The following is a 114823-nucleotide window of genomic DNA, read 5'->3' as shown; positions in this document are numbered from 1 at the left end:
GATGTAGCAATGCGTCGCCTCCAGCTGCCGGGCGTCATGGTACTGGCGCAGATAGGCCGACGGGTCGGGCTGTCCGGTCACCGGGTCCGGCATGCCGTAGGTCAGGCGCAGTTCGGTGGTGTAACGGTGCTGCTCCAACACGTCTACTTGCAGGTCCAGACCGTCACCGACGCTGGATATGTATCGCCCTACTTCCAGCTCGGCGGGCGCGATGACGCGTCCCAGCCGCACATGGTTTTCGGTGTACAGCCCCATCAACCAGCCAAAGCGGCTGAGCGTGGGGATGTGGGTGCTGCGGGTTGCCTGTGCGTCCATGCCCCGATGCTACACGTGGCAGGTCAGTACATCTCCCGCCGAATGCCCAATGTCGACATCACCTTGCTGGAGATTTCCTCAATGGAGGTATTGGTCGTGCTCTGGGTCGGGATGCGCTCCCCGCGGAACAATGCCTCGGCGGCGGCCACCTCGCGTTTGCAGGTCTCCAGCTTGGCGTAACTCGAGTCCGGCCGGCGCTCCTGGCGGATCTGCTGCAGCCGTACGGGATCGATGGTCAACCCGAACAGCTTCTCGCGGGACGCCTTCAACCGGGCCGGCAGACGGTCGTGATCCAGGTCTTCGGCGGTCAGCGGATAGTTGGCGGCGCGGATGCCGTACTGCATCGCCAGGTAGACGCAGGTGGGCGTCTTGCCGGCGCGCGACACGGCCACAAGGATCACGTCGGCATCGCTGTAGTCGATGGCAACGCCGTCATCGTGGGTCAACGCGTAATTCATGGCGTTGATGCGGCGGTGGTAGCTGTCGAAATCCACGATCGCGTGGGCACGTCCGACGTGGTGCTGGCGTGCGTGCCCCAACTCGCGCTCCAGTGGCTTGATGAACGGAGCGAATGCATCCAGCATCAGCGCGCCACTGTTGGCCAGGGTAGCGCTGACGGTCTCATCCACGCAGGTATTGATGACGATCGGCCGGGTGCCAGAACGCTCCGCTGCCCCACGGATACGTTCAACGGCGTCTTCCGCGCGAGCCACCGAGTCCACGAAGGAAATACGTTCGCCTTCAAAGCGCGTCCCGTTGAACTGGGTCAGCAAACTGTGGCCGATTGTCTCGGCGGTGATGCCGGTGCCATCGGAAACATAGAAAACCGGTCGTACCTCTGCCATCACTCACCCTGTCGTTATTGGTCATCCATACGAAAATGCTGGCCAGATCAACCTTGTGTGCATCCGGCGCAAGGGCGATCATAGCGGCTTCGCCGCGCCCTACGCGCTTCAAAGTCTACGGAGATACCCCGTTTTGAACGACAACATCCTGTGGTTGCATGCGCTGCGCCTTGACGACCTCGCCCGGGTGGGCGGCAAGAATTCGTCGCTGGGCGAGATGATCGGCAACCTGGCCAACCTCGGGGTATCGGTGCCAGGTGGCTTTGCGACCACGTCGGAGGCGTTCAAGGACTTCATCGCCCATAACGATCTGGAGCAACGCATCTTCGACCGATTGGCGCCGCTGGACGTCGAGGATGTGGGCGCGCTTGGCGAGGCCGGCAAGCAGATCCGCGATTGGGTGATCGGTGCGCCGCTGCAGCCATCGCTCGATGCCGACATCCGCCACGGCTATCGGCAATTGTGTTCCGAGAACGGTGGCGGCGATGTCGCCGTCGCGGTTCGCTCTTCGGCCACTGCCGAAGACCTCCCGGATGCAAGTTTTGCCGGGCAGCAGGAGACCTTCCTCAACGTCACCGGCGAGGACGACGTGGTGGTCAAGGTGAAGGAAGTCTTTGCCAGCCTCTATAACGATCGCGCGATCGCCTACCGCGTGCATCACGGCTTCAAGCACGAGGACGTATTCCTGTCCGCCGGCGTGCAATTGATGGTGCGCTCCGATGTCGGTTCGTCCGGCGTGCTGTTCACCCTGGACACCGAGTCGGGCTTCCGAGAAGTGGTGTTCATTACCTCAAGTTTCGGTCTGGGCGAAATGGTCGTGCAAGGCGCGGTCAATCCCGACGAGTTCTACGTCTACAAACCCACCTTGGCCCAGGGCAAGCAGGCGATCCTGCGCCGCTCGATTGGTGCCAAGCAGCTGCGCATGGTGTATTCCGACCAGCCCGGCGAGCGTGTACGCACCGAAGACACTCCCGCGGAGTTGCGCGGTACCTTCTCCATCAGCGACGAGGAAGTGCACGAGCTGGCCAAACAGGCGCTGGTGATCGAGAAGCACTACGGCCGGCCGATGGATATCGAATGGGCGAAGGATGGCGTCAGCGGCAAGCTGTTCATCGTCCAGGCGCGCCCGGAAACCGTTAAATCACGCGCAAAAGCCACCCAGATCGAGCGCTACCAACTCGGTGAGCGCGGGCCGGTGATCTGCGAGGGTCGATCGATCGGTCAGCGCATCGGCAGCGGCGTGGCTCGCGTGGTGCGCTCGATGGAAGACATGGCGCGCGTGCAGCCCGGCGACGTCCTGATCGCCGACATGACCGATCCGGACTGGGAGCCGGTGATGAAGCGTTCGGCCGCGATCGTGACCAATCGTGGCGGCCGTACCTGCCACGCGGCGATCATCGCCCGCGAGCTGGGTGTCCCCGCCGTGGTCGGCACCGGCAACGCGCTGGACACGATCAAGGACGGCCAGACGGTCACCGTGAGCTGCGCGGAGGGCGATACCGGCTTCATCTACGACGGCGCCCTGCCCTTCGAGCGCCATGTCGCCGATCTGGACAAGATGCCGCCAGCGCCGCTGAAGATAATGATGAATGTCGGCAACCCCGACCGTGCATTCGACTTCGCCATGCTGCCCAACGCGGGCATCGGCCTGGCCCGGCTGGAGATGATCATCGCCAGCCACATCGGCATCCATCCGCAGGCCTTGCTCGAATACGACCAACAGGATGCGGAGACCAAGCGCAAGATCGACGACAAGATCGCCGGCTACGGTGATCCGGTCGAGTTCTACGTCGACCGGCTGGCCGAGGGCATCGCGACGATTACCGCATCCGTCGCCCCCAAGCCGGTGATCGTGCGGTTGTCGGACTTCAAGTCCAACGAGTACGCCAACCTGATTGGTGGTTCGCGATACGAGCCGCATGAAGAAAATCCGATGATCGGCTTCCGCGGCGCTGCCCGTTACCTCGACCCAAGCTTCAGCGCTGCGTTTGCGCTGGAATGCAGAGCGGTGCTCAAGGTTCGCGAGCAGATGGGGCTGATCAATTGCTGGGTGATGATCCCGTTCGTCCGCACGCTGGATGAGGGTCGCAAAGTGGTTGAGGTCCTGCGCGCCAATGGGCTGGAACAGGGCAAGGACGGACTCAAGATCATCATGATGTGCGAGCTGCCGTCCAATGCACTGATGGCCGAGGAGTTCCTGGAGATATTCGACGGCTTCTCGATCGGCTCCAACGACATGACCCAGTTGACCCTCGGGCTGGATCGCGACTCGGGGCTGATCGCCCACCTGTTCGATGAGCGCGACCCGGCGGTGAAGAAGTTGTTGTCGATGGCGATCCAGACCGCAAAGGCCAAGGGCAAGTACGTTGGCATCTGCGGTCAGGGCCCCAGCGACCACGCCGACCTGGCCCAATGGTTGATGGAACAGGGAATCGATTCGGTATCGCTGAATCCCGATACAGTCGTGGACACTTGGCTGCGCCTGGCCAAGGCAAAAGCCAAGGCCGGCTGAAAACTGACAGCCTGCTAACGGCGTAGCCGCTGGGCTTAGACGACACTGGACGCCCCGCTTGATGCGGGGCGTCGCATATGAGGAAGCTGGAATGAATCCGACCGCCACAATCCAGGTATCAACCGGCTGGATCGCGCACGCACGTGCCGGCGAATGGGCCGAAGCGCTCGTCGGGATCGGCATCCGCCTGGGGCTGGCACTGTTGCTGTTTCTGGCGGGGCGCTATCTCATCGCCTGGATCACCGCTGCAACAACACGCGGCATGAATCGCACCCAGATGGACCCGACCGCGGCGATGTTCCTGAGCAAGCTCGCCTCCGTACTGATGACGGTCGTCCTGGCACTGGCATCGTTGCAGGTGATCGGCGTGCCGATGACTTCAATGATCGCGGTGCTCGGCGCCGCCGGCCTGGCGATCGGCCTGGCGCTGAAGGACTCGTTGTCGAACATCGCCTCGGGCGTGATGCTGGTGACGCTCAGGCCGTTCCGGGTAGGCCATGTGGTCAACATCAACAATGAGAGTGGCACGGTCGAGGCGGTCAGCATTTTCCAGACCCGTCTGCGCGGCGCGGACAACCAGACGATCATCCTGCCCAACAGCCTGATCACCAGCGAATCGATCATCAACTTCACCCCCGACAACATGCGTCGGGTCGAGTTGGTCATCAGCATTGGCTACACCGCCGACATCGATGTTGCACGTGATATTGCGCTGCGATTGATGCATGCCGACCAGCGCGTCTTTGCCGATCCCGAACCCAGCGTGCTGGTGTACGCCCTGGGCGAGAACAGCGTGGATCTGGGCGTGCGCTGCCATACCAACAACGCCGACAACTTCGCGACCAAGTGCGAGCTGTTGGAGTTGATCAAGAAGGCCTTCGACAAGGCCGGCGTCAGCCCGCCATTCCCGCAGCGCGAGGTCAATATCTATCAACGCGATGGCACCGGCAGACGCAGGGCCATCACTTCGATGAAGGCTAAGCCTGAGGCGAATCCAGACCGCCCAGCTGACCCATGAATGCGCGGTAGTGCTGCAACTCGGCGATGGAGTCGTGGACGTCGCTCAATGCCGTATGGCGGGACTGCTTGTCCAACCCGGCCAGCACCGTGGGCGCCCAGCGATGCGCCAGCTCCTTGAGTGTGCTGACATCCAGGTTACGGTAATGGAAGTGCCGCTCCACCCGTGGCATCAGGCGATGCAGGAAACGACGGTCCTGGCAGATCGAATTGCCGCATATCGGTGATGCATTCGCCGGCACCCATTCGGCCAGGAAGGCGAGCGTGCGTTGTTCGGCCTCGGTCATTGACACACCCTGGTTCAGCACCCTGTCCCACAAGCCGGACTTGCGATGCTGGTTGCGGTTCCAGTCGTCCATCGCTTCCAGCTGCGCCAGCGGGTGCCCGATCGCCAGCTCCGGGCCTTCGGCCAGTATGTTGAGCTGCTTGTCCGTCACCACGGTCGCGATCTCAAGGATGGAGTCGTTGTCGGTGTCCAGCCCGGTCATTTCCAGGTCGATCCAGATCAGGTTTCCAGCGTTCCGGGAGCCGTTCGAGGTCATGCGCTCGTGTCATCATGAAGTGGCGGGCATCATACCGTCAGCCTGCCACGGACGCCTTCATGACCCCTTCCCTCATCGCCGACCCAAACCATTACGCCGTCATCTCGGCAATGATCACCCCGGCGTTCTTCCTCACCGCGACGGGCTCCCTGCTGATTTCCTCCAACAATCGGCTCGCACGGGTGGTCGACCGGATGCGCAAGGAGATCGAGAACCTGAGGGCGACGGCGCGAGGCCCGGCCAGGACCGAGCTGGAGACCCGCATCGGCTTCCATCGAAAGCGCTCCTATCTGGTGTTGGCCGCGCTGAGGATGTTGTATGCCGCGCTGAGCGCGTTCGTCTGCACGAGTATCGGAATCGCCACGGATGCTTTCTTCGGTTATCAACTGGGGTTCCTGCCGACCTTGCTCGCGGTGTTGGGCGTCCTGCTGATGTTTGCGGCTTCGCTCTGTCTGGGACACGAGGCCAGGATCAGCCTGCGCATGCTTGATCGCGAACTCAAGGCCGAACTGGACAGGGACGCTCCCGCCCCGGTCGTGCACAAGGGCTGAGGCCACCGTCTCGACACACTCAGACGGGCTTGCCCCGCTTGCGCCGGAAATAGCTGGTCAGCCGTATGCCAGCCTCTTCACCCAGCACGCCGCCGACTACATCCACCCGGTGGTTGTGGCGCGGGTCGGCAAGCAGGTTGAAGACGCTGCCCGCAGCGCCGGTCTTGGGATCGCTGGCACCGTAGACCACCCGCGCGACCCGTGCATGCACCATCGCCATCGCGCACATCGCGCAGGGTTCCAGGGTGACGTACAGGGTGCTGCCGGTCAGGCGGTGATTACCCAGGCGGCGACCCGCCTGCCGCATCGCGACGATTTCGGCATGCGCGCTCGGATCATGCTCGACGATGTTGCGGTTCCACCCTTCTCCGACGACAACACCGTCAGCCGAAACCAACACGGCTCCAACCGGGATTTCGTCGTCCTCACGCTCGGCCCGGTCGGCCAAAGCGAGCGCGTGACGCATCCAGCGTTCGTCGTCGCTCATTCCCACTCGATCGTCGCGGGCGGCTTCCCACTGATGTCATAAACTACGCGAGAAACATTCCGCAACTCATTGATAATACGGTTGGAAACCTTGCCAAGGAACTCGTACGGCAAGTGTGCCCAGTGGGCAGTCATGAAGTCGACGGTCTCCACCGCGCGTAGGGCTATCACCCACTCGTAGGCGCGGGCATCGCCCACCACGCCGACCGATTTGACCGGCAGGAACACTGCAAATGCCTGGCTGGTCTTGTCATACAAATCGGCCTTGCGCAGCTCGTCGATGAAGATGTGGTCGGCGCGGGCGAGCAGTTCGGCGTATTCGCGCTTCACCTCACCGAGGATCCGCACGCCAAGTCCGGGGCCCGGGAACGGGTGGCGATTGACCATTGCCGCTGGCAAGCCGAGCTCGACGCCCATCCGGCGCACCTCGTCCTTGAACAACTCGCGTAGCGGTTCCACCAGCCCCAGCTTCATGTACTCGGGCAAACCGCCGACATTATGGTGGCTCTTGATCATGTGCGCCTTGCCGGTCGTGCTGCCGGCCGACTCGATCACGTCGGGGTAGATCGTGCCCTGGGCGAGCCATTTCGCGTTCTTCAACTTGCTCGACTGCTCGTCGAATATCTCCACGAACAGGTTGCCGATGATCTTGCGTTTGGCTTCCGGATCGGTGATGCCTGCGAGCGCCGTGAAGTAGCGGTCGGCCGCATCGACCCGGATCACCTTGACACCCAGGTGCTCGGCAAACGTCGCCATCACCTGGTCGCCTTCCTGGTAGCGCAGCAAGCCGGTGTCGACGAAAACGCAGGTCAGCTGCTCGCCGATCGCCTTGTGCAGCAACGCGGCGACCACCGATGAGTCGACGCCGCCGGACAGGCCAAGGATTACCTCGTCGGTACCGACGGTATCGCGCACGCGGGAAATCTGATCCTGGATGATCAGCGCGGGAGTCCACAACGCCTGGCAACCGCAGATTCCAGTAACGAACTGTTTCAGCAGCGCACCGCCCTGCCTGGTATGGGTGACTTCGGGATGGAATTGCACGCCGTACCAGCGCTTGCTGTCATTCGCCATCGCCGCGACCGGAATACGGTCGGTCTTCGCGGTAACCACGAATCCTTCCGGAGCCCGGGATACGTGATCGCCATGGCTCATCCACACGTCGAGCCGCGGTGGGGAACCCGGGTGGTCCTTCAGCCCGTCCAACAGGCGGTCATGGGCGACCAGCGCGACTTCAGCGTGGCCATACTCGCGTTGGTCGGCGGCCTCGGTTTCCCCGCCGAGCTGCTTGGCCATGGTCTGCATGCCATAGCAGATACCCAGGATCGGCAAGCCGGAGTCGAACACCTCCTGCGGTGCGCGCGGTGAGTTTTCGGTCGTGGTTGATTCCGGCCCGCCCGACAAGATGATGCCGCTCGCCCCGAAGCCGGCGATCCGGGTCGGGTCATGGTCCCATGCCCATATCTCGCAATAGACGCCCAGCTCACGGATACGGCGGGCAATCAGCTGCGTGTATTGCGCGCCGAAATCGAGGATCAGGATCTTGTCGCTATGGATGTCGGTCATCGTCTACTCGAATCGGCATGTCTTGCACGGCACGCAATGCACCCAGCCAGGCGTGCGTGAAGGTCATTACCCGTGTTGGCGGTCACACCGCCCGGTAATTCGGCGGTTCCTTGGTGATCTGCACGTCATGGACGTGACTCTCACGCGAGCCGGCGGAAGTCACCCGCACGAACTGCGGCGTGCTGCGCATCTCCTCGATGGTCGCGCAACCCACGTATCCCATGGTGGCGCGCAGTCCCCCAACCAGTTGATGGACGACGCTGCGCAGCGGCCCACGGTAGGGAACCCGGCCTTCGATGCCTTCCGGCACCAACTTGTCCGCGTCCTCAGAGTCTTGGAAATAACGGTCCTTGGAGCCTTTTTCCATCGCGGCCAGGCTACCCATGCCTCGGTAACTCTTGTAGCTGCGACCCTGGAACAGCTCGCTCTCGCCCGGGGATTCCTCGGTACCGGCAAACAGGCTGCCGACCATCACGGTGGAAGCGCCAGCCGCGATGGCTTTGCCGATATCACCCGAGTAGCGAATGCCGCCATCGGCGATCAACGGAATGCGGTCCTGCAGTGCTTCGGCCACCATGTCGATCGCGCTGATCTGCGGCACGCCGACGCCGGCGACGATGCGGGTAGTGCAGATCGAGCCGGGACCGATGCCAACCTTGACTGCATCGGCGCCGTGATCCATCAGCGCCAGCGCGGCATCACCGGTGACGATGTTGCCGCCGATGACCTGCAGTTGGGGGAAGTTCTTCTTGACCCACTTGACGCGATCCAGCACACCCTGCGAATGCCCGTGTGCGGTATCAACCACGATTACGTCCACTCCGGCGGCGGCCAACGCCTCGATGCGCGCTTCGGTATCGCCACCGACCCCGACCGCCGCACCCACCATCAGGCGTTCGCTGCTGTCGTAGGCCGCGTTGGGGTTGTCGGACTTCTTCTGGATGTCCTTGACCGTGATCAGGCCCTTGAGCTGGAAGGCATCGTTGACCACCAGTACCTTCTCGATGCGGTGCTTGTGCAACAGGCCGACGACTTCCTCGTCGCTGGCACCCTCGTGGACCGTGATCAGCCGATCCTTGCGGGTCATGATGTGGCGGACCGGGTCGTCGTGCTTGGTCTCGAAGCGCATGTCGCGGCTGGTGACGATGCCGACCAACTGGCCGTCGTCCACCACCGGCACACCGGAGATGTTGCGCTCGCGGGTCAGCTTGAGCACGTCGGCAATCGTGGTTTCCGGCCCGACAGTGAACGGCGACTTGATCACGCCGGCCTCGAAGGATTTGACCTGAGCGACGTGTGCGGCCTGCTGGGCGACGGTCATGCTCTTGTGGATGATGCTGATGCCACCCAGTTGCGCCAACGCGATCGCCAGACGTGCCTCGCTGACGGTGTCCATTGCCGCCGACAGGATCGGCAGCCGCAAATTCAGGTCGCGGGTCAGGCGGGTGGAGAGCGATACGTCCTTGGGCAGGACAATCGAATGCGCCGGAACGAGAGATACATCGTCGTAAGTGAGTGCTTCAGCCTGGATGCGCAACATGGGCGGGACCGGGGGGAGTGAAGCCCGTCATTGTACTGCGTTCCAGGCCGGCTGGCGCGATCCGGGGTCACTGGCTTCGGCTGCCTCCAGGGTGTTCTCCATCAGGGTTGCGACCGTCATCGGCCCTACCCCGCCGGGAACCGGGGTGATCCAGCTGGCGCGCTGGGAAGCTGCCGCAAAGCCCACGTCACCCACCAGGCGGCCATCATCAAGCCGGTTGATCCCCACATCGATCACTACTGCGCCAGGCTTGATCCATTCGCCGGGGATCAATTGCGGGCGTCCGACCGCTACCACCAGGATGTCCGCGCCGCGCACGGCAGCTTCCAGCACCTCTGGCGGGGTGAACTTGTGGCAACTGGTAGTGGTGCAACCGGCGATCAGCAACTCCAGCAGCATCGGCCGGCCGACATGATTGGACACGCCGACAATGGTCGCGCTTGCGCCACGTACGGGACGATCGGTATAAGCCAGCAAGGTGGTGATGCCACGTGGCGTACAGGGACGCAACCCGAATTCGCGCAGCGCCAGGTGGCCGACGTTCTCCGGGTGGAAGCCATCGACGTCCTTGGCCGGCGAGATGCGATGGATCAGCGCCGACGGGTCGCGCCGATCCGGTAGCGGCAGTTGGACCAGGATGCCGTGTACGTCGGGATCGACGTTGAGCCTGTCGATCAGCGCCAGCAACTCTTCATCGCTGGTGTCTGGCGGCAAGTCGAAATCGATCGCGCGAATGCCCACCTTGCTGGCCGCGCGGCGCTTGTTGCGCACATACACCGCCGAGGCCGGATCGCCGCCCACCAATACCACAGCAAGGCCCGGAGGGGTCTTGCCGGTGGCAATGCGGGCATCGACCCGCACCTTGAGGCTGTCGAGCAGATCCTCGGCAATGCGTTTGCCATCAAGGATCCGGGCGGTCTGGGGCGTTGCGACAGTCTTCAAATATCTCGGCCTGAGTGCAGCTGGGGCCGGTATTATCGCCGATCTTGCGCTCTATCCGGCGGAGCAAAATGCCTCGTAATCGATATACCCGGGAAACGCCTGCCCGGGTGCACAGACGGCGCAGTCCGGGTCTGGTGACAGCCGGGTCTGGCGGAACTGCATGCCCAACGCATCAAATTGCAATAACCGCCCGGACAGCGATTGACCAATCCCCAGCAGCAGCTTGATCACCTCGGTGGCCTGCAACATGCCAATCACGCCAGGCAGCACGCCCAGAACTCCGGCTTCGCTGCAATTGGGCGCCGATTCGGGTGATGGCGGCTGTGGGAACAGGCAGCGATAGCATGGCGCCTCGCCACGCCGGCGGCCGGCATCAAACACACTGACCTGCCCGTGGAAACGATGTACTGCGCCATACACCATCGGCTTGCCGAGCTTTACGCAGGCATCGTTGAGCAGATAGCGGACGGGGAAATTATCGCCACCATCGAGCACCACGTCCGCGTCGGCGATCAGCCGCTCCACGTTGGTACTGGTGATGCGCTCGGCGAACGTGTCAATCGTGATGTTCGGGTTCAATGCCGACAGCGCGACCTGCGCCGAATCAACCTTGGCCATGCCGATCCGCGCGTCGGTGTGCAGGATCTGGCGTTGCAGGTTGCTGCGGTCGACGACGTCGTCATCAGCCAATACCAACGACCCAACCCCGGCCGCTGCCAGGTAATACGCGGACGGTGACCCCAACCCACCCGCACCGACAATGGCCACCCGCGCGGCTTGCAGCTTGCGCTGGCCGACCTCGCCGACTTCGGGCAACAACAGGTGGCGGGAATACCGCTCGTAAAAGTCGTGATCGCCCGCCGGCTGGACCAACGGCAGGCCATCCGCGCGCCAGCGTTGGGTACCGCCCTCCACCGAGGCGACCTGGGCATAGCCGGCGTCCAGCAGCGTTTCCGCCACCTGCAGTGAACGTCCACCTACTTCGCAGATCAGCATCACCGAGGTATCCCGATCAGGGATGCTGCCAGTGGGTAGCGACTCCAACTCGCTGCGCGCGATGCCCAGTGCACCTTCGGCCATGCCCAACGCCCGTTCGTGCGTCTCGCGTACATCGATCAACACGGCACCGGACTGCTGCCGACGCCGGGCTTCGGTGGGAGTGATGGTTTCGATAGCCATGGGCGCCATTATCCGCCTTTACTGCAGCGCCCTATCCGCGCTTGACGTGCCGGATCAACCGACGCCGCTTGGCAATCTGCTTCTCGTTAAGCACGTTTTTCTTGCCTTCGAAAGGATTCGCACCTTCCTTGAAGATGAACCGCACGGGAGTGCCCACCAGTTTGAAGCGCTTGCGGAAGAAATTTTCCAGATAGCGCTTGTAGCTGTCGCTCAAGGTGCGTAGCCGGTTGCCATGGACGACAAAGGTCGGCGGATTGTTGGCAGCCGGGTGCGCATAACGCAGCTTTGCGACATGGCCACGAACCACCGGCGGCGGATTGGCCACATAAGCCGCCTCGATGGCCTGGGTGACTTCGCTGGTGCTGAACTCATGAATGGCCGACGCGTGTGCCCGGTGAACCGCCTTGAACAGCTCGCCCAGGCCAGAACCGTGCTGGGCACTGATCCGCACCGCTTCCGCCCATTCGACGAACGACAGCTTGCGCGACAGCAGCGACTCGGCCTGCTGGCGTCGGTAATCGCTCAGCCCGTCCCACTTATTGACCGCGATCACCAACGCGCGGCCGGCGTCCAGCGCATATCCGAGCACGCTGGCGTCCTGGTCGGTGACTCCTTCGTTGGCGTCCAGCATGATCACGGCGACCTGACACTGCTCAATGGCGTGCAAGGTCTTGATGATCGAGAATTTTTCCACCGCCGCATCGACGCGTGACTTGCGACGCAGGCCGGCGGTGTCGATCAACCGGTACAAGCGACCATCGCGCTCCATGTCGATCGCAACTGAATCACGCGTGGTGCCGGGTATATCGGAGGCGATCATCCGCTCCTCTCCCAACAGGCGGTTGACCAGTGTCGACTTGCCCACGTTGGGCCGGCCGATGAAGGCGACCCGGATACGCGCGGGATCGTGGTCGAGCTCGGCGGACTCGCCCTCGTCAGGCACCCGTTCCAGCACCTGTTCGATCAGCTCGTCGATGCCTTGGCGATGCGCGGAGGACACGGCAATCACATCGCTGAAACCGTAGCGGGCGAACTCGTTCAACGCCGCCTGCGTATCCAGCCCGTCCGTCTTGTTGACCACCAGGAAAGTTGGCCGTGCGGTCTTACGCAGCCAGGCGAGGATATCGTCGTCCAGCGTCGATGCGCCTTCGCGGCCGTCGACGATGAACAACACCAGATCCGCCTCGGTGGCCGCTGCGCGCGCCTGGCGCGTGGTCGCGCCGACCAGACCCTCGGCCTCGCCAGCGATACCACCGGTATCAACCACCGCGAAGTGCCGTTGACCTTCGGGCCGGCACACGCCGTAGTGGCGATCACGGGTGACTCCGGGCTGATCGTGGACAAGCGCGTCGCGGGTGCGCGTGAGCGCATTGAACAGGGTGGACTTCCCGACGTTGGGACGACCCACGAGGGCGACTAGCGGGAGCATTGGAGTTGTCCGATCAAAAAGGAAGAAAAGTGCTACTGCCCCAGCTGGAACGCACTCAGATTGCCGTCGGTGTCCTGCACTACCAGGATCCCCTCGGCTACCTGTGGCGTGGCCAGCAAGGGATCGCGGCTGGCCCGGGTGCGGGCAACAAACGCGCCGTCATCGAGCGCCAACCAGTGGAGATAGCCCTCGAAGTCGCCAACCACGGCGTAGTCGCCCTGGATCGCCGGAGAGGTCAACTTGCGCCGAGCCAGCGCCGCCTGGGTCCACATGGCCGCGCCATTTTGCTTGAACAGGCCAATCACCGCATCACCGTTGTCGGATATGACCAACACTTGTGGGGCGACGGCGATCTTGCCCGCGCCTCCGTGGTCACTGAGCCACATCGGCTGTCCGTTGGGCGCGTTGATCGCCATCGTCTTGTTCTTGAAACTGCTCGCGTACAGGGTGGTGTTATCCAACACCGGAGCACCATCAATGTCCGCCATGCGATCCAGTTCGGTACGGCCATCCTGTGGGGCGACCACTTCGCGCCACAACTCGACGCCATCGTCGGCGGCCAACGCCGAGACGCTGCCATCGTCGTTGCCGATAAACACATAACCTGGCCCGATCACCGGGGCATCGTTACCCCGCACCGACAGCATCGGAACGTCATGATTCCAGAACCAGCGCCGTTCGCCGTTGTTGATATCGAAAGCGGTGATGCGGCCATCATTGGAGCGCACGAACACCATGCCCAGCCCCACCGCAGGAGCGGCGATGATCTCGTTGCCGACCTTCGCCCGCCACTTCTCCGCGCCGTTCGCCGCATCCAGCGCGATCACGTCGCCCTCCAGACTGCCGACGGCAACCACGCCGTCACCCACGCCGGGGCCGCCACTGAGTTCCAACTCACTGGGGTAATTCCAGATGCTCTGGCCGGTCTGCAGGTCAAACGCATGCACACCGCCCTCGACCGCCGCCGCATAGACCTTGCCATCGGCGATGACAGGGCCCTGACGCGCGCCCAGTACTCCCTCGCCTTTACCGGCATTGGCGGACCACAGCTTGGTCACCGTGGCCGACGGACTGAACTCCACCAACGCTGCTGGCTTGAGCGCGTCTTCCTTGTCGCTACTGAACCATCCCTTGATCGTGCTGCAGCCCGAGAGCGCCAACGCGCATAGCAATACCGCACTGCCACGCACCAGCACGGCCCGGGCCATGCCATTGCGTGGGCGCTGGTTCGGAACGGGCTTTGTTGAAAGCTGCTTCATTGGGTCGGACTCCATCAAAACAGGCTTCATCAAGACTGCGCCTCGGGATTGGCGGGCGCGGGGTTGGCGGCCGCGGAACCGGTTGCATCACGCGTCGCGGCCACACCCCCGACCTGGGTAAGTTTGAGCTCGAGTATTTGCCGTTGCGGTGATGCCACATCCAGCGCGACCAGTGCTTGGCTGTATGCCTCACTGGCCTTGTCGGTCTGGCCAAGCGCGTACTGGGCATCACCCCGCGTTTCCAATGCCGAGGGGCTGGACGCGTCAGCAAGCAAGGTCAGTGCCTCGTCAGCCCGTCCCGCACCCACGAGCAATCGCGCCAGCCGCTGGTCGACGATGCTGGCCACCGCCGGGTCACTCGGCTGGATCCCGCTCAAGGTCTCGATCGCGGTATCACCCTGACCTGCTTCGACCTGCGAGGCCGCCAGCTGCAGCGTGGCCAGGTTTGCGTAAACGGTGTCGCCGAGCGCCGTCACCTTGGCAGCGGACGTGTCGTCGTCGCCCACGATCGCGGTAACCGCGGCCTGGTACTGGTCCGCCATGCCCAACGCCTGATTATGCTGGTCCTGCTGCCACCACTTCCACCCGCTGATGGCGGCCAGCCCCAAAACCAGGCCGCCGACCAGACCCAGGCCATTGGTGCGAAGCCATTCCAGCACGCGTTCGCTTTGTTCGTGTTCGTCTAGTGGATCGTCTAATGCCATCGAAGGACTGCCATGCTATCCAGCCCCGACGAACAACGCCGGAACCGTCGGTTTGCGGACGAGCCCGGGTGACGGGCCGTGAGATAATCGAACGCGTGAACCGGTCAGTCGGTGACCGGCGCGAGCGAACCCTCAGAGGATAGCGTAAAGCGTGCCACGTTCGCGCGGCTGAACGGCGCCAGGTCGACGGATTCACCGTGGTTGCGAACCTCGACTGCCGACACATTGCCCAGCACGATGCGGCTCACCTGGCCAGGCTCATAGCTGCGACGCTCGTTACTGCCGATCAAGCCCTGCTCGAGCACCCGTCCATCCGGATCGAACACCTGAACCCAGCTGTCATCATTGAAACGCAACGACAACCCCGCCTCATCGACGGTTGCGGGTGCATGCAGCGACCCCATGGAAGCGATCAATGGGGTCCGTCGGGGCGACGGAGTGGTTGGCTCCATATCCATCGGATCCACTGAAAGTGTTGCCATCGCCGGAATCTCCAGCGACTCGACTTGTGGCGTACCGGAAAAATGCGGGCGAGTGGTCAACCAGACGGGCAATGCAATCACGGCGGTCAGTGCGATATACACCGCCCGTCGGCTTGCCTGCTCCAGCACCCGCCGATAACGCGGCGTGTGGGTGTGGCTGATCAGTTCGGGCGGAGCACTATCGTCGATCTCGGCCCGATGCAGGTCCAAGTCCAGATTGATGCCCAGTAATCTTGCGTAGCTCCGCAGCTGGCCGCGCACGAAGACCGGGGCCCCCGCCTGGCTCCAGTCGTCGACTTCAAGGGCACGTATTACCCTGAGTGGCATTTTCAGTCGCGACGAGACTTCCTCGATCGTCAACCCTGCCGTCTCGCGCGCCTGCCTGAGGCGTGCGCCACATCCTTCGACATCGCTTGAAGCGACCTGTTTGGACTGCATCATTGCTTTCCGTCAACCCCCGTTCCGGATCCCGACGTGCCCGGGAACTCCCCCCGTAGCCGCTGAACGTACGCTGCTGCGGCTTCTGTGTCGCCAAGTTTCTGCTCAATTTGTGACGCTAGCAACAATGATGCCGCATCCGCCGGTGCGGCCGCCAACCGGCGCTGCGAAAATGCACGGGCATGAAACGCATCACCGGTGCGAAATTTATGCTGCGCCATCGCCGCCAGCGCAACCGGGTTCTCAGGCTCCAGCTCCAGCGACCGCTCCAGGTAGCGTTCGGCCTGCGCGGCTTGACCAGCCTTCTGGGCGCAGGCGCCTGCGTTCGCCATCGCCACCGCAGGAGTCGGGTAGGTGGGATCGGACAGCGCCTGGTCGAACCATTGCAGCGACTCTTCGGCACGGCCATTGCTACACAGCCATGTCCCGTAATTGTTATGCATGCCGCCTTGGAGCGGCGCCAGTTCCAGCGCCTTCTGATAGTGCCCCCCGGCCTTGCGGTCATCGCCGTTGTGCTCTGCGATCAGCGCAGCGAGCGTGTGGGCGGGCGCGGAATCCGGAGCGAGGCGCAGGGCTTCCTTCGTGGCCCCGGCTGCACCGGAATAGTCGCCAGCACGCAAGGCCTGCTGAGCCTTGTTCACCTCGATACGTGCCGCAGCGCTACCCTTGTCGTAGCTGTCGGGGGTCATCGAGACTTCGGGCTTGACGTACTTGGGGCCGCCTCGACTGACGTCAGGCTTGACGAAAGTCAGCCGACTGCACCCGGACAACCCGACCAACGCCAGCACTACCGCTGCGAGGATCGCCTTGCCGCACATCCGATACCTGGCCCTGCACTCAGGCATTGGCATCGGTGATCCCCTGCGCTGCAAGCTCCTTGCGGAACGTTGCCTGGCGGCGAGTCCGATCCATCACCTGGCCCTTCAGCTGGCCACAAGCCGCGTCGATGTCTTCGCCACGGGTTCGTCGCACCGTGGTCAGCACCCTGGCTTGTTGCAGAAGCTTCTGGAACGCGCGGATATCGGTCTCGGTCGAGCGCTCGTAACGGGTGCCTGGGAACGGGTTGAACGGAATCAGGTTGACCTTCGCCGCGTCCTTCATCTGGGTGGCGTTGTCGAACTGACGCATCAGCCGGGCCAGCTGGCGTGCGTGCTCGGGCTGGTCGTTGATGCCTTTCATCAAGGTGTATTCGAAGGTGATCGACGACTTCGGCTTGCGCATGACGTAGCGCTGGCACGCCGCCATCAACTGGTCGATCGGGTATTTCTTGTTGAGCGGCACCAACTGGGTGCGCAACTCATCGTTGGCCGCATGCAGCGAGACCGCCAGCGACACGTCGCTCACCTCGCCCAGCTTGTCGATCATCGGCACCATGCCGGCGGTTGACAGGGTGACCCGCTTGTTGGCCAGTCCATAACCAAGGTCGTCGCGCATGATGCTCATGGCGCGCACGACGTTGTCGAAATTCATCAGTGGCTCGCCCATCCCCATCATCACCACGTTGGTGAGGCGGCGACGCTGGTGCGGCAGGTTGCCCAGGTGTCGGGCAACCACCCACACCTGCCCGATGATCTCTGCGGTAGTCAAGTTGCGATTGAAGCCCTGGGTACCTGTGGAGCAGAACGAGCAGTTGAGCGCGCAGCCGACCTGGCTGGATACGCACAAGGTGCCGCGACCCTTGTCCGGTATGAACACCGCCTCGATGGCGTTCTTCGGATCCATGCCGATCAACCACTTGTGGGTACCGTCAACCGACGGCTGTTCCAGGATGACCTCGGGCGCCCGAACCTCGGCGTGCTCCTGCAACTTGGCGCGCAAGACCTTGCCAAGGTCGGTCATGTGGTCGAAATCGGTGACGTAGCGGTGATGGATCCACTTCATCACCTGGTGCGCGCGATAGCGCTTCTCACCCAGGACTCCTTCGAAGAAGTCTTCCAGCTCGACTCGATCGAGGTCGAAGATATTCTTCCTCGGTGCTGCGCCGGCCGAGACCGGCGCAGAAACCGGCGACGTCGCATCCGCCGGGATACTGGCGTCGGCGAGGATGATGTCGATGGTGTTTGCGCGGGTCGGGGTCATGGCGTTGTGGTTTTGATGAGCGGAGCAGGCACCGGATCCGTAAAGTCGGACCCGATGCCGGTGGATCAACGGGTGTGGATGTCAGTGGCCGGGAAGAAGTAGGCGATCTCGGTCGCGGCATTCTCCAGGCTGTCTGAACCGTGCACCGCGTTGGCGTCGATGCTGTCGGCGAAGTCGGCGCGGATGGTGCCGGCCGCCGCGTCCTTCGGGTTGGTCGCGCCCATCAGGTCACGATGCTTGAGTACCGCACCTTCCCCTTCCAGCGCCTGCACCATCACCGGGCCGGAGATCATGAACTCCACCAACGCGGCAAAGAACGGGCGCTCACGGTGGACGGCGTAAAAGCCCTCGGCCTCGGCCTTGGACAGGTGCTTCATCTTGGCGGCAACGATTTTCAGGCCGGCCTTCTCGAACCGGGCGTAGATCTCGCCAATCACGTTTTTGGCAACTGCGTCGGGCTTGATGATGGAAAGAGTGCGCTCCAGCGCCATGGGATATCTCCGATTGGGCGGGCGGCGACCTTATGCAAGGTTGGAAAGATCCACGCCCGAGGGTAACAGAAAAACCCGCGCCTGAACGCGGGTTTGGCTTGTGTGACTGCGGTGATTCTAACGGAAATCCGACCGGGAAACGTGCTTTGGGCCGTCATCCTGGCGCTATCGGCGTTGACGATTCATATCGCAAGGCCTAGGATCAAACAAGCGTTTGATTAGACGACATTTCCGGTTACATCCGACAGGGCTTTCGCATGATTCCGACCACCCAGTTCTCAACCAAGGATCGAATTCTCGGAGCCGCCGAAGAGCTGTTCGCCCAGCACGGTTTCTCGGGTACGTCACTCCGCCAGGTCACCAGCCGTGCCGACGTCAACGTGGCCGCGGTCAATTACCACTTTGGCAGCAAGGAAAACCTCGTCAACGAGGTGTTTCGCCGGCGTATGGATGACATGAGCGCGCAGCGCCTGGCGGCCTTGAAAGCCGCCGTCGAGCTGCAACCGCGGGAGCTGGAGCCAATCCTGGCGGCCTTCGTGGAACCGGCGTTGGCTATTGCCCAGGATCGCCATGGCGGCGCGGCGTTCGTGCGCGTCGTCGCACGCGCCTATGCGGAGAAGAACGACAGCCTGCGCAAGTTCCTGTCCGAGCGCTACGGCCATGTCCTGCGTGACTTTGCCAAGGCAATTGCCGTGTGCCTGCCGGAACTGAGCAAGGCCGAGCTGTACTGGCGCCTGGACTTCCTGGCGGGCGCATTGACCTATGCCATGGCCGATTTCGGCTTGATCAAACGGCCCTCAGGCGTACTGGAAAAGGCCCACCGCGAGCGGGCTGCCCGCGAGCTGATACGGTTCGCCGCCGCTGGCTTCAAGAATTGACCCCATAAAAATATTATTTTCAAGGAGTTACAAGCCATGTCTAACAAACTACTTGTCCGCCGTGCAGCGGTTCTTGGCGCCGGCGTCATGGGTGCACAGATCGCCGCGCACCTGACCAATGCCGGGGTCGATACGGTGTTGTTCGACCTGCCGGCCAAGGAAGGCGACCCCAACGGGATCGTCACCAAGGCCATCGCCAACCTGGCCAAGCTCAGCCCCGCCCCACTGGCCGACAAGGCGCTCGCCGGCAGGATCGTGGCGGCCAACTACGAGACCGGCCTGAAACACTTGGAGGATTGCGACCTGATCATCGAGGCGATTGCCGAACGAATGGACTGGAAGCAGGACCTGTACAAGAAGATCGCCCCGCACGTACCGGCCCACACCGTCCTCGCCAGCAACACCTCCGGCCTGGGCATCAACAAGCTGGCCGAAGTACTGCCCGAGGAGCTTCGCCACCGCTTCTGCGGCGTGCACTTCTTCAATCCGCCGCGCTACATGCACCTGGCCGAGCTGATCCCGGCTCGCAGCACCGATGCCGCCGTGCTGGAAGGGCTAGAGACGTTCCTGACCACTACCCTGGGCAAGGGCGTGGTGATCGCCAAGGACACCCCGAATTTCATCGGCAACCGCATCGGTGTGTTCTCGATGCTGGCCGCGATGCATCACACCGGGCAGTTCAAGCTCGGCTTCGATACCGTCGACGCGCTGACCGGCCCGTCGATCGGCCGGCCGAAGTCCGCGACCTACCGCACCGCGGACGTGGTCGGGCTGGACACCATGGCGCACGTCATCAAGACCATGGCCGACACCCTGCCCGACGACCCATGGCACGACTACTTCAAGGCGCCCCAATGGCTGTCCGGACTGGTCGACAAGGGTGCGCTGGGTGCCAAGACCGGCGCTGGCTTCTACACCAAGCGCGGTAAGGACATCCTGGTACTGGACCTGAAGACCCGGGATTACCGTCCGTCAGCGGCCGAACTCGATCCTGAAGTTGCCACGTTGTTGAAGGAACGCGACCCGGCGAAGAAATTCGCCGCCCTGCGCGCCAGCGAGCATCCACAGGCGCAATTCCTGTGGGCCTGCTTCCGCGACACCTTCCATTACAGCGCCTTCCACCTGAAGGACATCGCCCAGACCGCGCGAGACGTCGACTTCGCCATGCGCTGGGGGTATGGCTGGTCGGTGGGTCCGTTCGAGAGTTGGCAGGCCGCCGGCTGGAAGCAGGTCGCCGAATGGATCGCGGCGGACATCGTCGCCGGCAAGACAATGAGCAATGCCACCCTGCCCGACTGGGTGTTCGACGGCCGCGATGGCGTGCATTCGACCGATGGCAGCTACAGCCCCGGACGCGACGCCGTCGTTGCCCGCTCGGCCAATCCCGTGTACGCCCGGCAGCGGTTCCCGGACGCGCTGCTGGGTGAGAAGTTCTCGCAGGGCCGCACCGTGTTCGAGAACGAAGGCCTGCGGATGTGGGCCGACGAAGGCGACGACATCGCCGTGGTCAGCTTCAAGACCAAGATGAACACCGTGTCCGACCAGGTCCTGGATGGCCTGCAGGAAGCGGTGTCACGTGCGGAGACGGACTTCTCAGGGCTGGTGATCTGGCAGGCAAAGGAGCCCTTCTCCGCCGGCGCCGACCTGTCCGGCGCACTGGGCCTGTTGCAGGCCAACGACATCAAGGGCTTCGATGCGATGGTGGCGAACTTCCAGCGCACCAGCCAGCGCATCAAGTATTCACTGGTGCCGGTGGTGGCCGCGGTTCGCGGCCTCGCCCTGGGTGGCGGCTGCGAGTTCCAGATGCACGCAGCCCGCACGGTGCTCGGGCTGGAAAGCTATGTCGGACTGGTTGAGGCCGGCGTCGGCCTGCTGCCTGCCGGAGGTGGCCTGAAGGAGCTGGCCGTCCGCGCGTCCGACGCCGCCGGCCCGAACGGCGATGTGTTCGCCGAGCTGAAGACCGTGTTCGAGACCATCGCGATGGCGAAGGTCGCGACCTCGGCAATGGAGGCCAAATCGCTGCAACTGGCTCGCAAGAGCGACGTGGTCGTATTCAACGCCTTCGAGCTGCTGGATGTCGCCAAGTCCCAGGCGCGCGCCCTGGCCGAGTCCGGCTACCGTCCGCCATTGCCGGCGCGCAGGATCCAGGTCGCCGGCGACGTCGGCATCGCCACCTTCAAGATGCTGCTGGTGAACATGCTGGAGGGCCGCTTCATCTCCGAGCACGACTACGAGATCGCCACCCGCATCGCCACCGTGATGTGCGGCGGCGAGGTCGAGCGCGGCTCGCTCGTCGATGAGGACTGGCTGCTGAAGCTGGAGCGCGAGCACTTCGTCGCCCTGGCACAGATGCCCAAGACCCAGGCGCGCGTGGCGCACATGCTCAAGACCGGCAAGCCGCTGCGTAACTGACCCTCACTCGCCATCCCCGCGAAAGCAGGGAACCAGTGATTCTTCGCCAAACCGTTTCGCCCCATAACAGAGGCCGGAAACCAAATGACCAGACAAGTTCAAGACGCCTACATCGTCGCCGCCACCCGCACCCCGGTGGCCAAGGCGCGCGGCGCGTTCCGCAACACGCGTCCCGACGACATGCTCGCCCATGTGCTCAAGGCGGTGATTGCCCAGGCACCGGGGATCGACGTGAACCGCATCGACGATGCCATCATCGGCTGCGCGATGCCCGAAGGCGAGCAAGGCATGAACGTGGCCCGCATCGGCGTACTGCTGGCCGGGTTGCCTGACACCATCGCCGCACAGACCATCAACCGCTTCTGCTCATCGGGCCTGCAGGCGGTCGCGTTGGCAGCCGACCAGATCCGCCTTGGCAACTCCGACCTGATGCTTGCCGGCGGTACCGAGTCGATGACGATGGTGCCGATGATGGGCAACAAGGTGGCGCTCTCACCGAACGTGTTCAAGGACGACCACGTCAACATCGCCTACGGCATGGGCATCACCGCAGAGAAGGTTGCCGAGGAATGGAAGATCAGTCGTGAGGACCAGGACGCGTTCGCCCTCCAGTCACACCTCAAGGCGCTGGCTGCGATCGAGGCCGGCGAATTCAAGGACGAAATCAGCCCGCTGGAAGTGGTCTCCCACCTGCCCGACCTGGAGCGCAACACCATCCGCGAGAAGAAGGTCCTGGTCGATACCGATGAAGGTCCGCGCATGGGATCCACCATCGAAGGACTGGCCAGGCTGCGTCCGGTGTTCCGCAACGGCCAGTTCGGCGGCAGCGTGACCGCCGGCAACAGTTCGCAGATGTCCGATGGTGCCGGTGCGGTATTGCTTGCCTCGGCGCAGGCGATCAAGGACTACGGGCTGACCCCGCTGGCGCGCTTCGTCAGTTTCTCGGTCGCCGGCGTGCGGCCCGAAGTAATGGGCATCGGCCCGATCGCAGCCATTCCCAAGGCGCTCAAGCAAGCCGGTCTGACCCAGGATCAACTGGACTGGATCGAGCTCAACGAAGCCTTTGCCGCGCAGTCGTTGGCGGTGATCCGGGATTGCGGCCTGGACATGGACAAGGTCAATCCATTGGGCGGCGCCATCGCTCTTGGCCATCCACTGGGCGCGACCGGCGCGGTACGCACCGCGACAATCCTGCATGGCATGCGTCGCCGCCAGCAGAAGTACGGCATGGTGACCATGTGCATCGGCACCGGCATGGGCGCGGCGGGTATTTTCGAGTCGCTCTGAGCACTATCGGATTGCAGCAGAAACCAGGGTCGCCACTGCGGCCCTGGTTTTTTGTTGCGATGCTCAGGCCATTCGGGTGCCGTCCGGAACCGTGCGGTCGACCGTGGTGATTACGACGCCGGTCTCCGTGGGGAATCCCGTCAACAGGAACTCCGACATGAAAGGTCCGATCTGCCTGGGCGGAAAGTTGAGCACTCCGACGATCTGTTTTCCCAGCAGCGCTTCGGGTTCATAAAGCTCGCGTACCTGCGCGCTGGTCTTACGGATGCCGTGGATGCCGAAATCGACCCAGAGCTTCCAGGCAGGCCTCCGCGCTTCCGGGAATGGCTCGACACGCATCACCGTGCCAACACACAGCATTACCTTCTCGAAGTCGTCCCAGCTTATGGATTCAACGCCACTCATCGATTGCCCTCTTTTGTCGCTTTCCATCCATCCTTCAGGCCGGCCCACCAGTAACTCAATTGCGCCGCTACCTGACCGGCCGGCTTCCATGCCGGAGCCAGACCGAACTCGTTGAATTCACGCCAGCGCACATCTCGCTGCGCAATCGCCGACGCCACCAGTTCGCCCGCAAACGTGGTCGGGGCCACACCATGGCCTCCGAACGCCTGGGCGAGCCAGAGACCGTCGTCGGCCAGTCCGATCTGCGGCATCTGATGGCGCGCGTAACTCATCAGGCCGGACCAGGCGTGATCGACCGCCACGCCTCCCAACTGCGGAAAGACTTTCAACATGTCGCGGTACAGCAACCGCTTCACCGCCTCCGGCGAACGATCCCGCACCGATATCCGCCCACCCCACAGTAGCCGCGTGTCAGGCAACGGCCGGTAGTAATCAAACGCGAAACGGCTGTCGTAGACCGCCGCGCGGGTCTGCATGATCTCGTCCATGCGCGATCCCAGCGGCTCGGTGGTCATCACGTAAGTGGCGATCGGCATGACAGAGGCATCGACCCTGCGATCCAGACCGGCCAGGTAGCCACCGCAGGCAAGCACAACCTGCTCGGCGTCGACCTGCCCTTCCGGCGTGGTTACCCGCCACCCCGCCCCCTTGCGCTGCAGCGACACTGCCGGACTGCGCTCATGCACGACCAGCCCTGCTTCGACAGCGACGCGGGCCAGGGCGAGGGCGTATTTGAGCGGGTGGAAGTGGAAGGCATTGGCTTCGAACAGGCCATCGCCATAGCGCCGGCTATGAACCAGATTGCGCAGTTCGGATTTCGGCAACCACTGCCAGTCAACGCCATAGTGCTCGGCCAGCAGTTGCTGTCGTGCCCGGAGCACCGAGGGATCGCGGAACCAGTTGGCCCAGATCACCCCGGCCTCGACCACATCGCAATCAATCCGGTGGCGATGAATGCGATGGCGAATCAACTCCACCGCCTGCATCGTGCCGCCGTACATCGCCTGCGCTCGCCGTGCCCCGACCCGCGCCAACAAGGATGCCTCACCCAGCGAGAACCCCCCGAAGACAAAGCCGCCGTTGCGGCCCGAAGCACCGAAGCCGATCTGGTCGGCTTCGAGCAGCACGACGCCGCCAACGCCACGCTCGACCAGGCCGAGCGCGGTATTGAGTCCCGCGAATCCACCGCCGATCACGCATACGCGCGCGTCGCGTGCGCCCTGCAATGCCGGATAACGGGGGGCCAGCGCCGGAAGCGTGGCTTGGTAGTAGGAAAGGGCCATCGCGCCAGTCAGCCGACCGGCGCGTGAAAAGTCAAACGATGACTACTCCAGCTCGGTGACACCCATTTCCTTCAGCGCATCGCTCATCAGTGTCTGGGCGGCGACGCTCAGCTTCTCGTGATCAAGCGCGTAACGGATCGTCGCCCCGATCAGGCCGATATGGGTGCCGCAATCAAAGCGTGTGCCCTGGAAGCGGTAGGCGTTGACGGCCTCATCGACCAGCAACCGCGCGATCGCGTCGGTCAGCTGAATTTCACCGCCCGACCCCGGCGAGGTGGTTTCCAGGAAGTCGAAGATGCGCGGGCTCAGGACGTAGCGACCGACCACCGCCAGCGTACTGGGCGCATCAGCCGGCTTGGGCTTTTCGATGATCGCGCGGATGCGTCCCTGACGATCGGAAAAATCCTCCGTCGCCACGATGCCATAGCTGGCGGTTTTTTCGCGCTCCACGTCCTGCACCGCGATCATGTTGGCGCCGGTGGCCTCGGCGGCATCAGCCATCTGCTTGAGTGCGCCCGGACCGCGGTTCCAGATCAAGTCATCGGGCAGCAGCACCGCAAAGGGCTCGTCACCAATCACGGGCTTGGCGCAAAGCACCGCATGGCCCAGCCCGCGCGCCTCGGTCTGGGTGACGAACACCGCCCGCACTCCCTTGGGCAACGGGTTGCGGACCAGCTCCAACTGCTCCAGCTTGCCGGCACGTTCAAGCTTTTCCTCAAGCTCGTAAGCCTTGTCGAAGTAATCGGCGACCGCATGCTTGTAGCGGTTGGTGACGAATACCAGCGTGTCGCAGCCCGCCTCGATCGCCTCGTCTACCGCGTACTGGATCAACGGCCGGTCGATGATCGGCAACATCTCTTTTGGAACGGTCTTGGTGGCGGGCAGGAACCGGGTTCCGAGCCCCGCCACCGGGAACACTGCCTTGCGGATACGTTGCGACATCAAACTTTCCTTGCCGTGCGCGAGGGGAACGCCACTACGGTGGAGGGCGCGACCGTGGCTTGTGGATGCAAGCCGATGGATTGGAATTCCGGGACGGTCGAGTGCACCAGTGCATCCAGACGGTCCAGATCGTAGTTTCCGCACGCGTCGCGCAACTGCCTCAGCGCGGCATGGATGTCGGTGGCAACAACCGCACGCGGCTCCGCCTGCAGGATCTTCGGATGCGCGGTGGCACGGTAGCATTCATCGGCGTGGAACAGCACTTCGTGCAGCTTCTCGCCCGGGCGCAGGCCGGTATACACGATCGATACGTCCCGCCCAGGCTGCTTGCCGGCAAGCCGGATCATCTGCTCGGCCAACAAGCGGATCGGTATCGGCTCACCCATGTCAAGCGTATAGATTGCCTCATGGGTGCCGATCGCCGAGGCTTGCAGGATCAACTGGCAGGCCTCGGGGATGGTCATGAAGTAACGGGTTACCTCGGGATCGGTAACGGTCACCGGCCCACCGCGGCGGATCTGCTCGCGGAACAACGGCACCACGCTGCCGGCGGAGTCGAGCACGTTGCCGAAGCGCACCGTCACGAAACGGGTGCTGCGATGGTCAACCAACGACTGGCACACCATCTCGCCGAGGCGTTTGGTCGCACCGAGGATGTTGCCGGGATCGACCGCCTTGTCGGTGGAGATCAACACGAAAGTCCCGACTTCCTCCCGACGGCAGGCTCGGGCCACCGTTTCGGTAGCGAGCACGTTGTTACGGACTGCTTCGCGCAACTGGGTCTCCAGCAGCGGCACGTGCTTGTATGCGGCCGCATGGAACACGGCTTCCGGCTCGGCAGCCCTCAGTGCGTAATCGATGACGGCCGGATCACCACAATCACCGAGTACCGGGATGTACTCCAGGTCTGGGAAATCCCGGCGCAGGTTGGCCAACACGGTGATCAGCGCCAACTCGTCCTGCTCCACCAGTGCTATGCGACGCGCACCGTGGCGGGCGCACTGCTTGCACAGCTCCGAACCAACTGAGCCGCCGGCGCCGGTGACCAGCACCGAGCGGGCACCAAGCCAACTGCGGATGGCCTTCCAGTCCGGGAGCACCGGTTGGCGACCAAGCAGATCCTCGATGGCCACTTCCTTCAGTTCACCCGGCAGCGAACGACCCTCAAGGGTGTCGAGCAAACGAGGCACCATCCGAAACGGCAAACCCGAGCGTTCGCAAGACGCCACCACGGCCTGCATGGATTTCGCATCTGCCGATGGCATCGCGATCACCAGCAAGCGTGCGGCGGTCTCGCGGGCGATCTCGGCCACGTCTCCCACCCGGCCCAACACCGGCACGCCCTGCACCTTGGAGCCACGCAGGCGCGAGGCATCGTCCAGGAAGCCCACGGGTTGGTAGTTGCCGATGCGTCGCAGGTCGCGAACCAATGCCTCACCGGCACCGCCAGCGCCAAGAATGAGGATCCGTACCGAGGCTCCATGTCCCCGATCCATCCGGCTGTCTTTCCATGCGCGATACAACAGTCGCGGTGCACCGAGCATGCCCATCAGAACCAATGGGTACAGAACCAACACGGTCCTCGAAACAAGATTCAGCCGATTGTAGAGAAACAGCCCCAGAACGATTGCGAACAGACCGAGCGCGCAGGCCTTGAAGATATTCCACAAATCCGGAACGCTGGCGAACCTCCAGAGGCCGCGATAGAGGCCTACCTGCCAGAACACCAGCCCCTGGGCGGCCAATACCAACACAATCTCGGTGGACCACCACGCGATCTCGGGCGGATTCGACATCACCCCATAACGCAACCGGTGCAGGCCCTGCCACACCACCCAGACCATCGCGAGGTCGTGCAATACCACCGCTATCCGCGGTGCCGACGACGACCAACGATCCTTCCATGCGCTCATTCACTATCCTTCTTGGTCGGAATCGGGGGCGCCGATTCGATACGTTGCAATAACCACCATGCAAAAGCGGCGGACGCATACCACGCCACGCAACTGCACAACAGGACGATTGTACTGGCTCCAAACATGACGACCACCGCAATAGCTGCAATCGCCGTCCAGCTTGCGTAAGCCACTGTGACAATCACATGACCATCCCGGCGCGCCCACACCTGATAGGCGTGCTGGGTATGCGGGGTCCACCAGCGCTCGCCGCGAAGCATGCGACGCAGCAGGGTAAGTCCAGAGTCGACCAGGAATGCCGACAACGGCAGCAGCAGCCAACCGGAGTGCGTACCGATCCGTGCGACGCCGACTGCGACCAACGCGGCAATCGAGAACCCGATGGCGCCGCTACCCACGTCGCCCAGAAATATCCGGGCGCGGGGAAAATTATACGGCACGAACCCCAGGCACGCGGCGGCGAGCGCCGCGGCCAACAAGCCCCACACGCCACCGAGCAGCAATGCCAGTACGACGGCGAGTAACAGCGCCTGGCTGGCCGCCATGCCGTTGATCCCATCCATGAAGTTCCAGACATTGGTCAGAACCATCACCAGCACCACCGCGGCCAGGCCAAGCCAGGGGTTGCCGGATGTCAGCTGGATGGCAAAGCCGAACAACACCGCTGCCAACCCATGTACAGCAAGTCGCAACCAGGGCGAGAGCGGCCGGTGATCGTCCACCAGGCCCACACCGGCCACCAGTACCAGGCCACTGGCGAAAGCCGCCAGCAGTATCCGGTAGGCCGGGTCGCGAAACGCCAATGCAGCCGACGCCACCAGCAACGCTGCCACGATCGCGATGCCACCACCGCGCGGAGTCGCAACATGATGGCTACGCCGCTCGCCGGGATGATCGAGCAGATCACGCTGAACCGCATAGCGGCGCGCCAACCAGGTGCCAGCGGCGGCGACCGAGGCGTGCAGGAACAACCAGGTCAGCACGGTGTCAGACCACAGCGTAGTTCAACAACGGCTTGACCGTGCCCCATTCTTTGCAGCTCGGGCATTGCCAATGATGGCTACGTGCGCCAAAGCCGCAGCGATTGCATCGATAGCTGGGGTTGCGTACGAGCAACTGGTCGGTGATGTGTTTGAGGTCGTGCAAGGTTGCCAGCGGATCCGCACCTTCGGCAATGCTCAGCTCCATCAGTGCCGCTTCGCCGCGGACCGAAGGGCGATCTTTCAGCTCTTCGGCCAGGTAGGCGCGCGCGGCAGCCACACCGTCCTGACTCTCGACCATCCGGGTCAGGGCCAGCACCGGAGCGATGCCGCGATAGTGCTCACACATTTCGGCGAGGAAAGCACGTGCGCCCGGGCCATCACCCACTCTCTCGTAACACGACAGCAACGCCGGCATGACCTCGGGCAGGTAGTCCGGATCGGTTCGCGCGACTCGCTCGAACGCGCGGATGGCGCCGGCGTCGTTGCCAGCCTCTACCTCCAGTCGGCCCTCGAGCATGCCCGCGCGCACCGAGTTCGCATCGGCTTGATAGGCACGGGCAACGGCGGCGCGAGAGGCCTGGACGTCGCCGGCGGCACGATGTCGGTCGGCCAGTTCGCATTCGAACTGGGTAATCAACTTGCCCATTGATTCGCCAGTGGCGGACTCGTAACGCTGCGCGTTCTCGATCGCCTTGTCCCAGTCGCGCTCGGATTGATAGATGTTGATGAGGTGACGCAGCGCCAGCGGCGCCCGCATGTCGAGGTTCACCAGGTCACTGAAAACGGTCTCGGCCCGATCCAGCAGGCCCGAACGCATATAGTCCTCGCCCAACGCGAGCAGGGCCTGGACCTTTTGCTGGTCACTCAGGCCCGGACGCTGCACCAGTGCCTGGTGCAGGCGAATCGCACGGTCGACCTCGCCGCGACGGCGGAACAGGTGGCCCAGTGCGACCTGGGTCTCGAAAGTTTCCTTGTCCAGCTCGGCGATATGCAGGAACAGCTCGATCGCCTTGTCGGGCTGCTCATTCAACAAATAGTTGAGTCCGCGAAAATACGTTGTCGAAAGCCGACTGACCTGGGTGCTGCTATGGCGTTCGCCCCCCCGGCGGCCGACCACCCAACCGCTTACCGCCGCAATGGGCAGCAACAGGAAGAACCAGAACCACTCGTTGATGAACTCCACCGGTCAGCTCCCGCCATCCAGTGACGTCGTCACGTCGCGGCCGCGCTCAGCGAGTGCGAGGCGACGGCGCAGCGGCAATATCACGCTGGCGCTCAGGGCAAGCCCACCGATCACCACCCCGAGCAACAGCGCCACGATCAGCGCGATGCCAAGGTTGGCAGGTATGTGGCTGAAACCCACGTCGATACTTACCGGCTGCAAATTGAGCGCTCCCACAATGGCGCCCAGTACCAGACACGCAATTGCGATGAGCAATCGGATCAAACGCATGACAGCCTCCGGTCGGTTCCTGCTTGGCGTACAGCTTAGCTGAACAGCCACCATGTGTACGCAAGCGCGTGTACAGAAAGTACCGCCCGATCCTAGTCGCCTTCTTCCAGCGGCGTGGCGTCGCAAACGCGTTCGCGCAGGTCCTTGCCGGGTTTGAAGTGCGGCACATGCTTGCCCGACAGTGCGACCGACTCGCCGGTCTTGGGGTTGCGGCCCATGCGTGGCGCGCGGTAGTGCAAGGAAAAGCTTCCGAAACCACGTATCTCGATGCGCTCACCATCGGCCAGCGAGCCCCCCATCATTTCCAGCAGTGCCTTCACCGCCAAATCCACGTCTTCGCCCTTCAGGTGGCGTTGGCGCTGGGCCAGGATCTCGATTAGCTCTGACTTGGTCATGGGCAATGCGGGTGCTCTTGAAGGAATGTTTCCAGACGCGCGGAAATCAGGTCGAAGGCGGTGACGCCATCATCGACGGCACCCAAACGAAGGACGGCCCGGCCAAGGCCGGGCCGTCCTGGTGGCCAACACCAGCGACAGCGCTGGCGAGGACCCATGCGCTGCCTGGATCAGGCAGCGCAACCGAAATCACTCGGATTTGTTGCTGTTGAGCTGCTCGCGCAGCAGCGCCCCCAACTTGGTGGTGCCGCTGGCCGCATCGGCACTGGCACGGTTGTAGTCGGAAACGGCTTCCTGCATCTCCGCCTCGTCCTTCGCCTTGATCGACAGCTGCATGGTCCGGCCCTTGCGGTCCATACCAATGAAGCGTGCCTCCACCTCGTCGCCAACCTTGAGCACCTTGCTGGCATCCTCGACGCGATCCTTGGAGATGTCGCGCGCCGCCACGTAGCCCTCGATGCCGTCGGCCAGTTCGATCGTCGCACCCTTGGCGTCGACTTCCTTGACCTTGCCGGTAACGATGGAACCGCGGGTGTTCGACGCCATGTACTGGCCGAACGGATCCTGCTCCATCTGCTTGACGCCCAGGCTGATGCGCTCGCGCTCCGGGTCGACGGCCAGAACCACCGCTTCCAGGGTGTCGCCCTTCTTGAACTCGCGCACGACGTCTTCGCCGGTGGTGTTCCAGCTGATGTCGGACAGGTGCACCAGGCCATCGATACCGCCGTCCAGGCCGATGAAGATGCCGAAGTCGGTGATCGACTTGATCTGGCCCTCGACCTTGTCACCCTTCTTGTGCAGGACCGCGAAGGTCTCCCACGGGTTGGACGACACCTGCTTCATGCCCAGCGAGATGCGGCGACGCTCCTCGTCCACGTCCAGCACCATGACCTGCACGTCGTCACCGACCTGCACGATCTTGGACGGGTTGACGTTCTTGTTGGTCCAGTCCATCTCGGACACGTGGACCAGGCCTTCCACGCCCGGCTCGATCTCGACGAACGCGCCGTAATCGGTGACGTTGGAGACCTTGCCGAACACGCGGGTGTCGGCCGGGTAGCGGCGCGCGATGTTGTCCCACGGATCCTCGCCCAGCTGCTTGAGGCCGAGGCTGACGCGGTTGCGCTCCTTGTCGTACTTGAGCACGCGCACGTCCAGCTCGGCGCCCACTTCCACCACTTCGGACGGATGGCGCACGCGCTTCCAGGCCATGTCGGTGATGTGCAGCAGGCCGTCGATGCCGCCCAGGTCCACGAACGCGCCGTAATCGGTGAGGTTCTTGACTACACCCTTCAGGATCGCGCCCTCGACCAGCTTCTCCATCAACTGCTCGCGCTCTTCCGAGTGCTCGCTCTCGACCACCGCGCGGCGGGAGACGACGATGTTGTTGCGCTTGCGGTCCAGCTTGATCAGCTTGAACTCGAGCTCCTTGCCTTCCAGGTAGGTCGAGTCGCGCACTGGGCGCACGTCGACCAGCGAACCCGGCAGGAAGCCGCGGACATCCTTGATGTCGACGGTGAAACCACCCTTGACCTTGCCGCTGATGCGGCCGGTGATGGTCTCGTTCTTCTCGAGCGCTTCCTCAAGCTCGTCCCACACCATCGCGCGCTTGGCTTTCTCGCGCGACAGCACGGTCTCGCCAAAGCCATTCTCGATGGCATCCAGGGCGACTTTTACCTGGTCGCCCACGGCGACGTCGATCTCGCCGTCGTCGTTACGGAACTGTTCGATCGGCACGATGCCTTCGGACTTCAGGCCGGCATTGATGACGACCACGTCGGTACGAACTTCGACGACGGTGCCAACCACGATGGAGCCAGGCTTCAGCTTCGCGAGGAATTGCTCGCTTTGTTCGAACAGTTCTGCAAATGATTCGGTCATTGGAAAATATCCGATTGAACACACGGGCCGCACCGGCTGGCATCGTTTCCCGCAGAGGCAAACGCAAGCAGCACGTGGTCGACCCACCCGTTGATGTGGTGCGATGCAGCTGCACCATGTGTCGGTTGGTTGATCCGCCGCGGGATTGCGACGGGTAGAGTTGGAACGAGTAAATCTGGGACAGGTAAATCTGGAACAGGTAAATTTGAAGCGATGATCCCTGCTACGCGGTCATCAGGCCCAGGACATGCTCGACAACCTCATCGATGCCGATTCCGGTGGTGTCGACGGTCACGGCGTCATCGGCCGGTCGCAGCGGCGCCACCGCACGACTCGCGTCACGGGCGTCACGGGCCAAAATCTCCCGTAGCAGACCGCTTAAGGTAACGGAAACCCCCTTGTCATTCAACTGCTTATAGCGCCGGCCCGCCCTCTCCTCGGCACTGGCGGTAAGGAATACCTTGTGGGCGGCATCGGGGAAGATGACGGTACCCATGTCGCGGCCGTCTGCGACCAGTCCCGGGGGCTGCCGAAACGCGCGCTGGCGATCCTTCAACGACGCACGCACCTCGGGAATGGCGGCAATCGCAGACGCGGCGGCCCCCGCGGTTTCGGTGCGCAGCTCGTGGGTGGCGTCCGTACCGTTCACCCATACCTGCAACTCCCCATCGACCTCACGAAAGCCGATTTCGGTGTCAAAGGTACAGCGCACCAGCGCGGAAGGATCCGACAGGTCGATGTCGCCCCAGCCGGCGGCAACGCCGATGGCGCGATACAGCGCGCCGGAGTCGAGGTAGTGCCAGCCAAGCCGGCGCGCGACCAGGCGACTGATGGTGCCCTTGCCCGATCCGGAGGGGCCGTCGATGGTCAGCACCGGCGATGCGGCGGGGTCATTTGCGATGTTGGGTGTTTTGGTCATGCCCTATTATGCGTGGATGCAAGCGTTCGCCGGCACCTGTTGGATAAAAGCGCCCTACCCCCTTGATCCGCCACGCAAAGACCCGCTAGAATTGCCGGCTTACTCGTTTATCCATCCGTTGCCTGAGGTTTGTCATGAAGATCGTGAACTCCCTGAAGTCGGCGAAGACCCGTCACCGCGACTGCAAAGTCGTTCGCCGTCGTGGCAAGGTCTTCGTGATCTGCAAGTCGAACCCGCGTTTCAAGGCGCGTCAGCGCTGATTCTGCGGGCGCGTCTGCGCTTGGTCGAGAAAGCCGCCTCCGGGCGGCTTTCTTGCATTGGGCTTTCCCAAGTTGGAATTGGCTTGTTGAAGCCGGGCTTGTTGAAGCCGGGCGCCTTGAAGCCGGCGTCGTCGATCCGTGACGTGCGCTGCCAGTTGCGGCGGCCTTGCGCTTACAATCCAAGCCTTCTTGCATGGGGGATGGGGACATGATGATGAAGACCGGCGTTATCGCACTTTCGTTGCTCGCATTATTGACCTTGGGCAGTACCGCTTCGGCAGAAACCTTGCTGATCGAGCGCGTCCAGCAGCAAAACCCGGCGACCGTGCCGGCCCGTGGTCAAAGCATGGGACAGGTCGAGGCCCGCTTCGGAGCCCCCGCGCAACGGCTGGACCCACGTGGCGGGCAAAAGCAGCAATGGCCGACCATCAACCGCTGGGCCTACCCCGCCTTTACCGTCTACTTTGAGAACAACCGCGTGATCGACGTGGTTGCCAACCAGGCCGACGCCAGCGAGATCGGCCCGAAGCCGGCGATCTTGTGACCGCACAATATGAACCGACGTGATCGATGACTGATTTATTGCGCTTTCCGGCCGAGTGGGAGCCCCAATCGGCGATCCTGATCGCCTGGCCGCACGCAGGTACTGACTGGGCCGAGCGTCTGGGCGACGTCGAAGAGACGTATATCGCCCTGGTCGCGGCAATCACCCGCTTCCAGCCGGTGCTTGTCTGCGTCGCCGATGATGATGTCGAAGCCTATGCGCGCGCCCGGCTGGCCTCGGCACGGGTCGAGATGGAGCGGGTCAGGTTCATCGCCGTTGCCTACGACGACACCTGGCTACGCGATTCCGGCCCCATCACCCTGGTGACCACCGATGGCTACCGGCTGCTGGATTTCCGCTTCACCGGTTGGGGCGGAAAATTCCAGGCCAGCCGCGACGACCGCTTGGTGGAAGCCCTGAGTGACCTCGGAATCTTCATTGACAGTTCCCGGCAAGCCATTGATTTTGCACTTGAAGGTGGCGCCATTGAAACCGATGGTGCCGGCACGCTTCTCACCACGTGGACGTGCTTGAGCGAACGCCACCCGGATGCGTCCAGGTCCTCGCTGGAGCAACAACTGGCTGGCTGGTTGCAGCAGGATCGGGTGTTGTGGCTGGATCACGGCTATCTGGAGGGTGACGACACTGACGCCCACATCGACACCCTCGCCCGCTTCGCCGCGACCGATGCCATCGTTTATCAGGCGTGCGACGACCCCGATGACTCCCATTTCGCCGAACTGCAGGCGATGGGCGTCGAGCTGTCAGCCTTGCGCACTCGCAGCGGCCAGCCTTACCGGCTTTTCCCGCTGCCATGGCCCAGACCAGTGGTTGACGGCGGACGTCGCCTGGCCGCCAGTTACGCCAACTTCCTGGTGATCAACGGCGCCGTGCTGATGCCCGCCTACGATGACATCGCCGATACGGCCGCCGCAGCAGTATTGTCGAAGGCATTCCCGGGCCGTGAAATCGTCCAGGTTCCGTGTCGCTCGCTGATCTGGCAGAACGGCAGCTTGCACTGCATCACCATGCAGCTGCCGGCGGGGCTGGTTCCTCCTGCCGTCCGGCAGCGATCCCAGCCAATGGAATCATCATGAGCAACAAGACCCTTCCCGTCGCGCTGATCCAGGAGCGCGCCATCATCGACCAGGGCGCCGGCAACGCCGACGCCAACCTGGGGTTGATTGAACAGCGCGTGGCTGACGCTGCCAGGCAGGGTGCGAAGTTGATCCTGTTGCAGGAGATCCACAACGGCCCCTACTTCTGCCAGCACGAATCGGTGGACGAGTTCGACCTTGCCGAGCCGATCCCCGGCCCCAGCACCGAGCGACTGGGCAAACTGGCGAAACAGCACGGCGTGGTGCTGGTCAGTTCATTGTTCGAGCGTCGCGCGGCTGGTCTTTACCACAACACCGCCGTGGTGCTTGAAGCCGACGGCAGTATTGCCGGCAAATATCGCAAGATGCATATCCCGGACGACCCGGGGTTCTACGAGAAGTTTTACTTCACCCCGGGCGACCTGGGTTTCGAGCCGATCGATACCTCGGTGGGTCGTCTCGGTGTGCTGGTGTGCTGGGATCAGTGGTACCCGGAAGCGGCACGGTTGATGGCATTGGCGGGCGCCGAGCTGCTGCTGTATCCGACCGCGATCGGCTTTGACCCCGACGACGACCAGGCCGAAAAAGATCGTCAGCGCGATGCCTGGATCATCAGCCACCGCGGTCATGCGGTCGCCAACGGCCTGCCGGTGCTGAGCTGCAACCGCGTCGGCCACGAGCCGTCGCCATTGGGGACGTCGGGAGTGGACTTCTGGGGCAACAGCCATGTGCTGGGGCCACAGGGAGAGTTCCTCGCCGAGGCTGGCAGTGACCCGGAAATCCTCATGGCCGAAGTCGATATGCAACGCAGCGAGGACGTCCGGCGGATCTGGCCGTTCCTGCGTGATCGCCGCATCGATGCCTACGGCGACCTGCTCAAGCGCTACCGGGATTGAACCTTCCCCGGCGCTGCGCGTCCAACCCGGCACAGTGCCGCCGTCACATTCCCCCTTGCTCCAACTGGTTGCCGCTTGATGATTGATACCACCGTGGACGACATTACCCCGGACTTCCTGCGCGGGCAGCCACATCAAGTCGTCGAGCGCGACGGCGTGCGCTACACCCTGCTGGGCACCGCCCACGTATCGCGGGCCAGCGTTGAGGCGGTTGCCGCCGCGATCGCCAGCGGCAACTACGATGCGGTCGCGGTAGAGCTGGACGCCCCCCGCCTCAATGCCCTCACTGATGCGGACTCAATGGCCAAGCTTGACCTGGTCCAGGTGATCCGTTCCGGCAAGACCGCGATGTTTGCCGCCAACCTGGCCCTGTCCGCCTACCAACGCCGGCTCGCCGAGCAACTGGGCGTGGAACCCGGCGCCGAACTCAAGCGCGCGGTACTGGAAGCCCGGGCACGCGAATTGCCCGTGCACCTGATTGATCGCGACGTCGGCCTGACCTTCAAGCGCGCCTCGTCCCGGCTCGGGTTCTGGGGCCGCGCGAAGCTGGGCGGCGGGTTGCTGGTCAGCCTGCTTGCCGATGACGAGGTCGGCAGCGAGGAGATCGAGAAACTCAAGCAGGGCGACATGCTGGAGGCGAGCTTCAATGAGTTCGCCAGCGAAAGCCCGGCCGTCTACGAGACAGTGATTGCCGAACGCGATCGCTATATGGCGGCGCGCTTGCGCGAGATCCGTCAGGACACCAACAACGACGGCTCACGCGAGGTGCTGGCGGTGGTCGGCGCCGGTCATTTGCAGGGGCTGGCCCGGCACCTGCGCGAGGAGACCGCCGCACCGACCGCGATCCGCGAGGAGCTGGAGTCGCTTCCGAAGAAGAGCGGAATCCCGTGGGTCAGCATCGTGGTGAGTGCCATCGTGATCGGCGGCTTCGCCTGGGGCTTCTCGCAGGGTGGCCTGGATGTCGGCTCGGAGTTGCTGCTGCAATGGGTGCTGGCGACCGGCTTGCTGGGCGCGGCAGGTTGCGCGATCGCCGGCGGGCACCCGTTGAGCATCCTGGTCGCATTCCTGGTGTCCCCGATTACCCCATTGCACCCCGCGCTGGGGTCGGGAATGCTCAGCGCGTTGACCGAGGCCACGCTGCGCAAGCCGACTTACGCCGATTTCATGGCATTGCGCGCGGACGTGCAGACCATGCGCGGCTGGTGGCGCAACCGGGTGGCGCGGATACTGCTGAACTTTTTCCTGACCAGCATGGGCACTGCGATTGGCGTATGGGTCGGCGGGCTGAAAATACTCAGCACCGTGTTCTGATACGGCGCCGTCACATCCCGTTCGGGTCGCGCCCGTGTCGTGGCGACCGGGATACAACTTGCCGGCCAGACGGGCCGGCAACGTTGCCGAAACCCGTCAGGCTTCGTTGAGCCCACCCGCCAGCGGCGCAGGCGTTGCTCCCCTTGCCTTGCGTACGATCCTGACCGTCCCGTTACGCAGGTCATCCAGCAGCGCATAGATGGTCGGCAGGAACAGCAGGCTGACCACGGTCGAGAACGCCAGACCGCCGGCAACCGCACGCGCCATCGGGAAGTAGGTCAACCCGCCCAACACCTGGGTCTCGCTCAGCGCGATCGGCACCATCGCCAGGATCGCCGTGCCCATCGTCATCAGGATCGGCCGCAGGCGCTCGCGACTGCCTTCGACCAGGGCATCGGTGCGACACAGGCCGCGGCGGCGCAGGTTGTTGATGTGCTCGATCATCACGATCCCGTTGTTCACCACCACGCCCATCAACACCAGGATGCCGATGAACGCCATCACCGAGAACGTCGTGCCGGTGATCCAGAACAGCCAGAACACGCCGAACACCGAGAACAGCACACAGCTCAATATGGCGGTGGGAAACAACAGCGACTCGAACACCGCCGCCATCACCACGTAGATCATCACAAGCGCGATGACCAGGTTGAACATCATCTGGTTCTGGGCCTTGGAATCGCGCTGGAAGGCACTGCCCTCGAAGCTGTAGCCATAACCCGGCGGGAACGCAACGCCGTCCAGGGTCTGCTCCATCACCTCACGGGCGCGCGGCACGGTGGCGTCATTGGCCAGGTTGGCCTGGATGGTCAACCGGGTCTGCCGGTTGGTCCTGCGGATATCGGTCGCCGCCTCCTGCACGTTGACATCGACCATCGCCATCAGCGGCACGGTGCGACCATCGGGTGCGCGCACGGTGAACGCCGCGATGTCCTCCATTCCGTAGTTGTCGGCGCCCTGGAAGCGCACCCATACCGGGATCTCGGTCTGGTCACGCTTGAACTCGCGCAGCTGTGCGCCGCGCAATGCCAACGATACGAAGCGGGAAACGTCCTGGGTGCTGAAACCGAACGCTGCGGCACGTTCGCGATCAACGCGCACCGTCAACTCGTTGTTCTGGTCGCCGCTGTCGACGCGCACGTCGCGCAGCTCCGGATTGCGGGCGAGGATCGGCACGACATCCTCGGCCAGGTTCTCCAATATCTTGGTCGAGTCACCCACCAGGTGCACTTCGATATTGCCCGCGCCCCCGCCGTCACCTCGGCTGCGGCCGACACCCAGTTTCGCGCGCGCCGACTTTGGCAACTCCTTGCTGATGATCTCGCCCAGCTTGGATGGATCTTCGACCGAGTCGTCGAACGACACCTCGGTCTCGGCCCAGCCCTGCTCCCGATACTGCGAATACACCTGGACGATATGGAAGCGCTCACGGTTCTCGTTCAGGTATTGCTCGACACGTCGGACTTCTTCGCCCATCTGCTCCTTGGTGTAGCTGCCTTGCCACTTGTAGAAGATCTCGACCTCCTTGCCGTCATCACTACCGAACATCTCGATCTTGGTCTGGGTCATCGGCACGATGCTGACGGCAATGATCAACACGATCCCGAACACGCTCCAGCCGCGATGATCCAGGGTCCACCGCAGCAAACGGGCATAGCGCTTCTGCAGCCGATGGATGATTCCACCTTCGTTGCTTACTGCCGGCGGCGTTTTCATCCGCGCCGACAGCATCGGGATCAGGCTGACGGCCACCAGCCATGACGCCAGCAGCGACACCGATATGGTGATCGCAATCTGCGACATGAAAATGCTGATGTCATTGGCCTCGCCAAACAGGTTGGGGACGAACACGATGCAATGGCACAACGTGCCCGCCGACAATGCGATGGCGACGTTGCGGGTACCGACGATCGAGGCCTGAACCGGCTGTCCGGGAAGTTTCTCCCGCTCCTGGTAGATGCTTTCCACCACCACTACCGCATTGTCCACCAGCATTCCGACCGCCAGCAGCAAGCCCATCAGCGACAACACATTAAGGGTGACGCCGGCGAAATACATGAAGCCCAGTGTCATCACGAAGCAGATCGGGATCGCCAGGGTCACCATCAATGTCGACGGCCAGTGGCGCAGGAAGAAGTACAGCACCGCGATCGACAGCAGCAAGCCGATACCACCGGCTTCGGCCAGCTCCAGCAGTGAACTGGTGACCTCCTTGCCCTGATTGTCGTCGACCTTGATCTCGATCCCGCTCAATGCCGGCTGCTGGCGGATCCGTTCCAGCTCCTCCAGCGCGCGCCGGGAAACATCCACCAGGTTGGCCTCACGCTCCTTGAAGATGTCCAGGGTCACCGAGGGGCGCCCGTCGAGCTGGCGCGCGCCGGTGACGCGTTCGGGCTTGATGCGGATTTCGGCGATATCACCCAGCCGCACCCCGGCGTCGTTGATGACCAACTGGCGGAACTCGTCCAGGTCGGTCAGCTCACCGACCGGCTGCACCCGCAGGCGTCGCCCCTCCACCTCGATCTCGCCCGCCGCCATGGAGAAGTTCAACGATTGCAGGCGCGGGGTCAGCTCGTTGAGGCTGAGCCCGTGGGCCGTCAACCGGTCGGGGTCGATGGCGATTTCGATCTCGTTGGCCGGCGCGCCGCCGATATCGACATTGGCGATGCCGTCGACGCGTTCCAGCGGACGCTGGAACTCGCGCTCGATCAGGTCGTACGCCTGGCTCAGGTCGGTGTCGCCGGCCAGGTGGATCTCCAGTATCGGATCATCACTGCTGGACCAGTTGCCGACGAAATAGCGTTGCAGGTCATCGGGCAACTCGTCGCGGATGGCATCCAGTCGCTCGCGCGCCTCCGACGCGGCAATCTGCACATCGGTGTCCCAGTCCGAGTACATCACCTGCAGCCTTGCACCATCCGAGGTCGCCGTGCCACGCAGGCTTTCCAGCCCACTCATCGTGGACAACGCTTCCTCGGCCGGGCGCAGCACCGTGCGTTCCACCTCTTCGGGCGTCGAACCCGGATACGGCAAGTTGACGAACACGGCCGGGAACGAGATCGCCGGCAGCGCTTCCAGGGGCAACCGTACCGCCGCGATCAGGCCAATCACCACCATCGACACGAACAGCATCATCGTGGTGACCGGGCGCCTCAGACTCATCTCGGAGATGTTCACCCCAGCGACTCCGGGTGGGGCTCAGTGCGGTGCGCGCGAGTGCGGTAATACTGGTCCGGACGCCGATCCAACAGGTCGTACACCACCGGAATCACCACCAGCGTCAACAGCGTGGAGACCAGCAAGCCGCCAATGACGGTGATGGCCATCGGTGAGCGCACCTCGGCGCCTTCGCCAAACGCCAGCGCCAGCGGCAGGAAGCCGAACAGCGTGCACATCGTGGTCATCACGATGGGCCGCAACCGGGAGCGCGCGCCCTCCACCAATGCCTCGTGTTTGGCCACGCCCGCCTCGCGCAACTGGTTGACCTTGTCGATCAGGATGATCGCGTTCTTGGTCACCAGCCCGACCATCAGGATCAAGCCGATGAAGACCACGATCGACACCGGTGAGCGGGTCAGGAACAGCGCCAGGATCGCGCCCACCATCGCCAACGGAATGGTGAACAGGATCACGAACGGGTGCAGCAACGATTCAAACTGCGATGCCATCACCAGGTACACCAGGAAGATCGCCAGCCCGAACGCCAGGCTCAACGAGCGAATCGAGCTGGACAGTTCCTCGCCCTGGCCGCCGATATGCATCTGTACTCCGGCCCCCAACGGGTTCTGCTCGACCATCTGCTGTACCTCGACCACGGCGCTGCCCAAGTCGATGTCGCGCAGGTTGGCCGACACGATCGCGACCCGCACCTGGTCGGCACGATGGATCTCGCTGGGACCGGTGGTCGCAACCACATCAGCGACCGACGCCAGCCGTACCGGCGCGGCACCGCCCGGGTTGACGATCAGCCGGCGAATGTCCTCCACCGAGCCACGATCGGTCTCCTCCACGCGTACCAGCACGTCGATCTTGCGGTCGCGGAAGCTGTAACGGGTCGCCACCTCGCCGCGCACCTTCGCGACCACCGCGTCGGCGATCTGCCGGGTGGTCAGCCCGAAGGCGGCCGCGCGCTCCTGGTCGAAGTGGATCTGGATCTCCGGGAAACCCTGCTCGACCGTGGAGCTGACGTCGGCGTAATGCGGACTGGCCCGCAGCATCGCCGCCATTTCCTGGCCGGCGGTCTTGATGGAATCCAGGTCACCGCCACGCAGTTCGATCTCCAGCGGCATCGAGAAACTGAACAACTGCGGCCGGCTGAAATCCGCCGTCGCGGAGGGATGGGACTGCATCGTCTTGCGTAGTTGTTCGGTGGTCGCCGCCTCGATTTGCTCGCTGCCGCCATCGCTCATCACGATGCTCAGCTTGCCGATGTTCTCACCGCTCTCCGCCGGGCTCGCGTCCAGCCGCGTGCCGCTGCCGCTGACCGCATACATGGTCCGGATCCCCGGCGCGTCGGCATTTTTTTCCTGCAGCTCGCTCACCAACGCATCGGTCTCGCGCAATGGCGTGCCCGGCGGCAGCTTGACGGTCATCTCGAAGCGGTCCTGGGCCAGTTGCGGGATCAGGTCGGCACCCAGCAACGGCACCAGCAGCAGCGACAGCACGAACACCGTCGCCGCCGCTCCCAGCACCACCAGCGGCCTCGCCAATGCCGCTGGCAACAGCCTCAGGTAACCGCGCTCGGCACGGTCGTAGGGTTTCATCGCCAGGTCGCTGGCCTTGCGCATCACCGGGCCGACCACGGCGGAGAGCCCACGCCACAAACGCACCGCCACCCACGTCAGTCCGAAAAAGCCGCCGCGTACACCGGCGCCGACGCCACGCTCGGCCATGGCCAAGGGCTTCGCCAACCGGGACTCCGGCTTCCACTGCGGGTGCGCCGCCTCTTCCGGGAAGGCCAGCGGCGGCCGTCCCTTGAGCGCACTGAGCATCGGGATCAGGGTCATGGACACCGCCAGCGAGATCGCAATCGCAATGGTCACCGTCAACGCCTGGTCACGGAACAGCTGGCCGGCGATACCCTCCACGAACACCAGCGGCAGGAACACCGCAATCGTGGTCAAGGTGGACGCGACCACCGCCATGCTGACCTCACCGGTACCCTTGATCGCTGCCTCCAGGATGCCCAACCCGCGTTCGCGTGCCTTGGCGATCGATTCCAGCACCACGATCGAGTCATCCACCACCAGACCGGTCGCCAGCGCCAGCCCACCCAGTGACATCACGTTGAGGCTCAGGTCCAGTCGCCCCATGAAGAAGAAGGTGGTGATGATCGACACCGGCAACGACAACCCGATCACGAACGTGCTCCAGCCATCGCGCAGGAACAGGAAGATGATCAGGATCGCGAGCAAGCCGCCGATCACCGCATCCTTCTTGACGTCACTGATGGCGTGGCGGATGAACGTCGATTGGTCCTCGATAACGGTCAGACCGATATCGGGCGGGATCTGTTCCTGGATCAGTACCAGTTGCTTGTGCACGGCATCGGCGGTGGCCACCGTATTGGCATCGCCTTCCTTGTAGATCGCCAGCTCGACAGCTTCCTTGCCATCCACGCGGATGATCGACTCGCGCTCCTTGTGGCCCTGGGTGACCTCGGCGATGTCCTTGAGCCGGACCGCCTTGCCTCCGGCGATCGCGCCGGAGTTGCCGGACGACGCACTTTGCACGGAGGCCGCCGCCGCCATCGCATCGGCGGATCCGGACGCCGCAGCGACCCGCGCCATCTGTGCGGCCGCGTCCTGCGCCGCATTGTCGCCACCGCTGCTGGTGGTCACCAGCATGTTGCCGATTTCCTCGACGCTGGCGAACTGGTTGACCGTACGTACCAGATAACGCTGGCTGCCCTGCTCCAGCCGGCCGCCGGAGATATTGATGTTCTCCTGGCCCAGTCGCTGGATCACCGTCTCGATGGGCAGGTTCAACTGGGCCAGCTTCTGCTGGTCGATCAGCACATGGATCTCATCCTCCAGGCCGCCGCCGACCTTGACCGCGGCAACGCCCACCACCGGCTCGAGTTTCTTCTTCAGGTCTTCTTCGGCATAGCGACGCAGCACCGACAGGTGGCGAAGGCTGTCGTCGTCGGCCGTGGTGGACAGCGCCAGCCGGATAACAGGCTCGGTGGAGGGATTGAAGCGCAGCAGTATTGGCGGCTTGGCTTCCAGTGGCAGCTGCAAGGCCTCCATCTTGTCGCGCACTTCCAGCCCGGCCTGGTCCATGTCGGTGCCCCAGGCAAACTCCAGCACCACATCGCTCTGGCCGGTGCGCGAGACCGACTTGAGCTTGCGCAGACCCTTGACGACGCCGACCGCCTCTTCTACCGGCTCGGTGATGAGGGTCTCGATCTCGGTGGGCGCCGCACCGACGTACTCGGTGCGCACGGTCAGGGTCGGATAGCTCAGGTCGGGCAGCAGGTTGACCTTCAGGTTGCCCAGCGCGATCAACCCGAACAGGAGGAAGGTGATGGTGACCATCGCCACGGTGACCCGGCGACGAGTGGAAAACTCGACCAGGCTGAAACCGGCGGAACGATGCGGGTCGGGCATCGGGCGGGAAGGATTGTTGATGTCGTCGCTCACGTTCGGCCCGGCCTACTGGTCGGTCGCCGCCGTCGGCGCAGGAGCCGGCGGCTGTTGGGTCGGCGCGCTGTCGGCAACCGGCGTTTGTTCATCGGCCGGCGCGTCGACCACCGCCACGGCGCTGCCGTCACGCAACGCACTCTTGCCGGCAACCACCACGCGATCGCCCAGTCCCAGCCCGCCACGGATTTCAGCCCAGCTACCGTCCATGTAACCCAGTTGCACCGGCGTGCGCGCCACCTTGCCGTCCTTCAGGACGAACACCGCCGGGTCGCCCTGGTCTTCCAGCAATGCAATACGGGGCACCACCAAGGCGTTGGCACGTTGGTCGTAATCGATACTGATACGGCCGAACATGCCCGGCCGCAATATGCCGACGCCATCAAACCGGGTAATAACCCGGAAGGTGCCGCTGCCGGCATCAACCACCGGCGAGACACGATCGACGATGCCGACGAAGCTCTTGCCCGGCAATGCGTCCACCCGCAACTGCGCCTCCTGGCCGGGCTTCAGCACCGACAGTTCCCGCTCGGGCACGTTCAGGGTGGCCTCCAGCCTGGAGGTGTCGACGATCCGCACGATCGGGGTATTGATCTGCACGAAATTGCCTGCCTTGGGCGTGACCAACGCCACCACCCCGCTGATCGGCGCCTTGACGCTGGCATACGACAGCTCCAACTGGGCCATCTTGTTGGCGGCCTTGGCATTGGCCAAGTCGTAGCGGATCTGGTCATAGTCGGATGCGGCAATCAACTGCTCGGCCGCGAGTGTCTTCGCCCGTTCGAACTGGTTCTGCAGCTTGCCCAGCTGCGCGGCGGCTTGTGCCAGCTGCAGTCGCGCCCGGTCCGAATCCAGCCGCACCAGAACCTGGCCCGCCTGGACGTGCTCGCCTTCGGCGACCAGCACGTCCAGGGCCACACCGGAGGTCTTGGCAACCACCTGGGATTCGGTGGGCGCCTCCAACGGCGCGGTCCCCGTGTAGCTCGCGGCCATCGGTCGTTGGGTGACAGCAGCGACCTCCACCGGCACCGCTTCGACGACTTTTTCGCTGCCTGTCTTGTCGGCACCCGGGTCTGGCTTGCCACCGGAGCAGGCCGCCAGCAGCAACAAACAGGGCAGTGCCAACGCAGCGACGCGCAGGCCGCTACCGGTGGGTGGAAAAATAGGCTGGCGCATCAAGTGACCCCGAGGAATGTGTGTGTGCATGTGACGCATCGACTGCATGCCGGTGTTGTAGCTATGTATATCAGTATAGCTGACCGGATCCTATCCCCCGAAGGTCACGCCGACTTGTCCGGCGATACCCGGCATCGAAGGAACCCGGTTGCCAATGGCCAGGCCTTCATGGAACGATGAACGCGAGCTATACTTTGTAGATTATGCGCGAGCACCGTGGATACGCGTAAGTCCACCTGCCCCGCTAAACACCTATCCAGCCACAGAGATTGCGGACTACACCATGATGCGACCGCTGACTATTGCCGCCTGCCTGGCGCTCACCCTCCTCGCCGCCCCGGCGATGGCCCAGGATCCCGCCACTGCCGGGACCAACGACTCGTCCAGCGCTGCCGAGCGTGGCTTCCTGTTGACCTACACCTGCCAAGGTTGTCACGGGATCGATGGCTACAAGAACGCCTATCCGAATTACCACGTGCCAAAGCTCGGCGGCCAGTCCGCGGTTTACCTGAGCAATGCATTGCACGCCTATCGGGACGGCACGCGCAGCCATCCCACGATGCAGGCCCAGGCCCGGGGTTTCTCGGACCAGGACATTGCCGATATCACCGCATTCCTTTCCAACTTGAAGTGAGAGAACAGATGTCAATGACGATCCGCGGCAATTTCGCCATCGCACCTGTTCTGCTCGCCACGATGCTGGCCCTGTCGGCGTGTTCATCAGACGCTCCTGCCGATGGCGAACATGCCGCACTGAGCTCATCCTCGGCCGGCCTGCCCAACGGCAACATCGCCGCGGGCGAGCAACAGGCCAAGGTCAAGGGTGCGGCAACCGGCCAATCGTGCATCGATTGCCACGGAGCGGAAGGTAACGCACCGATCGACCCGACGTATCCGATCATTGGTGGGCAATACGCGGACTACATTGCCCACTCGTTGCAAGGCTATCGCGACGGCAGCCGCGAGCATGTATTGATGTCGTCCCAGGCCCAGGACCTGACCGATCAGCAGATCGCCAACTTGAGCGCGTATTTTGGATCGCGGGACAGCAAGTTGGTCAACATGGTTGGATCCCACGACAAGTAGCCAACCTGCCGCTTCCCACCAGGAAACCGTCACCAGTAAAAAGGCCCGCTTGACGCGGGCTTTTTTATTGCTACCAGGCCCGTCAGTCGCCGGCCGGCACGCTGCCGTTATCGTCCTGCAACTCCGGCTTGAATGGGATATCCGGTGATGGCCGCGCCGTCGCTGGCTGGTCGGCCAGGTTGGGGTCGCTGATGCCGCATGCTCCGCCAAGCGCCAACAGCACGGTATGGCAGACGATGTGCTTGCTGGTACCGGGGATCGGGATGCGGATCGTACTAACGCTCTTGCGGACCCACTCTTCCAGCAGCGTTTCGGTCGGACGCCAGTACTGATCAAAGGCGGTTGGCTCGTAATCGGTTGGCGCGCGCTTGAGCCAGGTACCGTTGCGGTCGAGGTTGACGATCTCATCGGTGACCGTGCCCGGGGGCTTGCCCGGCGATGCCGAGCCAGGCGTTTCTGCCAGCTTCGCGCTGCCATCACTGTTGTACAAACCGTCCGCTTGGCCCAGTTGCTGGCCCGGACGCTCTTGCGCATCTGCGCCCCAGTCGTCGCCACGCTTCGGATCAGGCCAACCGCCGGGGGTGGGTGTCTGCTTTGGACCCGCATTGGAGCTGACGCCGGGTTGATCAGCGGCACCAGGGGGCTTGATCGCCGGCGAGAGTGGTTGTGCCGCCGGCTCAGCAGACTGGCTGACGGTCGGCATTGCAGTAGTCGACGGCTTGGGTGACACGGCAGGGGCTGCCGTGATGGCAGGAATCTCCCGTGCCTGCAATGCGGGGGCCTGGAGTTCGCTTGGCGGGGCGACCAGCGCGGGTCGCACCACGGTTGACGGTGACGACCGGGGCGGCGGGATGCTCGGTACCGGCACGCTTGGCAGTGGCCTGCTTGGTAGGGCAATGGGGATCTCGCGCACGACCACTTCGGCAGGACGCTGCTCCAGAACCGGCGGTGCCGACGGCGATGCTTCAATGACCGACACGGTCGGGCGCGGCGCAACCGGCACCTCCGCCACTTCGACGGCGGGTATCGACATCTGCAGTTCGGGCACCATCAGTTCCGGTGCATCCAGGCGGTGGGCGGTCGGCGGCAATACGAAGTCGCTGACCTCGCCGATCGGCTCGCTGACCGTCAGTGGCTGGTTGGCCTCTGTTGCCGCCATTTCCGCGACTTCTTGCACCTGAGCCGGTGCCGGCGGCGGAGCCGGGAGAACCGCAGGCGGTTCCGGGGTCGGCGGCTCGAGCGCTTCCGGCGGTGGCGACGCACTGGTCGTCGGCGCGTCAGGGACATCGTCAACCGGCGTCGGTGGTACGGGGGTGCTCTGCTGCTGTTCGGGTTCCGAGGCCGGCCCACCGCCCACCTGCTCAGGGGTTCCCGTTCCGACATACTCGATCTGCACCACCATCTCTTCGCCCTTGGGTGGAGGATGGGACGGATTGACGGATTGCTGGTAGATCAGCCAGACCAGTATTGCCGCCAGCAACACGTGCCAGCCAACCGAAGTAACTGTGGCGAACCAGCGAAGCCCACGCTCGTCACGTTGGGCTGGCTCCCACTGCTGGCGACCCAGCGCCGTGAGTGCCTGCCATTGGCTCAGTGGTGCCGACGCACGCGGCGGCGCCTTCAAGGGACGCTCGGCCATTGCCGCCGCGATCGACCGGGCGCTGGCGCCGGTCACCGCGCCGGCGCGCGGCGACATCGATGCAAACCATTGCTGCCATCCGGACGGGAACTCGCCCGGCGGCATGCGCCGATGCGGTGCAATCAGCTTCAGGCGAAGCTGTAATGCGTGGATCCATGCGTCGACCGAGACCGTCAACGATGCATCGCCAGGCTCAGGCGCCGCTTTCGCGGGCGATATACGGCGCCGCGCCAGTTTCGTGGTCGGTCGCGTCGCGCACCGCAGTTACCCCCGGGACTTTTTCCAGCAGGGTTTTTTCGATGCCGTTCTTCAACGTCATGTCCGCCATTCCGCATCCGTGGCAACCACCGCCGAAGCGCAGCACCACGACCCCTTCGGCCGTTACCTCCGACACTGAAACACTGCCCCGGTGCTGGGCAAGCTGCGGATTGATCTCGTTCTCCACCAGGTAGAGCACGCGCTCCACCAGTGAGGCCGACTCGCCTGGTGCCACGCCCTTGATCTTGGGCGCGCGGATCTGCAGCTGGCCGCCCGTCGCCTGGTTCTCGTAGTCGATCTCCGCCCCATCCAGGACCTCCACGCTGGCTGCCTCCAGCCACAACGTGAAGCCGCGGCAATCGATCGCCCATTCGTCACCTTGCAGGTCGCCCGGCTGGGTGAACTCCAGCCGCACGTCCGCGCGCGGCGTGCCGGGATCGACCGCCGACAAACGCACGCCAAGTTCAGGCAGTGCCTCTCGTTCGATCAATTTACGGAAATGGGTCTGGGCGGATTCTGATATCTGGATCATGCCGCTATTCTAACGGTCTATACGCTATACAACCGTTAGCGAGCCAAGGAGCCCTGATGAACGACATGATCCCCCTCGCCCACGCCCATTGCGCGCCCCGTCGCGGCAGTGAACACAAGCTCGGCGATGTGCGGGTGCGCGAACTGCTGATCGAAGTTCCGGGCTGGGAACTGGCCGAAAATGGCCGCGCCCTGTGCAAGACGTTCCAGTTCAAGGACTACTACCGGACGATGGCATTCGTGAACGCCTTGGCTTTCATTGCCCATCGCGAGGACCACCACCCGGACCTGAGTGTCCATTACGACCGCTGCGTCGTGCGTTACTCGACCCACGATGTTGGCGGACTCAGCGAAAACGACTTCATCTGCGCGGCCAAAACGCAGGCACTCACGGAGTGATGCTCATGTCACAGATGTCCATGTCACCGATGCCCATGCCACCCATGCCCGCAACCCAGGCTCCTGCAATCACGACCCCACGCCGCTCCATTGCCGTGCTCATTGCAGCAACCTTGTCATTGGTACTGCTGACCGCTTGCGACCCGGACACCACCGTCCAGATACCGAGGGTCATGCCCACCCAACCGCTGGCCGTCGACACCCCACCGCCGACCTATCCACCGGAGCTGGCGTGCGCCGACGTGGGCGGCGAGGTTGGCCTGATCATGCAAATCACCGCCGATGGCCACATCAGTGATGTCCGGGTCGAGAACGGCAGTGGCCATACGGCGCTGGACGAGGCGGCCGTTGCGGCGGTCAAGACTTGGCGTTTCGAGCCGGCCACCAGCCGCGGCGAACCGGTGGAATCCGACTTGCGCGTGCCGGTGACGTTCACCCCACCCAAGATGCGCCCGCAGATGTGCTTCCAGTTGGATGAGCAACGCTGATCCACCTGCATTTGAGGCAGCCACACTGGCGCCGGCCGAAGATCACGTCAGTCGGTCGAGAACCTCGAGCAGCTCCGGTGCCAGTGGCGCGCTGAGAATGTAAGGCGTCTTGCCGGCGTCCAGTGCAAATTCCAGCGTGGAGGCATGCAGGAACAAGCGTTTCAGTCCAGCCTGGTCGCGCAGGCGCTTGTTCACCAGCGGGTCGCCGTATTTGTCATCGCCGGCCACCGCATGGCCAATGTGCCGGGCGTGCGCACGGATCTGGTGGGTACGCCCGGTCTCGATCCGGACTTCGCAATAAGACTGCCCGCCGCGCCGCTCCAGCACCTGGAAGTGGCTCAGTGATGCCTTGCCTGCGCGATTGACCTGGACATGGCGCTCTCCCCCTTGGCGTAATCCAACGTGCAGCGGCGCATCCACGGTCATTACTCCGTCGGGCATGCGTCCGCTCAACAACGCCAGGTAGCGCTTGCGGATCCCGCCCGCACCGCCACTGCTTTCGCGCATCAAGGCCTGCATCTCGGTCAGCGCCGAGCGCTTCTTGGCAATCACCAGGATCCCGGAGGTATCCCGGTCAAGGCGATGCACCAGCTCCAGGGTGTGGCCCGGCCGCAAGGCCCGCAAGGTCTCGATCGCCCCGAAACTGATCCCGCTGCCACCGTGACTGGCGACCCCCGACGGTTTGTTCAACGCCAGCAGCCGGGCGTCCTCGTAGACGATGGCCGCATCGAGCGCATTCATGAATCCCTGCGGCGGGGCCGGCTTCTCACCCACCTCGTTGATGCGAACCGGAGGGATGCGGATCTTGTCGCCGCCTTCCAGCTTGCGTTCCGCCTTCGCCCTGCCCCCATTCACACGCACCTGGCCGGAGCGGACCAACTTGTAAACCAGCGACCTGGGGGCCCCTTTCAGGATGCCCAGCAAAAAGTTGTCCAGGCGTTGGCCATCGCGGTCTTCGGGCACTGCGATCGTACGCGCGCCGGCATGGTTTTCAGTGCTTTCTGAATGGGTCATTCGCTATGGCTTATCTGATACACTCGCGACGCGAGATAAGGTTTTGATTTCGCAGGGAGTTGCCCCTGTCATCCAAGTGGTGGCATGGGCCTGGGCCAAAAGTCCGACCTGCGATTCCGGTCTGCGTCTAACCCCTGCCCTTGGGGCGGCCATGTTAGCAGCGACAGTCCGGCGGAACCTCGGCTCGTCCGTTCTTGTCACATCATTATTGTCACAAGGACTGCTCGATAAACACGACCCGCGTGGCACCAGGGCATTTGCCTGACGTGCCGCCGGCCCAGAAAAATTTGAAAGCAACAAAACAAGCGCTCCCGCGGCACGCCGTGGTGTTGAAGCGCTGGAAATTGTCAGGTCACGTCAGCGCGCGCACAACGGCTTGCCGTTATGCAGGGTTCAAAGCCGCGGCGACGGGACGCAGTGTCCAGAGGCGAAACGCCAGGGCGTTCCGCGCGGTTGAGCGCGAGGAACGCAACAATGAAACGCATGCTGATCAACGCGACGCAGGCAGAAGAACTGCGGGTCGCGATTGTCGATGGCCAGAACCTGTACGACATCGATATCGAGCAACCTTCGAAAGAACAGAAAAAGTCCAACATCTACAAGGGCAAGATCACCCGCTTGGAGCCGTCGTTGGAAGCGGCTTTCGTGGAGTACGGTGGTGATCGCCACGGCTTCCTGCCGCTGAAAGAAATCTCCCGCGACTACTTCGCCGCCGGGGTCAACCCGAACAAGGCTGGTCTCAAGGAACTGCTGCGCGAAGGCCAGGAGGTCGTGGTTCAGGTCGACAAGGAAGAACGCGGCAACAAGGGCGCTGCCCTGACCACGTTCATCTCGCTGGCCGGCCGCTACATGGTGCTGATGCCCAACTCCCCGACTGCCGGCGGCGTATCGCGACGGATCGAGGGTGAGGATCGTGCCGAGCTGAAGCGCGCCATGGATGCGTTGAACATTCCCGATGACATGGGCGTGATCATCCGCACCGCAGGCGTCGGCCGTGACGCGGAAGAGCTGCAATGGGACCTGGACTATCTGTTGCAGGTCTGGAAGTCGGTGGCCGACGCGGCATTGACCAAACCGGCGCCGTTCCTGATCTATCAGGAATCGCGGTTGATCATCCGCGCCCTGCGTGACTACATGCGTCCCGACATCGGCGAGGTATTGGTCGATACGCAGGAGATGTATGACGAGGCACTTGAGTTCGTCGAACGGGTGATGCCGCACAATCTGCGCAAGCTCAGCCACTACACCGACGACGTCCCGCTGTTCAACCGGTTCCAGATCGAATCGCAGATCGAGAACGCCTACGAGCGTGAGGTGCGGCTGCCATCCGGCGGCGCGCTGGTGATCGACCAGACCGAGGCCCTGACCGCCGTCGACGTCAACTCCGCCCGTGCGACCCGCGGCAGCGACATCGAGGAAACAGCGCTCAATACCAACCTGGAGGCGGCCGAAGAAGTCGCCCGCCAGATGCGCCTGCGTGACCTGGGTGGACTGGTGGTGATCGACTTCATCGACATGTCGTCCAACAAGCACCAGCGCGACGTCGAGAACCGTCTGCAAAACTCCCTCAAGCAGGATCGCGCACGCGTCCAGGTCGGCCGCATCTCCCGCTTCGGCTTGCTGGAGATGAGCCGCCAGCGCCTGCGTCCCAGCCTGGGGGAATCCAGCCAACTGGTCTGCCCGCGTTGCGAAGGCCATGGCCGGATGCGCAGCGTTGAGTCGCTGTCGCTATCGATCCTGCGCGTGAGCGAAGAGCACGCGATGAAAGAGAACACCGGACAGGTGCTGGTCCAGGCACCGACGGAGATCGCCAACTACCTGCTCAACGAGAAGCGGCGCGCGCTCAGCGAGATCGAGCAGCGCCATGGCGCGCCGATCGTGATCGTCGCCGACGAGCAATTGCTGACCCCGCACTACGAGGTCACCCGCCTGCGCGAAAACGAACTGGGCGAAGAAAGCAGTCGGCCGAGCTACCACCGGGGCACCCCGCGCAAGTTGCCAACCCATGCGTTGACCAAGGCCAACCTGAACGTCCCGGCAGCACCGGCCGTGACCAACGTCAAGCCGACTCAGCCGGCTCCGCAACGCGAACCACGCGAGGCTGACGTCACACCGGCTCCGGTGCCGGTCGCCGCCGTGGTGGCTCCGACCCATTCGATCGGAATGGTCGAACGGGTCATGCGCTTCTTCCGCGGCAGCCAACCGGCCACGGAGCAGGCGAAGCCAGCGACGAAGCAGCAGGACAACCGCAATCGTGGCGAGCGCACCGAGCGCGGCGAACGCAACGGGCAGCGTCGTGGTGGCAAGCAGGGCCGCGACGGTCAGCGCCGCGACGAATCCCGCCGTGGCAATGGCCAGGCACGGGACGACAGCGCGCAGAAATCGCAGGCGCAAAACGGATCCACCCAGCCGGGTCGCAACGCCAAACCACCCAGGCAACGCCAACCCCGCCCGCAAACCGAAGAGCAGATCGCCTCGGCCGGCCAGCAAGGCGACACTGCAAATCCAGGCAGGCAGCCCCGCGCCCCGCGTGGCGAGAAGCCCTCGTCGAAGGCGGTCGATGTTGCGACGGATGTGACCAGCCCCACCAGTGACACGGGCGTGGTACTGCCTGCAGTCGCGGTCGGAGTTGCGGGTGCCGAAGCCGTGTCGGCGAACCGCGACGATGCTGCCAGCAACCAGGTCAACGACGCAGACCGTGGACCTGACAAGGGCAGCGTCCAGGCCGACAACGATTCCGGGCACTCCGGCAGCAATGACGATGCTGCCGGCGAAGGTACCGGACGGCGGCGTCGTGGCCGTCGCGGTGGCCGCCGCCGCCGTCGCGGTGGAGCCGATGGTGCCGCCGAGGATCAATCGCTCAACACCGGCGTACTGGGTGATGAAGGCGCCGACACTGAAGCAGCCACCGTCGCGGTGGTCAGCCGGTCGCAGCCGGAATTCGACTTCGAGGATGAAATCGACGGCAACGCCAGCCCCACTGAAAAATCGGAGACGCCGGAGAGGTCTGACAAGTCGGATAAAGCCGACGAGGCGGACAAGGCTGACACGCCAGCCCAAGCCGCTGCCAGCGAGCCAGGCAATGAGCTTGCGAAGGACGACGAATCCTCAGTGCCGGAAGACGCCACCAGCGCACGCCCGCCACGCAAGCCCCGGACGCCGCGCCAACCGCGCCCGGCCCGATCGAAATCGACAGTTGCCGCAACCGACGAGGCCGTGACCGATCAGCCTACCGTCGATTCTGCCAGCACCAGTGCTTACGATTCGGTTACCACCGGCTCCCACTCATCTGGCCAGAAGCGATCCGGGTATATCGCCGGAACTCCGGTGATAGAGGTCGAAGCCAGCAACCCGGCTGAGCCGCCGTCGCCGCCAAGCGCAGCTGCGGCAGCCCCGGCAGCAACGGCAACCCCAACTGCACCAGCTGCACCGGCAGCAACGGCAGTCCTGGCAGCCCCGGCCCCGGCAGCGACGGCAGCACCCGCAGCACCGACGACGCCAGAACCGGTAGCTGTAGTCGATCCGACTCCGGCTGCCGCACCCATTGCCGAGGCCGTCATCCCGGCACCGGTGGTGGTGGACACGCCGGCGGTTCCGCAACCGGCCCCCGTCGCCGACGCTGTGGTCGTGGATACGCCAGCTGCGTCGCCCGCGGAGGTCCTGCCCGCCGCCAGCAATGGCACCACCCAGCCGATGACCGCAGGCCTGTTCGATGCCTCGCCCGCCCCGGCTCCCGCCTCCCCGGCACAAGCGGCCGCAAAGGCCGTGGCGGATGCGACGTCCGACAAGCCGGAGCGCCAGGACGCGCCTCGCAAAGAGGACGAACACAGCGCCTGACGTCGGATTACAGCGGTTGTTGTAACCAGGCGGGCCGCTCAATCGAGCGGCCCCTTTTTTTTTGTTACAGGGCGGTTGCGGGTTCCGCCACGCCGTATTGCCCAAGCAGTCGCGCCAGGGCAATGCTGTCGGTGATCGCCAGCTTGTCAAACAAGCGGGTCTTGTGGGTGTTGACCGTTTTGGCGCTAAGGCTCAAGCGCCGCGCAATCTCCTCCTGTCGCAACCCCTGGACCAGCAACAGCGCCACTTCCAGCTCGCGTGGAGAAAGCACGTCAAAGGGTGTCTCGCTCCCCGAGAGACCGGAGAACGCCAGATGCTGCGCGATGTTGCTGGCCAGATAGCGTCTGCCCGCCGCGACCTCGCGTACGGCCCGCAGCAGTTCGGTTGCATCACCGCCCTTGCCGACATAACCGAACGCACCCGCCTCCAGCAAGCGACGCGGCAATGGCCCATCCTCCAGCACCGACACGATGATGACCCGGGTGCCGTGATCCCCCTTGACCACACGTTCGGTCACCTCCAGGCCACTCACGCCCGGTAGGTGGAGGTCACAAAGCACCACGTCGGGCTTCAGCTTGCGGATCAGCGGCAAGGCCAGCTCACCGCTCTCGGCGTCGCCAACCACTTCGATGTCCGTGCCTGTCGACAGGATCAAGCGCATCCCCGTACGCACCAAGGCATGGTCGTCGACGATGAATACAGTAATGGTCATCCCTTTCCCTCACAGAACACTCCGTCACCGGAGGCTACGCGGCGGGCTGTTCAGGTGCAACCTGGGAAAGTGGCAACTGGCGGAGAGAGTGGGATTCGAACCCACGGAAGGTTTGACCCTTCGCCGGTTTTCAAGACCGGTGCCTTAAACCGCTCGGCCATCTCTCCGTATGCTGTTGTGCGCTGCTATTGCGCGTTTGCGATCGCGTGGCTGCGATCCGGCGCGGCGCTATTCTCGCACGAGTGGGCGCGGATTCGTCACAGCCGGAACGCCTTGAGTTCGCTTTCGCTGCAGGGTTGGCCCTTGATGTCGGCGCAACCCAGGTGTGCACTGTCGACCATCGCGGGGATCTTCTCGGCGAGGAAGTCGATGAACACCCGTACCGCCGGCAACATGCCGCGGCGCGAGGCGAACACGGCGTGGAAAATACCTTGCGGCAAGCGCCACTGCGGCAGCACGACCTCTAGCTGGCCCGATCGGACCGCGTCGGCACAGACCGTCTCCGGCAGCAAGGTGATGCCAACGCCCTGGATCGCCAGCGACAACAGCATCGGCAGGTCGAACCCCATCACCCGCGGCTTGATCTCGATGCGTTGCACGTCGCCATCGGGACCATGCAGCTCCCATCGCTGGCGCGCATCGTCCTCGCTCATGCTCATGGTGACGTGTTCGGCCAATTGCTCGGGCGTCTGTGGTCGGCCCATCTTGCGCAGGTAGTCGGGACTGGCGACCAGCAGTTCCTGGATCTGGCCGAAGCTGCGCATCACCAGGCTGCCGTCGTCATCGAGCTTGGTACGCACGCGCAGGGCGACGTCGATCCCCTCGTTGATCACGTCCACGCGCCGATTGCTGACTAGCAACTGCACCCGGACCTGGGGGTAACGGGCAAGAAACTCGGGCAGTAATTTCGGCATCTGCTGCTGGGCCGCACCGACCGGTACGCTGACCCGAACCACGCCGCGCGGCTCCGCGCTCAGACGGTCGACCACTTCCCTCGCCGCTTGCGCTTCGGCCAACATTGATTGCGCATGACGATAGACCGCGTTACCAACATCGGTGACGGCAAAGCGGCGGGTCGAGCGCTGCAGCAGGCGGACGCCCAGATCGGTCTCCAGCTGGCTGATACGACGACTCAAGCGAGACTTTGGAATGCCTATCGCACGCTCGGCGGCAGCAAAGCCGGAGTGCTCGACCACCAACGCGAAGTAGTAAAGATCGTTCAAATCATGCATGCGCGGCAATTCCACCAGCAGAACATCGACTTATATTTGATCAGCTTGGTCACGCCGGTGCAACAACCGTCCACGGGATGCACATTGGACAGCGCAATCCGGAAATGTCTGAATGGCTCGATGTCCAAGGGAGTACGGCAACGATGAAAATTGTCATGATGATCCTGCGCCTGGCGCTCATCGTCGGTGGTGCTTGCGGCGCAATCATCGGGTTGTGGGCCTTTATCGACCCCGGGGCGTTCCCATCGTTGTCCGACCTGGGGGCAATCAGCCCGCCGTCGGCGCGTTGGCGTGCGGCATTCGTGTTCCTGTTTTCGTTGTTGGGCCTCGGCTTCGGGTCAGGTGTGCTGCGGCACCGGAAATTGCCCTGACGATTTCGACACCCGCTCAGGCAATCTTCTCCAGGCCTCCCATGTACGGGCGCAACGCTTCGGGGACGGTGATGCTGCCATCGGCCTGCTGGTAGTTCTCCATCACGGCGATCAATGCGCGACCTACCGCGACGCCTGATCCATTGAGGGTGTGCACCAGCTCGGGCTTGCCGGTAGCCGGGTTGCGCCAGCGGGCCTGCATGCGCCGGGCCTGGAACGCCTCGCAGTTGGAGACCGAGGAAATCTCTCGATACGTCTCCTGCGACGGTAGCCAGACCTCAAGGTCGAACGTCCGGGCGGCGGAGAAACCCATGTCACCCGAGCACAACAACATGCGGCGGTACGGCAGGCCCAGTTTTTCGAGCACCACTTCGGCACAGCGCGTCATGCGCTCGTGCTCGTCATTGGACTCCGATGGCCGGGCGATGCTGACCAACTCGACCTTCTCGAACTGGTGTTGGCGGATCATGCCGCGGGTATCGCGGCCGTAGGCACCGGCCTCGGCACGAAAGCACATCGAGTGTGCAGTCATGCGCAGCGGCATCACCGCGTCATCCAGGATCTCGTCGCGCACGGTGTTGGTCAGCGGCACCTCCGAGGTCGGGATCAAGTAGCGCCGGCTGCTCGCGGACGCGGCATCGCCGATCTCGGTCGCAAACAGGTCGTCCTCGAACTTGGGCAGCTGGCCGGTGCCCAGCATGCTGTCGGTGTTGACCAGCAGCGGCACGTTGGTCTCCTCAAAACCGTGCTCGTTGGTGTGCAGGTCGAGCATGAACTGGGCGAGCGCGCGATGCAGCCGGGCGAGCTGTCCGCGCAGCACGGTGAAGCGCGCGCCACTGAGTTTCGCCGCGGTATCGCCGTCGAGCCAGCCGTTGCGGGCGCCGAGTTCGACGTGGTCCTTGACCTTGAAATCGAACGCGCGCGGCGTACCCCACTGATGCTGCTCGACATTGCCACTCTCATCCACGCCGACCGGCACGCCATCCTGTGGCAGGTTCGGCAATCCTAGGGCAATCGTGTCCAACTCGGACTTGAGCACGTCCAGCCGCGCCTGGCTCGCCTTCAGCTCATCGGCAAACCCGGCAACCTGCGCCATCAGCGGCGCCGCGTCCTCGCCCTTCGCCTTGGCCTGGCCGATCGCCTTGGAGCAGGTGTTGCGCAGGTTCTGCAACTCCTGGGTACGCATCTGGATCTGCTTGCGCTCGATCTCCAGCGCCTGCAGCGCGTCGGGATCGAGATCGTGGCCACGCGTTTCGCGCAGGCGGACGGCCAGTTCGGCGGGCTGTTGACGCAGCAGATTGGGGTCAAGCATGTCGGGACCGGGTGGTGGATGGGAGTCCGATTATCGCGTGGATCGCCCGTCGGCGGGACCGGTTGGCAACGCGTTAACGACATCCATGCACAATATCCGGGTCATCGTCATCGGATCAGCCATGCCAGAGTCATCCCCCAACCCGCGACCACCGCACCGGGACTACTCCCGTTGGCTGCCGTCCTGGCGCACATTGCTGTGGGTCGGGCTGGCATTCCTGGCCGGTGTGCTGCTGTTCGCGTGGGTCTGGTCTGCGGACCGCAACCAGGATGACTTCTTCCGTGCCGGCGAGACACCACCGACCGCCAGCGCACCTGATTACCGCCCGCTGCCGGTCCCCTCCACTGCCGGCAACCGCGAAGCCAGTGGTCTGGATCCTGACGAAGGCAGGGCCGAGGACGGCGACGACCAGGATGCCCAGCCACGCTTGGTCGAGGTAGCACCACCTGCGGCTCCGGCGCCCATCAGCACGTCGCCGGCCCCGCCGCCTTCCGGTTCGGATGCCGGCGTTTCAAGCCAGCCAAGCCCCATCGCCGGAAGCATGCCGGCGCCCCGCTACCCGCGCCGTGCGCTGCGTCGTGGAGAAAGCGGCGTCGTACTGGTGCGCGCGCGGATCGGACCCGATGGCGTCCCGACTTCGGTCGAGGTAATCAACGGCAGTGGCTCGCGTGACCTGGATCGCGCTGCGGTGAATGCCGTCGAACGCTGGCGATTCCATCCGGCGCGACAGGATGGTCAACCGACGGTCGGCACGGTGAACATCCCAATCGAATTTGCGCCGAACCGCTGACCGTCGGCGAGCATAACACGCCCGGACTGCCGCGTTCTCAGTCGCACTGCGTGGGCGGCCCGTCCGTGCGTCCGCAACGAGGCTGCAGCCCCATGCCGATGCGGCCGGCCATCTCGACAAAACCGGGGAACGACGTTGCGACGTTGGCGACATCGGTGATTTCCACTTCGCCCTTCGCCAACTGCGCGGCAACCGCGAAGCTCATGGCAATGCGGTGATCCGAGTGGCTATCGACCACGCCGGCGCCGAAGCTGCCGCCGTCGATAGTCGCGCCATCCGCGGTCTCCTCGACTGCAATCCCCAGCGTCCGCAGGCCTACCGACATTGCCGCAATCCGGTCGGACTCCTTGACCCGCAGTTCGGCCGCGCCCCGGATCACGGTGCGCCCCCGGGCACAGGCGGCGGCGATGAACAGCGCCGGGAACTCATCGATCATGTCGGCCACCAGCGACACCGGCACCTCGACGCCATGCAAGGGTGCGTGTCTGACCACAAGGTCGGCGACCGGCTCGCCGGCATTGCTGCGCTGCTCTTCGCGGATGTCGGCACCCATCTGTCGCAGCACCTGCAACAGACCGGTACGGCGGGGATTCATCCCGACAGCCTCCAGCCGCAATTCCGAGCCTGGCACCACGCTGGCGGCAACCAGGAAATACGCGGCCGACGAGAAATCGGCCGGCACCACCACGGGTGTCGCCTGCAGGCGGTGGCCGCCGCTCAGGCGCACCAGGCCGGGCTCGAACTGAACCGGCCAGCCAAACGCCGCCAACATGCGCTCGGTGTAGTCGCGCGTGGGCCGAGGCTCGCGCACTACCGTCGGGCCGCTTGCATACAGGCCGGCCAGCAGCAGCGCGGACTTCACCTGTGCGCTGGCCACCGGCAACGCGTAGTCGATCCCCTGCAGGGGCGCACCACCGGTGATGCGCAACGGCGGTGTGCCATCGAATTCGGTGTCGATCCGGGCGCCCATCGCGGCCAGCGGATCGGTGACCCGACGCATTGGTCGTCGCGATAACGCAGCGTCACCGACAAGCACGCTATCGAACGCTTGTCCGGCCAACAACCCCGCCAGCAAGCGCATGCCGGTGCCCGCGTTGCCACAGTCCAGCGGCTCGGCGCTTGCACGCAGGCCGTGGAGTCCGACCCCGTGGACGAGACAGCTGCCCTCCTCCGGGTTTTCGATCCGTACCCCCAACTGGCCAAGGATGCGCGCAGTGGCACGAGTGTCCTCGCCCTGCAGGAAGCCCTCGATCCGGGTCTCTCCATCGGCGAGCGCACCCAACATCACCGCTCGGTGCGAGACCGACTTGTCTCCGGGAACCCGCACGCTGCCACGCAAGGGATGGCCATGCCGGCCAACCCAGTCCTCGCGTGCCGCATCGCTCACGTGATCGCCACCGGGTAGGAACCGAGCACCCGGACCTGCTCGGCAAATTCATCCAACTCGGCCAGCGCCTTGCACATCGCTTCCTGCTCGATATGCCCGCCGACATCGACGAAGAACGCGTATTGCCAACGGCCGGTATGGCCGGGGCGCGATTCAATCCGGTTCATGCTCAAACCATGCCGCGCGAACGGTGCCAGTACATGATGCAGCGCGCCGGGCTGGTCCTTGATGAAGATCAGCAGTGAGGTGCGGTCATTACCGGACGCCGGGAACAGTTCCCGGCCCAGCACCAGGAACCGGGTGGTATTGTCCGGCCGATCCTCGATCGGGCCGGCAACCGCTTTCAGGCCATAGACGGTGCCGGCACTGATACCGGCAATGGCCGCGGCATCATCGGCATTGCGGGCGCGGCGCGCGGCCTCGGCGTTGCTGCCCAGCGGAATCTTCTCGGCATGCGGCAGGTACTGGCGCAACCATGCCTTGCACTGGGCGAACGACTGCGGGTGCGAATAGACCCGCTCGATGTCCTCAAGCCGGCCACTGCGCGACAGCAGGTGCTGGTGCACGCGCAGCTCGACCTCGCCACAGATCTTCACCTCCGAGCCCAGGAAGGTATCCAGGGTCGACTGGATCGTGCCCTGGGTGGAGTTTTCCACCGGCACCACACCGAAATCCGCCGCGCCCGATTCAACCTCGCCAAAAACCTCCTCGATACTGCCCAGCGGCAGGCCGTGGATGGAATGGCCGAAATGCTTGTACACCGCCTGCTGCGAGTGCGTGCCTTCCGGGCCCAGGTAACCGATCTTGAGCGGCTCTTGCTGGGCCAGGCAGGCCGACATGATCTCGCGAAACACGCGTACCAGAACCTCGTTGTCGAGCGGGCCGTCATTGCGGTCCACCACCCGGCGCAGCACCTGTGCTTCGCGCTCGGGGCGGTAATAATCGATCGCCGCGGCAAGGTCGCCCTTGGCTTTGCCCACCTGGTTGGCATATTGAGCGCGTTCGGCAATCAACTCCTGGATCGTGCGGTCGATACCGTCAATGCGCTCACGCAATACGCCCAACGTTGGGGTCTTGGCTTTGGCAACCATCTCAGCCATTCCTCTTGCTGAAGTCATTCATGAATTCGACCAGCGCCTGCACTCCCGCTTCCGGCATCGCGTTGTAAATCGACGCCCGGACACCGCCCACGACCCGGTGCCCGCGCAGCCCAATCAAACCGGCTTGCGCCGTTTCTTCCAGGAAAATGGGCTCCAGCACCGGATCGCGCAGGGAAAACACCACATTCATCCGTGAACGCGCTTCCTCCTCCACCGTGTTGCGGTAGAAGCCATCCGAGCCATCAATGGCGGCGTACAGTGACGCCGCCTTGCGTGCGTTGCGCCGGGAAAATTCGGCGACGCCGCCTTCGGCCAGCATCCACTTGAACACCAGACCAGCCAAGTACCAGTTGAACGTCGGCGGTGTGTTGAGCATCGAGCCACACGCCGCATGCTCGCGGTAGTCGAGGATCGGCGCGCGGGGCTGGCCTGCGCGCTCCAACAGGTCGAGCCTGATGATCACCACGGTCAGTCCCACCGGCCCCAGGTTCTTCTGCGCGCCCGCGTAGATCACGCCGAAACGGGATACATCAATCGGCTCGGCGGCGATGCTGGAGCTGAAATCACCGATCAGCGGCACATCACCCACCGACGGAATACCGGGAAACTCGACGCCGTGGATGGTCTCGTTGGCGGTGTAATGAACGTACGCCGCGTCGTCGGACAGCTGCCACTGGTCTCGGGTGGGAATGGCGCGAAACCCACCGGACGCCCCATCGGCGGCGATGCGAACGTCCACGCAGCACTGCGCCTGCTTCATGGCGGTGACGCCCCAATGGCCGGTAACCACGTAGTCTGCAATTTGCCCGGGGGCTGCGAAGTTCAGCGGGATCAGCGCCTGCTGGGTCGTCGCTCCGCCTTGCAGGAACAACACCGCGTAGTCGTCCGGTATGGATAACAGGCGGCGCAGATCGGCCTCGGCCTCGGCGGCAACCTGCATGAACTCGGGGCCGCGATGGCTCAACTCCAGCACCGACGCACCCGCGCCACGCCATTCCAGCAACTCCTCGCGCGCTTGTTGCAATACCGTCTCGGGCAGTGTCGCGGGACCGGCACTGAAGTTGTAAGCGCGCGACATCGGACGCTCCGCTGAGGTGATGGCGCAGTATGCCGCACCGCACCAACATCGCAACCACCTGGCGCTGCCGGCAGTGACGGCCGGCTATCGTGCCCCGTAAAGCAACAGCAACGCCAAGGCGCCCGCCAACAACGCCGCGGCCAGCAATAGCCAAGGCAGGCGTCGCAGGGATGACTCTACCGGGGAGCGCGTCGACGGATCCGCCGCAGCGGCTTCGGCCGGCTCCACCTCGACGTCCAGTGGTCCCGTCGTACGGGTGGAGGACAGCGGCGCTTCCAGCACGAAACGATGATTGGCACCGAAAACGATCTGGTCGCCCGGACGCAACAAGCCTTCGCGGACGCGATAACCGTTGACCACGCTGCCATCGCTGGAGTCCAGGTCACGCAGCACGATGCCATCGCGGTGAGGTTCCAGCCGGACATGCTGCTCGGCAATTCCCGGTTCCCCGATATGGACATCGGATCCGGCTTGGCGACCGACCGTACAAGGTGCGTCGAGCGTGAAACAACACCCATGGTGGATACCACCGACGCCACGCAAGACGGTGTGGCGCGCAGCGGACGCGCTGGTAGTCGGATCAACCGGCAGCGGCTCGGGCCGGCGCCCCAGCAGGGTCAACTCAACACCATCCATGTGCACCGCATCGCCAGCGCGAAGCATCGCCATGCGACGCACCGGACGCCCATTGACATGCAGGCCCTGCGCGCCCTCGCGCAGTTGCAGCCAGACGCCGCGACGGTCAACACAAAACTGGATAGCGGCCTGGTCGGGATGATCAACCAGGCAAAGTTGTCCATCCGCGCCACGCCCAATAGCATGCACGCCCTGGCTCAACACCAGGTCGTCACGGTCACGGTTTGGGAATTGCAGTCTGAGGGCATCCACGCGGCGGCAATCTAGCACGGCGCGGCATCCACGCCTATCGGTCCAGCACGATTGTTGACCGCAGCGCGTACTTTGAACCAACGCAATCCAAGTCCACAATACGCGCTCGTCCAGGGAGAGCCGCATGGCCAGCATTGATATCACCCATCCCCATTCCATGGCCCCGGCCCAGGCTCGCCTTGGGATGCAGGAAGTCGCCGACAAGCTGGTCGACCGTTTTGGGGTGCAGTGCGACTGGGATGGCGACATCCTCAGCTTTACCCGCACCGGGATCGACGGACACATCGCGCTGCTGGCCGAAGAAATTCATGTCACCGCGGAACTCGGATTCATGCTCGGAGCCTTCAAGGACGCGATCGAAGCGGAGATTCGCCGCGTGCTGGAGCGGCGCTTTGGTTAACGTGACCACTGCTCGTCCAGGCGAGCCACAGCTCACTTTTTGTCGACCGGTGTTGACGTATATTTCGCCACTCTGGACGCGCCAGCCTTGGGGCGTCATTGCAATGTCAGGACACGAATGTCAACCGTTTCATTGACCATCGCTGCGCTGGTGATAACGCTGCTGACCGGCGGCGCAGCCACGGGCTGGTTGTGGCTGGTTCACCGTCAGCAACTGGTGGCTGCCGCGGGCCTGCGAACGTTGGCGGCCATGCGTTGGCGGGAGTTCTCGCGCTTTGTTATCGAAGCCTTGCAGGCACAGGGGTTCAATGCCAGCCGGTTGGCACCCGACGCTGACCGCGGACAGAATGCCGACCTGCTGCTCACCCGCGGTGACCAGGTCTGGCTGTTGAGCTGCAAGCAGGGAGTCAATTACCGCATCAACGACGCCATGGTCGACCAGCTGGCCCGCGCGGTACACGACAGCCAGGCCAGTGGCGGCATCCTGGCCACCCTCGGCAGCATCCAGGCCAACGCACGCAAGCACCCGCAGGGGATCGAGCTGATCGACGGCGCGACCCTGTGGCCATTGATCGAGCCGCTGTTGCCGCCAAGCCTGCATCAGGACCTGAACAACCGCGCGCGCGCCCGGACGATCCGGGCAACCCTGCTGGTCTGGCTGGTGGCGCTGCTGCTGGGCGCGGGTGTGGCGATGGCTCTGTCGACCCAATCCAGCGACGCGGGCGACACCGTCGTTTTGCCCGCTGCATCATCGTCGGCGAGCCCTGCGCGACCGTCCGGCAACCTCGCCAATGCACCTCAGCCAGCGGCGTCCGGAACCGCGAGTCCCGAGGCCGATGAAGACGCACCGGCGCAGCGTTTAAACGCCGCGACGCAGGTATCGACACTGCCCGGCATCGAGCGCGCCTCCTGGGCGACACAGTCGACGTTTCTGGTTCACCTGCAGTCGAATGCGAACGATGAGCAGGTCGACCGGATTTGCGGCACGCTCCAGCGCAACGGCATCCACAGCGTGCGGGTACAGCTACAGCCGCCACCAAGCAGCGACGCACCGGTCCGGTTCCTTCAATGCCGCCCAATGAAATGACCGCCGGACAACCGGCTGGGTCGCGGTCAGGTCGTCATTCCCGCCGAGCGCATCACCAGCTTCAACAGTAAAGCCACCAGCGTCAGGCTCGCCACGCTCAACACCCAGATCAGCGCCAGCCATCCGATGCGCGACCACCAACGACGACCCGGCTCACGAGGCATCAGTGGTAACCGTCCTCGGCGCGGACCTTGCCACGGAAGACCCAGTAACTCAGTGCCGTGTACGCCAGGATGATCGGGATCACCAGCAACGCGCCCACTAGGGTGAAGCCGAGGCTTTGGGGTGGCCCGGCCGCCTCCCAGATGGAGATGTCGGGGGGGATGATGTTCGGCCACAGGCTGACTCCCAGCCCGCTGTAACCCAGGAACACCAGGGCCAGCGTCAGCAGGAACGGGGAGGCGTGGGCGTCACGGCGCAGCTCGCGCAGCAGGTAGTACGACGCCACCACGACCAATACCGGCACCGGCGCGAAAAAGTACAGATTGGGCAGGCTGAACCAGCGCTCGGCGATCTGCGGGTGCGCCAGTGCGGTCCAGACGCTTACCCCGGCGATGGTGACCAACAGCGTCCACAGCCAATGGCGTGTCCGCCGCCGCATCTCATCGTGCAGGGCACCTTCGGTCTTCATCAGCAGCCAGGTGCTGCCCAGCAACATGTAGGCGGCCACCAGCCCCAGTCCGGTGAATAGCGGGAACGGCGCGATCCAGTCCAGGGCTCCGCCGACGAAGCGCCCATCGCGCACCTCCAGCCCATTGATGAAGGTGCCCAGCACCACGCCCTGGAAGAAGGTCGCCGCATACGAGCCCAGTGCAAACGAGAGGTCCCACTTGCGCCGCCTGCCCAGTACGGCCTTGAAGCGGAACTCGAACGCGACCCCACGAAAGATCAATCCCACCAGCATCAATATCAACGGCAGGTACAACGCGGTCAGCACCACCGAATAGGCCAGTGGAAACGCCGCCAGCAACCCGGCCCCCCCCATTACCAGCCAGGTCTCGTTGCCATCCCAGATCGGCGCCACGGTATTCATCATCACGTCGCGGTGTTCGGTCTCCGGGATGAACGGAAACAACATGCCAATGCCCAGGTCGAATCCATCCATGACCACGTACATCATGATCGAGAACAAGATCACGACGGCCCACACCAGCGGCAGGTCGATACCCATCAGTCCACCCTCCCGGGATGCTTGCTGCTGCGGTGCATGTCGTGATCCGTTTCGCCGTCGGTCGCCGCCGACATCGGCCGCATTGGCTGGCGTGACTGGCCCGGGCCGCCATCGGGCGACGCGTTGTCATCGGTCAGGTCCGGGCCGGCGGCAATGATCCGCAAACCATAGACGGTGCCGGCACCGAACAACGCGAAATACACCACGATGAAGATCACCAGGGTCAGGCCGACCTGGGTCGCACTGTGCGCGGACACGGCCTCCGAAGTCCGCATCACTCCGTGGATGATCCACGGCTGGCGGCCGATCTCGGTGGTGTACCAGCCGGCGAGAATCGCAACCAGCCCTGCCGGCCCCATGGCCAGGGCGAACTTCAGCAGCAGCCTGGACTCGTGGAACCTTCCGCGCCATCGGGACCACGCCCCGTACAAGCCCAGCAGAATCATCAAGGTTCCCAGGCCCACCATCACCCGAAATGTCCAGAACACCACCAGCGAATTGGGCCGGTCCGCCGCCGGGAAGTCCTTCAATGCCGGGATATCGCCATCCAGGCTATGGGTCAGGATCAGACTGCTCAACCGGGGAATGGCCACCTGGTACTTGGTTCGCTCCTCTTCCATGTCCGGGATCCCGAACAGGATCAACGGCACGCCCTCGCCCCGCGGAGGATGCTCCCAGTGCCCTTCCATCGCCGCGATCTTGGCCGGCTGGTACTCCAGCGTGTTCAAACCATGGAAATCCCCGATCACCGCCTGGATTGGCGCGGTGAACAGCACCATCCACATCGCCATCGACCACATGGTCTTGATCGCCGGGTCGGCACGTCCGCGCAACATGTGCCAGGCGGCGCTGGCCGCCACGATCAGCGCCACGGCAAGAAACGCGGCGGTCACCATGTGGGGCAACCGGTAAAAAAAGGACGGATTGAAGATCACCGCTACCCAATCGACCGGCACCACCCGGCCGTCGATGATTTCGTAACCCTGCGGCGTGTGCATCCAGCTGTTGGAGGCGATGATCCAGGTGGAGGAAATCAGCGTGCCGAGGGCCACCATGAAGGTGGACAGGAAATGCAGCCCAGGGCCGACCCGCTTCATGCCGAACAGCATCACCCCCAGGAAGCCGGCCTCCAGGAAGAACGCCGTCAACACCTCATAGGCGAGCAATGGCCCGGTGACGCCACCGGCGAACCGGGAGAACTCGCTCCAGTTGGTGCCGAACTGGTACGCCATCACGATGCCGGAGACCACGCCCATGCCGAACGCGACCGCGAACACCTTGATCCAGTAGTGGTAGATGTCGAGGTAGACGGACCTCCCGGTGCGCAACCAGGCCGCTTCCAGCACCACCAGATAGCTGGCCAGCCCGATCGTGATTGCCGGGAAGATGATGTGGAACGAGATGGTGAAGCCGAACTGGATCCTGGACAGCAACAGGGCATCGAGCTCAAACATGGCGCATCCGAAACCGGGGAAACCCGCCCAGTTTACGCCCCTGCCTCAGCCCTCGGCGTAGCCCTGGTACAACTCGATGATTTCCTTACGCAGCAGGTGTTCGATGCGCATCCGCTCGCGGAACGGCAACAGGTGTGCCATCGCGCTGAATAAATAGTCGTCCAGGTTGAAGTTCTTCAGATGCATCTTGGTGTGGAAGATGTTTTCCTGGTAGACGTTGACGTCGCGGAACTCGTACTTGTTCAGCAGTCGCTTTGAGATCGACTCCTGGATCGAGTTGATCTTGTGGTCGATGAAAAGCTTCTTGCCCTTGGCGTTACGGGTGAAGCCGCGCACGCGGTAATCCATGATCACCACGTCCGAATCGAACTGCTCGATCAGGTAGTCCAGCACTTCCAGTGGTGAGATCAACCCGCAGGTCGCCACGTCGATGTCCACCCGGAAGGTCGCGATCCCGTTGTCGGGATGCATCTCCGGATAGGTGTGAACGGTGGCGTGGCTCTTGTCCAGGTGCGCCGCCGCGCGGGTCGACGCCGGGCCGTCGGTCGACAGCGCCGGGCGATCGGACATCAGCACAGTGACCGACGCGCCCTGTGGGTCGTAATCCTGACGCGCGACATTGAGCACCGTCGCACCAATCATATCGGCGACCTTGAGCAGGATCTCGGTCAACCGGTCGGCGTCGTATTCCTCGTCGATGTACTCGATGTAACGCTGGCGCTGGGTCTCCGACATGGCATAGGAGATATCGTAGATATTGAAGCTCAACTCCTTGGTGAGGTGGTTGAACCCTTCCAGTTTCACCTGGCCGCGCGGCTTCCCCATCAGTCTTGCCCGGGGTCGTGCATGACCTTGGCGAACGCCTCGGCCACCCGGTCCACGTTGTCATCGCGCAGCCCGGAGACGCAGATGCGCCCGGAATTGACCGCGAAGATACCGTGCTCAGCCCGCAGCCGCTCGACCTGCGCCGCGCTCATGCCGGTGTAGCTGAACATGCCGCGCTGGCTCAGCAGATAGTCCACGTTCAACGACGGCGCGCGCGCCTTCATGCCGGCGTGCAGGCGCTGGCGCATCTGCAGCATGCGCGTGCGCATTTCCCCGACCTCGTCCATCCAGTCCTGGCGCAGGGCCGCATCGGCAAGCACGCGCGCAATGATCTGGCCGCCAAAGGTCGGCGGGCTGGAATAGTTGGCCCGGATCGACATCTCCATCTGGCTGAGCAGGCGCTTGGCCTCATCGGCATTCGCAGACACGCCCACCAGCGCGCCGCAACGCTCGCCGTACAACGAGAACGTCTTCGAGAACGACACGCTCAACAGCAGCGAAATCCCCGTATCGACCATCGCGTGAACCGCGTAGCCGTCCTCGTCGATGCCTTCCGCAAAGCCCTGATAGGCCATGTCCAGGAACGGCAACAGATTGCGTTCGGCGATCACCTTGATCACCGCATCCCACTGGTCGCGGGTCAGGTCGGCGCCGGTCGGGTTGTGGCAGGCCGGATGCAGGATGACGATGCTGCGCGCCGGCATTGCCTGCAGGTCGGCCAGCATGCCGTCGAAATCGACGCCATTGGTTGCCGTGTCGAAATAACGATACGAGCCGACCTTGAAACCGCCGGCCTCGAAGATCGCCTGGTGGTTCGGCCACGATGGCGCGCTGATGAACACTTGCGAATCGGGGAAGTAGCGCTTCAACAGGTCGCAACCCACCCGCAGCGCGCCCGAGCCGCCCAGCGACTGGATCGCCACCGTGCGCTCGCCGACCTTCTGATAGCGGTCGGCGCCCAGCACCAACTCGGTGACCAGGTCGCGGTAAGGCTTGGAGCCGGCAATCGGCTGGTACGGCGCCGGGCCCATCTCGGCCGCCAGCGCGGGACGCACCGCTGCCACCGAGCGCAGGGTCGGAATCGCCCCGTTCTCGTCCTGATAGGCACCGATGCCCAGATTGACCTTGTCGGCGCGTGGCTCGGCGAGATACGCCTGTTGCAGCGAAAGAATGGGGTCACCGGCGTAAAGCGGCAAATGGCTGAACATGTCCAGCTCCTGATAAGGAAATTATGGGTATGAGGCCCAGCCTGACGGCGGATGCACCGCTGCGGATCAGACAACCAGCGAAGGCCGACGGCCTATTGTCGCGCAGGTTGACGGGAATAGCAGCCGCAGGCGGTCCCAGGTCACCGCAGAGGTCGACCGGTAGAATCCATCGCTTCGCGCCTCGCCCCACGTCGCTACCAGAGCCATGCCCATCGATATCCCGACCCTTATTGCTACGACACCGGTCTGGTTCGCAATGCTTCCGTGGCCGCCCCCATGCATCTGATCCTGCTCAGCGCCGTATGCAGCGTATTGGTCTCGGTAGTGCTGAAGCTCGCGCCCCGCGGCCGGCTGGACGTGGCGCAGATGGTCACCTGGAACTACCTGGCCGCCGCGGTGCTGTGCGCTCTGCTGCTGCGGCCGGATCTGGACGGCCTGCGCGACGGCGGCACCCAGTGGCTGGTGTTGCTGGGATTGGCCGTGCTGCTGCCGTCGCTGTTTCTGGTATTGGCCTCGGCGGTGCGGCAGGCCGGCATCGTGCGTACCGACGTCGCCCAGCGGTTGTCGCTGCTACTGTCGCTGGTGGCGGCATTCACCGTGTTTGGCGAGCATGCCGGCGGCATCAAACTGGCTGGTCTGGCACTGGGCCTGATTGCCGTGGCGGGGATTGTCGTGCGGCCGTCCAACACTGCCGCGTCCAGCACGAAGGCCTGGTTGCCGCTGTTGACGGTGTGGGTCGGCTTCGCACTGGTCGATGTGCTGCTGAAACTGATCGCCCAGTCCGGCACCTCGTCGATGGCATCGTTGCAGGTCGCGTTCGCGCTGGCGTTCGTGTTGATGCTGGGCTGGCAGATCGCCCGCCACCTGCGCGGCACCGCCCGGTTCAGCGTGGTCAACCTCGGTGCCGGGCTGCTGCTGGGCCTGCTCAACTTCGGCAACATCGTGTTCTACGTCCACGCCCACCAGGCCCTGCCGGACAGCCCGGCGGTGGTGTTCGCGGCCATGAACATCGGTGTGGTGGTACTGGGCACGCTGGTCGGCGTGGCTGTGTTCGGCGAGAAAACCAGCCGCTGGAACCGCGCCGCGATTGTCCTGGCGATCGTTGCAATTGCAATGATTGCATATGCACAGTAGCGTGCCGCGTCGGGACGAGACGCGGCGAAAAATCACTGCATGATCGCATCCGTCATCCGGTGGGCACCGCGCCCCACTAGGTAAGTTCTGATCAAGTCGCTTCTGCCAATCAACGGCTTGAAGTCCATGGATCCCCGCCTGCGCGGGGATGACGGGGTGTTGGGGATGACGGGTTGTTGGGGATGACGGGTTGTTGGGGATGACGGGCTATTGGGGATGACGGGTTGTTGGGGCCAGCTTCGCAGCCACCCCGCCCTGTCGCTGGACTGTGTGGGTGACTGCCGTGGCCAGTGCGTCGTCGGCCGCCCACAGCTCGACCGACACCTTGGCCCGGGACACGCCGGTGTAGAGCAGTTGGCGCGAGAGGATCCGGCTTTCGGCATCGGGCGGCAGCAGCACGGCGACGTGGGCGTATTCAGAGCCCTGGCTCTTGTGGATGGTGATGGCGAACGCGCTTTCGTGCGGTGGCAATGCGTTGGGGGCGAAGCTGCGGAGCGTGCGGGTAAATCCTGCGTCTTCGCCATCCGTCGATCTACCGGGGCTGCCTTCAAACCAGACCCGCAGGTGGCCTTCCGCATCGGCCAGGCAGATGCCCACGTCGCCGTTGAACAGACCGGCGGTGTAGTCGTTGCGGATGACGATGACGGCGCGGCCGGGGTACCACTCGCGGTCGCGTTCGATTTTCCAGTGCCTGCGTAGCCGCTGCTCGATGGCCAGATTGACCGCTATGGCGCCGTAGGGGCCTTCGCGCAGGGCGCACAGCAGTTGGCGCTGGGCGAGTGCGTCCAGTGCGGCCTCGACCGGGCCGGTGTCTGCCGGCGTTGTCGTCGGTTCCGCGGGGTCGACGACGCTGTCGGTTGGGGCACGGAGCGCGGTGGCTTTGGGAAGGTCTGAAAAATTGTCGTCATCCCCGCGAAGGCGGGGATCCATGGACTTCAAGCCATTGATTGGCAACGTCCCTGGACTCCCGCCTACGCGGGAGTGACGATCAAAAGCGAATTGATCAGTACTTCCCTTGCCGATCTGTTCCGCCCAACGGTCGATCTGGTTGCCCAGCGCTTTCAGGTCATCAACGGCGATGCGCGTTGCGTGCGTTCCGGCGGCGGCAACCGCTTCGCTCAGGCGTTCCGCATCGCCACCGTTGATGGCCTGATTGATGTCCACCAGGTACTGCTCGGCGCGGAAGCTGTGTTGCAGTTTCACCAGATCGCCTGCGCCGGCCCCGTCGTTTTCCACGCTCATCGCGCTGACCAGATCCATCAGCACCGAGCCGGCTGCGACCGAGGTCAGCTGATCGGCGTCGCCGACGAGGATCAGGGTGGCGTCGGGTCGCACCGCGTCGAGCAGGCTGCGAAGCATGGCCAGATCGACCATCGATGCCTCGTCCACCACGACGACGTCAGCGGGGATCGGGTCTTTCGCGTTGCGTGCGAAGACGTTGTCGTACGGCCGGTAACCGAGCAGGCGATGCAGGGTGAGGGCCTCGTGGTCGGGCACGTTTTCCAGCAGGGGGTGCCACTCCTGCGGCAGCGGTTTGGCGGGATGCTGCAGCAGGTTCTGCTTGCCCTTGCGAAGGGACTGCACCAGCCGTTGCGCGGCCTTGCCGGTGGGCGCGGCGACCTGGATCGCCAGTGGCGTGGGCGACTGGCGCTGCAGCATCAGCATCAGCATCAGCAGCATGCGCAGCACGGTGGTGGTCTTGCCGGTTCCGGGGCCGCCGGTGAGCACGAACAGCTTGCGCCCGACTACCGAGCGAACCGCGTGCCGCTGCAGCGTGACCGTGTCGTCATTGATGCCATGAAACAAGGCGTCGATGTCCGCTTCCGCTACTTCGACGGCACGCGCATTGCCGCGACGGTGGTTGACTGCATCGACCACCGCGATTTCGTGCTGATGGTTGCGCCACAGGTAGAACCGGCCGTCGGCATCGAGCACGAACGGCACGGGCGCGGCGGCATCGGCATCCGGTTTACCGACCATCGGCTGGTTGGCAAGCGCAGTGATCTCGTCCTGACTCAAGGCGGGCATTGCGTTGTCGCCATCGACACCGTCGGACAGGCGCAAGGCGGTGTGGCCATTGCCATCGGCCAGGCTGGCCCAGGCCGCGACCTTGGCCAGCAATGGCGAACCGCCGTGGCCGATGACCCAGCGGTACAGCGCGCGATCCAGTGGACGCCAGGCCTCGACGGCGGACTCGGCGGGCAACGACTCGAAGCGGTAACTCATGCGGCCTCCTGTTCACGGCCGGCGAGTGCGGCATCGATGGCGTCGATCAACCCGTCGCTGAAACGGCGCGCCCAGATGCCGGCGCCGGGTGCCAGACCGACGGCACGCACGAACAGGTAGATTGCCTCGCCCAACTGCGCGCTGCGGTCGTATCCCGGGCCGATGCGCTGGCGCAGGTAGCGGTCGACCGCGACCACGTACAGCAGGGCTTGGAAGCGGTAATGGCTGCGATCCATCGCTTCGTCGAGTTGCGCGGGCGCGTAGGGCGACAACAGGCCGGCCTCGCCCAGTCGATTGCCCTTGTAGTCGAGCACGTAGAAGCGGTTGTCGTGCTGGAACACGAGGTCGATTTTTCCGTTCATCATGCCGCGCAGGTAACGGGGCGATGCCTTGGGCACCAGGTCGGGCTCGCCCGCGCGGGCGCAGGCATCGCGCAGGCGCTGCATCGTCACGCCATCGAGCACGTAGTCGAAACCCATCTCCGCACGCAGGTGTTCCCTGGGCAGGTCTCCCAGCCGCACGGTGTGGCCGTCCGCCAGTGCCATCGGTGTGTCCAGGGTGGTCTGGATGCGGTGCGCCAGTTGCCGGACCAGCGTCTCCAGGTCGATCTCGCCCAGACGCACGCCGCTGTCGAGCAGGTGATGGCGGATCAGGTCGTGCTGCGCTGACATCGGCTGGCCGATCTGGCGGAACTCGAACATCGCATGCAGCGCGTTGCCGAAGTCGGCGCCGGCGATGGGAACCAGATCGAGCAGTTCGCGGCGGGGGGTTTCGTTCGGTTCCGGGGTGGACTCTGCTGCTCCCCCTCTCCCGCTTGCGGGGTGAGGCTGTCCGCTTATGGCCGCGCCAGCGGACATGGACTGCCGAGCGCCACGGGCAATGCCCGTGGCCGGGGGTTCCTGGTGAGGCGTAGCCGAACCTGGAACGGACTGGGGTGAGGGCAGCGGGATCGGTTCGCCTGCGTCTTGCTCGCTCTCGTCTGCGGCCGAACCGTCCTCAAAGCTGGCGATTCTGGTTTGCGACTTGGTCAAACTGGTGAAACTCCACTTGAACTCGAACGCGGTGGTATGGGGTTCGGACAGGGCCACGCGTGACACTGGTTTGGTATCGACAGGCGGTTGATACCTGCCCTCCGGCCAGGCCCAGTCGTTGGCGTTCCAGACGATGTGCTCATGCAGAGACGCCTGCGATGCAGTCACATCAAACTTGGGCAACATGCGCTCGATCATGCCGTCGAGCGGTGCTCGGTGCGGATCCGTATCCGCCGCCCCACCCTTCTTGTCCTTCGCGCGACCCGGAGGCAGCACATAGACGTGGCAGGCATACCGGGCACGGGTCAGCGCGACGTACAGCAAGCGGAAGCGCTCGTCCTGTCCCTCCTGACGGTAGCGCGTCTTGTCAGCCTCGCCGAAGCCGGGGATGCGCTCTCCGCTTTCCGCGTCATGCAGTATCTGGATTGTGTCCTTGGTGACCTGGGTGTTGGCCCACATCAGCGGCAACATCACCACCGGGAACTCCAGCCCCTTGCTGGCGTGGACGGTCATCAAGCGCACGCGTGCGGCGTCGGATTCGATGCGCAGCCGCATCTCGTCGGCGGCATCACCATCGTCGGCCTTGCGGCGGCCGCGCTCTTCGGCGAGCCAGCCCAGCAACTGTTCGGGACCGGCAAAGGTCTCGCTGGCGGTTTGCAGCAGCTCGCCCAGATGGCGCAGGTCGGTCAGGGAGCGCTCGCTGTCGCCAGCGGCAAACAACCGCGGGGTCGCTTGCCGGGTCAATTCCTGGATCAACGCCAGCACACCGCGCGTCTTCCAGATCTCGCCCAGGCGCACGTAGCCGGCGGACAGTGCCTGCCAATGCTCCGGCTGGTCACGCAGCGTCCGCAGATCCTCGTAGGTCTTGCCGCCCAGCCGCGTCGCCAACGCCGCATGCACGGCACCCTCGTCGCGTGGATGCTGGGCGGCGTACAGCACAATCTGCAATTCACGCGCCCAGTCGGACTCGAACACGCTGCTCCGGGCCGAGGACACGCAAGGCACGTTGCGATCGTTCAACAGCCGCCGCAGCCGGATGATGTCGTTATTGCCCGGCACCAGCACCGCGATGTCGCCGGGCACCAAGGGTTTTCCACCGATGGAATGCTTCCCGGGTTTCAGCAGCTCGACGATCTGGTTGGCGCAGCCTTTCAGCGCAGCGCTACGACGGCTTTCGGCGTCATCCGGGCAGTCGGCCCAGTAATGCAGTTGCAAGGGTTGGGTGCAGGGCTGTCCGTCCACCTCGTACGGCGCGTCGTCACAACGTGCGCTGGCCTTGACCGCTTCGTAGCGGATGGCGTGATCGGCATCGGTGCTCAGCTGCGCTCCGGCCAATTCGTAGAACGCATTGCTGGCGGCCACCATCGCGCGTGAGGAGCGGTAGTTGGTGTCCAGGCTCAACCGGCTGCCGGCATCGCTTCGCGCCTTGAGGTAAGCGTGGATGTCACCGCCACGGAAGCGGTAGATCGCCTGTTTCGGGTCGCCGATCATCACCAGCCGGCCGCGCGGTTCGCCGGTCGAGTCACGGTAGATCCGGTCGAGGATGCCGTACTGCAACGCATCGGTGTCCTGGAACTCGTCGACCAGCGCCACCGGCCAGGCCTTGAACAGGCTGTCGGCCAGCGCGCTTCCACCCTCCGGCAACGCGCGGGCGACCCGCTCGATCAGTTCGTCGAAGGTGATCTGACCGCTGGCGGTCAGGCGTTGCTCGCGCCAGGTCTTGATCTGTTCGACCCAGTGGTGCCAGGCCGCAATCCGATGTTCGGCGGCCAGCCATTCCAGCGTTTGGGCGGCGTCGGCTGCGATGGCCAGAACCTTCTGCACTTCAGAATCATCGAGGTGCTCCTCGCCAATCTGATCCGATACCGGCTCCGGCACGAGGTTGTCCAGCTTCGTCGGGAGCAAGCCGGGATCACGAGGTTGCGATTCCAGGTAATCGGCAAGTTGGGTCAATGCGTTTTTGAGTTTCGTGGCTCTTCCACGAAACACTTTCCTGCCCACCAACTGCCGTATCGGCTCCACCCACTCCACCGATAGCGCAACCTCAGGCGTAACGTCCAACGCCCGCAGCCGCACCGAAACACCCGGTGCCGAGTACGCCTTGAGGTAATTCTTCAGCGTGTCGATCGACGTGACATCCAGCGCCGGCTGGCCCGATTCCGACGTCTGGGTCTGCTGCCGCCACACGTCCTCGGCGAGCGTCTGCATCATGCTCTCGGAGGAGACCATCTCGCCCAGACCGAAGGCGCTGCCGCTCTCGAACGGAAAGTCACTGAGGATCTTCCGGCACAGCCCGTGCAACGTGCTGATGGGAGCGAGGTCGAGTTCGGCCTGGGCCAGACGCAAGCGGTTGATGTCACTGGCGATGCGGTCTTCCGGTGCCTTGTCCTCGGCATCCGCCTCCGCAGCGGTCCAGTGCGTGTACAGCCATTGCAGGTCGGCAGGCTCGGCGCCGTCGGACTGCACACCTACGGCCTGCAACTGGCGACCGTAGCGTTCGGCTCGGATCAACTGGGCACGGATGCGCTCGCGCAACTCCTCCGCGGCGGCATCGGTAAACGTCGTCACCACGATCTGTCTTGGCGACAGCGTCTGCTCCAGCAACAGGCGCAGGTAGAGCACCGAGATCGTCCAGGTCTTGCCGGTGCCGGCGCTGGCCTCGATCAGGCTGCGGCCACCGGCATCCAATGACAGCGTGCGCCAGTCTTCCGTTTTTGCATGCAACGTCGAGACTTGCATGCTCATGCGCTTGCCTCCTGCGGCAGGAGCGTGATCAATGCACGCAGCCGATTGGCCGTCTCCAACAGTTGTTCGTAATCACCCGTTTCATCGAACTCACGCTCGCCGGCCAGCAGGCGTCCGTAGCCCGGCGAGTAGTCGCGCTCACCCATGTTGTAACCGCCAACCCACGTCTCGCGCGTCTTCTGCGGAGATTCGGCGGCCGCCCACGAGGTCTTGGGGAAATACCACAACGGTGCGTGCTGGGCGTCCTGGTAGAAATCGATCAGCCCCGTCACCTGACGCTCCAGCTCATTTATCATCTGACGGCGCAACGCCTCGTTTCCATTGCGGACGGCCTGCATGAAGGTGTCGCTCCAGACGTCGAAGCTGCCTTGCCAGTCGCCAGTCCCAACCCCTCTCTTCGGCGCGGCCAGCACGCAAGCACGGACTTCGCGCTGACCGGATGGGTCGTCGAGCCGAACCAATGCCCACTCAAGGAAAAAGCCCACACGCGCCTTGAAGTCCAATTGATCCTCGGTCTTGCCCGGAAACACGTCGAAAACCCAGCGCGTGCCGTCCACGTCGTACACCCGGTGCAGCTCGCCCTGGAGGCGGGAATTGCCCTGCCCTGTCAGTTGGCGATCGATCAGGACCGGCGTCGCATCGGGCAACGAAGGATCAAACAACGGGTAATTTCCAATGACCTTCAACAGATCCGCGACCTGTTCGCGTGTCTTGGCCCAGGCCTCCTCACCCACTGCCCCCGGCGGCATCAGACCGCTCAGCCGCATCCAGTCCGGCGCCTCGTCGGGGACGGCTTTTACGGCCTGCGCGACGACGGCGTTGAACACGCGTCTGGCCACTTGATCAAGCCCTTCGAACTTGGCCTCCAACGGCTCGCTGTCACGCAGTCGATCCTCGTCCAGCGCGTCCAGCCGCAGGTTGAGCCCGCTGGCCAGCAACTGCTTGGCCGGATCGCAGAAGTAGGCGAACACCGGTCGCAAAGCGATGGGTGGCGGCGTGTCGGCGTTGCGCTGCGGCAGTGACGACGGACGCTTGCCCACGAATGGTGGCGCTGCAGACAAATCGATGCCGCGCCTGTCCATGGCCGCATGGCCTTGGCTGAACGAGAACAGCGCTGCGTCACTGCGGTCGAAATAGCGCACGTCGAACGGTTGCAGCGGATGTCTGACAAGCCACGGGCGATCGACTGTCGAATCGTCCGAATCCGGCCCGGCCGCATTTTCCAGCGCCTCCAGCAGTTCGGCGAGCGGTGCCGCCGGGTTGCGCGGCTTGCCGTTGCGCACGCCTTCGCCGATGTAGCTCAGGTGCAGCATGTCGCGTGCGGACATCACCGTTTCGAGGAACAGGTAGCGGTCGTCGCTGCGCACGTCGCGGTCGCCGAGGCGGCGATGGGTCGTCATCAGATCCAGTCCGCCATCGCTGCCCGCGCGCGGAAAGTCGCCATCGTTGAGGCTCAGCACTGCGACGACACGGAACGGAATGGCCCGTTGCGGAACCATGCCGCAGAACGTCACACCGCCCATCAGGAAGCGCTGGCGTTCCGGCGCGGCCGTCAGACGCTCCAGTAGCAGCTCGCGCACGACGCTGAACTCCAGCTCCGGATCGAGTCCGCTCTGTTGCGGCTCGCCGGCGATTGAACGGATGAACTGGCGCACCAGCGTCTCGGCATCGCGTGCGTCGGCGTCGCACTTGTCGATGCGGAACAAGGCATCAAACACCTGCTCAAGCTGCTTGGCCCACTCACTTGCAGACAGTGTTTGCCTGCCTACTTCGTGCAGGCGTGCCAGTTGCACCAGCAGGCCGTCGAGCGCGCCCAGCAGCGCGGCTTGCGGGCCGTGGATGCCGGCCAGCGGCGCCAGTTGTTTGCCGTCCGGCAGCGTCACCGCGTTGTCCTCCACGTCGGCAGAAGCCCCCATGATGTAGCCGGCCATCATCCGATCCATGCCCCAGGCAAAGGTGTGCTCCGCGATGGCCGGCACACCCAGACCCGCGCGGAACTTCTCATCCAGCGCCCAGGCAACGCGGCTGTTACGCAGCCAGCCGACCAGCACCCCGGTATCCGCATCGGCCAGGCCAAAGCGGCGTGCGATTTCCGGCACGCCCAGCAGGTCGACGACTTCCGGCGCAGTGATCCGCGACTGGGGGAAGTCCAGCAGCCGCCGAAAGGCTTCCAGCAACGAGTGCGAGCGCGAAATCGACACGTCGGCAATGTGGTACGGCAGCGGCCCCTGGTGTTCGCCGGGCTCGCCGAACACTGCCGGCAGCAGCGGCACGTAGGCCTGGATGTCGGGCGCCATGACGACGATGTCGCGCGGCCGCAAGTCCGGTTGATCGACGCGCGCCTTCAGCAACGCATCGCGCAGCACCTCAAGCTCGCGCAGGCGGGTATGGCAGGCGTGAACCCGCAGCGACGCGTCGGCGCGCTGGCTGGACAGATCTCCGACCGGTGCCAGCAGGGACGGATCGAACCGGCGGATGCTTTCCTGCAGCCGCGGCAGTCGCTGTGCAGCCGGCGTCGCCTCCGACTTGTCGCCCCAATGGCGGATATCGACCTGCATGTCCAAGCCTTCCAGCGCCAACAGGAAGTGCTGGCCCATCCGGCCCCAGGCACCCAGCAACGGATGGCGTAGCTGCAGGAACAGGCTTTCAGTTTCGTGATCGTAGGGCGCGGTCTCGACCCGTTGCCGCAGCTCTTCGCGGTCGCTGCGCTGATCGAGCCAGTACTCCCGGCACGGATCCGGTACGTACAGCACCACCGGCCTCCGCCGCGCCACCGCCGCCAGCACGCTCAACTCGGACGGTGCCAGATGGCTGACGCCAAACACGTGCAACGGCTCGGCCTCATCCATGACGTGCCGCCCGGACGCCAACCCGGCCCGCATCTGCGCCAGCAGCTCACCGCGATGCGGCAGCCCGATCTGCTGGCGCAGCGTGGCCCACAGCGACGCCAGCAGATCGTGCTCGCGCGACCCGGTGCCTTCCTGCAGCGGCACGCGCTTGCCGGCGGCCCACGCATCCAGCCAATCCGGTCGATACACGATGTACTGGGTGTAGATGCGCGCCAGCCGGTCGGCCAGCTGGAACCGTCGACGCGCCTGGTCGCTGCCTTTCAGATAGGCGCGCACCTGCTCGTCGTCCAGCGTCGGCAGGATCTCGTGGATGCGCCAACGCAGCCCCCCGCGCTGATACGGCGCAAGCGCCACCGCGGACTCGCCTTGCAGCTCCATCGCCAACCGATCCAGCCAGGCGCTCGGCAGGACGATGTCCAGATTGGCGGCAATCCCACTGGCGCCACCCTCACAACGCTTGCGCGCCAACTCCGCGGAAAGCCAATGCTTCATCCCCGGATGCGCGGCGATTACCGTCTGCGGCGCGAGCACCTGGCTCGGTGGATGCTTGTCGACGAAATACGTCAACGCCTCAAGCAGGCCTTCCAAGCGACTGGCGCGGTAGACGATGAGTCCACTGTGGATCTCTTCCAATGGGGGCCCCTGTGTATCAAAACGGACTGGCCGACCTGACTGGCTGCTTGCCCGGCCCACCCATGTGGACCGGACAGAAGTCGTGATCGATTGGCGGTTATTTTGCTGCGTCAACGTACTACGGGCGCGTCTCAGAAGGTGAGATGGACAACCCCAGGAAATTCATGGCCGGGCAGCCCTTCCCTCCAGCACTTTAATATTGGGCCGGTGCCCCGTCCTGGTCTGGTGATCTACCGCTGTAGGCGAGATCGATATTTCCCGCATGGCTTCGTGTCCAGCATGAGCTGGAGGGGCAACGCGGTGGCCGAGGGCTTCTTTGCCACGCTCAAGAACGAGGACGCCAGCGGTCGGTGTCCACGACACCCAAGGCCGATGCACACGCCGCCCTTGCCAGCTACATCCATGGGCGTCCCCCCACGCGGCCCGGCCCCTTGTTTAGCCCCCAGGGCTACTGATGGGCGTCGACGGCATCCATGACCCGGGCGGAATAAACCAGGGCGGCACCGGCGTTGAGCGCCACCGCCACTCCCAGTGCCTCGGCGATCTCCTCACGTGTGGCACCTTGCTTCAGCGCGGCATCGACATGGACGGTGATGCAACCATCGCAACGCGTAGTCACTGCCACGGCCAGGGCTATCAACTCACGCGTCTTGGCGTCCAGGTGGTTGGTCTGCGCACCGGCATTGCCCAGCGTCGCATAGCCACGCACGGTGTCCGGGGACAGTTTTCCGATGTCCGAGATGCGCTTCTTGAGATCCGTCCGGTACTTGTTCCAGTCCAGCATGGTCGTTCTCCCGATCAGTCTAGGTTCCGATCAGCGCCTATGGTTGACGCCGCATCAACGCGTAGCGACCCGCCCCAGTGACGGCAAGTAGCAGCAAGCCACCGACAATCGCCACGTTCTTGTAGAACTGGGTCAAGTTCATGGCACGGTCGGCGCCTTCCATGGACCAGAAGGGATGGCCAATCAGCGCCGTCCCCAGCACGAACAAGGCCATCAGAAGCGCCAGTGGACGCACGCACACGCCGACGATCAGGGCGAGGGCGACGAAGAACTCCATGATCACCGCAACCGCCGCGGCAATCGATGGTAGCGGCGTGCCGATCGACGCCAGATACGCGGCCGTTCCCTGGTAATCGATCAGTTTGGACCAGCCCGAAATGAGGAAGAGCAGCATCAACAAAAGACGGGCCAGCAGGATCAGCGCATCGCGATGTCGGTCGATCAGGGTGTCGATCATGTGCAAGCTCCCCTTGGGTTTAGGCAAGCTGACGGCGCCTGGCGTTATCAACGCGTGAAGAAGCCCAGCGGCGGCAACTTCTTGTCCACGCAGGGAGTTGCCACCGCAGCGAACCACTTGCAAAAAAGGGGCCTTTCCGCTGTATACTGCGCGGCCTCTTGGGGCGGTTAGCTCAGCGGTAGAGCATTGCCTTCACACGGCAAGGGTCGCAGGTTCGATCCCTGCACCGCCCACCAGTTAGAACCCATACACAGAAAGGGTTACAGCACACAAAGGCCGCCTCAACCGGGTGGCCTTTTGCTTTGGTAATTGCGTGGTAACAGCAACGCGTCGACCAACGTGGTGTTCAAGGTTAACCCGGCGGCGACCATCGCTGCGCCCGGTTCTGGATGTGTCCGCACACGCCAACTGGACACCTACTGCCGTAGAACAGATCGCGCATCCCGGCCCCCTTACTTCCACTCTCTCAAGGAACTTCTCATGCGCGTTCTCATCGTAGGTGCCAACGGCCAGATTGGTCGTCGTCTGGTCAAGCAGATGGCTTCCGGCCCACATAAGACCCAGGCCATGATCCGCAGCGCGGCGCAGGCCGCAGGGCTGCGCGAACTTGGCGCCGATGCGACCGTGGTCGCTGACCTCGAAGACGATATCCAGACCGCACTGGATGGCTGCGATGCCGTCATTTTCACGGCGGGCTCCGGGGGCAAAGGCGGCCACGAGAAGACCGATGCGGTGGACCGCGATGGCGCGATTGCCGTGATCGACGCGGCACAGAAGGCCGGCGTAGAGCGCTTCGTCATGGTGTCATCCATGGGTGCGGACACGCCGGAAAAAGGCCCGGAGGGTCTGCAGCATTACCTGCATGCCAAGCAGAGAGCCGACGAGCATCTGCGGGCGAGTGATCTTCGGTACACCATCGTACGCCCGGGCTCCCTTACCGATGAGCAAGGGACGGGCAAGGTAGAAGTGTCGGAGGATCTCGGGCGCCAAGGCAGCGTCCCGCGCGACGATGTTGCTGCGGTGCTGCTGCAGGTGCTGGACGCCAGCAATACGCACGGCAAACAGTTCGAACTGCTTGCAGGGGATTCATCTGTTCCGCACGCCGTTGCCGCGCTCTGACAACCTGAAGACTCCAGTGCAACCCGACAGCACGGCAGTAGAGGGTGCGGCTCGTTGGCGCATCCTGGCGGTGCTGCTTGGCATCGTTTTCATGTCGCTGATCGGGGTGAGCATCGTCAACGTCGCCCTTCCCTCGATCCAGCGGGGCCTGGGGGCGGACCAGTCCGATCTCCAATGGGTGCTGTCGGGCTATGCACTCACCTTCGGGATCATTCTGGTTGCCGCGGGGCGCGCTGGCGATATTCTGGGGCGAGGCGGCATCTTTCTTGTCGGCGTTGCCCTCTTTACCCTCTCTTCCATCGCCGCCGGACTCGCGCCTGACGCGATGTGGCTCAATACGGCGCGGTTGGTCCAGGGACTTGGCTCCGGGCTGCTCAGTCCGCAGGCCATCGGGATGATCCAGCAATACTTCCGTGGTGAGGAGCGCGGTCGGGCCTTCGGCTATTTCGGAATCGTGGTCGGATTTTCCGTTGCCATCGGTCCGGTGCTGGGCGGTGTGCTGATCGAGGCTGGCGGTGCCGACCTTGGCTGGCGTCTGACATTCCTGGTGAATGTGCCCATTGGCATCGTAGCCATCATTTTAGGGATGAAGTGGTTTCCGAAGCCCCTTTTCCGCCGCCCCCCGCAGAGTGCGCCGAACGGAGCGCAGCGGCCTGCCGGCTGGCTATGGTCGCTGGATCCGATCGGCTCGGTGTTGTTGGGGCTCGCGCTGCTGGCCATCCTCTATCCGTTCATGGAATCGGGTGGCTCGACGCTCTGGTGGGCGCTGCTGCCGGTGGGCATCGCGCTGGTCTGGATTTGGGTGCGATGGGAGCAGCGTTGCCCGCGCCTGGGTCACACCCCGATGGTCGATCTGGACATCTTCCGCACCAGCAGCTTTACCAACGGCACGGTCATCATGACGCTTTATTTCACCGGCATGACCAGTGTTTGGGTGTTGGTCGCACTCTATGTGCAGGACGGTCAGGGAAAAACCGCGTTTGAATCCGGCCTGTTCGGCATTCCAAGTGCGCTTCTATCGGCTTATGCCGCTCACTGGTCGGGGCGCCGGGTAAACCAGTACGGTCGGAAGATCGTGATCGGCGGACTGTTCCTGGCCCTGCTCGGCCTCGTCGCGAGCATCACCGTCGTCCTCCTGCACGAGCGGTTTGGTCTGAGCGTGTGGTGGTTGGTGCTGTCACTGTCCTTCATCGGACTCGCGCAAGGGGCCGTGATCAGTCCGAACCAGACGCTGACGCTGGCGGAGGTGCCGCTCGCATATGCCGGAAGCTCGGGGGCGATCATGCAGACCGGCCAGCGCATCGGGACATCGGTCGGCATTGCCATGATCACCGCGGCAGTGTTCGCATCACTTGCACGGTGGTCATGGTCGATCGCCGTGGTCATCGGTTTCGGCCTGATCGGCCTGGTGGTGCTCGTGGCACTGGGTATGGCATTCAAGGATCAGCGGGATCGGGACAGGAGCGTGACAGACAGAACTGATGCCCAACGTCGGCAGCGAGAATCGCCCTATCTCGACGAAAGCCTGTTCTGATTTTTACATGGCCGAGGACGCACGCGTCGTAGAAGATCACCCGCCCACCAGGTTGCAAACCTGAGTTTCAGCGGATCCCGGTTGGTGCCGGGTTTTTTGTGTCTGGCGCCGCGATACGATGGCGGCTTGACCGCCACCGCTGGAGCCCTCCATGAACGACACCTGCATCTACCACAATCCACGCTGCTCCAAGTCGCGCGGCGCGCTGGAGTTGTTGCGCGAGCGCGGGATCGAGCCGGAGGTCATCACCTATCTCGACACCCCGCCCTCGGCATCCGAGTTGCGCGAGCTGCTGGCGATGCTCGCGGTGCCGGCACGCGAACTGCTTCGCACCGGTGAGACCGAGTACACCGAGCTGGGGCTGGCCGATCCGGACAAAACCGACGCGGCGCTGATTGACGCCATGGCAAGCCATCCGCGCTTGATCGAGCGACCGGTCTTCGTCCACGCGGGACGCGCAGTGATTGGCCGCCCGCCCGAGAAGGTGCTTGAGCTGTTGTGACCATTACCGCCGCGGCGCCATCACCGCAATTGGCAGGCAGGAGTCAGAAGGACTTGCTCTCGCGCATCGACCGCACGTGGTGGGGGGCGGCAAACGAGTCGCTGCGGGCGTTCGCCCAATAGGTCTGGAATACGGCATGGTCCGGAATTTCATCCAGCAGTTGTCCCGGCTCGAGGAAGCGGTACAGCGCTGCCAGCGAACGCACTTCCACCGGCGAGACGCGCCGCAGGATATGTTCGGGCCCGACCTCGCGCGGGTCGGTCAGCCCGGCAGCGCACAACAGGTCGCGCAAGGCGGTCATGGTGTTGCGATGGAAGCCGTGGACCCGTATCGATTTGTCGGTAACATCCAGCCCCTGCCAGCGCTTGGGATCCTGGGTGGCGACGCCGGTCGGGCAGCGATCGGTATGGCAGACCTGGGCCTGGATACAGCCAACGGCAAACATGAAGCCACGGCCGGCGTTGCACCAGTCGGCCCCCATGGCCATGGTCCGCACGATGTCGAACGCGCTGATGATGCGGCCGGCCGCCGCAAGCCGCAGGTCGTCGCGCAAGCCCAGCCCCACCAGTGTGTTGTGGACCAGCATCAAGGCTTCCTGCATCGGCACCCCGACGTGGTTGATGAACTCCGCCGGGGATGCGCCCGTGCCGCCCTCGGCGCCATCGACCACGATGAAATCCGGCAACAGGCGGGTTTCCTGCATCGCCTTGGCGATCCCGAACCACTCCCACGGGTGGCCAATCGCCAACTTGAACCCGGTGGGCTTGCCACCCGACAGCTCGCGCAACCGGGCAACGAATTCGAGCAACTCGATCGGCGTCGAGAATGCGCTGTGCTGCGCCGGTGATACGCATTCCACGCCAGCGGTTACGCCGCGAGTCATGGCGATCTCCATGCTGACCTTGGCCGCCGGGAGCACGCCGCCATGTCCCGGCTTGGCGCCCTGCGACAGCTTGATCTCGATCATCTTCACCTGTGGGTCGCGTGCGTTTTTCGCAAAACACTCGGCATCGAACCCGCCGTCCGCGTCGCGGCATCCGAAGTACCCCGAGCCGATCTCCCAGACCAGGTCGCCACCGTGCTCGCGGTGGTAAGAGGAGATCGATCCCTCTCCGCTGTCGTGGTAGAACCCGCCCATCTTGGCGCCCTTGTTGAGCGCCCGGATGGCATTGGCCGACAACGACCCAAAGCTCATCGCGGAGATATTGAACACACTGGCCGAGTAAGGCTGGGCGGTTTTTTCGCCCACCAAGATGCGGAAGTCCGGGCTCCCGTGCGGCGTCGGGACCATTGAGTGGTTGATCCACTCGTAATCATTGGCGTAGACATCCTGCATGGTGCCGAAAGGGCGAGTGTCGTTGACCGATTTGGCCCGTTGGTACACCAGTGCCCGCTGCAATCGTGAGAACGGCACTTCGGCGTTGTCGGCCTGGATGAAGTACTGGCGCATCTCCGGACCAATCGATTCCAGCCCGTAGCGAAAGTGCGCGATCAACGGATAATTGCGGCGCAAGGTGCTGGATTTTTGCAACAGGTCGATCGTCCCCAACACCGCCAATGCGCCGAATATGGCCAATGCCCAGCCCCAGCCAGGGGACACGAAAATGGTCAGTGCGGCCGTCAGCACGGTCAGCGCAACGCAGGTGATGTAGGACGTGTAACGCGTCATGCGGGCTCCGGGGAAGTCATCAGCCCAAAGGATACCCGCGGTGCCGAGCCAAGGTGAGCCCTGGCCCAATCAAGACGATGCTGGTCAGTCGGATCTGGGCGGATCAGCCGGACCAATCGGACCCGATTTTGCGCCCTGGATTGGCGCAACCTGCAATGCCTGCAGCAGCGACTGGCTGGCGCGCCCGTCGGTCGCAACCCCAAGACGCTGTTGCTCGATCTTGATGGCCGCGCGGGTCGCGCTGCCAATCAAGCCATCCACCTCGCCAATGTCATGGCCACGTTGCAGCAGCAGTTGCTGTAGCACACGACGCTGGCGTCGCGACAATCCCGGATCCGCCGTGGGCCAGGACGCCACCAGCCCTCCCTGCCCGCGCAAACGGTCCGACAACAGCGCAATCGCCAGGGAATAGCTTTCCGAGGCGTTGTACGAATAAATCGCGTCGAAATTCTTGAACACCAGGAACGCCGGACCGGCCTTGCCAGCCGGCAGCAGTAGCGCAGTTGCCGTATCCGATGGTGCGATCGCACCGCCATCGACGTGAGAGATTCCGCGCCCGATCCAGTACGACAATGGCCGGCGCGTGGTGCGCCCGGAGATGGCGGTATCAAATCCGTCCGGCAACTTCACCTCGTACCCCCACGGCTGGCCAGTGCGCCAGTGGGAGCGCTCGAGGTAGTTTGCCGTGGAGGCCAGTGCGTCGGGTACGGTGCCGACAAGATCGCGGCGGCCGTCGCCGTCGAAATCCACCGCGATCCGCTGGTACGTGGAGGGCATGAACTGGGTTTGCCCGAATGCGCCGGCCCAGGAACCGACCAGTGCGTCCGCGGCGATGTCACCGGACTGGATAATCTGCAATGTCGCGGCCAGCTCGCCACGGAAGAATTCCTGCCGGCGCCCCATGCATGACAAGGTGGTCAGCGAATTCAGTAGCGGCCGTGACCCCGAGGTCTTGCCGAAGTCGCTTTCCACGCCCCAGATTGCCACCACCGTGGCGGGATCGACGCCGTACTGCGCCTCGACCTTGGCCAGGGTGGCGGCGTGCTGGCGGAGCATCGCCTGCCCATCGGCAACCCGTTCCGCATCCACCAGTCCGGCGAGGTAGTCCCAGACCGGCGTCTTGAACTCGGGCTGATTGTCCAGCAGCTTCAATACCGAGGTGTCCGGCACGATCGCGCGGACGTTGCGGTCGAACACGGCTTTCTCCACGCCTTTGCTGGCGAACTGCTGTTGCAGCCGGTCCAGGCAGCGGTCGAAGGCGGCGACATCGTATGCCGACGATGCATCCGCCGGAACGGTTGGCGGTGACGTGGCTTGCGCCAACGAGGGCGTGGGCAGCACGAACAGAGTCGGCAGAAGAAGTCTCCAGATCATGCATCAAGCCTATATGGCACTGGTGACGGCGCTGTCATGAGCAGCCCTACGATGCAAGTCCGAATTTGTCCCGCAGGACAGTAACGATCACAAGCCAACGAAGATAAATTGTTGACTTGGTTGGTGCCCGGAGCCGGAATCGAACCGGCATGACCTTGCGGTCGACAGATTTTAAGTCTGTTGCGTCTACCTGTTTCGCCATCCGGGCGTGCCGCGCGGAATAATACCGCCCTCTCCCATCTTGCGGGCTAAAAGAAAAATCCCGCAAGGCGCGAACCGTTGCGGGATTTGACTTTGAACATGGAGGCCGAGGTCGGAATTGAACCGGCGTACGCGGATTTGCAGTCCGCTGCATAACCACTCTGCCACCCGGCCGGATGACGTGCCCATAAAACAAAACCCCGATAACGGGGTTTGTCTCAACAAACACCCCGGCGAACCGAAGCGTTGAATCTGGAGCGGGAAACGAGACTCGAACTCGCGACCCCGACCTTGGCAAGGTCGTGCTCTACCAACTGAGCTATTCCCGCTGATGAGCCGTCCATTTTAGGCATAACAAACAAACTGTCAACTACCTGTTCGCATCTTCCTTCAGCGAAGGCCATGCTGCCCGCAGGTAGGCAAAACCGGACCACAGCGTCAGCAGCGCGGCCGCCGCCAACAGCCACTCGCCGATGGCGTGGATGGGCATCCCGAACAGCGGCACCCGGTACAAAAGGAAGATCAGCGCGACCATTTGCACGACGGTCTTGATCTTGCCGATGGCAGCGACCTTGACCTTGGCCCGCTGCCCCAGCTCGGCCATCCACTCGCGCAGCGCGGAGACCGCGATCTCACGTCCGATGATCACCGCCGCCCACAGCGCCATCCAGACCGTCGGGTGCTTCTGCACGGTCAGCATCAACGCAGTAGCCACCATCAACTTGTCGGCGACCGGATCCAGGAACTCGCCAAACGTGGAGAACTGGTTATAGCGACGGGCAATCCAGCCATCCGCCCAGTCGGTGAGCGAGGCAAAAGCAAAGATCGCGGCGGCCGCGACGCTGGTCCACTTGAACGGCAGGTAGAAGACCATCACCAACACCGGGATCAACATGATCCGCAGCAGCGTCAGCATGGTGGGAACCGTCAACTTCATCCGTCACTCCGTGGGCCATTGGTACGCGATCCGGCTTCACCGGCTTCCAGTCCATGCAGGGTCGCATAGACGCGCTCGGCGAGCGCTGCATTAATGCCATCTACGCGTGAAATTTCTTCCACGCCAGCGGCCTTCAAGCCGCCCAACCCGCCGAAATGTCGCAACAGGTTACCGCGTCGACGCGGTCCTATCCCCGGAATGTCCTCCAGACGGCTGGTATTGCGCGCCTTCTGGCGACGTCCGCGATGGCCGGTAATGGCAAACCGATGCGCCTCGTCGCGGACCTGCTGGATCAGTTGCAGCGCCGGCGAGCCCGCACCGGGGTGCAGGCTGCGGCCATCGGGCAGCAACAGGTCCTCGTCGCCGGGACGTCGCGCCGGACCCTTCGCAACGCCCACCAGCACCACGCCGCTGATACCGAGTTCATCAAGTACGGCGCGGCCCTGGGCAACTTGTCCGGCGCCACCGTCAATCAGCAAGACGTCGGGCAGCACGCCGGCGGGCTTGTCGTCGGTCGCCATTGCCCGTTTGAACCTCCGGTGCAGCGCCTGGTGCATCGCCGCATAGTCGTCGCCGGGCTCGATACCGGCGATGTTGTAACGTCGGTACTGGCTGCGAACCGGGCCTTCGGCATCGAACACCACGCAGGACGCCACCGTCGCCTCGCCCATGGTGTGGCTGATATCGAAGCACTCGATCCGTCCCGGCAACGCGGCCATGCCAAGCATCTTCTGCAGGTCTTGCGCGCGCGCCAGTTGGGCCTCATGGCTGGTGCGTTCGGTCTCCAGGGTGATCCGCGCATTGCGGCTGGCCATGTCGAGGTAGCCGGCGCGATCACCACGCACGTTGAAACGCAGTTGCACGCGGTGCGCGCCGCTGTTGGACAGCGCCTGCTCGATCAATGTGCGGTCGGGGATGTCGCGATCAAGCACGATCTCCACCGGCGGAACCTGCTCACCGTAGTATTGCGAAACGAACGCCGCCAGCACCTCCTCGGGGTTCTCGCTGCCATTGGTGCGCGGGAAAAAGGAGCGGGTACCAAGGTTCCTGCCGTCGCGAAACGCCAACAGCACGACACAGGCGGCACTGCCCTGCATGGCAACCGCCAGCACGTCCAGGTCGGCGGCGCGGCCGTCCACGTACTGGCGAGCCTGCAGGGTGCGGATCGAGGTCACCAGGTCACGCAGACGGGCGGCCTGCTCGAAATCCAGGCGCGCACTGGCCGTTTCCATCTGTGCGCCTATCTCGTTGGTCAACTCGTCACTGCGGCCTTCCAGCATCAACACCGCGCGGCGAACGCTCTCCGCGTACGCGTCGGGCTCGACCAAGCCGACACAAGGACCACTGCAGCGGCCGATCTGATACTGCAGGCAGGGCCGCGTCCGGCTGCAGAAGACACTGTCCTCACAGCTGCGCAACTTGAACAGCTTGTGGATCAGGTTGAGCGTGTCGCGTACCGCGCCGACGCTGGCGTAAGGCCCGAAATAGCGCCCCGGCACTGAACGCGGCCCCCGGTGCATCCCGATCCGTGGCCACTCGCCATGGGTCAGCAGTACGTAGGGATAGCTCTTGTCGTCGCGCAGCAACACGTTGTAGCGTGGCTTGAGCGACTTGATCAGCTCGTTTTCGAGGATCAGCGCTTCCGTCTCGGTACGGGTAACGGTGACCTCCATGCGCACGGTTTGCGCGAGCATGGTCATGATCCGCGTCGACTTGGGCGTCGCGTTGAAGTAGCTGGAGACCCGGTTGCGCAGCGCGCTGGCCTTGCCGACGTAAAGAATCTTGTCGTCGGCAGCGATCATCCGGTACACACCCGGTGCGGTACTGAGGGCCTTGGCGAACGCCTTGCCGTCGAATACCGGCAGCAGTTCAGTCATGACGACACCGGGCAGGAAATACGCACATCAACTCCATGGATGGGGCAAATTATGCGTCACCGCAAGTCTTCCCGGATCATTACCCACAATGCCGACCGGTTATTCTGCCCCAGATGAGCGCTGAACCCGACCACGACACGATCAACGACGACCTGCGTCCCGACCGTGCGGCCGCGTTGAGGCGCCGCAAGCGCACCGCCGTGACCATGCTGGTAGTCGCGGCGCTGGTGTTCGTGGCCGGCAGCTGGCTGCGGATGAGCCACCCGCACTGGGCATTCGAGCTGCTGGTGGCGATGGCGGAGGCGGCGATGATCGGAGGGCTGGCCGACTGGTTCGCGGTGGTGGCGCTGTTCGGCCATCCGCTGGGACAACGCTGGATCCCGCACACCGCGATCATCCCGAACAAGAAGGACGCACTGGGCCGTGCGTTGGCCAACTTCATCTGCGACCACTTCCTCGACAACCAGGAAGTGCTTGCAAAGGTTCGCCAGTTCGATCCGGGCCGGCGACTCGCTGCTGCACTGTCCGATCCTGCCCACGCAAGCAAGGTGGGAGGGTTCGTGGTGACCTTGGCACCGCATCTGGTGCAACTGCTGGACAGCGACCGCCTGCACCGTTTCCTGCATGGTCTGGCCCGTGAGCAGCTGGGCCGGCTTGATGTTGCCGCGTTGGGCAGCCAGGTGCTCGAGGTGCTCACCCACGACCGCCGCCACCAGGTGCTGCTGGACAACCTGCTGCGCGACGTCGGCGAAGTGCTGGGTGACCCGGACACCCAGGACCTGGTCGCCAGCAAGATCACGCCGCAGCTATGGTCGGTATTGCGCCTGGCTCGCCTCGACGACGCCGTAGCCGACAAGCTTGCCGCCAAGGTCGTTGCCGGCGTCAGCGACCTGCTCACCGAGATGGCGGACGATCCCCGGCACGAGCTGCGCCTGCGCTTCGATGATTACGTCACCCAGTTCACCCAGCGCCTGAAGACCGATGACGTGCTGCGCCGAAAGTGTGAAGAACTGCGTGACCGGGTGATCGATGACCCCGCCCTGCCCCGCCAGATCCGGGAGATGTGGTCGGAAGTCCTGGATTGGCTGCGCACGGACCTGCAGCGCAATGACTCATTGATTGCGTTGAAGGCGACCCAGGGCGCGGAACTGATCGGCGAAAAGCTCAGCGGCGATCCGGCGATGCAGGCGTGGGTCAACCAATGGGTGATGGCCACCGTCGAGCCGATGATCGAGAAGTATCGAGGCAGCATCCGCGACTTCATCGTCGAGCGGGTCGCGCGCTGGGACACCCGCGAGCTGGTCCGTGAGCTGGAGTTGAGCGTTGGCAGCGACTTGCAGTACATCCGCTACAACGGCACCGCGATTGGCGCGCTGATTGGTGGATTGCTGTTTGGCCTGCTGCACGTCATTGGCTGGATGGCGACGCTCGGTTGAGGCCACCAGCTCACGCGACGGCTCAGCCGTTTCCGGCAAGCCATTTTTCCGCGCGGGCCAGGTCTTCGGCGGTGTCCACGCCGGGCGGGAACGGATCGGGCGTCAACCCGACCGCGATCCGGTAACCGGCCTCCAACACGCGCAGTTGCTCCAGTGACTCGACCTGCTCGAGCCGGCCCTGGGGCATCGCCGCGAAACGCTGCAGGAACCCCGCCGTATACCCGTAGATGCCGATATGCCGTAGCCAGGATTGGCCCTCCGGCATGCGGGACGGGTCGCGCGAGAAGGCATCGCGCGGCCACGGGATCGGCGCACGACTGAAGTACAGCGCATCACCATTGTCGGCACACACCACCTTGACCGCATTGGGATCCAGCAACGTGCCAACCTCGGTCACCGGCGCGGCCAGGGTCGCCATCTCGGCGCCGCTGTCGCGCAACAATGCCGCCACCGCACGAACCCCCGCAGCCGGCGCGAAAGGTTCGTCGCCCTGCAGGTTGACCACGATGGTGTCATCGCTCCAGCCGGCGATTCGCGCGCACTCGGCCAGCCGATCGGTGCCGGAAGCATGCGCGACGGAGGTCATTGCCACGCGTACGCCGGCATTCGCCAACGCCGCGGCGATGCGTTCGTCGTCGGCCGCCACCCACACCTCGCGCGCACCCGCGGCCAGCGCGCGCCGAGCCACATGCAACACCAAGGGCTGCCCGCCGAGCAGCCGCAGTGGCTTGCCGGGCAGGCGACTGGCAGCGTGACGCGCAGGGATCGCCACCACGAAGTCCAGGGCGGCATTCATCGCTGCCGGACCTCTGCCAGCCGAACTTGCGCCAGCTTGTCCAGCAACGAGACCCAGAAGGCTTCCGGAAGCTCGGCGGTGACGGCCACGCTATGAAACGCCTCGGTGGCGAACCGGGCGCACTTGACGGCGTCCTTTTCGGTCATCAGCACCGGCAGCGGGCTGCCAAACTCGAAGTCGGACGCACGATAGCGATGGTGGTCGGCAAAGGCATGCGGCACCACCGCGATCTCCAGGCTGCGCAACATCGAGAAGAACCGCTCCGGGTTGCCAATCCCGGCGACCGCATGGACCCGATGGCCGCGAAACGACTCCAGCGGTCTCGACCGGCCGCCCAGTACCGGCACGGCACTGTCGGCAACCAGGCGCATCGGCCATTCGCCAAAGCCGGTTCCGCTGCTGTTGCCCGCTGGCGCATTGGCAATGTTGATAACTCGGAAGTCGCACTGCGCTCCCCGCTCGGGCAACTCGCGCAACGGTCCAGCGGGCAGCAGCCGACCATTGCCATAACGACGGCGGCCGTCGACCACTTCGATCTCGACGTCGCGTTCAAGTCCGTAGTGCTGCAGACCGTCGTCGCAGATGACAATGTCGCAACCGGCCTTCGCCAATGCCTTCGCCGCCGCGGCACGGTCACGATCGGCACGCAGCTTGACCCCGGTGCGACGGACGATCAGCACCGGCTCGTCGCCGCCGACGGCGGGCTCGGTATCGGCGTGGACCCACACCGGGTTACCCGCATCGGCGCGGCCGTAACCCCGGCTGGCAACGCCCGGGTTCCAGCCTTCGCGGCGCAGCCGTTCAGCCAGCGCGATGGTCAGCGGGGTCTTGCCAGCACCGCCAGCGGTAATGTTGCCGACCACCACCACCGGGATGCCCGGATGGCGGGTACGCAACGCGCCGACGCGATAGAGCCAGCGCCGGATACCACTGACTGCGGCATAGACCGCCGCCAGCAGCCGTGTATAGAACGGCACCGGCGCGTTGCCGTACCAATGGGGTGGCTGGTGCTCGCGGCGACCACCGGGTCCTGCGTTCATGAGGCCTCGCGAAATTGCATGCGGTGCAGGTGGGCGTACAGGCCGTCCAGGGCCATCAAGCTGGCGTGGGTACCGCGCTCGACGATGCGGCCCTCGTCAAGCACCAGTACCTGATCGGCATGTTCGATGGTCGACAGTCGGTGCGCAATGACCAACGTGGTGCGATCCGGCATCAGGCGTTCCAGCGCATCCTGCACCAGCCGCTCCGATTCGGTGTCGAGCGCGGCGGTGGCCTCGTCCAGGATCAGGATCGGCGCGTCTTTCAACATCGCCCGGGCAATGGCCAACCGCTGGCGTTGGCCACCGGACAGGCGACCGCCCTTGCTGCCGATACCGGCGTCCACCCCGTCCGGCAAACGCTCGACGAACTCGGTGGCGTTGGCACCCTGGATCGCGTGATCCAGTTCCTCCGGTGTGGCCTGCTCCATCTCGCCATAGGCGACGTTGGCCGCGATGCTGCCGTCAAACAGCATGACCTGCTGGCCCACCAGGGCGATCTGCTTGCGCAGGTCGGCCAGTCGATAGTCGCGCAGCGGATGGCCATCGAGCAGGATCTGTCCCGACTCGATCTCGTAGAAACGCGGGATTAGCTTGATCAGGGTGGACTTGCCACTGCCGGAGCGGCCAACAATGGCGGTGACGGTCCCGGGTTTGGCACTGAAACTGACGTTGCTGAGTGCCGCCTGGCCCTGATCCGGGTAACGCGCGCTTACGTCGCGAAACTCGATCTCGCCGCGCGCGCGCTCCAACGGCAAGCTACCGGTGTCGTGCTCGTCGGGGGCATCCAGGATGTGGAACAGCCGCTCGGCCGAGGCCACGCCACGCTGCAGCATGCCCTGCACGTTGGTCAGTTGCTTGAGCGCGGGGATGATCGCCATCATCGCCATCATCAACACCACGAAGCCACCTGCGCCGAGACGACCGGCGGCGGCTTCGCGGCCTGCAAAAAACAGCAGCAGTGCCAACCCGATCGCGCCCATCAACTGCACCAGCGCGGACGAGATGCTGCGGGTCGATTCGACCTTGAGGCTGAGCTTCAGATGATGGTCCGCCTGCGCGGAGTAGCGCTGCATCTCGACACCCTGGGCGCCGTAGATCTTGACTTCCTGGTGGCTGGACAGCGCCTGGTCGGCCGACTGCATCAGCTGCGACCCACTCTCCTGGATCTTGTGGCTGATCCGGCGATAGCGTTTACCCACCGTGTTCATGACCCAGGCCAGTGGCGGCGCCAGCAGCACGATCGCAATGGTTACCTGCCAACTGGTCCACAGCATCACGCCGATGCCCACCAGCACCTGCAGCGCCTGCTGGATCATCACCTTCATCGCGTCGACCGCAGCCTGCGCGACCTGGTCGCTGTCCGAGCCCAGGCGAACCAGCATCGACGGCACCGGTTCGGTATCGAACTGCAGTCCAGGCAAGCGCAGATACTTGCCCAGTACCTGCACCCGCAAGTCACGGGAAATGCCACGCCCGGATTTGGCCATGTAGATGTCGGCCACGTAGCCTGCAGCACCGCGCAGCAGGAACAGGCCGACAATCGCCAACGGCAATACCAGGCTGAACGCCGCGTCCTTGGTGATGAAGGTCTCGTTGATCACCGGCTCCATGAGCTTGGTGAACGCGCCGCCTGCCAGCGCCTCCAGCAACATCCCCACCCCCGCCAACCCCAGCAGCGGCCGATACGGGCGAGCAAAGCCCAGCAACCGCCGGTAGGTGGCCCAGGAGGTGATCGGTGGTGTCACTGCGAGGCTCCGGTGGCCGAAGCGCCGGACTCGCCACCCGGGAGAGCTGCGGCGCCTGTCGGCGGTGCGGTCGGGATCATGATCCGGTTGAAACCCAGGCCACCGAGCGCGTCGTACACGGTTACCACTGCCTGGTAGGGTGTACGTGCATCGACGCGCAACATCACCGGGCGCTCGCGGTCGCTGCCCGCCACCTCGCTGATGGTCGCCTTGAGCGACTCGATATCGGTGCGCAGCACTTCGCGGTCACCCACGAAATAGCGGCCGTCGGCATTGACCAGCACCACCAGCGGCTGCACCGCATCGACTTGCTCCCCGGTGGCGCGCGGCAGCTCGATCTGGATCACCGAGCGCGCATCAAAGGTGGCAGTGACGACGAAGAAGATGATCATCACCAGGATCACGTCGATCAGCGGTACCAGGCTGATTTCCGGCTCATCCCCGGTGTGGCGGTCACGGATACGCATGAGCGGTCAGGCGTCCGACGGCACAGCCGTGGCACGCGGCTGGCGCGCAGCCGGCGCCGCCTGGGCAGTCCCGTCCCGGGCGGTCTCCTCCAGCGTGTCGAGCAGTTGCATGGCTTCGTGCTCCATCTCCACGACATAGCCGGCAATGCGGCCACGGAACCAGCGGTGCGCCATCAACGCCGGGATCGCCACGATCATGCCAGCCGCGGTACATACCAGCGCCTTGCCGATCCCTCCCGCCAACTGGTTCACATCGCCAATACCATGGTCGAGGATACCGAGGAACAGCTGGATCATGCCGACGACCGTGCCAAACAGGCCCAGCAAGGGACCCGCCGACGCGATCGAACCCAGAGTGTTGAGATAACGCTCCATCCGGTGAACCAGATGGCGGCCCACGTCCTCGATACGCTCGCGGACCTGCTCACGCGGGCGATGGCGCACGTCCAGGGCCGCTGCGAGCAACGCGCCCAGTGGCGAGGTAGCCCGCAGCGAATCAATATGCGTCGGATCCAGCTGGCCACCACGGGCCCAGCTGCGAACTTCCTTGCCCAGTCCTGGCGGCAAGACCTCACTGCGCCGCAGTGCCCACGCCCGCTCGACGATCAATGCCAGCGCTAGCGCCGACAGCAGCAACAATGGAATCATCGGCCATCCCCCGGCCTTGACCAGCTCCAGCACTCGCTAACCTCCGGCCCGGGGCCGATTCAATCCGGTCGATAGGATAGCCCAGCGGCCGCCCCAGCCGACGATTCGCTCGCGCGGCGAGCCGCATCCCAGACCCGTGGGTGTGCGCGCCGTCTTGTTTCCACGCTTGGCCCGCCGGGCTGGAACCGCACGTGCAGGGCGCCGCCTTCACTGGTATCCAGCGTTTGTGCGCCGCTGGCGTGCCAGCGGGCGAGTATTTCGGGCTTGGGATGGCCAAACCGGTTGCCGTGTCCGCTGGAAACCAGTGCATGTCGCGCACCGGTGGCGGCAATGAACGCGGGATCGGAGGCACTGGAACTGCCGTGATGGGCGACTACGACCACCTGCACGTGCAAGCCGGCCGCCTCGTCCAGATGGCTTCGGCGTACCAGCTCGCGCTCAACCACCGCACTGATGTCCCCGGTCAACAATGCGCTGCCGTGCTCGGTGTCGATCCGCAGCACGCAGCTGGCCTCGTTACCCAGGTAGGGAAAGTGGCGCGGCGGATGCAGGAAGCGGAAATCGACCCGATCCCATTGCCACGTCTCCCCCGCCACGCAGGGCCGGGTGCCCACCAGCCCCGAACCCTGCGGCGAGTTGACCACCGGCACCGTAACTGTGCGCCTGACGGCACCGAGACCCCCGGCATGGTCGTTATCGGCGTGGCTGGCGACCGCGCGGTCGAGCCGGCGTACCCCAAGGGCGTACAGCGCAGGCAGCACCACGCGCTCGCCGGTGTCATAGCCATCCGGGCTGGCGGGCCCCATGTCGTACAGCAGGCTGTGATTGGCGGTGCGTACGAGGATCGACAAGCCTTGACCAACATCCAGCACCCGCAACTCGACCTCACCAAGCGCCGGCAGGTTGCGGGCCGGCCACAGCAGCGGCAACCACAACAGCAGCGCCAGGGGCCGTCCCGGCAAGCCGCGTGGAAGCAACAGCCAAAACGCGCCGAACATCGCCAGCGGCAACGCAAACCAGCGCGATTCGCGTAACCACCACAGCGCCAGTTCGCTACCGGCCAGATAGTCAAACAGCGGCCAACTCAGCTCGAAACACCAGGACGCCGCCTGCCACGGCCAACTACCCCACCCGTCATGCAGGAACTCCAGCCCGGTCCCGATCAGCGCCAGTGGCACCACCACCAGACTCCACCACGGCACCGCGAGCAGGTTCGCCAATGGCCCCACCAGCGAGGCCTGGCCAAACAGCACCGCGGTCAGCGGCAACAAGCCCAAGGTCGCGACGCCCTGGGCGGAAACCAGGTCCCGGAGCGGTTTTCGCCCGGCGTGTGGAAGGCACCAGAGCAGCCAGGCCACGCCAAAGAAACTGAGCCAGAAACCGGCACCCAGCACCGCCAGTGGATCGACCAGTAGAACCACCACCACCGCAAGCGCCAACGTGTCGAATGCACTCGAGCTGCGCCGCAGGCCCCGCACCCCTGCCACGACCGCGATCATCAACACCGTGCGTACGGTCGGCAGCGCAAAACCGGCAACCGCGGCGTACACCATGGCGCCGGCCAGACCGGCAAGGGCGGCGGCCACGGGACGCGGACAACGGCGACCCAGCCGCGGCCATAGCCACCAGAGGCCCGCAATAACCAGTGCAAAAAAGCCGGCCACCAGTCCGACATGGAAACCCGAAATGGCTACCAGGTGGGTCAGGCCATTGGCTCGCAGGACCTGCCAGTCAGCATCGTCCAGGTCACGGGTATCGCCCAGTGCCAACGCACGGATAAATCGCGACGTGGACGTGGGTATGGCGGTCGCGATCTGCTCCGACATGCGCTCTCGCCACGCGTTCAGTCCTTGCGCCGGGCGCAGCAGCCGGGCCGACTCGGGGGCACGGACATACCCCGTCGCCGTCAGCCGGTCGGCCAGTGCGTGCTTTTCACTGTCGAACCCGCCGGGATTACGCAGCCCGCGCGGCGCCCGCACGCGGACGGTCAGTTGCCAGCGTTGCCCCGCCCGCAGGCGGTCGCGTCCGGTCGCGCTGCCGTCGAAATCGTCGTACCAGGACAAGCGCAGCAAGCGACCACGCAGCGGTTCCGGTTGCGCCAGCTCATCGTCGACGCGAAACCCGAAGCTGGTTCGACGCGCGTGGTGCTTGGGAAGCTCGACGACCTGACCGGCAACGGTGACTTCACGCTTCTCCCAGGCCGCCGGCAGCTGGACCGACAGCGCGTACCCCGCATGCAACCCGGCCAGCGCGAAGCCAAGCAGCAAGGGGCCCATCCAGCGAACGGCGCGCCCGCGCCACCAGAGCAGAACGGCCAAGGGCGCGATCGCGACCAGCAGCCAGAACGGCGGCAACCGCGGTAGCCACAAGCACATCGACACGCCGGCCAGCAGCGCTGCGGCGCTCGCGATCCCGAATGGAGCCAGCCACACCGGGCTTGCTGGCCGCCCCGTCCTGTCCTGTTCCGTCCCGCCGGGGAGGCTGTCTCCCGGTGGCGTGGACGGCGGCATCCTTGCCGCATCGCTCATGGTTCATCCCTTCAGTCGAGTACTGCCCGAATCAGATATCCCGCGTCGCCAATTCCCGCAGCTTGCCCTGATGCAATTCCAGCACCCGGTCCAGCCGCCGCGCCAGGCGGCGATCGTGGGTGACTACCACCAGACTGGTGCGGTGTTCCCGGTTCAACTCCAGCATCTGGTCGAAGACGACCCCGGCCGTCTTCTCGTCGAGGTTGCCAGTGGGCTCATCACCCAACACGCATGCCGGCTGGTTGACCAGCGCGCGCGCGACCGCGGCACGCTGACGCTCACCACCGGAAAGCTCCCCGGGTTTGTGCTGGAGCCGGTGCCCCAGGCCGACGGCCTCCAGCAGCGCTTGCGCCCGTTGCTCAGCGTCCGGGATCCGGGCGCCGCCCAGCAGTACCGGCAACATAACGTTTTCCATCGCCGTAAACTCGGGCAGCAAATGGTGAAACTGGTAGACAAAACCCAATGCGCGGTTGCGCAACTGGCCGCGGGCGGTATCCGACAGCGTGCTCATCTTCTGTCCACCGACGAACACCTCGCCGGTGGACGGCGTATCCAGGCCACCGAGCAAGTGCAGCAACGTGCTCTTACCGGCTCCGGAAGCGCCGACGATGGCGACGGTCTCGCCCTCGTGCACGTCCAGTCGCAACCCGTCGAACACCGGTGTGCGCATCTTGCCCTCGGCGTACACCATGCCCAGGTTGGTGCATCCCAGGACCAGGCCGGCGCGCGACCCGGACGCCGGCTCGCTGGTCGTCGCCTCGCCAGTGACGGGCTTGCTGATGATCGGTTCACTCATAACGCAAAGCCTCCGCCGGCGGCGTACGCGCGGCGCGCCAGGCCGGGTAGATCGTGGCCAGGAACGCCATCACCAAGGCGACCGCCGTAATCGCCATCACGTCGCTTGGCTTCATCTCGGTGGGCAGTCCGGTGATGTAGTAAACGTCCTCGGGCAGCAAGGTCACCCCGAACACGCGTTCGATCGCGAACAGGATGTCCTCCAGGCTCAGGGTCAACACGATCCCGCCGATCACGCCGATCACGGTACCGATGATCCCGATCAGGCTGCCCTGGACCATGAACACCTGCATCACCCCGCGCGGCGACAGGCCCAGGGTCCGCAGGATGGCGATGTCGGCCTGCTTGTCGGTGACCAGCATCACCTGCGAGGACACCAGGTTGAACGCGCCCATGGCGATGATCAACGACAACAGGATCGCCATCAGGGTCTTTTCCATCTTCAATGCCCGGAACATGTTGGCGTTGTCGGTGGTCCAGTCGCTGACTTGGTAGCCGCCCAGCTTCACGGCCAGGTCGCGGGCAACATCCCAGGCCAGGTTCATGTCGTGCAGTCGCAGGCGCACGCCGGTCACGCCCTCCTGCATTCGCATCAGCCGTTGCATGTCCGCCATGTTGGTGAATGCCATGCCGCGGTCGTACTCGTTGTAGCCGACCTCGAACACGCCGCTGACGGTGAAGCGCTTGACCCGCGGCATCGCCCCCACCGGGGTGCTGTTGAACTCGGCGATGGTCATCACCACGCTGTCGCCGACGCCAACACCGAGCCAGGCCGCCAGTTCCCGTCCCAGGATGATGTTGAAACTGCCCGGGACCAGGGATTCCAGTTCACCCTGAACCATCTTGTCGCCCAGCACGGACACGGTGCGCTCATCGGCCGGCACTACGCCGCGCACCATCGCCGGTTGCTGGCGCGGGCCGTTGAGCAGGGCCTCCTTCTCCACGTAGGGTGCCGCCCCGGCCACTCGCGGATCGGCCAGTGCCATATCCACCGCTTGTTGCCAGTCAGTAAGCGGATCGCCATAGGCACTGACGGTGGCGTGCGCGGCCATCTGCAGCATGCGGTCGCGGATCTCCTTCTGGAACCCGGTCATCACCGCCAGGGTGGTGATCAGCGCCGCCACGCCCAGCGCGATGCCGAGGATGGATGCCATGGAAATAAAAGAGATAAAACCATTACGGCGCTTGGCGCGCAGGTAGCGCAGGCCGATGGCAACAGGGATGGGTTTGAACATAGGGGGCTATGGTGCCATTGAGCGTGGGGGTTGCGCAGCAGTTTCGACCGGCGCAGCCAGCCGCAGTTCACGACGACCGGCCGGGCCAAGCGTGTCGGGCCACCAGACCAGCCGCCGCTGGCGATTGTCGCTGTCGCGCCAACGGGCAAACACCAACGCCGCTCGCCACTGCAGTTGGAACCGCGTCACCGCGCTGCCATCCACTCGGACGACACCATCACGGACCTGCAAGTCGATGGCCGGCCTACTCGCTTCCCGTCGGGCCAGCCAACCGGCCCAGAGCACCACCAGACCCGCACATGGCCAGGCGGCCACGGGTGGCAGGTCGGAGACGAGCACCGAAACCGCGGCAAACAACCCGAGCATCACCAGCAAGCCCAACAGCCAATGCGACGGGCGCCACTCAAGGCGGCAGGTTGCCGATGCGTTGGACCAGTGCGGACAGCTCGTCATCGGCGGGGGTCTCCTGGCCCATGAACCAGTGCCAGAGCTTATCGTCTTCGCTTGCCAGCAGCCGTAGGAAAACGCCGCGCTCGGCTTCGGATGCCTGTCGCCATTGCTGGTCCAGGTAACGTCCCAGCAACTGGTCGAGCTCACGCATGCCACGGCGGCACTTCCAGCGCAGGCGGCGCAGCTCCAGATCATCGACATCGCTCATGGACAGGCTCTCCCAAAAAAAAGGGCGCGCCTGGAAAGCGCGCCCATTGCATCTACTGAATCGTGAGCATCAACCGGATCGTGACGCGATCTACTCAGGCGCTACGCGCGACCATCAACTTCTTGATTTCAGCAATGGCCTTGGCCGGGTTCAATCCCTTCGGGCACGTGCGGGTGCAGTTGAGGATGGTGTGGCAGCGGTACAGCTTGAACGGGTCTTCCAGGTCATCCAACCGACTACCGGTATCTTCGTCGCGGCTATCCACGATCCAGCGATACGCCTGCAGCAGGACGGCGGGGCCGAGGTAGCGGTCGCCGTTCCACCAGTGACTCGGGCAACCGGCGGTGCAACAACCGCACAGGATGCATTCGTAGAGCCCGTCGAGCTTCTTGCGATCCTCTGGCGACTGCAGGCGCTCACGGTCACTCGGTGCCGGGCTCTGGGTACGGATCCAGGGCTTGATCGATGCGTACTGGGCGTAGAAATGGGTCAGGTCGGGAACCAGATCCTTGACCACCTCCATCGCCGGCAACGGATAGATCGGCACGTCGCCGCTGCTGCAATCCTCGATTGCCCTGGTGCAGGCCAGCGTATTGGTGCCGTCGATGTTCATCGCGCACGAACCGCAAATGCCCTCGCGGCACGAGCGGCGGAAGGTCAGGGTCGGATCGATCTCGTTCTTGATCTTGATCAGCGCGTCCAGGACCATCGGCCCGCACGTCGCCATGTCCACCTCATAGGTGTCCAGGCGCGGATTCAAGCCATCATCGGGGTTCCAGCGGTAAACCCGGAACGTGCGCGGCTGTTTCGCGCCCGGCGAGTCGAAATGCCGGCCCTTTTGAATCTGGGAATTTTTTGGAAGCGCGAATTCGGCCATTGCTGCACCAGTTCCGTATCAGGGGCGGCCCGTTCCACAAGGAGCGGGCGCCGGGGAAAACCAGACCACCTCGAACGTTTGACGTCTTGCCTTGCGGCGGCGGCGTCAATCAATACACGCGCTTGGCCGGTGGAACCACTTCCACGTCGTCGGTCAGCGTGTACATGTGCACGGGGCGGTAATCGATCTTGGTATTGCCGTTTTCATCGACCCAGCACAATGAATGCTTGTGCCAGTTGACGTCGTCACGCTCGGGGAAGTCGTCACGTGCATGACCGCCGCGCGATTCGGTGCGGTTCTCGGCACACACGATCGTCGCCAGCGCCTGGTCCAGCAAGTTGGCCAATTCGAACGTTTCCACCAGGTCGGAATTCCAGACCAGCGAACGGTCGCTGACCTTGACGTCGTCGAAGGACGCCCGGATCTCGCGAATACGCTTTACGCCCTCGGCCAATGTCTCTTCGGTGCGGAACACCGCGGCATCGGCCTGCATCGCACGCTGCATCTGGTCGCGGATAATCGCGGTCGGGGTGCCGCCGTTGGCATTGCGCAGCTTGTCCAGACGCGCCAGCGGTGCTTCGCACGCATCGCCAGGCAGGTCTGCATGACTTGCCCCGGGAGTAATGGTCTCGGCGCAGTGGTTGGCCACGGCGCGACCGAACACCACCAGGTCGAGCAGCGAGTTGGAACCCAGGCGGTTTGCGCCATGAACCGATACGCAACCCGCCTCGCCAATGGCGTACAGCCCGGGAACGACCGAATCGGGGTCGCCATCCTTCAACTGGACGACCTGCCCGCGATAATTGGTCGGCACCCCGCCCATGTTGTAGTGGACGGTCGGGATCACCGGGATCGGCTGCTTCTCGACATCGACGTTGGCGAAGATGCGCGCCGACTCGGCGATGCCCGGCAGCTTCTCGTGGATCACTTCGGGGCCCAGGTGGGTCAGGTCGAGCAGCAGGTGATCCTTGTGCTCGCCGACGCCGCGCCCGCCGCGGATCTCCATCGTCATCGCACGGCTGACCACGTCACGCGAGGCCAGGTCCTTGGCGGTGGGTGCGTAGCGCTCCATGAAGCGCTCACCGGTGGCATTGCGCAGGATCCCGCCCTCGCCCCGGACGCCCTCGGTGATCAGGCAGCCGGCGCCATAGATGCCGGTCGGATGGAACTGCACGAACTCCATGTCCTGCAGACCCAGGCCGGCACGCAACGCCATGCCGCCACCGTCGCCGGTGCAGGTATGGGCCGAGGTTGCCGAAAAATACGCGCGGCCATAGCCGCCAGTGGCCAGCACCGTGCCCTGGCCACGGAACAGGTGCAGCGTGCCTTCCGCCATGTCGAGCGCAAGCACGCCGCGGCAGGTGCCATCGGCATCCATGATCAGATCGAGCGCAAAGTACTCGATGAAGAATTCGGCGTGATGGGCCAGCGATTGCTGGTACAGCGTGTGCAGGATCGCGTGGCCGGTGCGGTCGGCTGCCGCGCAGGTGCGCTGGGCGGCGGGGCCTTCGCCGTATTTGGTGGTCATGCCGCCAAACGGACGTTGGTAGATCTTGCCCTCGGCGGTGCGCGAGAACGGCACGCCCTGGTGCTCCAGCTCCACGACCGCCGGAATCGCCTCGCGGCACATGTACTCGATCGCGTCCTGGTCACCCAGCCAATCCGACCCTTTGACGGTGTCGTAGAAGTGGTACCGCCAGTTGTCTTCGCCCATGTTGCCCAACGCCGCGGCAATGCCGCCCTGGGCTGCCACGGTATGCGAGCGGGTCGGGAAAACCTTGGTGATGCAGGCGGTCTTCAGGCCCTTTTGGGCCAAACCGAAGGTCGCGCGCAGTCCGGCGCCACCGGCACCCACCACGATCATGTCGAACTTGTGTTCCTGGATCTTGTAAGCCGGCACGTCAGCCCCCGAGCGTGATGCGAATGACTGCGAACACGCTGGCGAGTGCCGCGAGGACGCAAATGAAGATGACCGCCAACTGCAGGGTGACCGCAATCCACGGCGTGTGTACGTAATCCTCGATGACGACCTGCATGCCCAGCTTGGCGTGCCAGAACGAGGCGATCATGAAGGCGGCAAGCAGCACAGCGTTGACCGGGTCGGCAACGGCGGCGCGAACACTGGTGTAGTCACCGCCGATCAATGACAGCAACAGCACAACGGCCCAGATCGACAGGAAGATCAAGGCGACCGCAGTGATCCGCTGGATGATGAAATGGTGGGTACCGCTTTTTGCCGAACCCCAACCGCGGGCACGCTTGAGCGGATTGCGCAGGTCTACCTGCGGATTGCTGTTACTCATGCGCCACCCCACTGCTGCATTGCCGCGAACCAGATCAGCGCCGTGAGCACCAGGCTGACGATGATGGTGGTCCAGCTGTTACGGATGAAAGTGCTGATCTGGAATCCCCAACCGGCATCCTGCAGCAGGTGTCGAATGCCGTTGACCAGGTGATAGGACAACGCCCAGCTCCAGCCAAACAACACGACGAATCCGAGACCGGATCGTGCGCAGGCGCTGAAGTCGGCCCATTGCGCCGGACCGGCGGCGATGGCCACCAGCCCCCAGGCAAACAGCAGGGTGCCCAACGCCAACACGATGCCGGTGGCGCGGTGCAGGATCGAGGTCACCATCTGAACCTGCCAGCTGTAGACCTGGATGTGCGGTGATATCGGGCGTGGGCGGCTGGCCATGGCAACGGCGCTCTCTGGGCTGGGCGGCGTGGCCGCGTGGCAGGAATTGCAGGCCTTCGGGCACGCCCGAAGACTCGACTGATGGTGGATCAGAACTCGTTACGGTGACGATCAAAAATCGATACAGCGGCCGTTCTTCTCCCAGTCACCATAGCGGGTGGGGTCGGGTCCGCTGCGACCGCCGTGTTCGACCGGTGCCAATGGCGTTGCTGTCGTCTCGGGGGCCCGCGGAGCGGGTGTCCCGGGCGACGCCTCGGAATCGGTCTCGGAAGTGGTTTGGCCTATCATCACAGACCCCAATCTTAGGACTCGGCCCCTTGTCTGACAAGTCGCAATACGACGATGACGCCTGCTTCACGTTGTCCGGGCACCGCGTGGTCATGCTCCAGGGACGGGACGCCGTCGGGTTTGCGCAGGCCCAATTCATGAATGACCTTGATGCGCTGGCTACCGGACAATGGCAATGGAACGGCTGGCTGACGCCGAAGGGTCGCGTGATTGCGCTGTTCGCATTGCTCAAGCTGGACGAGGAGAGTGTGTGGCTGCTATTGCCCGATGCCGACCCCAGAGCGCTGGCCGAGCGTTTGCGCGGGTTCCTTTTCCGCAGCAAGGTCACGATCAGCGTGCGCGACGATTTGGAGGTCAGCGGGCGGTTCTCAGCGGCAAAAACGGCAAGCGGGAACCTGGCCGAAATTGCTGACGACGGGTCGGTCGAGTTCGACATGAGCGCCGAGGGCGGCCCGCGAGGCTTGCGGATTGCCGCAGCGACGTCGGCCACAGACGCCGCGTCCGCCAACACCGACGGGGCCGCGCGCTGGCGGCTGATCGATCTCGAGCACGGCTTGCCACGGCTGCCGGAATCACAGGCAGAACAATGGACGCCGCAGCAATTGTCGCTGCAACGCTTGTCCGGCTTCAGCATCAAGAAGGGCTGCTACCCGGGCCAGGAGATCGTCGCGCGCACGCATTTTCTCGGCAAGGCGAAGCGTGGATTGGTTCTGCTGGAGGCCACTGCTGCGACCGCATCTGGCAGTGACGTGACCAGCACTGCCGCAGACGGCGTCACTACCGTATTGGGTCGCATTGCGGCCGCTGCCACCCATGGCGGGCGGCATGTCAGCCTCGCCGTGCTGCCGCTGGAGCGCGGGAGCGAGGCGGCGAGATTGAGCGTGGACGGCACCACTGCGCGCGAAGGCATCCTGATGGACGGCCTTGCTCGCTGAAGTTAAGCCACGACGAGCGAAGCGCGCCCGTCAGATTTTCGTGTCACCCAACTGGTCCGCCGCCGCAACGATGTCCTCCTCGCCCGGGATCACCAGGAATGCCGCGCCGGCCAACGGGGTGTAGGTGTCGACGCCGACCACGCGTTGGAACGGAATGGCTCCCAGTCCGCCTTCGGCAATCGCGGTGATCACGCCCTCGCCGACACCGGCACTGCGACGCCCCTCGTCGACCACGATGATTCGTTTCGCATCACGTGCGTGATCGACGATGAACCCGTCATTGAGCGGCACCAGCCAGCGCAGGTCGACCACTCGCGTCTTCCAGCCATGTTTCTGTTCGATCGCGCGGGCGGCGCGCAGGCTCATCGGCACCCCGTTGCCGTAGGTGAAGATCACCAGGTCGTCGTGGCCGGCGTCGTACACCCTGCCCTCGCCCAGCGTCATTGCCTCGCCCGGTGCGGGATAGCTGGTCAACCAGCCGCCATCGCCCGGCTCGTGCAGGTCCTTGGCCATGTACAACGCGATCGGCTCCAGGAACACGCTCACCCGCCCATCGACCTTCGCCAATGCCGTCAAGGTGCGCAGCATGGTCACCGCATCGTCGCCACGTGACGGACAACCCACGACCAGGCCGGGGATGTCGCGCAAGGCGGTGATCGAGTTGTCGTTGTGGAAATGGCCGCCAAATCCGCGCTGGTAACCCAGTCCGGCGATGCGCACCACCATCGGGTTGGCGTACTGGTTATTGCTGAAGAACTGCAGGCTTGCGGCCTCGCCGCGGAGCTGGTCGCAGGCGTTGTGGAAGTACGCCAGGTACTGGATCTCCGGGATCGGCAGCATGCCGACATTCGCAAACCCCTGTGCCATGCCAAGGATCATCGTCTCGTCGAGCAGCGTGTTGAATACCCGGCGCGCGCCGAAGGCCTTCTGCAGTCCCTTGGTCACCGTGTAGACGCCGCCCTTCTGGGCCACATCCTCGCCGAACAGCAGGGCCTCGGGATACTTCGCGAAGGTGTCGTGCAACGCATGGTTGATCTGGATTGCGAGGTGGCGCGGCGGCTGTTTCTCCGGCAGTTTCGACTCCTCGCCGAACACTTCCAGCCGGCGCTGGCCGAAATCGGCGCGTTCGGCCTCGGCCTTGACCGTCGCCGGCGTATACGGCGCCAACGGTGCGATGACGTCTTCAAGCTTGTCGAGCTTGGGCCGGCGATCGGCTTCCTCCGCGGCGGCGAAGCAGCGCTTACGGGTGGCCTCGTACAGCGCCAACACCTCGTCCTTCGACATCAGGCCCGATTCCAGAGCGATCGCGGCTGAGCGCAGCAGCGGGTCGGTCGCTTCGACGGCACACAATTCCTCCAGCGAACGCCATTCGATCTCGAAGTCGGTACCGGCGTGACCCATGATCCGGGTCGTGCGCAGGTGCAGGAAGGTCGGCCGGCGGGTGCGGCGGCAATGCTCGACGGCGCGTTGGACGTCGGCATAGCCGGTCGCCAGGTCAAGCCCGTCGGCAGTGAAATAATCCAGGTTCGGCCGCTGCGAGAAGTTCTGCGCGATCCAGCCGTTCGGAGTTTTTACCGAGATCCCAATGCCGTTGTCCTCGCAGACGAACAGCACCGGCGCGGGCAGCTTCTGGTACGCCGTCCATGCTGCGGCGTTGAACGCGGTCTGGGCGGTGGCATGGTTGCTGGAGGCGTCGCCAAACGAGCAGATCGCGATGCTGTCATCGGGGATTGGCAGATCATGGCCGAGCCGCCTGCCGGCCTCGATCGCGATCGCCGTGCCGAGCGCCTTGGGCAGGTGGGAGGCGATGGTCGAGGTCTGTGGCAGCACCCACAGCGGCTTGCTACCCCAGACTTTGTGCCGGCCGCCACTGGCCGGATCATCCTTGCTGGCCGCAAAGCTCAGTGCCGAATCCATCGCTGGGTCCATGCCCGGCAACTTGCGGAAGCGCTCGGCCATGAAGCCGCCACTGCGGTAATGCAGGAACGCCGGATCGGTATGCCGGGTCGCCCGGGCCACCATCGCATTGCCTTCATGGCCGGACGAACCGATGGTGTAGAAGACCTTGTTCTGCACCCGCAACACGCGCGCCATCAGGTCGAGGTGACGGCTGACCAGCTGCGACTCGAACAGTTCGATGAAGCTTTGTGCGTCCAGCGCGCTGCCTTCGACGATCGGCTCATGCGGCGCCGGTGGCGCGTCGATCGCGCCGTCCCAGTCGCGCACGAACTCGGTGAAATTGACATCACAGATCTCGGCGCGATTAAGACCCCTCATGCGCGCGGGGATGGGGTTGGACAATGTTGACATCGACAGGCTCCGCCTCACCGTCAAGCAAGGCTTCAAATGGGGGAAAGGCACCGGATCTCGCGGCAGTGATGGCGATTTGACTCAGGACGGAGGCTTCGCGCGCCGCGCTTGCCATTGCTCACAGGTCTGTCCCCATATCTCGATCGGATGATCCTCCAATGGGGGCGGCAACCGGCCCGGCCCACGATTGGTCGAGCCCAGTCGCGCCGCCAGTGCTTGCGAAGCGCGGTTGTCCGGATCGATCGAATGGATTACCTCGGACCACTGCAGATGGTTGAACGCCCAGTCGATCGTCGCAATCGCCGCCTCATGCGCATAGCCACGTCCCCACGATGAGCGTTTGAATGACCAGCCCACCTCGGTCCCCGGCCAACCTTCGGGCTGCCACGGACCGGTCTGGCCGAGCCACTCGCCGCTGGTCTTGTCGATGACCGAAAACATGGCAAAGCCCTGCATCGCCCACGCTCCGGGCATCTGCAGGAACTTGCGCCAAGCGGCGGCACGCGGCAGGGCGCCACCGATGTAGCGGGCGGCCTCCTCGTCGCCGATCAACTCCGCGAAGCCCTCGAAATCCGGACGTTGCGGTGGGCGCAGGATCAGGCGTTCGGTTTCAAGCGTAGGTCCGAGGTGAACGGTCATGGGGTATCGGGTTCCTAGAACGCGTTGATGCCGGTCAGCTCGCGGCCAAGCACCAACTGGTGCACGGTCTCGGTGCCCTCGTAGGTGATCACCGATTCCAGGTTCAGTGCGTGGCGGATCGCGCAATGCTCGGTGGTGATGCCGGCACCGCCCAGCAGGTCGCGGCATTGGCGCGCGATATCGATCGCCATCCGGCAGTTGTTCCACTTGGCCAGCGAGACTTGGGTAGGCGCCATGGTGCCGGCGTCCTTCAGCCGGCCCAACTGCACGACCAGCAACTGCGCCATGGTGATCCGGCGCGCCATGTCGGCCAGCTTCAGCTGGGCCGATTGCGTCGCCGCCACCGGACGGTCGAACAGGATGCGTTCCTTGGAGTAGTTCAGCGCCTCGTCCAGGCATGCGATCGCCGCGCCGATCGGGCCCCAGGTGATGCCGTAACGGGCCTGGGTCAGGCAGCCCAGCGGACCGCGCAGGCCTTTCACGTTGGGCAAGCGGTTGGCTTCGGGCACGCGCACGTTGTCGAAGAACAGCGACGACGTCACCGACGCGCGCAGGCTCATCTTGTGCTTGATCTCCTGGGCAGCAAAACCGGCCATGCCCTTCTCGACCACGAAGCCCTGGATACCGTCGTCGGTCTGCGCCCAGACGATCGCGATGTCGGCCAGGTTGCCGTTGGTGATCCACATCTTGGAGCCGTTGAGCACCCAGTCGCCGCCGTCTTTTTTGGCGTGGGTCTTCATGTTGCCCGGGTCGGAGCCGCCATGCGCTTCGGTCAGGCCGAAACAACCGATGACCTTGCCGGCGGCCATGTCGGGCAGCCAGCGCTGCTTCTGTTCTTCGGTGCCATAGGCAAATATCGGGTACATGCACAGCGAGGACTGCACCGAGACGAAGCTGCGGATGCCGCTGTCGCCGCGCTCCAGCTCCTGGCAGATCAGGCCGTAGCTGACCGAGTTCAGGCCACCGCCGCCGTACTGCTCCGGCAGGGTCGCACCCAGCAGGCCGAGTTCTGCGATCTCCGGCACCAGCTCCTTCGGGAAGCGGCCGTCATCAAACGCGTCACCGATGATCGGCAGCACCCGCTCGTCGGTGAACCGCGCCACCGTGTCCTGCACGGCGCGCTCCTCTTCGGTCAGCAGGGAACGGGTGTCGTACAGGTCGTAGGGATTCAGGGCCATGGTGAACTCGTACTTGGAAAGCTCCCATTGTAAGCAGGCGCCCTGAAGGAAAGCATCAGGAACATCGCAACGAAGCAATCCGCGGCAAAACAAAAAGGGGCCGGAAATTCCGGCCCCTTCGGGTTGTTGCCTGTTCGCGCTTGTGAAATCAGCCGCGATCGGCGCCAGTGTTCGCCGAGGCCGTCTGGGTGACTACCTGGCCATCGATCACCGGCAAGCGCTTGCCGGGCTCATCGTCCAGACGCACGGTTTGATCCTGTCCCTGGTAGCGATAGGTCACGTCGTAGGCGACCACCTGGTCCTCGCTGCCCAGCGAGATCTTCTCGCCGGGCTTGCTGCCCGTACGCATTGTGCCGGTGGTGCCGTCGGGATTGCGATACGTCACGTTGTATCCAATGACCTTGGTGGACTTGGAGGTGTCGGAGACGGTGCGGCACTGGGTGTCGACACGCTGGCTCACCTGGCCACCCACGTGGTTGCGATCGACCCGGTTGCCGACGAAACCGCCGGCAACGGCGCCGGCCGCAGTCGCGAGCTTCTTGCCGTTGCCTCCGCCCACCTGGTTACCCAACACACCGCCGATCACAGCACCGGCGACCGTTCCGCCAACGTTGCCATCGCGCTCGGGTGCGCGTTGTTGCACGACCACGTCCTCGCAAACCTGACGCGGGGTCGAGGTGGTGCTGGTCTCGCGAATCGGGTCGGTGCCGATCACGCTGGCAAACAATTCCTGCTTCTTCAGGATCGGATCAACGTTGACCACGTCGGCATACTCCAGGTTGCCGCTGGGCTTGATCGCACCGGCGCTGTCGACGTCGCCCGACAGATTGGCAGTCAACCCGTCGCCATTGGCAACCAGTGCCGATTCACCGGCATCGGTGCCGCTGAAGCTGTTGTAGGCGGCGACGGCCACGCCACCAACCAGCAGGGCGGCGAGCGCCACGGCAAGCATGTTCTTGTTCATTACGTCGCTCTCCTTCGTGAAGCGGTGCATTCCGCCATTTCAGATGTCGGTATCTGAGCACCTTGATGCTGAACAGAGGCCGCCAGCCGAGACCACAACCGCCAAACCGTGAAGTCCGCCCGATCAGCGCGTGCTAGCTTCCCGGTTATCCGACTCGCGAGATGGTCATGCCCAATCCTTTGCTCCTGCCGCTACTCAGCTGGGCGCGAAAGCTGCGCTACCCAACGCTGTTCAAGCTGACCGCGGCCTTGTTCGTAATCACTGTCTTGATACCCGATCCATTTCCGTTCATCGATGAAATCGTCCTGGGCCTGGGCACCTTGCTGCTGGCTAACTGGAAAAATCGCAAGGACACCATTCAGGCTCCGGCACCTCGCGACCGCGACCGGTAACGGTTCGTCGTGCTGGTCGACAGTCATTGCCACCTGGACGCCGCGGAGTTTGATGTCGACCGCGCCGAGGTGATCGCGCGCGCCATCCAGGCCGGTGTCACCCGACAGATCGTGCCTGCAGTGACTGCCGCTGATTGGCCGAAATTGCGCGCGGTATGCGAGGCCGATGATCGGCTGCACCCGGCTTACGGACTGCATCCGATGTTCCTGGCCTCCTATCACCCCAGGCACCTGGACGAGCTGCGCCAGTGGATCGAGCGCGAGAGCCCGGTAGCGGTCGGCGAGTGCGGACTGGACTACTTCGTCGACGGACTTGATCGTGACCTCCAGATGACCTGCTTCCAGGCCCAACTCACTCTGGCTCGTGAGTTCGATCTGCCGGTCATCGTCCACGCCCGCAAGGCGGTGGATGCGGTAACGATGGCGATCCGTGCAATCGGTGGCTTGCGCGGCGTCGTCCACAGCTTTTCAGGCAGCCAGCAGCAGGCCGAGAATCTGTGGGAACAAGGCTTTTTGCTCGGCCTTGGTGGCCCGGTCACCTACCCGCGCGCCAACCGGCTGCGCAAACTGGCCGCCACCATGCCGCTGGAGTGGTTGCTGCTGGAAACCGACGCACCCGACCAACCCGACGCCGCCCATCGCGGCAAGCGCAACGAGCCGGCCCGCCTGACCCATGTACTGCAGACCATTGCCGACTTGCGCGAGGTCGCACCAGCAGAGGTGGCCGCCGCAACGACAGCGAATGCCGAACGATTGTTCCGGTTGCCACCGACCCGGAAACCGACCTAGGCGGGTGGAAGCACCCGCGGCGGCTTCAACAGCAGCTCCAGCGCCTTGCCCACCATGACAAACGCAAACGCGCCGGTAACGTGCGTGGCGGCGCCCAGACCGGCGCCACAGTCGAGCTTGAGCGCCGCGTCCCCAGCGACCGACGGACGCAAGCCGCAGACGCTGCCATCGGCTTGCGGATACCTCACGTTCTCCAGCGAGTACACCGCCGGCACTCCGAAATAGCGCTGCAGGCTCTTGGGGAAATTGAACTCGCTCCGCAATTTTTTACGTACCAGCGCCAACATCGCGTCGTGCTCGGTACGAGACAGGTCCCGCACCCGCACCAGGGTCGGATCGACCCGCCCGCCTGCCGAGCCACACACCACCAGTGGCAACTTGCGTCGTCGACACCATGCAATCAACTCGACTTTGCTACGGAAGCTGTCGCAGGCATCCAGCACCAGGTCAAATCGGCGGTCCAGCAATTGGGCCATGTTGCCGGCGACCAGAAAGTCTGCGACCGGTTCCACCTCCAGCAACGGATTGATAGCCCTGCAGCGCTCGGCCATCGCCTCGACCTTGGCCTTGCCAAACTGCCCGGCATGCGCGGGCAATTGGCGGTTGCTGTTGGACACACAGATATCGTCGGCATCGACCAGGGTCAAGTGTCCGACCCCGCTACGCGCCAAGGCCTCCACCACCCACGAGCCAACCCCGCCCATGCCAATCACGGCAACCCGGCTGCCCGAGAACCGCGCCAGCGCCCCGGCACCATACAAGCGGTCGATCCCGCCAAAACGTTCCAGCAAAGCCGGGTCCAGCGAAGCAGTATTCATCCGGGCATTGTAAGTGCCACCGAGCACGAGACCGGCGACACGCGTGCTATCGTTCGGCGAAATTCACAGGAGCGCGACCATGACCACCCCCACGCCCAAGACCACCAATGGGTCAAAGTACATTTTCCTGTTGCTGCTGGGCTTGGTCATCGGCGTGCTCGCAACGGTCATGGCATTGCGCGCGATCGAGAGCCGGAAGGGTTGGCAGGATCACTTCCCACATGCGGCAATGCATATGATGCAGGCCCACGCCGCACAGCTGGGCGGGAGCGTCAAGGCCAACCGCTGCGCCGCGACTGACAGTCTGCCGCACCTGCAGGCACTACGGACGGTCGCCAATGACCTGGAGCCTGCCCTTCCTGGCTTGCGCGACGACAAGCGTTTCGTCGAGCACGCAGGCGACCTGCGTGCGACGCTGGATTCAGCACTTGCCAGTCCCCCGCTCAACTGCGAAGGCCTGGCCAAGGTCACCAAGAGCATCGGTGAGTCATGCAAAGCCTGTCATCAGGATTTTCGCGGTTGACCGGATGTTCACGATCCAGCGCATAAGTTGAGGGCGCAACCGGGCCCATCATCCGGTGACACCCCGCCTTCGCAGGAGATCCGCATGAATATCCAGAACCTCAAATTGTTCGGTGTGGCCGCCGCTGCCAGCCTTGCTCTGGCCGGTTGCGCCACCCCGGGTTACGGCAACAACTACGGCTCACCGTCGCCGAACTACGGCAACAACGGCGCCAATTGCCAGGACTGCGGCACCGTGGTTCGTATCGAGCAGGTCGGCAACAACAGCAATGTGCCCAATGCCACCGGTGCGGTTCTGGGTGGTCTGGTAGGTGCGGCTGCGGGCCGCGAGCTGGCCGATGACGAGAGCAAGGGTCGTCGCAACACCGCTACCGTTGCAGGCGCGGTGGCAGGCGCGGTGGCAGGCAACGCCATCCAGAACCGGGTCGGCGGGGCGGGCTACAACGTCCATGTGCGCATGGACAACGGCCGCACCACCGTGGTCAGCCAGGACGACCTGGGCGGCATCCGCCAAGGCTCGTACGTGCGCGTATACAACGGGCGGGCCTGGGCGCGCTGATACGCGCTGTCCGACAGCTGCGCGCGCGGCTGCGCCCCAAGTGCCACATTCCAACAAAAAAACGTTCCCGTAAAAAAACAGGCGGCCCGCAACTGCGGACCGCCTGTTCTATTTC

The 114823-nt window shown here is 64.1% G+C and carries 104 protein-coding genes and 5 tRNA genes (1 of these 109 only partly in view); 32 read left to right on the top strand and 77 right to left on the bottom strand.

Annotated features, from left to right (window positions below; all coding sequences use genetic code 11):
* Positions 1-315 carry the 5' portion of a DUF1249 domain-containing protein gene (locus ACW5DN_RS03995; RefSeq protein ID WP_456961455.1) on the bottom strand. It extends 192 nt beyond the left edge of the window, so the window shows 315 of its 507 coding nt (coding positions 1-315); the start codon lies at positions 313-315; its stop codon lies beyond the left edge, outside the window.
* 23 nt (positions 316-338) lie between these two features.
* On the bottom strand, positions 339-1160 hold the full coding sequence (gene ppsR, locus ACW5DN_RS03990; protein WP_456961454.1) for a posphoenolpyruvate synthetase regulatory kinase/phosphorylase PpsR: 822 nt from the start codon (positions 1158-1160) through the stop codon (positions 339-341).
* Positions 1161-1293: 133 nt separating this feature from the next.
* On the opposite strand from ppsR, the gene ppsA reads away from it, so the two are divergent.
* Together ppsA and ACW5DN_RS03980 are read left to right on the top strand one after the other, a co-directional pair.
* Positions 1294-3672 carry a phosphoenolpyruvate synthase gene (gene ppsA / locus ACW5DN_RS03985; RefSeq protein ID WP_456961453.1) on the top strand — a complete coding sequence of 793 codons (2379 nt, stop codon included), beginning with the start codon at positions 1294-1296 and terminating at the stop codon, positions 3670-3672.
* A 91-nt stretch (positions 3673-3763) separates the two neighbouring features.
* On the top strand, positions 3764-4690 hold the full coding sequence (locus ACW5DN_RS03980) for a mechanosensitive ion channel family protein (RefSeq protein WP_456961452.1): 927 nt from the start codon (positions 3764-3766) through the stop codon (positions 4688-4690).
* On the opposite strand, the gene orn is transcribed toward ACW5DN_RS03980, so the two are convergent.
* The gene (gene orn, locus ACW5DN_RS03975) at positions 4650-5231 is read right to left on the bottom strand and encodes an oligoribonuclease (RefSeq protein WP_456961451.1); all 582 of its coding nucleotides are present in this window, start codon (positions 5229-5231) and stop codon (positions 4650-4652) included. The genes ACW5DN_RS03980 and orn overlap by 41 nt on opposite strands.
* A 59-nt stretch (positions 5232-5290) precedes the next feature.
* Here orn and ACW5DN_RS03970 point away from each other — a divergent pair, with 59 nt between their 5' ends.
* Entirely contained in the window at positions 5291-5782 is a 492-nt protein-coding gene (locus tag ACW5DN_RS03970) for a DUF2721 domain-containing protein (RefSeq protein WP_456961450.1), read from the top strand.
* 19 nt (positions 5783-5801) lie between these two features.
* On the opposite strand, the gene tadA is transcribed toward ACW5DN_RS03970, so the two are convergent.
* The 12 genes from tadA to ndk form a co-directional block, all read right to left on the bottom strand.
* The gene (gene tadA, locus ACW5DN_RS03965; protein ID WP_456961449.1) at positions 5802-6269 is read right to left on the bottom strand and encodes a tRNA adenosine(34) deaminase TadA; all 468 of its coding nucleotides are present in this window, start codon (positions 6267-6269) and stop codon (positions 5802-5804) included.
* Positions 6266-7834 carry a glutamine-hydrolyzing GMP synthase gene (guaA, locus tag ACW5DN_RS03960; protein WP_456961448.1) on the bottom strand — a complete coding sequence of 523 codons (1569 nt, stop codon included), beginning with the start codon at positions 7832-7834 and terminating at the stop codon, positions 6266-6268. The genes tadA and guaA overlap by 4 nt, the downstream gene beginning before the upstream one ends.
* Positions 7835-7916: 82 nt before the next feature.
* Positions 7917-9374: an IMP dehydrogenase gene (guaB, locus tag ACW5DN_RS03955; protein ID WP_456961447.1), complete on the bottom strand. Its 1458-nt coding sequence runs from the start codon at positions 9372-9374 to the stop codon at positions 7917-7919.
* A 27-nt stretch (positions 9375-9401) separates the two neighbouring features.
* Positions 9402-10316, bottom strand: a complete 915-nt coding sequence (gene folD / locus ACW5DN_RS03950; RefSeq protein WP_456961446.1) for a bifunctional methylenetetrahydrofolate dehydrogenase/methenyltetrahydrofolate cyclohydrolase FolD — start codon at positions 10314-10316, stop codon at positions 9402-9404.
* Between the two features lie 51 nt (positions 10317-10367).
* Positions 10368-11495 (bottom strand): molybdopterin-synthase adenylyltransferase MoeB, encoded by a 1128-nt coding sequence (moeB, locus tag ACW5DN_RS03945; protein WP_456961445.1) that lies wholly within the window; start codon positions 11493-11495, stop codon positions 10368-10370.
* A gap of 31 nt (positions 11496-11526) precedes the next feature.
* The gene (gene der, locus ACW5DN_RS03940) at positions 11527-12924 is read right to left on the bottom strand and encodes a ribosome biogenesis GTPase Der (RefSeq protein ID WP_456961444.1); all 1398 of its coding nucleotides are present in this window, start codon (positions 12922-12924) and stop codon (positions 11527-11529) included.
* Positions 12925-12956: 32 nt separating this feature from the next.
* Positions 12957-14132, bottom strand: a complete 1176-nt coding sequence (bamB, locus tag ACW5DN_RS03935; protein WP_456962953.1) for an outer membrane protein assembly factor BamB — start codon at positions 14130-14132, stop codon at positions 12957-12959.
* A gap of 80 nt (positions 14133-14212) precedes the next feature.
* Complete coding sequence (locus ACW5DN_RS03930; protein WP_456961443.1) at positions 14213-14887, bottom strand: YfgM family protein; 675 nt, start codon at positions 14885-14887, stop codon at positions 14213-14215.
* A 104-nt stretch (positions 14888-14991) separates the two neighbouring features.
* Positions 14992-15810, bottom strand: a complete 819-nt coding sequence (locus tag ACW5DN_RS03925; RefSeq protein ID WP_456961442.1) for a helix-turn-helix domain-containing protein — start codon at positions 15808-15810, stop codon at positions 14992-14994.
* Positions 15807-16625 carry a type IV pilus biogenesis/stability protein PilW gene (pilW, locus tag ACW5DN_RS03920; protein ID WP_456961441.1) on the bottom strand — a complete coding sequence of 273 codons (819 nt, stop codon included), beginning with the start codon at positions 16623-16625 and terminating at the stop codon, positions 15807-15809. Before pilW ends, ACW5DN_RS03925 begins: the two co-directional genes overlap by 4 nt.
* Before the next feature lie 19 nt (positions 16626-16644).
* A complete protein-coding gene (gene rlmN / locus ACW5DN_RS03915; protein WP_456961440.1) occupies positions 16645-17886 on the bottom strand; it encodes a 23S rRNA (adenine(2503)-C(2))-methyltransferase RlmN in 1242 nt (413 codons plus the stop codon).
* Positions 17887-17951: 65 nt separating this feature from the next.
* Positions 17952-18377: a nucleoside-diphosphate kinase gene (gene ndk, locus ACW5DN_RS03910; RefSeq protein WP_456961439.1), complete on the bottom strand. Its 426-nt coding sequence runs from the start codon at positions 18375-18377 to the stop codon at positions 17952-17954.
* 257 nt (positions 18378-18634) lie between these two features.
* Here ndk and ACW5DN_RS03905 point away from each other — a divergent pair, with 257 nt between their 5' ends.
* The 3 genes from ACW5DN_RS03905 (at position 18635) to ACW5DN_RS03895 (ending at position 22954) form a co-directional block, all read left to right on the top strand.
* Entirely contained in the window at positions 18635-19255 is a 621-nt protein-coding gene (locus tag ACW5DN_RS03905) for a TetR family transcriptional regulator (protein WP_456961438.1), read from the top strand.
* Positions 19256-19291: 36 nt separating this feature from the next.
* Positions 19292-21667, top strand: coding sequence for a 3-hydroxyacyl-CoA dehydrogenase/enoyl-CoA hydratase family protein (locus tag ACW5DN_RS03900; RefSeq protein WP_456961437.1), 2376 nt, complete (start codon positions 19292-19294; stop codon positions 21665-21667).
* A gap of 84 nt (positions 21668-21751) precedes the next feature.
* Positions 21752-22954 carry an acetyl-CoA C-acyltransferase gene (locus ACW5DN_RS03895; protein WP_456961436.1) on the top strand — a complete coding sequence of 401 codons (1203 nt, stop codon included), beginning with the start codon at positions 21752-21754 and terminating at the stop codon, positions 22952-22954.
* Positions 22955-23017: 63 nt separating this feature from the next.
* On the opposite strand, the gene ACW5DN_RS03890 is transcribed toward ACW5DN_RS03895, so the two are convergent.
* From ACW5DN_RS03890 to cmk, 10 genes are all read right to left on the bottom strand, one after another.
* Positions 23018-23386, bottom strand: coding sequence for a tRNA-binding protein (locus tag ACW5DN_RS03890; protein ID WP_456961435.1), 369 nt, complete (start codon positions 23384-23386; stop codon positions 23018-23020).
* Entirely contained in the window at positions 23356-24642 is a 1287-nt protein-coding gene (locus ACW5DN_RS03885) for an NAD(P)/FAD-dependent oxidoreductase (RefSeq protein ID WP_456961434.1), read from the bottom strand. Before ACW5DN_RS03885 ends, ACW5DN_RS03890 begins: the two co-directional genes overlap by 31 nt.
* Positions 24643-24684: 42 nt before the next feature.
* Positions 24685-25584: a UTP--glucose-1-phosphate uridylyltransferase GalU gene (galU, locus tag ACW5DN_RS03880; RefSeq protein WP_456961433.1), complete on the bottom strand. Its 900-nt coding sequence runs from the start codon at positions 25582-25584 to the stop codon at positions 24685-24687.
* The gene (locus tag ACW5DN_RS03875; protein ID WP_456961431.1) at positions 25584-27497 is read right to left on the bottom strand and encodes a polysaccharide biosynthesis protein; all 1914 of its coding nucleotides are present in this window, start codon (positions 27495-27497) and stop codon (positions 25584-25586) included. Before ACW5DN_RS03875 ends, galU begins: the two co-directional genes overlap by 1 nt.
* A complete protein-coding gene (locus tag ACW5DN_RS03870; protein ID WP_456962952.1) occupies positions 27494-28480 on the bottom strand; it encodes an MraY family glycosyltransferase in 987 nt (328 codons plus the stop codon). The genes ACW5DN_RS03875 and ACW5DN_RS03870 overlap by 4 nt, the downstream gene beginning before the upstream one ends.
* A 7-nt stretch (positions 28481-28487) precedes the next feature.
* Positions 28488-29666 (bottom strand): lipopolysaccharide assembly protein LapB, encoded by a 1179-nt coding sequence (lapB, locus tag ACW5DN_RS03865; RefSeq protein WP_456961430.1) that lies wholly within the window; start codon positions 29664-29666, stop codon positions 28488-28490.
* Between the two features lie 3 nt (positions 29667-29669).
* Positions 29670-29936 carry a lipopolysaccharide assembly protein LapA domain-containing protein gene (locus tag ACW5DN_RS03860; protein ID WP_456961429.1) on the bottom strand — a complete coding sequence of 89 codons (267 nt, stop codon included), beginning with the start codon at positions 29934-29936 and terminating at the stop codon, positions 29670-29672.
* Between the two features lie 92 nt (positions 29937-30028).
* A complete protein-coding gene (locus ACW5DN_RS03855; RefSeq protein WP_456961428.1) occupies positions 30029-30331 on the bottom strand; it encodes an integration host factor subunit beta in 303 nt (100 codons plus the stop codon).
* A gap of 189 nt (positions 30332-30520) precedes the next feature.
* Positions 30521-32212, bottom strand: a complete 1692-nt coding sequence (rpsA, locus tag ACW5DN_RS03850; protein ID WP_456961427.1) for a 30S ribosomal protein S1 — start codon at positions 32210-32212, stop codon at positions 30521-30523.
* Between the two features lie 223 nt (positions 32213-32435).
* A complete protein-coding gene (gene cmk / locus ACW5DN_RS03845; RefSeq protein WP_456961426.1) occupies positions 32436-33131 on the bottom strand; it encodes a (d)CMP kinase in 696 nt (231 codons plus the stop codon).
* Positions 33132-33265: 134 nt separating this feature from the next.
* Between cmk and ykgO the strand changes: the two genes are divergently transcribed.
* From ykgO to ACW5DN_RS03820, 5 genes are all read left to right on the top strand, one after another.
* Positions 33266-33391 (top strand): type B 50S ribosomal protein L36, encoded by a 126-nt coding sequence (gene ykgO / locus ACW5DN_RS03840; RefSeq protein ID WP_456961425.1) that lies wholly within the window; start codon positions 33266-33268, stop codon positions 33389-33391.
* A 214-nt stretch (positions 33392-33605) separates the two neighbouring features.
* On the top strand, positions 33606-33935 hold the full coding sequence (locus tag ACW5DN_RS03835) for a hypothetical protein (protein ID WP_456962951.1): 330 nt from the start codon (positions 33606-33608) through the stop codon (positions 33933-33935).
* A gap of 26 nt (positions 33936-33961) precedes the next feature.
* Positions 33962-35032, top strand: a complete 1071-nt coding sequence (locus ACW5DN_RS03830) for an agmatine deiminase family protein (protein WP_456961424.1) — start codon at positions 33962-33964, stop codon at positions 35030-35032.
* Positions 35029-35928 (top strand): carbon-nitrogen hydrolase, encoded by a 900-nt coding sequence (locus ACW5DN_RS03825; RefSeq protein WP_456961423.1) that lies wholly within the window; start codon positions 35029-35031, stop codon positions 35926-35928. Before ACW5DN_RS03830 ends, ACW5DN_RS03825 begins: the two co-directional genes overlap by 4 nt.
* A gap of 93 nt (positions 35929-36021) precedes the next feature.
* Positions 36022-37239, top strand: coding sequence for a TraB/GumN family protein (locus ACW5DN_RS03820; protein WP_456962950.1), 1218 nt, complete (start codon positions 36022-36024; stop codon positions 37237-37239).
* A 96-nt stretch (positions 37240-37335) separates the two neighbouring features.
* Here ACW5DN_RS03820 and ACW5DN_RS03815 read toward each other — a convergent pair whose 3' ends face one another.
* Genes ACW5DN_RS03815 through ACW5DN_RS03805 form a run of 3 tightly spaced genes read right to left on the bottom strand, consistent with a single transcriptional unit; the run spans position 37336 to position 45056 of the window.
* Positions 37336-40416, bottom strand: coding sequence for an efflux RND transporter permease subunit (locus tag ACW5DN_RS03815; protein ID WP_456961422.1), 3081 nt, complete (start codon positions 40414-40416; stop codon positions 37336-37338).
* Entirely contained in the window at positions 40413-43847 is a 3435-nt protein-coding gene (locus ACW5DN_RS03810; RefSeq protein ID WP_456962949.1) for an efflux RND transporter permease subunit, read from the bottom strand. Before ACW5DN_RS03810 ends, ACW5DN_RS03815 begins: the two co-directional genes overlap by 4 nt.
* A 45-nt stretch (positions 43848-43892) precedes the next feature.
* Positions 43893-45056 (bottom strand): efflux RND transporter periplasmic adaptor subunit, encoded by a 1164-nt coding sequence (locus tag ACW5DN_RS03805; protein WP_456961421.1) that lies wholly within the window; start codon positions 45054-45056, stop codon positions 43893-43895.
* A gap of 286 nt (positions 45057-45342) precedes the next feature.
* Here ACW5DN_RS03805 and ACW5DN_RS03800 point away from each other — a divergent pair, with 286 nt between their 5' ends.
* Together ACW5DN_RS03800 and ACW5DN_RS03795 are read left to right on the top strand one after the other, a co-directional pair.
* Positions 45343-45690, top strand: a complete 348-nt coding sequence (locus ACW5DN_RS03800) for a c-type cytochrome (RefSeq protein ID WP_456962948.1) — start codon at positions 45343-45345, stop codon at positions 45688-45690.
* A 14-nt stretch (positions 45691-45704) separates the two neighbouring features.
* Positions 45705-46142: a c-type cytochrome gene (locus ACW5DN_RS03795; RefSeq protein WP_456962947.1), complete on the top strand. Its 438-nt coding sequence runs from the start codon at positions 45705-45707 to the stop codon at positions 46140-46142.
* Between the two features lie 82 nt (positions 46143-46224).
* On the opposite strand, the gene ACW5DN_RS03790 is transcribed toward ACW5DN_RS03795, so the two are convergent.
* Both ACW5DN_RS03790 and ACW5DN_RS03785 read right to left on the bottom strand, forming a co-directional pair.
* The gene (locus tag ACW5DN_RS03790) at positions 46225-47958 is read right to left on the bottom strand and encodes a hypothetical protein (RefSeq protein ID WP_456961420.1); all 1734 of its coding nucleotides are present in this window, start codon (positions 47956-47958) and stop codon (positions 46225-46227) included.
* Between the two features lie 16 nt (positions 47959-47974).
* Positions 47975-48571: an NfuA family Fe-S biogenesis protein gene (locus tag ACW5DN_RS03785; protein ID WP_456961419.1), complete on the bottom strand. Its 597-nt coding sequence runs from the start codon at positions 48569-48571 to the stop codon at positions 47975-47977.
* Between the two features lie 56 nt (positions 48572-48627).
* On the opposite strand from ACW5DN_RS03785, the gene ACW5DN_RS03780 reads away from it, so the two are divergent.
* A complete protein-coding gene (locus ACW5DN_RS03780) occupies positions 48628-48969 on the top strand; it encodes a 4a-hydroxytetrahydrobiopterin dehydratase (RefSeq protein ID WP_456961418.1) in 342 nt (113 codons plus the stop codon).
* Here the strand turns inward: ACW5DN_RS03780 and ACW5DN_RS03775 are convergent.
* On the bottom strand, positions 48959-49144 hold the full coding sequence (locus tag ACW5DN_RS03775; RefSeq protein WP_456961417.1) for a hypothetical protein: 186 nt from the start codon (positions 49142-49144) through the stop codon (positions 48959-48961). The genes ACW5DN_RS03780 and ACW5DN_RS03775 overlap by 11 nt on opposite strands.
* Here ACW5DN_RS03775 and ACW5DN_RS03770 point away from each other — a divergent pair.
* Positions 49143-49457, top strand: coding sequence for an energy transducer TonB (locus ACW5DN_RS03770; protein WP_456961416.1), 315 nt, complete (start codon positions 49143-49145; stop codon positions 49455-49457). The genes ACW5DN_RS03775 and ACW5DN_RS03770 overlap by 2 nt on opposite strands.
* A gap of 42 nt (positions 49458-49499) precedes the next feature.
* Here ACW5DN_RS03770 and ACW5DN_RS03765 read toward each other — a convergent pair whose 3' ends face one another.
* Complete coding sequence (locus ACW5DN_RS03765; protein ID WP_456961415.1) at positions 49500-50471, bottom strand: RluA family pseudouridine synthase; 972 nt, start codon at positions 50469-50471, stop codon at positions 49500-49502.
* Between the two features lie 474 nt (positions 50472-50945).
* Here ACW5DN_RS03765 and ACW5DN_RS03760 point away from each other — a divergent pair, with 474 nt between their 5' ends.
* Positions 50946-54308, top strand: coding sequence for an Rne/Rng family ribonuclease (locus ACW5DN_RS03760; protein WP_456961414.1), 3363 nt, complete (start codon positions 50946-50948; stop codon positions 54306-54308).
* A 64-nt stretch (positions 54309-54372) separates the two neighbouring features.
* On the opposite strand, the gene ACW5DN_RS03755 is transcribed toward ACW5DN_RS03760, so the two are convergent.
* From ACW5DN_RS03755 to ACW5DN_RS03745, 3 genes are all read right to left on the bottom strand, one after another.
* Positions 54373-55020, bottom strand: coding sequence for a response regulator (locus ACW5DN_RS03755; RefSeq protein WP_456961413.1), 648 nt, complete (start codon positions 55018-55020; stop codon positions 54373-54375).
* Positions 55021-55097: 77 nt separating this feature from the next.
* Positions 55098-55187: transfer RNA gene (locus ACW5DN_RS03750), tRNA-Ser, on the bottom strand.
* Between the two features lie 90 nt (positions 55188-55277).
* Complete coding sequence (locus ACW5DN_RS03745) at positions 55278-56267, bottom strand: LysR family transcriptional regulator (protein ID WP_456961412.1); 990 nt, start codon at positions 56265-56267, stop codon at positions 55278-55280.
* Positions 56268-56395: 128 nt separating this feature from the next.
* Between ACW5DN_RS03745 and ACW5DN_RS03740 the strand changes: the two genes are divergently transcribed.
* Entirely contained in the window at positions 56396-56623 is a 228-nt protein-coding gene (locus ACW5DN_RS03740; RefSeq protein ID WP_456961411.1) for a hypothetical protein, read from the top strand.
* Positions 56624-56639: 16 nt separating this feature from the next.
* Here ACW5DN_RS03740 and serS read toward each other — a convergent pair whose 3' ends face one another.
* Positions 56640-57935, bottom strand: a complete 1296-nt coding sequence (gene serS / locus ACW5DN_RS03735; protein WP_456961410.1) for a serine--tRNA ligase — start codon at positions 57933-57935, stop codon at positions 56640-56642.
* 121 nt (positions 57936-58056) lie between these two features.
* Between serS and ACW5DN_RS03730 the strand changes: the two genes are divergently transcribed.
* Positions 58057-58725, top strand: a complete 669-nt coding sequence (locus tag ACW5DN_RS03730; RefSeq protein ID WP_456961409.1) for an energy transducer TonB — start codon at positions 58057-58059, stop codon at positions 58723-58725.
* A 37-nt stretch (positions 58726-58762) separates the two neighbouring features.
* Here ACW5DN_RS03730 and aroA read toward each other — a convergent pair whose 3' ends face one another.
* From aroA to ACW5DN_RS03710, 4 genes are all read right to left on the bottom strand, one after another.
* Entirely contained in the window at positions 58763-60112 is a 1350-nt protein-coding gene (gene aroA / locus ACW5DN_RS03725) for a 3-phosphoshikimate 1-carboxyvinyltransferase (protein ID WP_456961408.1), read from the bottom strand.
* Positions 60109-61212 carry a prephenate dehydratase gene (pheA, locus tag ACW5DN_RS03720; protein ID WP_456961407.1) on the bottom strand — a complete coding sequence of 368 codons (1104 nt, stop codon included), beginning with the start codon at positions 61210-61212 and terminating at the stop codon, positions 60109-60111. Before pheA ends, aroA begins: the two co-directional genes overlap by 4 nt.
* Positions 61205-62290, bottom strand: a complete 1086-nt coding sequence (serC, locus tag ACW5DN_RS03715) for a 3-phosphoserine/phosphohydroxythreonine transaminase (RefSeq protein ID WP_456961406.1) — start codon at positions 62288-62290, stop codon at positions 61205-61207. Before serC ends, pheA begins: the two co-directional genes overlap by 8 nt.
* Before the next feature lie 84 nt (positions 62291-62374).
* Positions 62375-62833, bottom strand: coding sequence for an FHA domain-containing protein (locus ACW5DN_RS03710; protein ID WP_456962946.1), 459 nt, complete (start codon positions 62831-62833; stop codon positions 62375-62377).
* Between ACW5DN_RS03710 and ACW5DN_RS03705 the strand changes: the two genes are divergently transcribed.
* From ACW5DN_RS03705 to ACW5DN_RS03695, 3 genes are all read left to right on the top strand, one after another.
* On the top strand, positions 62714-63193 hold the full coding sequence (locus tag ACW5DN_RS03705) for a hypothetical protein (RefSeq protein ID WP_456963066.1): 480 nt from the start codon (positions 62714-62716) through the stop codon (positions 63191-63193). The two genes, ACW5DN_RS03710 and ACW5DN_RS03705, sit on opposite strands and share 120 nt — an antisense overlap.
* A gap of 109 nt (positions 63194-63302) precedes the next feature.
* A complete protein-coding gene (locus ACW5DN_RS03700) occupies positions 63303-63578 on the top strand; it encodes a polyhydroxyalkanoic acid system family protein (protein ID WP_456961405.1) in 276 nt (91 codons plus the stop codon).
* A gap of 117 nt (positions 63579-63695) precedes the next feature.
* A complete protein-coding gene (locus ACW5DN_RS03695) occupies positions 63696-64664 on the top strand; it encodes a restriction endonuclease (RefSeq protein WP_456961404.1) in 969 nt (322 codons plus the stop codon).
* 26 nt (positions 64665-64690) lie between these two features.
* On the opposite strand, the gene ACW5DN_RS03690 is transcribed toward ACW5DN_RS03695, so the two are convergent.
* From ACW5DN_RS03690 to ACW5DN_RS03670, 5 genes are read right to left on the bottom strand one after another with little or no spacing between them, the layout of a single operon-like run.
* Complete coding sequence (locus ACW5DN_RS03690) at positions 64691-64828, bottom strand: DUF2474 domain-containing protein (RefSeq protein WP_456961403.1); 138 nt, start codon at positions 64826-64828, stop codon at positions 64691-64693.
* Positions 64828-65835 (bottom strand): cytochrome d ubiquinol oxidase subunit II, encoded by a 1008-nt coding sequence (gene cydB, locus ACW5DN_RS03685; RefSeq protein ID WP_456961402.1) that lies wholly within the window; start codon positions 65833-65835, stop codon positions 64828-64830. The genes ACW5DN_RS03690 and cydB overlap by 1 nt, the downstream gene beginning before the upstream one ends.
* Complete coding sequence (locus ACW5DN_RS03680; protein WP_456961401.1) at positions 65835-67289, bottom strand: cytochrome ubiquinol oxidase subunit I; 1455 nt, start codon at positions 67287-67289, stop codon at positions 65835-65837. The genes cydB and ACW5DN_RS03680 overlap by 1 nt, the downstream gene beginning before the upstream one ends.
* Before the next feature lie 45 nt (positions 67290-67334).
* Positions 67335-68114, bottom strand: coding sequence for an adenosylmethionine decarboxylase (gene speD, locus ACW5DN_RS03675; RefSeq protein ID WP_456961400.1), 780 nt, complete (start codon positions 68112-68114; stop codon positions 67335-67337).
* Positions 68114-69322 (bottom strand): amino acid aminotransferase, encoded by a 1209-nt coding sequence (locus tag ACW5DN_RS03670; protein WP_456961399.1) that lies wholly within the window; start codon positions 69320-69322, stop codon positions 68114-68116. The genes speD and ACW5DN_RS03670 overlap by 1 nt, the downstream gene beginning before the upstream one ends.
* Before the next feature lie 276 nt (positions 69323-69598).
* Between ACW5DN_RS03670 and ACW5DN_RS03665 the strand changes: the two genes are divergently transcribed.
* Positions 69599-70456 carry an EamA family transporter gene (locus ACW5DN_RS03665; RefSeq protein ID WP_456961398.1) on the top strand — a complete coding sequence of 286 codons (858 nt, stop codon included), beginning with the start codon at positions 69599-69601 and terminating at the stop codon, positions 70454-70456.
* Between the two features lie 207 nt (positions 70457-70663).
* Here ACW5DN_RS03665 and recD read toward each other — a convergent pair whose 3' ends face one another.
* The 5 genes from recD to ACW5DN_RS03640 all read right to left on the bottom strand — a co-directional run bounded on the left by recD (position 70664) and on the right by ACW5DN_RS03640 (position 81181).
* The gene (recD, locus tag ACW5DN_RS03660; protein ID WP_456961397.1) at positions 70664-72682 is read right to left on the bottom strand and encodes an exodeoxyribonuclease V subunit alpha; all 2019 of its coding nucleotides are present in this window, start codon (positions 72680-72682) and stop codon (positions 70664-70666) included.
* The gene (locus ACW5DN_RS03655) at positions 72679-76458 is read right to left on the bottom strand and encodes a UvrD-helicase domain-containing protein (protein ID WP_456961396.1); all 3780 of its coding nucleotides are present in this window, start codon (positions 76456-76458) and stop codon (positions 72679-72681) included. Before ACW5DN_RS03655 ends, recD begins: the two co-directional genes overlap by 4 nt.
* A complete protein-coding gene (gene recC, locus ACW5DN_RS03650) occupies positions 76455-79940 on the bottom strand; it encodes an exodeoxyribonuclease V subunit gamma (protein ID WP_456961395.1) in 3486 nt (1161 codons plus the stop codon). Before recC ends, ACW5DN_RS03655 begins: the two co-directional genes overlap by 4 nt.
* Before the next feature lie 448 nt (positions 79941-80388).
* Entirely contained in the window at positions 80389-80724 is a 336-nt protein-coding gene (locus ACW5DN_RS03645; protein WP_456961394.1) for a carboxymuconolactone decarboxylase family protein, read from the bottom strand.
* A 37-nt stretch (positions 80725-80761) separates the two neighbouring features.
* Positions 80762-81181, bottom strand: a complete 420-nt coding sequence (locus ACW5DN_RS03640; protein ID WP_456961393.1) for a DoxX family protein — start codon at positions 81179-81181, stop codon at positions 80762-80764.
* 161 nt (positions 81182-81342) lie between these two features.
* On the opposite strand from ACW5DN_RS03640, the gene ACW5DN_RS03635 reads away from it, so the two are divergent.
* The 4 genes from ACW5DN_RS03635 to arsC all read left to right on the top strand — a co-directional run bounded on the left by ACW5DN_RS03635 (position 81343) and on the right by arsC (position 84336).
* Positions 81343-81417 (top strand) — tRNA-Val (locus ACW5DN_RS03635).
* Between the two features lie 244 nt (positions 81418-81661).
* Positions 81662-82300 (top strand): SDR family oxidoreductase, encoded by a 639-nt coding sequence (locus ACW5DN_RS03630; RefSeq protein WP_456961392.1) that lies wholly within the window; start codon positions 81662-81664, stop codon positions 82298-82300.
* Positions 82301-82316: 16 nt separating this feature from the next.
* A complete protein-coding gene (locus ACW5DN_RS03625) occupies positions 82317-83834 on the top strand; it encodes an MFS transporter (protein ID WP_456961391.1) in 1518 nt (505 codons plus the stop codon).
* Positions 83835-83985: 151 nt separating this feature from the next.
* Positions 83986-84336, top strand: coding sequence for an arsenate reductase (glutaredoxin) (gene arsC, locus ACW5DN_RS03620; protein ID WP_456961390.1), 351 nt, complete (start codon positions 83986-83988; stop codon positions 84334-84336).
* A 43-nt stretch (positions 84337-84379) separates the two neighbouring features.
* On the opposite strand, the gene ACW5DN_RS03615 is transcribed toward arsC, so the two are convergent.
* The 7 genes from ACW5DN_RS03615 to uvrC form a co-directional block, all read right to left on the bottom strand.
* Complete coding sequence (locus ACW5DN_RS03615; protein ID WP_456961389.1) at positions 84380-86005, bottom strand: FMN-binding glutamate synthase family protein; 1626 nt, start codon at positions 86003-86005, stop codon at positions 84380-84382.
* 84 nt (positions 86006-86089) lie between these two features.
* Positions 86090-87379, bottom strand: coding sequence for a lytic murein transglycosylase (locus ACW5DN_RS03610; RefSeq protein ID WP_456961388.1), 1290 nt, complete (start codon positions 87377-87379; stop codon positions 86090-86092).
* A 121-nt stretch (positions 87380-87500) separates the two neighbouring features.
* A tRNA-Leu gene (locus tag ACW5DN_RS03605) sits at positions 87501-87587 on the bottom strand.
* A 93-nt stretch (positions 87588-87680) separates the two neighbouring features.
* Positions 87681-87754 (bottom strand) — tRNA-Cys (locus ACW5DN_RS03600).
* Between the two features lie 79 nt (positions 87755-87833).
* Positions 87834-87909 (bottom strand) — tRNA-Gly (locus ACW5DN_RS03595).
* A gap of 41 nt (positions 87910-87950) precedes the next feature.
* Positions 87951-88517 carry a CDP-diacylglycerol--glycerol-3-phosphate 3-phosphatidyltransferase gene (gene pgsA / locus ACW5DN_RS03590; RefSeq protein ID WP_456961387.1) on the bottom strand — a complete coding sequence of 189 codons (567 nt, stop codon included), beginning with the start codon at positions 88515-88517 and terminating at the stop codon, positions 87951-87953.
* The gene (uvrC, locus tag ACW5DN_RS03585; RefSeq protein ID WP_456961386.1) at positions 88514-90394 is read right to left on the bottom strand and encodes an excinuclease ABC subunit UvrC; all 1881 of its coding nucleotides are present in this window, start codon (positions 90392-90394) and stop codon (positions 88514-88516) included. Before uvrC ends, pgsA begins: the two co-directional genes overlap by 4 nt.
* A 113-nt stretch (positions 90395-90507) precedes the next feature.
* Between uvrC and ACW5DN_RS03580 the strand changes: the two genes are divergently transcribed.
* Positions 90508-91830 carry a DUF445 domain-containing protein gene (locus ACW5DN_RS03580; RefSeq protein ID WP_456961385.1) on the top strand — a complete coding sequence of 441 codons (1323 nt, stop codon included), beginning with the start codon at positions 90508-90510 and terminating at the stop codon, positions 91828-91830.
* Between the two features lie 22 nt (positions 91831-91852).
* On the opposite strand, the gene kdsB is transcribed toward ACW5DN_RS03580, so the two are convergent.
* From kdsB to ACW5DN_RS03505, 15 genes are all read right to left on the bottom strand, one after another.
* On the bottom strand, positions 91853-92626 hold the full coding sequence (gene kdsB, locus ACW5DN_RS03575) for a 3-deoxy-manno-octulosonate cytidylyltransferase (RefSeq protein ID WP_456961384.1): 774 nt from the start codon (positions 92624-92626) through the stop codon (positions 91853-91855).
* Positions 92623-93666 carry a tetraacyldisaccharide 4'-kinase gene (gene lpxK / locus ACW5DN_RS03570; RefSeq protein WP_456961383.1) on the bottom strand — a complete coding sequence of 348 codons (1044 nt, stop codon included), beginning with the start codon at positions 93664-93666 and terminating at the stop codon, positions 92623-92625. Before lpxK ends, kdsB begins: the two co-directional genes overlap by 4 nt.
* The gene (gene msbA / locus ACW5DN_RS03565; RefSeq protein ID WP_456961382.1) at positions 93663-95411 is read right to left on the bottom strand and encodes a lipid A export permease/ATP-binding protein MsbA; all 1749 of its coding nucleotides are present in this window, start codon (positions 95409-95411) and stop codon (positions 93663-93665) included. Before msbA ends, lpxK begins: the two co-directional genes overlap by 4 nt.
* Positions 95408-95878, bottom strand: a complete 471-nt coding sequence (locus ACW5DN_RS03560; protein WP_456961381.1) for an ExbD/TolR family protein — start codon at positions 95876-95878, stop codon at positions 95408-95410. The genes msbA and ACW5DN_RS03560 overlap by 4 nt, the downstream gene beginning before the upstream one ends.
* Before the next feature lie 6 nt (positions 95879-95884).
* Complete coding sequence (locus ACW5DN_RS03555; protein WP_456961380.1) at positions 95885-96559, bottom strand: MotA/TolQ/ExbB proton channel family protein; 675 nt, start codon at positions 96557-96559, stop codon at positions 95885-95887.
* Between the two features lie 26 nt (positions 96560-96585).
* The gene (locus ACW5DN_RS03550) at positions 96586-98901 is read right to left on the bottom strand and encodes a DNA internalization-related competence protein ComEC/Rec2 (RefSeq protein WP_456962945.1); all 2316 of its coding nucleotides are present in this window, start codon (positions 98899-98901) and stop codon (positions 96586-96588) included.
* Between the two features lie 184 nt (positions 98902-99085).
* The gene (gene lolD / locus ACW5DN_RS03545) at positions 99086-99850 is read right to left on the bottom strand and encodes a lipoprotein-releasing ABC transporter ATP-binding protein LolD (protein WP_456961379.1); all 765 of its coding nucleotides are present in this window, start codon (positions 99848-99850) and stop codon (positions 99086-99088) included.
* Entirely contained in the window at positions 99843-101084 is a 1242-nt protein-coding gene (locus ACW5DN_RS03540) for a lipoprotein-releasing ABC transporter permease subunit (RefSeq protein ID WP_456961378.1), read from the bottom strand. Before ACW5DN_RS03540 ends, lolD begins: the two co-directional genes overlap by 8 nt.
* 6 nt (positions 101085-101090) lie before the next feature.
* Entirely contained in the window at positions 101091-101537 is a 447-nt protein-coding gene (locus tag ACW5DN_RS03535; RefSeq protein WP_456961377.1) for a hypothetical protein, read from the bottom strand.
* Positions 101488-101742: an FAD assembly factor SdhE gene (locus ACW5DN_RS03530; protein ID WP_456961376.1), complete on the bottom strand. Its 255-nt coding sequence runs from the start codon at positions 101740-101742 to the stop codon at positions 101488-101490. Before ACW5DN_RS03530 ends, ACW5DN_RS03535 begins: the two co-directional genes overlap by 50 nt.
* 94 nt (positions 101743-101836) lie before the next feature.
* Complete coding sequence (locus ACW5DN_RS03525) at positions 101837-102619, bottom strand: succinate dehydrogenase iron-sulfur subunit (protein ID WP_456961375.1); 783 nt, start codon at positions 102617-102619, stop codon at positions 101837-101839.
* A gap of 109 nt (positions 102620-102728) precedes the next feature.
* A complete protein-coding gene (gene sdhA, locus ACW5DN_RS03520; protein ID WP_456961374.1) occupies positions 102729-104519 on the bottom strand; it encodes a succinate dehydrogenase flavoprotein subunit in 1791 nt (596 codons plus the stop codon).
* A gap of 1 nt (position 104520) precedes the next feature.
* A complete protein-coding gene (gene sdhD / locus ACW5DN_RS03515; RefSeq protein ID WP_456961373.1) occupies positions 104521-104922 on the bottom strand; it encodes a succinate dehydrogenase, hydrophobic membrane anchor protein in 402 nt (133 codons plus the stop codon).
* The gene (gene sdhC / locus ACW5DN_RS03510) at positions 104919-105314 is read right to left on the bottom strand and encodes a succinate dehydrogenase, cytochrome b556 subunit (RefSeq protein ID WP_456961372.1); all 396 of its coding nucleotides are present in this window, start codon (positions 105312-105314) and stop codon (positions 104919-104921) included. The genes sdhD and sdhC overlap by 4 nt, the downstream gene beginning before the upstream one ends.
* A 111-nt stretch (positions 105315-105425) precedes the next feature.
* Positions 105426-105602, bottom strand: a complete 177-nt coding sequence (locus ACW5DN_RS03505) for a DUF1674 domain-containing protein (RefSeq protein WP_456961371.1) — start codon at positions 105600-105602, stop codon at positions 105426-105428.
* A gap of 92 nt (positions 105603-105694) precedes the next feature.
* Here ACW5DN_RS03505 and ygfZ point away from each other — a divergent pair, with 92 nt between their 5' ends.
* Positions 105695-106537 (top strand): CAF17-like 4Fe-4S cluster assembly/insertion protein YgfZ, encoded by an 843-nt coding sequence (gene ygfZ, locus ACW5DN_RS03500; RefSeq protein WP_456962944.1) that lies wholly within the window; start codon positions 105695-105697, stop codon positions 106535-106537.
* Positions 106538-106567: 30 nt separating this feature from the next.
* Here ygfZ and ACW5DN_RS03495 read toward each other — a convergent pair whose 3' ends face one another.
* The 4 genes from ACW5DN_RS03495 to ACW5DN_RS03480 form a co-directional block, all read right to left on the bottom strand.
* Positions 106568-108847 (bottom strand): thiamine pyrophosphate-dependent enzyme, encoded by a 2280-nt coding sequence (locus tag ACW5DN_RS03495; protein WP_456961370.1) that lies wholly within the window; start codon positions 108845-108847, stop codon positions 106568-106570.
* Between the two features lie 81 nt (positions 108848-108928).
* Positions 108929-109486, bottom strand: coding sequence for a GNAT family N-acetyltransferase (locus ACW5DN_RS03490; protein ID WP_456961369.1), 558 nt, complete (start codon positions 109484-109486; stop codon positions 108929-108931).
* 14 nt (positions 109487-109500) lie between these two features.
* Positions 109501-110664 (bottom strand): acyl-CoA dehydrogenase family protein, encoded by a 1164-nt coding sequence (locus ACW5DN_RS03485; protein WP_456961368.1) that lies wholly within the window; start codon positions 110662-110664, stop codon positions 109501-109503.
* A 148-nt stretch (positions 110665-110812) separates the two neighbouring features.
* The gene (locus ACW5DN_RS03480) at positions 110813-111628 is read right to left on the bottom strand and encodes a glycine zipper 2TM domain-containing protein (RefSeq protein ID WP_456961367.1); all 816 of its coding nucleotides are present in this window, start codon (positions 111626-111628) and stop codon (positions 110813-110815) included.
* A 167-nt stretch (positions 111629-111795) separates the two neighbouring features.
* On the opposite strand from ACW5DN_RS03480, the gene ACW5DN_RS03475 reads away from it, so the two are divergent.
* Together ACW5DN_RS03475 and ACW5DN_RS03470 are read left to right on the top strand one after the other, a co-directional pair.
* Positions 111796-112020 carry a DUF6116 family protein gene (locus tag ACW5DN_RS03475; protein ID WP_456961366.1) on the top strand — a complete coding sequence of 75 codons (225 nt, stop codon included), beginning with the start codon at positions 111796-111798 and terminating at the stop codon, positions 112018-112020.
* A 9-nt stretch (positions 112021-112029) separates the two neighbouring features.
* Positions 112030-112809: a TatD family hydrolase gene (locus tag ACW5DN_RS03470; RefSeq protein ID WP_456961365.1), complete on the top strand. Its 780-nt coding sequence runs from the start codon at positions 112030-112032 to the stop codon at positions 112807-112809.
* Here ACW5DN_RS03470 and ACW5DN_RS03465 read toward each other — a convergent pair.
* Positions 112806-113627: a tRNA threonylcarbamoyladenosine dehydratase gene (locus ACW5DN_RS03465; RefSeq protein ID WP_456961364.1), complete on the bottom strand. Its 822-nt coding sequence runs from the start codon at positions 113625-113627 to the stop codon at positions 112806-112808. The two genes, ACW5DN_RS03470 and ACW5DN_RS03465, sit on opposite strands and share 4 nt — an antisense overlap.
* Positions 113628-113706: 79 nt before the next feature.
* On the opposite strand from ACW5DN_RS03465, the gene ACW5DN_RS03460 reads away from it, so the two are divergent.
* Entirely contained in the window at positions 113707-114150 is a 444-nt protein-coding gene (locus tag ACW5DN_RS03460) for a hypothetical protein (protein WP_456961363.1), read from the top strand.
* An 84-nt stretch (positions 114151-114234) separates the two neighbouring features.
* The gene (locus ACW5DN_RS03455) at positions 114235-114708 is read left to right on the top strand and encodes a glycine zipper 2TM domain-containing protein (RefSeq protein WP_456961362.1); all 474 of its coding nucleotides are present in this window, start codon (positions 114235-114237) and stop codon (positions 114706-114708) included.
* Positions 114709-114823 lie beyond the last annotated feature (115 nt).

The organism is Lysobacter sp. A289 (assembly GCF_054072675.1).
The sequence above is the reverse complement of the archived record's forward strand: the minus strand, read 5'-3'. Positions and strand labels throughout refer to the sequence as shown.

Coding starts and splice junctions, on each gene's coding strand:
- ppsR (WP_456961454.1), bottom strand. CDS start 1,160: ATGGCAGAGGTACGACCGGTTTTCTATGTTTCCGATGGCACCGGCATC.
- ACW5DN_RS03980 (WP_456961452.1), top strand. CDS start 3,764: ATGAATCCGACCGCCACAATCCAGGTATCAACCGGCTGGATCGCGCAC.
- orn (WP_456961451.1), bottom strand. CDS start 5,231: ATGACCTCGAACGGCTCCCGGAACGCTGGAAACCTGATCTGGATCGAC.
- ACW5DN_RS03970 (WP_456961450.1), top strand. CDS start 5,291: ATGACCCCTTCCCTCATCGCCGACCCAAACCATTACGCCGTCATCTCG.
- tadA (WP_456961449.1), bottom strand. CDS start 6,269: ATGAGCGACGACGAACGCTGGATGCGTCACGCGCTCGCTTTGGCCGAC.
- guaA (WP_456961448.1), bottom strand. CDS start 7,834: ATGACCGACATCCATAGCGACAAGATCCTGATCCTCGATTTCGGCGCG.
- guaB (WP_456961447.1), bottom strand. CDS start 9,374: ATGTTGCGCATCCAGGCTGAAGCACTCACTTACGACGATGTATCTCTC.
- moeB (WP_456961445.1), bottom strand. CDS start 11,495: ATGGCTATCGAAACCATCACTCCCACCGAAGCCCGGCGTCGGCAGCAG.
- der (WP_456961444.1), bottom strand. CDS start 12,924: ATGCTCCCGCTAGTCGCCCTCGTGGGTCGTCCCAACGTCGGGAAGTCC.
- bamB (WP_456962953.1), bottom strand. CDS start 14,132: ATGGCCCGGGCCGTGCTGGTGCGTGGCAGTGCGGTATTGCTATGCGCG.
- ACW5DN_RS03930 (WP_456961443.1), bottom strand. CDS start 14,887: ATGGCATTAGACGATCCACTAGACGAACACGAACAAAGCGAACGCGTG.
- ACW5DN_RS03925 (WP_456961442.1), bottom strand. CDS start 15,810: ATGATGCAGTCCAAACAGGTCGCTTCAAGCGATGTCGAAGGATGTGGC.
- pilW (WP_456961441.1), bottom strand. CDS start 16,625: ATGTGCGGCAAGGCGATCCTCGCAGCGGTAGTGCTGGCGTTGGTCGGG.
- rlmN (WP_456961440.1), bottom strand. CDS start 17,886: ATGACCCCGACCCGCGCAAACACCATCGACATCATCCTCGCCGACGCC.
- ndk (WP_456961439.1), bottom strand. CDS start 18,377: ATGGCGCTGGAGCGCACTCTTTCCATCATCAAGCCCGACGCAGTTGCC.
- ACW5DN_RS03905 (WP_456961438.1), top strand. CDS start 18,635: ATGATTCCGACCACCCAGTTCTCAACCAAGGATCGAATTCTCGGAGCC.
- ACW5DN_RS03900 (WP_456961437.1), top strand. CDS start 19,292: ATGTCTAACAAACTACTTGTCCGCCGTGCAGCGGTTCTTGGCGCCGGC.
- ACW5DN_RS03895 (WP_456961436.1), top strand. CDS start 21,752: ATGACCAGACAAGTTCAAGACGCCTACATCGTCGCCGCCACCCGCACC.
- ACW5DN_RS03890 (WP_456961435.1), bottom strand. CDS start 23,386: ATGGAAAGCGACAAAAGAGGGCAATCGATGAGTGGCGTTGAATCCATA.
- ACW5DN_RS03885 (WP_456961434.1), bottom strand. CDS start 24,642: ATGGCCCTTTCCTACTACCAAGCCACGCTTCCGGCGCTGGCCCCCCGT.
- galU (WP_456961433.1), bottom strand. CDS start 25,584: ATGTCGCAACGTATCCGCAAGGCAGTGTTCCCGGTGGCGGGGCTCGGA.
- ACW5DN_RS03875 (WP_456961431.1), bottom strand. CDS start 27,497: ATGAGCGCATGGAAGGATCGTTGGTCGTCGTCGGCACCGCGGATAGCG.
- ACW5DN_RS03860 (WP_456961429.1), bottom strand. CDS start 29,936: ATGCGTTTGATCCGATTGCTCATCGCAATTGCGTGTCTGGTACTGGGC.
- ACW5DN_RS03855 (WP_456961428.1), bottom strand. CDS start 30,331: ATGACCAAGTCAGAGCTAATCGAGATCCTGGCCCAGCGCCAACGCCAC.
- rpsA (WP_456961427.1), bottom strand. CDS start 32,212: ATGACCGAATCATTTGCAGAACTGTTCGAACAAAGCGAGCAATTCCTC.
- cmk (WP_456961426.1), bottom strand. CDS start 33,131: ATGACCAAAACACCCAACATCGCAAATGACCCCGCCGCATCGCCGGTG.
- ykgO (WP_456961425.1), top strand. CDS start 33,266: ATGAAGATCGTGAACTCCCTGAAGTCGGCGAAGACCCGTCACCGCGAC.
- ACW5DN_RS03835 (WP_456962951.1), top strand. CDS start 33,606: ATGAAGACCGGCGTTATCGCACTTTCGTTGCTCGCATTATTGACCTTG.
- ACW5DN_RS03830 (WP_456961424.1), top strand. CDS start 33,962: ATGACTGATTTATTGCGCTTTCCGGCCGAGTGGGAGCCCCAATCGGCG.
- ACW5DN_RS03825 (WP_456961423.1), top strand. CDS start 35,029: ATGAGCAACAAGACCCTTCCCGTCGCGCTGATCCAGGAGCGCGCCATC.
- ACW5DN_RS03810 (WP_456962949.1), bottom strand. CDS start 43,847: ATGCCCGACCCGCATCGTTCCGCCGGTTTCAGCCTGGTCGAGTTTTCC.
- ACW5DN_RS03805 (WP_456961421.1), bottom strand. CDS start 45,056: ATGCGCCAGCCTATTTTTCCACCCACCGGTAGCGGCCTGCGCGTCGCT.
- ACW5DN_RS03800 (WP_456962948.1), top strand. CDS start 45,343: ATGCGACCGCTGACTATTGCCGCCTGCCTGGCGCTCACCCTCCTCGCC.
- ACW5DN_RS03795 (WP_456962947.1), top strand. CDS start 45,705: ATGACGATCCGCGGCAATTTCGCCATCGCACCTGTTCTGCTCGCCACG.
- ACW5DN_RS03785 (WP_456961419.1), bottom strand. CDS start 48,571: ATGATCCAGATATCAGAATCCGCCCAGACCCATTTCCGTAAATTGATC.
- ACW5DN_RS03780 (WP_456961418.1), top strand. CDS start 48,628: ATGAACGACATGATCCCCCTCGCCCACGCCCATTGCGCGCCCCGTCGC.
- ACW5DN_RS03770 (WP_456961416.1), top strand. CDS start 49,143: ATGCCCACCCAACCGCTGGCCGTCGACACCCCACCGCCGACCTATCCA.
- ACW5DN_RS03775 (WP_456961417.1), bottom strand. CDS start 49,144: ATGACCCTCGGTATCTGGACGGTGGTGTCCGGGTCGCAAGCGGTCAGC.
- ACW5DN_RS03765 (WP_456961415.1), bottom strand. CDS start 50,471: ATGACCCATTCAGAAAGCACTGAAAACCATGCCGGCGCGCGTACGATC.
- ACW5DN_RS03760 (WP_456961414.1), top strand. CDS start 50,946: ATGAAACGCATGCTGATCAACGCGACGCAGGCAGAAGAACTGCGGGTC.
- ACW5DN_RS03755 (WP_456961413.1), bottom strand. CDS start 55,020: ATGACCATTACTGTATTCATCGTCGACGACCATGCCTTGGTGCGTACG.
- ACW5DN_RS03740 (WP_456961411.1), top strand. CDS start 56,396: ATGAAAATTGTCATGATGATCCTGCGCCTGGCGCTCATCGTCGGTGGT.
- serS (WP_456961410.1), bottom strand. CDS start 57,935: ATGCTTGACCCCAATCTGCTGCGTCAACAGCCCGCCGAACTGGCCGTC.
- ACW5DN_RS03730 (WP_456961409.1), top strand. CDS start 58,057: ATGCCAGAGTCATCCCCCAACCCGCGACCACCGCACCGGGACTACTCC.
- pheA (WP_456961407.1), bottom strand. CDS start 61,212: ATGGCTGAGATGGTTGCCAAAGCCAAGACCCCAACGTTGGGCGTATTG.
- serC (WP_456961406.1), bottom strand. CDS start 62,290: ATGTCGCGCGCTTACAACTTCAGTGCCGGTCCCGCGACACTGCCCGAG.
- ACW5DN_RS03705 (WP_456963066.1), top strand. CDS start 62,714: ATGCTGCTCGGCAATTCCCGGTTCCCCGATATGGACATCGGATCCGGC.
- ACW5DN_RS03700 (WP_456961405.1), top strand. CDS start 63,303: ATGGCCAGCATTGATATCACCCATCCCCATTCCATGGCCCCGGCCCAG.
- ACW5DN_RS03695 (WP_456961404.1), top strand. CDS start 63,696: ATGTCAACCGTTTCATTGACCATCGCTGCGCTGGTGATAACGCTGCTG.
- ACW5DN_RS03690 (WP_456961403.1), bottom strand. CDS start 64,828: ATGCCTCGTGAGCCGGGTCGTCGTTGGTGGTCGCGCATCGGATGGCTG.
- cydB (WP_456961402.1), bottom strand. CDS start 65,835: ATGGGTATCGACCTGCCGCTGGTGTGGGCCGTCGTGATCTTGTTCTCG.
- ACW5DN_RS03680 (WP_456961401.1), bottom strand. CDS start 67,289: ATGTTTGAGCTCGATGCCCTGTTGCTGTCCAGGATCCAGTTCGGCTTC.
- speD (WP_456961400.1), bottom strand. CDS start 68,114: ATGGGGAAGCCGCGCGGCCAGGTGAAACTGGAAGGGTTCAACCACCTC.
- ACW5DN_RS03670 (WP_456961399.1), bottom strand. CDS start 69,322: ATGTTCAGCCATTTGCCGCTTTACGCCGGTGACCCCATTCTTTCGCTG.
- ACW5DN_RS03665 (WP_456961398.1), top strand. CDS start 69,599: ATGCATCTGATCCTGCTCAGCGCCGTATGCAGCGTATTGGTCTCGGTA.
- recD (WP_456961397.1), bottom strand. CDS start 72,682: ATGAGTTACCGCTTCGAGTCGTTGCCCGCCGAGTCCGCCGTCGAGGCC.
- ACW5DN_RS03655 (WP_456961396.1), bottom strand. CDS start 76,458: ATGAGCATGCAAGTCTCGACGTTGCATGCAAAAACGGAAGACTGGCGC.
- ACW5DN_RS03645 (WP_456961394.1), bottom strand. CDS start 80,724: ATGCTGGACTGGAACAAGTACCGGACGGATCTCAAGAAGCGCATCTCG.
- ACW5DN_RS03640 (WP_456961393.1), bottom strand. CDS start 81,181: ATGATCGACACCCTGATCGACCGACATCGCGATGCGCTGATCCTGCTG.
- ACW5DN_RS03630 (WP_456961392.1), top strand. CDS start 81,662: ATGCGCGTTCTCATCGTAGGTGCCAACGGCCAGATTGGTCGTCGTCTG.
- arsC (WP_456961390.1), top strand. CDS start 83,986: ATGAACGACACCTGCATCTACCACAATCCACGCTGCTCCAAGTCGCGC.
- ACW5DN_RS03615 (WP_456961389.1), bottom strand. CDS start 86,005: ATGACGCGTTACACGTCCTACATCACCTGCGTTGCGCTGACCGTGCTG.
- ACW5DN_RS03610 (WP_456961388.1), bottom strand. CDS start 87,379: ATGATCTGGAGACTTCTTCTGCCGACTCTGTTCGTGCTGCCCACGCCC.
- pgsA (WP_456961387.1), bottom strand. CDS start 88,517: ATGAAGTTGACGGTTCCCACCATGCTGACGCTGCTGCGGATCATGTTG.
- uvrC (WP_456961386.1), bottom strand. CDS start 90,394: ATGACTGAACTGCTGCCGGTATTCGACGGCAAGGCGTTCGCCAAGGCC.
- ACW5DN_RS03580 (WP_456961385.1), top strand. CDS start 90,508: ATGAGCGCTGAACCCGACCACGACACGATCAACGACGACCTGCGTCCC.
- kdsB (WP_456961384.1), bottom strand. CDS start 92,626: ATGAATGCCGCCCTGGACTTCGTGGTGGCGATCCCTGCGCGTCACGCT.
- lpxK (WP_456961383.1), bottom strand. CDS start 93,666: ATGAACGCAGGACCCGGTGGTCGCCGCGAGCACCAGCCACCCCATTGG.
- ACW5DN_RS03560 (WP_456961381.1), bottom strand. CDS start 95,878: ATGCGTATCCGTGACCGCCACACCGGGGATGAGCCGGAAATCAGCCTG.
- ACW5DN_RS03550 (WP_456962945.1), bottom strand. CDS start 98,901: ATGTGCTTGTGGCTACCGCGGTTGCCGCCGTTCTGGCTGCTGGTCGCG.
- lolD (WP_456961379.1), bottom strand. CDS start 99,850: ATGAGTGAACCGATCATCAGCAAGCCCGTCACTGGCGAGGCGACGACC.
- ACW5DN_RS03540 (WP_456961378.1), bottom strand. CDS start 101,084: ATGTTCAAACCCATCCCTGTTGCCATCGGCCTGCGCTACCTGCGCGCC.
- ACW5DN_RS03535 (WP_456961377.1), bottom strand. CDS start 101,537: ATGACGAGCTGTCCGCACTGGTCCAACGCATCGGCAACCTGCCGCCTT.
- ACW5DN_RS03530 (WP_456961376.1), bottom strand. CDS start 101,742: ATGAGCGATGTCGATGATCTGGAGCTGCGCCGCCTGCGCTGGAAGTGC.
- ACW5DN_RS03525 (WP_456961375.1), bottom strand. CDS start 102,619: ATGGCCGAATTCGCGCTTCCAAAAAATTCCCAGATTCAAAAGGGCCGG.
- sdhD (WP_456961373.1), bottom strand. CDS start 104,922: ATGAGTAACAGCAATCCGCAGGTAGACCTGCGCAATCCGCTCAAGCGT.
- sdhC (WP_456961372.1), bottom strand. CDS start 105,314: ATGGCCAGCCGCCCACGCCCGATATCACCGCACATCCAGGTCTACAGC.
- ACW5DN_RS03505 (WP_456961371.1), bottom strand. CDS start 105,602: ATGATAGGCCAAACCACTTCCGAGACCGATTCCGAGGCGTCGCCCGGG.
- ygfZ (WP_456962944.1), top strand. CDS start 105,695: ATGCTCCAGGGACGGGACGCCGTCGGGTTTGCGCAGGCCCAATTCATG.
- ACW5DN_RS03495 (WP_456961370.1), bottom strand. CDS start 108,847: ATGTCAACATTGTCCAACCCCATCCCCGCGCGCATGAGGGGTCTTAAT.
- ACW5DN_RS03490 (WP_456961369.1), bottom strand. CDS start 109,486: ATGACCGTTCACCTCGGACCTACGCTTGAAACCGAACGCCTGATCCTG.
- ACW5DN_RS03485 (WP_456961368.1), bottom strand. CDS start 110,664: ATGGCCCTGAATCCCTACGACCTGTACGACACCCGTTCCCTGCTGACC.
- ACW5DN_RS03480 (WP_456961367.1), bottom strand. CDS start 111,628: ATGAACAAGAACATGCTTGCCGTGGCGCTCGCCGCCCTGCTGGTTGGT.
- ACW5DN_RS03475 (WP_456961366.1), top strand. CDS start 111,796: ATGCCCAATCCTTTGCTCCTGCCGCTACTCAGCTGGGCGCGAAAGCTG.
- ACW5DN_RS03465 (WP_456961364.1), bottom strand. CDS start 113,627: ATGAATACTGCTTCGCTGGACCCGGCTTTGCTGGAACGTTTTGGCGGG.
- ACW5DN_RS03460 (WP_456961363.1), top strand. CDS start 113,707: ATGACCACCCCCACGCCCAAGACCACCAATGGGTCAAAGTACATTTTC.
- ACW5DN_RS03455 (WP_456961362.1), top strand. CDS start 114,235: ATGAATATCCAGAACCTCAAATTGTTCGGTGTGGCCGCCGCTGCCAGC.